Origin of the sequence: Phenylobacterium sp. (genome assembly GCF_035539035.1) — a bacterium.
Taxonomy (GTDB): Bacteria; Pseudomonadota; Alphaproteobacteria; order Caulobacterales; family Caulobacteraceae; genus Phenylobacterium.
Window position 1 is genome coordinate 278,580 of the sequence record NZ_DATLJI010000012.1, and the last position, 106,918, is coordinate 385,497.

General features: G+C 71.2%; 118 protein-coding genes and 1 tRNA gene (2 of these 119 only partly in view). 61 read left to right on the forward strand and 58 right to left on the reverse strand.

The window, feature by feature from the left end; translation table 11 throughout:
• Positions 1-231, reverse strand: partial view of an SH3 domain-containing protein gene (locus VM685_RS06625; RefSeq protein WP_325459327.1) — the beginning only. The gene continues 288 nt to the left of window position 1, outside the view; 231 of the gene's 519 nt are visible here — the first part of the coding sequence; the start codon lies at positions 229-231; its stop codon lies beyond the left edge, outside the window.
• Between the two features lie 108 nt (positions 232-339).
• Here VM685_RS06625 and VM685_RS06630 point away from each other — a divergent pair, with 108 nt between their 5' ends.
• A complete protein-coding gene (locus VM685_RS06630; protein WP_325459328.1) occupies positions 340-1,326 on the forward strand; it encodes a D-glycerate dehydrogenase in 987 nt (328 codons plus the stop codon).
• 79 nt (positions 1,327-1,405) lie between these two features.
• Entirely contained in the window at positions 1,406-3,421 is a 2,016-nt protein-coding gene (locus VM685_RS06635) for a S9 family peptidase (RefSeq protein WP_325459329.1), read from the forward strand.
• Here the strand turns inward: VM685_RS06635 and VM685_RS06640 are convergent.
• On the reverse strand, positions 3,418-4,161 hold the full coding sequence (locus VM685_RS06640; RefSeq protein ID WP_325459330.1) for a molybdopterin-synthase adenylyltransferase MoeB: 744 nt from the start codon (positions 4,159-4,161) through the stop codon (positions 3,418-3,420). The two genes, VM685_RS06635 and VM685_RS06640, sit on opposite strands and share 4 nt — an antisense overlap.
• Before the next feature lie 41 nt (positions 4,162-4,202).
• On the opposite strand from VM685_RS06640, the gene hslV reads away from it, so the two are divergent.
• From hslV to VM685_RS06660, 4 genes are read left to right on the forward strand one after another with little or no spacing between them, the layout of a single operon-like run.
• Positions 4,203-4,754 (forward strand): ATP-dependent protease subunit HslV, encoded by a 552-nt coding sequence (gene hslV, locus VM685_RS06645; protein ID WP_325459331.1) that lies wholly within the window; start codon positions 4,203-4,205, stop codon positions 4,752-4,754.
• Positions 4,741-5,592 (forward strand): nuclear transport factor 2 family protein, encoded by an 852-nt coding sequence (locus VM685_RS06650; RefSeq protein WP_325459332.1) that lies wholly within the window; start codon positions 4,741-4,743, stop codon positions 5,590-5,592. Before hslV ends, VM685_RS06650 begins: the two co-directional genes overlap by 14 nt.
• A gap of 32 nt (positions 5,593-5,624) precedes the next feature.
• Entirely contained in the window at positions 5,625-6,929 is a 1,305-nt protein-coding gene (gene hslU / locus VM685_RS06655; RefSeq protein ID WP_325459333.1) for an ATP-dependent protease ATPase subunit HslU, read from the forward strand.
• A 3-nt stretch (positions 6,930-6,932) separates the two neighbouring features.
• Positions 6,933-7,703 (forward strand): M48 family metallopeptidase, encoded by a 771-nt coding sequence (locus VM685_RS06660; protein ID WP_325459334.1) that lies wholly within the window; start codon positions 6,933-6,935, stop codon positions 7,701-7,703.
• On the opposite strand, the gene VM685_RS06665 is transcribed toward VM685_RS06660, so the two are convergent.
• The gene (locus tag VM685_RS06665) at positions 7,700-8,173 is read right to left on the reverse strand and encodes a DUF2244 domain-containing protein (protein ID WP_325459335.1); all 474 of its coding nucleotides are present in this window, start codon (positions 8,171-8,173) and stop codon (positions 7,700-7,702) included. The genes VM685_RS06660 and VM685_RS06665 overlap by 4 nt on opposite strands.
• 69 nt (positions 8,174-8,242) lie before the next feature.
• On the opposite strand from VM685_RS06665, the gene nth reads away from it, so the two are divergent.
• The 7 genes from nth to VM685_RS06700 are packed head-to-tail and all read left to right on the forward strand — an operon-like array spanning position 8,243 to position 13,044.
• A complete protein-coding gene (gene nth / locus VM685_RS06670) occupies positions 8,243-8,926 on the forward strand; it encodes an endonuclease III (protein WP_325459336.1) in 684 nt (227 codons plus the stop codon).
• A gap of 58 nt (positions 8,927-8,984) precedes the next feature.
• Entirely contained in the window at positions 8,985-9,974 is a 990-nt protein-coding gene (locus VM685_RS06675; protein ID WP_325459337.1) for an adenosine kinase, read from the forward strand.
• Positions 9,975-9,978: 4 nt separating this feature from the next.
• Entirely contained in the window at positions 9,979-10,569 is a 591-nt protein-coding gene (gene hisB / locus VM685_RS06680) for an imidazoleglycerol-phosphate dehydratase HisB (RefSeq protein WP_325459338.1), read from the forward strand.
• Between the two features lie 10 nt (positions 10,570-10,579).
• Positions 10,580-11,215, forward strand: a complete 636-nt coding sequence (gene hisH / locus VM685_RS06685) for an imidazole glycerol phosphate synthase subunit HisH (RefSeq protein ID WP_325459339.1) — start codon at positions 10,580-10,582, stop codon at positions 11,213-11,215.
• The gene (gene hisA, locus VM685_RS06690) at positions 11,212-11,934 is read left to right on the forward strand and encodes a 1-(5-phosphoribosyl)-5-[(5-phosphoribosylamino)methylideneamino]imidazole-4-carboxamide isomerase (RefSeq protein ID WP_325459340.1); all 723 of its coding nucleotides are present in this window, start codon (positions 11,212-11,214) and stop codon (positions 11,932-11,934) included. The genes hisH and hisA overlap by 4 nt, the downstream gene beginning before the upstream one ends.
• A 16-nt stretch (positions 11,935-11,950) precedes the next feature.
• Entirely contained in the window at positions 11,951-12,721 is a 771-nt protein-coding gene (gene hisF / locus VM685_RS06695) for an imidazole glycerol phosphate synthase subunit HisF (protein WP_325459341.1), read from the forward strand.
• On the forward strand, positions 12,718-13,044 hold the full coding sequence (locus VM685_RS06700; RefSeq protein WP_325459342.1) for a phosphoribosyl-ATP diphosphatase: 327 nt from the start codon (positions 12,718-12,720) through the stop codon (positions 13,042-13,044). The genes hisF and VM685_RS06700 overlap by 4 nt, the downstream gene beginning before the upstream one ends.
• A 139-nt stretch (positions 13,045-13,183) precedes the next feature.
• On the opposite strand, the gene VM685_RS06705 is transcribed toward VM685_RS06700, so the two are convergent.
• Genes VM685_RS06705 through timA form a run of 3 tightly spaced genes read right to left on the reverse strand, consistent with a single transcriptional unit; the run spans position 13,184 to position 15,399 of the window.
• Positions 13,184-13,696, reverse strand: coding sequence for a Smr/MutS family protein (locus tag VM685_RS06705; RefSeq protein WP_325459343.1), 513 nt, complete (start codon positions 13,694-13,696; stop codon positions 13,184-13,186).
• The gene (locus VM685_RS06710) at positions 13,693-14,772 is read right to left on the reverse strand and encodes an MltA domain-containing protein (RefSeq protein WP_325459344.1); all 1,080 of its coding nucleotides are present in this window, start codon (positions 14,770-14,772) and stop codon (positions 13,693-13,695) included. The genes VM685_RS06705 and VM685_RS06710 overlap by 4 nt, the downstream gene beginning before the upstream one ends.
• A gap of 6 nt (positions 14,773-14,778) precedes the next feature.
• Entirely contained in the window at positions 14,779-15,399 is a 621-nt protein-coding gene (timA, locus tag VM685_RS06715; RefSeq protein WP_325459345.1) for a TIM44-related membrane protein TimA, read from the reverse strand.
• A gap of 161 nt (positions 15,400-15,560) precedes the next feature.
• Here timA and secB point away from each other — a divergent pair, with 161 nt between their 5' ends.
• The gene (secB, locus tag VM685_RS06720) at positions 15,561-16,043 is read left to right on the forward strand and encodes a protein-export chaperone SecB (RefSeq protein ID WP_325459346.1); all 483 of its coding nucleotides are present in this window, start codon (positions 15,561-15,563) and stop codon (positions 16,041-16,043) included.
• A 147-nt stretch (positions 16,044-16,190) separates the two neighbouring features.
• On the opposite strand, the gene dnaQ is transcribed toward secB, so the two are convergent.
• From dnaQ to VM685_RS06745, 5 genes are read right to left on the reverse strand one after another with little or no spacing between them, the layout of a single operon-like run.
• The gene (dnaQ, locus tag VM685_RS06725; RefSeq protein WP_325459347.1) at positions 16,191-16,895 is read right to left on the reverse strand and encodes a DNA polymerase III subunit epsilon; all 705 of its coding nucleotides are present in this window, start codon (positions 16,893-16,895) and stop codon (positions 16,191-16,193) included.
• A gap of 32 nt (positions 16,896-16,927) precedes the next feature.
• Entirely contained in the window at positions 16,928-17,551 is a 624-nt protein-coding gene (coaE, locus tag VM685_RS06730; RefSeq protein WP_325459348.1) for a dephospho-CoA kinase, read from the reverse strand.
• A gap of 2 nt (positions 17,552-17,553) precedes the next feature.
• Positions 17,554-18,408 (reverse strand): shikimate dehydrogenase, encoded by an 855-nt coding sequence (gene aroE, locus VM685_RS06735; protein ID WP_325459349.1) that lies wholly within the window; start codon positions 18,406-18,408, stop codon positions 17,554-17,556.
• Positions 18,405-18,998 carry a Maf family protein gene (locus tag VM685_RS06740; protein WP_325459350.1) on the reverse strand — a complete coding sequence of 198 codons (594 nt, stop codon included), beginning with the start codon at positions 18,996-18,998 and terminating at the stop codon, positions 18,405-18,407. Before VM685_RS06740 ends, aroE begins: the two co-directional genes overlap by 4 nt.
• Positions 18,998-19,852 (reverse strand): pyruvate, water dikinase regulatory protein, encoded by an 855-nt coding sequence (locus tag VM685_RS06745; RefSeq protein WP_325459351.1) that lies wholly within the window; start codon positions 19,850-19,852, stop codon positions 18,998-19,000. The genes VM685_RS06740 and VM685_RS06745 overlap by 1 nt, the downstream gene beginning before the upstream one ends.
• A gap of 513 nt (positions 19,853-20,365) precedes the next feature.
• On the opposite strand from VM685_RS06745, the gene hemE reads away from it, so the two are divergent.
• The 4 genes from hemE (at position 20,366) to rho (ending at position 24,564) form a co-directional block, all read left to right on the forward strand.
• A complete protein-coding gene (hemE, locus tag VM685_RS06750; protein ID WP_325459352.1) occupies positions 20,366-21,424 on the forward strand; it encodes a uroporphyrinogen decarboxylase in 1,059 nt (352 codons plus the stop codon).
• On the forward strand, positions 21,421-22,446 hold the full coding sequence (hemH, locus tag VM685_RS06755; RefSeq protein WP_325459353.1) for a ferrochelatase: 1,026 nt from the start codon (positions 21,421-21,423) through the stop codon (positions 22,444-22,446). The genes hemE and hemH overlap by 4 nt, the downstream gene beginning before the upstream one ends.
• The gene (locus VM685_RS06760) at positions 22,443-22,904 is read left to right on the forward strand and encodes a CopD family protein (protein ID WP_325459354.1); all 462 of its coding nucleotides are present in this window, start codon (positions 22,443-22,445) and stop codon (positions 22,902-22,904) included. The genes hemH and VM685_RS06760 overlap by 4 nt, the downstream gene beginning before the upstream one ends.
• 250 nt (positions 22,905-23,154) lie before the next feature.
• On the forward strand, positions 23,155-24,564 hold the full coding sequence (rho, locus tag VM685_RS06765; protein ID WP_325459355.1) for a transcription termination factor Rho: 1,410 nt from the start codon (positions 23,155-23,157) through the stop codon (positions 24,562-24,564).
• A 463-nt stretch (positions 24,565-25,027) separates the two neighbouring features.
• On the opposite strand, the gene VM685_RS06770 is transcribed toward rho, so the two are convergent.
• Both VM685_RS06770 and VM685_RS06775 read right to left on the reverse strand, forming a co-directional pair.
• Complete coding sequence (locus tag VM685_RS06770; RefSeq protein ID WP_325459356.1) at positions 25,028-25,999, reverse strand: quinone oxidoreductase; 972 nt, start codon at positions 25,997-25,999, stop codon at positions 25,028-25,030.
• A complete protein-coding gene (locus tag VM685_RS06775; protein WP_325459357.1) occupies positions 25,999-26,694 on the reverse strand; it encodes a dienelactone hydrolase family protein in 696 nt (231 codons plus the stop codon). The genes VM685_RS06770 and VM685_RS06775 overlap by 1 nt, the downstream gene beginning before the upstream one ends.
• Positions 26,695-26,789: 95 nt before the next feature.
• Between VM685_RS06775 and VM685_RS06780 the strand changes: the two genes are divergently transcribed.
• The 6 genes from VM685_RS06780 (at position 26,790) to VM685_RS06805 (ending at position 32,974) form a co-directional block, all read left to right on the forward strand.
• Positions 26,790-27,032 carry a DUF6489 family protein gene (locus VM685_RS06780; protein ID WP_325459358.1) on the forward strand — a complete coding sequence of 81 codons (243 nt, stop codon included), beginning with the start codon at positions 26,790-26,792 and terminating at the stop codon, positions 27,030-27,032.
• Positions 27,029-28,366, forward strand: a complete 1,338-nt coding sequence (mnmE, locus tag VM685_RS06785) for a tRNA uridine-5-carboxymethylaminomethyl(34) synthesis GTPase MnmE (protein WP_325459359.1) — start codon at positions 27,029-27,031, stop codon at positions 28,364-28,366. Before VM685_RS06780 ends, mnmE begins: the two co-directional genes overlap by 4 nt.
• Positions 28,367-28,792: 426 nt before the next feature.
• On the forward strand, positions 28,793-30,643 hold the full coding sequence (gene mnmG / locus VM685_RS06790; RefSeq protein ID WP_325459360.1) for a tRNA uridine-5-carboxymethylaminomethyl(34) synthesis enzyme MnmG: 1,851 nt from the start codon (positions 28,793-28,795) through the stop codon (positions 30,641-30,643).
• Positions 30,621-31,286 carry a 16S rRNA (guanine(527)-N(7))-methyltransferase RsmG gene (gene rsmG, locus VM685_RS06795; RefSeq protein WP_325459361.1) on the forward strand — a complete coding sequence of 222 codons (666 nt, stop codon included), beginning with the start codon at positions 30,621-30,623 and terminating at the stop codon, positions 31,284-31,286. The genes mnmG and rsmG overlap by 23 nt, the downstream gene beginning before the upstream one ends.
• Positions 31,270-32,082, forward strand: coding sequence for an AAA family ATPase (locus VM685_RS06800; RefSeq protein ID WP_325459362.1), 813 nt, complete (start codon positions 31,270-31,272; stop codon positions 32,080-32,082). Before rsmG ends, VM685_RS06800 begins: the two co-directional genes overlap by 17 nt.
• 10 nt (positions 32,083-32,092) lie before the next feature.
• On the forward strand, positions 32,093-32,974 hold the full coding sequence (locus VM685_RS06805; RefSeq protein ID WP_325459363.1) for a ParB/RepB/Spo0J family partition protein: 882 nt from the start codon (positions 32,093-32,095) through the stop codon (positions 32,972-32,974).
• A gap of 7 nt (positions 32,975-32,981) precedes the next feature.
• Here VM685_RS06805 and holA read toward each other — a convergent pair whose 3' ends face one another.
• The 4 genes from holA to VM685_RS06825 form a co-directional block, all read right to left on the reverse strand.
• Positions 32,982-34,034: a DNA polymerase III subunit delta gene (gene holA, locus VM685_RS06810; RefSeq protein ID WP_325459364.1), complete on the reverse strand. Its 1,053-nt coding sequence runs from the start codon at positions 34,032-34,034 to the stop codon at positions 32,982-32,984.
• Positions 34,035-34,037: 3 nt separating this feature from the next.
• A complete protein-coding gene (gene lptE, locus VM685_RS06815; protein ID WP_325459365.1) occupies positions 34,038-34,541 on the reverse strand; it encodes an LPS assembly lipoprotein LptE in 504 nt (167 codons plus the stop codon).
• Complete coding sequence (gene leuS, locus VM685_RS06820) at positions 34,541-37,144, reverse strand: leucine--tRNA ligase (RefSeq protein WP_325459366.1); 2,604 nt, start codon at positions 37,142-37,144, stop codon at positions 34,541-34,543. Before leuS ends, lptE begins: the two co-directional genes overlap by 1 nt.
• Positions 37,145-37,227: 83 nt before the next feature.
• Entirely contained in the window at positions 37,228-37,695 is a 468-nt protein-coding gene (locus VM685_RS06825; protein ID WP_325459367.1) for a DUF3576 domain-containing protein, read from the reverse strand.
• Positions 37,696-37,964: 269 nt separating this feature from the next.
• Between VM685_RS06825 and VM685_RS06830 the strand changes: the two genes are divergently transcribed.
• The gene (locus VM685_RS06830) at positions 37,965-38,345 is read left to right on the forward strand and encodes an NtrZ family periplasmic regulatory protein (protein ID WP_325459368.1); all 381 of its coding nucleotides are present in this window, start codon (positions 37,965-37,967) and stop codon (positions 38,343-38,345) included.
• Here VM685_RS06830 and VM685_RS06835 read toward each other — a convergent pair.
• Entirely contained in the window at positions 38,342-38,938 is a 597-nt protein-coding gene (locus VM685_RS06835; protein WP_325459369.1) for a thiamine phosphate synthase, read from the reverse strand. The two genes, VM685_RS06830 and VM685_RS06835, sit on opposite strands and share 4 nt — an antisense overlap.
• Before the next feature lie 19 nt (positions 38,939-38,957).
• On the opposite strand from VM685_RS06835, the gene VM685_RS06840 reads away from it, so the two are divergent.
• Positions 38,958-39,626, forward strand: coding sequence for a YggS family pyridoxal phosphate-dependent enzyme (locus tag VM685_RS06840; RefSeq protein WP_325459370.1), 669 nt, complete (start codon positions 38,958-38,960; stop codon positions 39,624-39,626).
• Here VM685_RS06840 and VM685_RS06845 read toward each other — a convergent pair.
• Positions 39,623-40,129, reverse strand: coding sequence for a L,D-transpeptidase family protein (locus VM685_RS06845; RefSeq protein WP_325459371.1), 507 nt, complete (start codon positions 40,127-40,129; stop codon positions 39,623-39,625). The two genes, VM685_RS06840 and VM685_RS06845, sit on opposite strands and share 4 nt — an antisense overlap.
• 53 nt (positions 40,130-40,182) lie before the next feature.
• On the opposite strand from VM685_RS06845, the gene VM685_RS06850 reads away from it, so the two are divergent.
• Positions 40,183-40,866: a response regulator transcription factor gene (locus VM685_RS06850; RefSeq protein WP_325459372.1), complete on the forward strand. Its 684-nt coding sequence runs from the start codon at positions 40,183-40,185 to the stop codon at positions 40,864-40,866.
• Positions 40,867-40,870: 4 nt separating this feature from the next.
• On the opposite strand, the gene VM685_RS06855 is transcribed toward VM685_RS06850, so the two are convergent.
• Positions 40,871-41,677, reverse strand: coding sequence for an exodeoxyribonuclease III (locus VM685_RS06855; protein WP_325459373.1), 807 nt, complete (start codon positions 41,675-41,677; stop codon positions 40,871-40,873).
• 230 nt (positions 41,678-41,907) lie between these two features.
• Positions 41,908-42,531, reverse strand: a complete 624-nt coding sequence (locus VM685_RS06860; protein WP_325459374.1) for a LolA family protein — start codon at positions 42,529-42,531, stop codon at positions 41,908-41,910.
• Between the two features lie 98 nt (positions 42,532-42,629).
• Here VM685_RS06860 and VM685_RS06865 point away from each other — a divergent pair, with 98 nt between their 5' ends.
• On the forward strand, positions 42,630-42,884 hold the full coding sequence (locus tag VM685_RS06865) for a UvrB/UvrC motif-containing protein (RefSeq protein WP_325459375.1): 255 nt from the start codon (positions 42,630-42,632) through the stop codon (positions 42,882-42,884).
• Positions 42,885-42,891: 7 nt separating this feature from the next.
• Here the strand turns inward: VM685_RS06865 and VM685_RS06870 are convergent, their stop codons facing one another.
• On the reverse strand, positions 42,892-45,273 hold the full coding sequence (locus VM685_RS06870; RefSeq protein ID WP_325459376.1) for an FtsK/SpoIIIE family DNA translocase: 2,382 nt from the start codon (positions 45,271-45,273) through the stop codon (positions 42,892-42,894).
• Between the two features lie 148 nt (positions 45,274-45,421).
• Between VM685_RS06870 and VM685_RS06875 the strand changes: the two genes are divergently transcribed.
• The 4 genes from VM685_RS06875 (at position 45,422) to dnaJ (ending at position 49,793) form a co-directional block, all read left to right on the forward strand.
• Positions 45,422-45,841, forward strand: a complete 420-nt coding sequence (locus VM685_RS06875; RefSeq protein ID WP_325459377.1) for a hypothetical protein — start codon at positions 45,422-45,424, stop codon at positions 45,839-45,841.
• 47 nt (positions 45,842-45,888) lie between these two features.
• Positions 45,889-46,353 carry a hypothetical protein gene (locus VM685_RS06880; RefSeq protein ID WP_325459378.1) on the forward strand — a complete coding sequence of 155 codons (465 nt, stop codon included), beginning with the start codon at positions 45,889-45,891 and terminating at the stop codon, positions 46,351-46,353.
• A 193-nt stretch (positions 46,354-46,546) separates the two neighbouring features.
• Positions 46,547-48,457, forward strand: a complete 1,911-nt coding sequence (gene dnaK, locus VM685_RS06885) for a molecular chaperone DnaK (RefSeq protein WP_325459379.1) — start codon at positions 46,547-46,549, stop codon at positions 48,455-48,457.
• Positions 48,458-48,632: 175 nt separating this feature from the next.
• Complete coding sequence (gene dnaJ, locus VM685_RS06890) at positions 48,633-49,793, forward strand: molecular chaperone DnaJ (protein WP_325459380.1); 1,161 nt, start codon at positions 48,633-48,635, stop codon at positions 49,791-49,793.
• Between the two features lie 22 nt (positions 49,794-49,815).
• On the opposite strand, the gene VM685_RS06895 is transcribed toward dnaJ, so the two are convergent.
• Positions 49,816-51,744: a PQQ-binding-like beta-propeller repeat protein gene (locus tag VM685_RS06895; protein ID WP_325459381.1), complete on the reverse strand. Its 1,929-nt coding sequence runs from the start codon at positions 51,742-51,744 to the stop codon at positions 49,816-49,818.
• A gap of 152 nt (positions 51,745-51,896) precedes the next feature.
• On the opposite strand from VM685_RS06895, the gene VM685_RS06900 reads away from it, so the two are divergent.
• Positions 51,897-51,973, forward strand: a tRNA-Arg gene (locus tag VM685_RS06900).
• A gap of 42 nt (positions 51,974-52,015) precedes the next feature.
• Here the strand turns inward: VM685_RS06900 and VM685_RS06905 are convergent.
• Positions 52,016-53,902 carry a M1 family metallopeptidase gene (locus VM685_RS06905; protein WP_325459382.1) on the reverse strand — a complete coding sequence of 629 codons (1,887 nt, stop codon included), beginning with the start codon at positions 53,900-53,902 and terminating at the stop codon, positions 52,016-52,018.
• A 221-nt stretch (positions 53,903-54,123) separates the two neighbouring features.
• Between VM685_RS06905 and VM685_RS06910 the strand changes: the two genes are divergently transcribed.
• The gene (locus VM685_RS06910) at positions 54,124-55,596 is read left to right on the forward strand and encodes an MFS transporter (protein WP_325459383.1); all 1,473 of its coding nucleotides are present in this window, start codon (positions 54,124-54,126) and stop codon (positions 55,594-55,596) included.
• A 1-nt stretch (position 55,597) separates the two neighbouring features.
• Here VM685_RS06910 and VM685_RS06915 read toward each other — a convergent pair whose 3' ends face one another.
• From VM685_RS06915 to VM685_RS06925, 3 genes are read right to left on the reverse strand one after another with little or no spacing between them, the layout of a single operon-like run.
• Positions 55,598-56,332 carry a hypothetical protein gene (locus tag VM685_RS06915; RefSeq protein ID WP_325459384.1) on the reverse strand — a complete coding sequence of 245 codons (735 nt, stop codon included), beginning with the start codon at positions 56,330-56,332 and terminating at the stop codon, positions 55,598-55,600.
• Positions 56,333-56,341: 9 nt separating this feature from the next.
• Positions 56,342-56,722, reverse strand: a complete 381-nt coding sequence (locus VM685_RS06920) for a VanZ family protein (RefSeq protein ID WP_325459385.1) — start codon at positions 56,720-56,722, stop codon at positions 56,342-56,344.
• Positions 56,719-57,069 carry a DUF3147 family protein gene (locus VM685_RS06925; protein ID WP_325459386.1) on the reverse strand — a complete coding sequence of 117 codons (351 nt, stop codon included), beginning with the start codon at positions 57,067-57,069 and terminating at the stop codon, positions 56,719-56,721. Before VM685_RS06925 ends, VM685_RS06920 begins: the two co-directional genes overlap by 4 nt.
• Positions 57,070-57,153: 84 nt before the next feature.
• Here VM685_RS06925 and VM685_RS06930 point away from each other — a divergent pair, with 84 nt between their 5' ends.
• The 3 genes from VM685_RS06930 to VM685_RS06940 are packed head-to-tail and all read left to right on the forward strand — an operon-like array spanning position 57,154 to position 58,921.
• Positions 57,154-57,816, forward strand: coding sequence for an HAD-IA family hydrolase (locus VM685_RS06930; RefSeq protein WP_325459387.1), 663 nt, complete (start codon positions 57,154-57,156; stop codon positions 57,814-57,816).
• A complete protein-coding gene (locus VM685_RS06935; protein WP_325459388.1) occupies positions 57,813-58,118 on the forward strand; it encodes a 4a-hydroxytetrahydrobiopterin dehydratase in 306 nt (101 codons plus the stop codon). The genes VM685_RS06930 and VM685_RS06935 overlap by 4 nt, the downstream gene beginning before the upstream one ends.
• Before the next feature lie 26 nt (positions 58,119-58,144).
• Entirely contained in the window at positions 58,145-58,921 is a 777-nt protein-coding gene (locus VM685_RS06940; RefSeq protein ID WP_325459389.1) for an SDR family oxidoreductase, read from the forward strand.
• Here the strand turns inward: VM685_RS06940 and VM685_RS06945 are convergent, their stop codons facing one another.
• Positions 58,922-59,326 carry a Tat pathway signal protein gene (locus VM685_RS06945; RefSeq protein WP_325459390.1) on the reverse strand — a complete coding sequence of 135 codons (405 nt, stop codon included), beginning with the start codon at positions 59,324-59,326 and terminating at the stop codon, positions 58,922-58,924. It lies immediately after the preceding gene.
• 97 nt (positions 59,327-59,423) lie between these two features.
• Between VM685_RS06945 and pseB the strand changes: the two genes are divergently transcribed.
• Both pseB and pseC read left to right on the forward strand, forming a co-directional pair.
• The gene (pseB, locus tag VM685_RS06950) at positions 59,424-60,476 is read left to right on the forward strand and encodes a UDP-N-acetylglucosamine 4,6-dehydratase (inverting) (protein ID WP_325459391.1); all 1,053 of its coding nucleotides are present in this window, start codon (positions 59,424-59,426) and stop codon (positions 60,474-60,476) included.
• Position 60,477: 1 nt separating this feature from the next.
• Positions 60,478-61,629, forward strand: a complete 1,152-nt coding sequence (gene pseC / locus VM685_RS06955; protein ID WP_325459392.1) for a UDP-4-amino-4,6-dideoxy-N-acetyl-beta-L-altrosamine transaminase — start codon at positions 60,478-60,480, stop codon at positions 61,627-61,629.
• Here the strand turns inward: pseC and VM685_RS06960 are convergent.
• Positions 61,626-63,344, reverse strand: coding sequence for a hypothetical protein (locus tag VM685_RS06960; protein ID WP_325459393.1), 1,719 nt, complete (start codon positions 63,342-63,344; stop codon positions 61,626-61,628). The two genes, pseC and VM685_RS06960, sit on opposite strands and share 4 nt — an antisense overlap.
• Positions 63,345-63,489: 145 nt before the next feature.
• Between VM685_RS06960 and VM685_RS06965 the strand changes: the two genes are divergently transcribed.
• The 5 genes from VM685_RS06965 to VM685_RS06985 are packed head-to-tail and all read left to right on the forward strand — an operon-like array spanning position 63,490 to position 66,949.
• Positions 63,490-64,209, forward strand: a complete 720-nt coding sequence (locus VM685_RS06965) for a response regulator transcription factor (protein ID WP_325459394.1) — start codon at positions 63,490-63,492, stop codon at positions 64,207-64,209.
• On the forward strand, positions 64,178-65,785 hold the full coding sequence (locus VM685_RS06970; protein WP_325459395.1) for an ATP-binding protein: 1,608 nt from the start codon (positions 64,178-64,180) through the stop codon (positions 65,783-65,785). The genes VM685_RS06965 and VM685_RS06970 overlap by 32 nt, the downstream gene beginning before the upstream one ends.
• The gene (locus tag VM685_RS06975) at positions 65,782-66,216 is read left to right on the forward strand and encodes an HPr kinase/phosphorylase (RefSeq protein WP_325459396.1); all 435 of its coding nucleotides are present in this window, start codon (positions 65,782-65,784) and stop codon (positions 66,214-66,216) included. The genes VM685_RS06970 and VM685_RS06975 overlap by 4 nt, the downstream gene beginning before the upstream one ends.
• Positions 66,217-66,269: 53 nt before the next feature.
• Positions 66,270-66,674, forward strand: a complete 405-nt coding sequence (locus VM685_RS06980; protein WP_325459397.1) for a PTS sugar transporter subunit IIA — start codon at positions 66,270-66,272, stop codon at positions 66,672-66,674.
• Entirely contained in the window at positions 66,671-66,949 is a 279-nt protein-coding gene (locus VM685_RS06985; protein WP_325459398.1) for an HPr family phosphocarrier protein, read from the forward strand. Before VM685_RS06980 ends, VM685_RS06985 begins: the two co-directional genes overlap by 4 nt.
• 3 nt (positions 66,950-66,952) lie before the next feature.
• On the opposite strand, the gene VM685_RS06990 is transcribed toward VM685_RS06985, so the two are convergent.
• From VM685_RS06990 to bioB, 4 genes are read right to left on the reverse strand one after another with little or no spacing between them, the layout of a single operon-like run.
• Positions 66,953-67,276 (reverse strand): phosphotyrosine protein phosphatase, encoded by a 324-nt coding sequence (locus VM685_RS06990; protein ID WP_325459399.1) that lies wholly within the window; start codon positions 67,274-67,276, stop codon positions 66,953-66,955.
• A gap of 4 nt (positions 67,277-67,280) precedes the next feature.
• Positions 67,281-68,042 carry an ABC transporter permease gene (locus VM685_RS06995; RefSeq protein WP_325459400.1) on the reverse strand — a complete coding sequence of 254 codons (762 nt, stop codon included), beginning with the start codon at positions 68,040-68,042 and terminating at the stop codon, positions 67,281-67,283.
• Complete coding sequence (locus VM685_RS07000; RefSeq protein ID WP_325459401.1) at positions 68,039-68,968, reverse strand: ABC transporter ATP-binding protein; 930 nt, start codon at positions 68,966-68,968, stop codon at positions 68,039-68,041. The genes VM685_RS06995 and VM685_RS07000 overlap by 4 nt, the downstream gene beginning before the upstream one ends.
• A gap of 47 nt (positions 68,969-69,015) precedes the next feature.
• The gene (bioB, locus tag VM685_RS07005) at positions 69,016-70,011 is read right to left on the reverse strand and encodes a biotin synthase BioB (protein WP_325459402.1); all 996 of its coding nucleotides are present in this window, start codon (positions 70,009-70,011) and stop codon (positions 69,016-69,018) included.
• A 155-nt stretch (positions 70,012-70,166) separates the two neighbouring features.
• On the opposite strand from bioB, the gene VM685_RS07010 reads away from it, so the two are divergent.
• The 4 genes from VM685_RS07010 (at position 70,167) to VM685_RS07025 (ending at position 74,398) form a co-directional block, all read left to right on the forward strand.
• Positions 70,167-71,651, forward strand: coding sequence for a CHAD domain-containing protein (locus VM685_RS07010; protein WP_325459403.1), 1,485 nt, complete (start codon positions 70,167-70,169; stop codon positions 71,649-71,651).
• Positions 71,652-71,747: 96 nt separating this feature from the next.
• Positions 71,748-73,139, forward strand: coding sequence for an adenosylhomocysteinase (ahcY, locus tag VM685_RS07015; RefSeq protein ID WP_325459404.1), 1,392 nt, complete (start codon positions 71,748-71,750; stop codon positions 73,137-73,139).
• A gap of 135 nt (positions 73,140-73,274) precedes the next feature.
• Positions 73,275-74,120 (forward strand): PfkB family carbohydrate kinase, encoded by an 846-nt coding sequence (locus VM685_RS07020; protein WP_325459405.1) that lies wholly within the window; start codon positions 73,275-73,277, stop codon positions 74,118-74,120.
• Positions 74,120-74,398, forward strand: a complete 279-nt coding sequence (locus tag VM685_RS07025) for an acylphosphatase (RefSeq protein WP_325459406.1) — start codon at positions 74,120-74,122, stop codon at positions 74,396-74,398. The genes VM685_RS07020 and VM685_RS07025 overlap by 1 nt, the downstream gene beginning before the upstream one ends.
• Positions 74,399-74,404: 6 nt before the next feature.
• Here the strand turns inward: VM685_RS07025 and VM685_RS07030 are convergent, their stop codons facing one another.
• Entirely contained in the window at positions 74,405-74,932 is a 528-nt protein-coding gene (locus tag VM685_RS07030; protein ID WP_325459407.1) for a hypothetical protein, read from the reverse strand.
• A 114-nt stretch (positions 74,933-75,046) separates the two neighbouring features.
• Between VM685_RS07030 and VM685_RS07035 the strand changes: the two genes are divergently transcribed.
• Positions 75,047-76,171: a serine hydrolase domain-containing protein gene (locus VM685_RS07035; RefSeq protein WP_325459408.1), complete on the forward strand. Its 1,125-nt coding sequence runs from the start codon at positions 75,047-75,049 to the stop codon at positions 76,169-76,171.
• Positions 76,172-76,180: 9 nt separating this feature from the next.
• Here VM685_RS07035 and rarD read toward each other — a convergent pair whose 3' ends face one another.
• On the reverse strand, positions 76,181-77,122 hold the full coding sequence (gene rarD / locus VM685_RS07040; RefSeq protein WP_325459409.1) for an EamA family transporter RarD: 942 nt from the start codon (positions 77,120-77,122) through the stop codon (positions 76,181-76,183).
• 3 nt (positions 77,123-77,125) lie between these two features.
• Positions 77,126-78,157 carry an aspartate-semialdehyde dehydrogenase gene (locus VM685_RS07045; protein WP_325459410.1) on the reverse strand — a complete coding sequence of 344 codons (1,032 nt, stop codon included), beginning with the start codon at positions 78,155-78,157 and terminating at the stop codon, positions 77,126-77,128.
• A gap of 250 nt (positions 78,158-78,407) precedes the next feature.
• On the opposite strand from VM685_RS07045, the gene VM685_RS07050 reads away from it, so the two are divergent.
• On the forward strand, positions 78,408-78,803 hold the full coding sequence (locus VM685_RS07050; protein ID WP_325459411.1) for a PaaI family thioesterase: 396 nt from the start codon (positions 78,408-78,410) through the stop codon (positions 78,801-78,803).
• On the opposite strand, the gene VM685_RS07055 is transcribed toward VM685_RS07050, so the two are convergent.
• Both VM685_RS07055 and VM685_RS07060 read right to left on the reverse strand, forming a co-directional pair.
• Positions 78,800-79,258, reverse strand: a complete 459-nt coding sequence (locus tag VM685_RS07055) for a hypothetical protein (protein WP_325459412.1) — start codon at positions 79,256-79,258, stop codon at positions 78,800-78,802. The two genes, VM685_RS07050 and VM685_RS07055, sit on opposite strands and share 4 nt — an antisense overlap.
• Positions 79,255-79,833: a response regulator gene (locus tag VM685_RS07060; protein ID WP_325459413.1), complete on the reverse strand. Its 579-nt coding sequence runs from the start codon at positions 79,831-79,833 to the stop codon at positions 79,255-79,257. The genes VM685_RS07055 and VM685_RS07060 overlap by 4 nt, the downstream gene beginning before the upstream one ends.
• A 174-nt stretch (positions 79,834-80,007) precedes the next feature.
• On the opposite strand from VM685_RS07060, the gene VM685_RS07065 reads away from it, so the two are divergent.
• Positions 80,008-80,940: a helix-turn-helix domain-containing GNAT family N-acetyltransferase gene (locus VM685_RS07065; RefSeq protein ID WP_325459414.1), complete on the forward strand. Its 933-nt coding sequence runs from the start codon at positions 80,008-80,010 to the stop codon at positions 80,938-80,940.
• Positions 80,941-80,955: 15 nt separating this feature from the next.
• Here the strand turns inward: VM685_RS07065 and VM685_RS07070 are convergent, their stop codons facing one another.
• Together VM685_RS07070 and leuB are read right to left on the reverse strand one after the other, a co-directional pair.
• Positions 80,956-81,363 carry an EVE domain-containing protein gene (locus VM685_RS07070; protein WP_325459415.1) on the reverse strand — a complete coding sequence of 136 codons (408 nt, stop codon included), beginning with the start codon at positions 81,361-81,363 and terminating at the stop codon, positions 80,956-80,958.
• 23 nt (positions 81,364-81,386) lie between these two features.
• Positions 81,387-82,439 carry a 3-isopropylmalate dehydrogenase gene (leuB, locus tag VM685_RS07075; protein WP_325459416.1) on the reverse strand — a complete coding sequence of 351 codons (1,053 nt, stop codon included), beginning with the start codon at positions 82,437-82,439 and terminating at the stop codon, positions 81,387-81,389.
• A gap of 199 nt (positions 82,440-82,638) precedes the next feature.
• Here leuB and VM685_RS07080 point away from each other — a divergent pair, with 199 nt between their 5' ends.
• Positions 82,639-83,175 (forward strand): hypothetical protein, encoded by a 537-nt coding sequence (locus VM685_RS07080; RefSeq protein WP_325459417.1) that lies wholly within the window; start codon positions 82,639-82,641, stop codon positions 83,173-83,175.
• A gap of 31 nt (positions 83,176-83,206) precedes the next feature.
• Here VM685_RS07080 and VM685_RS07085 read toward each other — a convergent pair whose 3' ends face one another.
• From VM685_RS07085 to leuC, 4 genes are read right to left on the reverse strand one after another with little or no spacing between them, the layout of a single operon-like run.
• On the reverse strand, positions 83,207-83,509 hold the full coding sequence (locus tag VM685_RS07085; RefSeq protein WP_325459418.1) for a putative quinol monooxygenase: 303 nt from the start codon (positions 83,507-83,509) through the stop codon (positions 83,207-83,209).
• A complete protein-coding gene (gene leuD, locus VM685_RS07090) occupies positions 83,506-84,117 on the reverse strand; it encodes a 3-isopropylmalate dehydratase small subunit (RefSeq protein WP_325459419.1) in 612 nt (203 codons plus the stop codon). Before leuD ends, VM685_RS07085 begins: the two co-directional genes overlap by 4 nt.
• Complete coding sequence (locus VM685_RS07095; protein WP_325459420.1) at positions 84,117-84,911, reverse strand: VOC family protein; 795 nt, start codon at positions 84,909-84,911, stop codon at positions 84,117-84,119. The genes leuD and VM685_RS07095 overlap by 1 nt, the downstream gene beginning before the upstream one ends.
• The gene (gene leuC / locus VM685_RS07100; protein WP_325459421.1) at positions 84,908-86,338 is read right to left on the reverse strand and encodes a 3-isopropylmalate dehydratase large subunit; all 1,431 of its coding nucleotides are present in this window, start codon (positions 86,336-86,338) and stop codon (positions 84,908-84,910) included. Before leuC ends, VM685_RS07095 begins: the two co-directional genes overlap by 4 nt.
• A 129-nt stretch (positions 86,339-86,467) precedes the next feature.
• On the opposite strand from leuC, the gene VM685_RS07105 reads away from it, so the two are divergent.
• Complete coding sequence (locus VM685_RS07105; protein WP_325459422.1) at positions 86,468-87,358, forward strand: LysR family transcriptional regulator; 891 nt, start codon at positions 86,468-86,470, stop codon at positions 87,356-87,358.
• Here the strand turns inward: VM685_RS07105 and VM685_RS07110 are convergent.
• The 4 genes from VM685_RS07110 to trmD all read right to left on the reverse strand — a co-directional run bounded on the left by VM685_RS07110 (position 87,355) and on the right by trmD (position 90,543).
• Positions 87,355-88,191 (reverse strand): thioesterase family protein, encoded by an 837-nt coding sequence (locus VM685_RS07110; RefSeq protein WP_325459423.1) that lies wholly within the window; start codon positions 88,189-88,191, stop codon positions 87,355-87,357. The two genes, VM685_RS07105 and VM685_RS07110, sit on opposite strands and share 4 nt — an antisense overlap.
• A gap of 111 nt (positions 88,192-88,302) precedes the next feature.
• On the reverse strand, positions 88,303-89,253 hold the full coding sequence (locus tag VM685_RS07115) for a hypothetical protein (protein WP_325459424.1): 951 nt from the start codon (positions 89,251-89,253) through the stop codon (positions 88,303-88,305).
• A gap of 156 nt (positions 89,254-89,409) precedes the next feature.
• Positions 89,410-89,811 (reverse strand): 50S ribosomal protein L19, encoded by a 402-nt coding sequence (gene rplS, locus VM685_RS07120; protein ID WP_325459425.1) that lies wholly within the window; start codon positions 89,809-89,811, stop codon positions 89,410-89,412.
• Between the two features lie 21 nt (positions 89,812-89,832).
• The gene (gene trmD, locus VM685_RS07125; protein WP_325459426.1) at positions 89,833-90,543 is read right to left on the reverse strand and encodes a tRNA (guanosine(37)-N1)-methyltransferase TrmD; all 711 of its coding nucleotides are present in this window, start codon (positions 90,541-90,543) and stop codon (positions 89,833-89,835) included.
• Between the two features lie 66 nt (positions 90,544-90,609).
• Here trmD and VM685_RS07130 point away from each other — a divergent pair, with 66 nt between their 5' ends.
• Together VM685_RS07130 and VM685_RS07135 are read left to right on the forward strand one after the other, a co-directional pair.
• Positions 90,610-91,770, forward strand: coding sequence for a pepsin/retropepsin-like aspartic protease family protein (locus tag VM685_RS07130; protein ID WP_325459427.1), 1,161 nt, complete (start codon positions 90,610-90,612; stop codon positions 91,768-91,770).
• 67 nt (positions 91,771-91,837) lie between these two features.
• A complete protein-coding gene (locus VM685_RS07135; RefSeq protein WP_325459428.1) occupies positions 91,838-92,701 on the forward strand; it encodes an acyl-CoA thioesterase II in 864 nt (287 codons plus the stop codon).
• A 149-nt stretch (positions 92,702-92,850) separates the two neighbouring features.
• Here the strand turns inward: VM685_RS07135 and rimM are convergent, their stop codons facing one another.
• The 4 genes from rimM to VM685_RS07155 form a co-directional block, all read right to left on the reverse strand.
• The gene (gene rimM / locus VM685_RS07140) at positions 92,851-93,360 is read right to left on the reverse strand and encodes a ribosome maturation factor RimM (protein ID WP_325459429.1); all 510 of its coding nucleotides are present in this window, start codon (positions 93,358-93,360) and stop codon (positions 92,851-92,853) included.
• A 103-nt stretch (positions 93,361-93,463) separates the two neighbouring features.
• Complete coding sequence (gene rpsP / locus VM685_RS07145) at positions 93,464-94,021, reverse strand: 30S ribosomal protein S16 (protein ID WP_325459430.1); 558 nt, start codon at positions 94,019-94,021, stop codon at positions 93,464-93,466.
• A gap of 24 nt (positions 94,022-94,045) precedes the next feature.
• Positions 94,046-95,548: a signal recognition particle protein gene (gene ffh / locus VM685_RS07150; RefSeq protein WP_325459431.1), complete on the reverse strand. Its 1,503-nt coding sequence runs from the start codon at positions 95,546-95,548 to the stop codon at positions 94,046-94,048.
• Between the two features lie 158 nt (positions 95,549-95,706).
• A complete protein-coding gene (locus VM685_RS07155) occupies positions 95,707-95,982 on the reverse strand; it encodes a hypothetical protein (protein WP_325459432.1) in 276 nt (91 codons plus the stop codon).
• A 264-nt stretch (positions 95,983-96,246) separates the two neighbouring features.
• On the opposite strand from VM685_RS07155, the gene VM685_RS07160 reads away from it, so the two are divergent.
• Positions 96,247-96,798 (forward strand): methylated-DNA--[protein]-cysteine S-methyltransferase, encoded by a 552-nt coding sequence (locus VM685_RS07160; protein ID WP_325459433.1) that lies wholly within the window; start codon positions 96,247-96,249, stop codon positions 96,796-96,798.
• Here VM685_RS07160 and VM685_RS07165 read toward each other — a convergent pair.
• The gene (locus VM685_RS07165) at positions 96,791-97,354 is read right to left on the reverse strand and encodes a hypothetical protein (protein ID WP_325459434.1); all 564 of its coding nucleotides are present in this window, start codon (positions 97,352-97,354) and stop codon (positions 96,791-96,793) included. The genes VM685_RS07160 and VM685_RS07165 overlap by 8 nt on opposite strands.
• A gap of 43 nt (positions 97,355-97,397) precedes the next feature.
• Positions 97,398-99,518, reverse strand: coding sequence for a M3 family metallopeptidase (locus tag VM685_RS07170; RefSeq protein WP_325459435.1), 2,121 nt, complete (start codon positions 99,516-99,518; stop codon positions 97,398-97,400).
• 149 nt (positions 99,519-99,667) lie between these two features.
• On the opposite strand from VM685_RS07170, the gene VM685_RS07175 reads away from it, so the two are divergent.
• From VM685_RS07175 to VM685_RS07185, 3 genes are all read left to right on the forward strand, one after another.
• Complete coding sequence (locus tag VM685_RS07175; RefSeq protein WP_325459436.1) at positions 99,668-100,519, forward strand: glutamate racemase; 852 nt, start codon at positions 99,668-99,670, stop codon at positions 100,517-100,519.
• 192 nt (positions 100,520-100,711) lie between these two features.
• Positions 100,712-101,623, forward strand: a complete 912-nt coding sequence (locus VM685_RS07180; protein ID WP_325459437.1) for a hydrogen peroxide-inducible genes activator — start codon at positions 100,712-100,714, stop codon at positions 101,621-101,623.
• A gap of 57 nt (positions 101,624-101,680) precedes the next feature.
• Positions 101,681-102,946, forward strand: coding sequence for a pentapeptide repeat-containing protein (locus VM685_RS07185; RefSeq protein WP_325459438.1), 1,266 nt, complete (start codon positions 101,681-101,683; stop codon positions 102,944-102,946).
• 2 nt (positions 102,947-102,948) lie between these two features.
• Here VM685_RS07185 and VM685_RS07190 read toward each other — a convergent pair whose 3' ends face one another.
• Both VM685_RS07190 and VM685_RS07195 read right to left on the reverse strand, forming a co-directional pair.
• On the reverse strand, positions 102,949-103,824 hold the full coding sequence (locus VM685_RS07190) for a crotonase/enoyl-CoA hydratase family protein (RefSeq protein WP_325459439.1): 876 nt from the start codon (positions 103,822-103,824) through the stop codon (positions 102,949-102,951).
• A gap of 56 nt (positions 103,825-103,880) precedes the next feature.
• On the reverse strand, positions 103,881-104,312 hold the full coding sequence (locus tag VM685_RS07195; RefSeq protein WP_325459440.1) for a DUF488 domain-containing protein: 432 nt from the start codon (positions 104,310-104,312) through the stop codon (positions 103,881-103,883).
• 51 nt (positions 104,313-104,363) lie between these two features.
• Between VM685_RS07195 and VM685_RS07200 the strand changes: the two genes are divergently transcribed.
• Complete coding sequence (locus tag VM685_RS07200) at positions 104,364-105,248, forward strand: alpha/beta hydrolase (protein WP_325459441.1); 885 nt, start codon at positions 104,364-104,366, stop codon at positions 105,246-105,248.
• On the opposite strand, the gene VM685_RS07205 is transcribed toward VM685_RS07200, so the two are convergent.
• A complete protein-coding gene (locus VM685_RS07205) occupies positions 105,245-106,165 on the reverse strand; it encodes a thioesterase family protein (RefSeq protein ID WP_325459442.1) in 921 nt (306 codons plus the stop codon). The two genes, VM685_RS07200 and VM685_RS07205, sit on opposite strands and share 4 nt — an antisense overlap.
• A gap of 56 nt (positions 106,166-106,221) precedes the next feature.
• Positions 106,222-106,491 (reverse strand): hypothetical protein, encoded by a 270-nt coding sequence (locus tag VM685_RS07210; protein WP_325459443.1) that lies wholly within the window; start codon positions 106,489-106,491, stop codon positions 106,222-106,224.
• A gap of 127 nt (positions 106,492-106,618) precedes the next feature.
• Between VM685_RS07210 and VM685_RS07215 the strand changes: the two genes are divergently transcribed.
• Positions 106,619-106,918 carry the start of a cytochrome b/b6 domain-containing protein gene (locus tag VM685_RS07215; RefSeq protein WP_325459444.1) on the forward strand. The gene runs 534 nt beyond the window's last position, so the window shows 300 of its 834 coding nt (coding positions 1-300); its start codon is at positions 106,619-106,621; the stop codon falls past the right edge of the window.

The following is a 106,918-nucleotide window of genomic DNA, read 5'->3' on the forward strand; positions in this document are numbered from 1 at the left end:
GGCCACCACCTGCACCGGCAGGCCCCGCGCCCGGTAGACCCACAGCAGGCGATGATCGTCGCCGGGCCCCTTGCGGGCGTTCACCTTGTCGAATTTCAGCGTCACCCAGCGGGGCACCGGCAGGCCCGACGGGGTCGGCCGATCGGCGGCCGCCACAGGTCCGCCCACGGTCAGGGCGGCCAGCAGGACGAGCGCCAGCCTTTTCGGCGCCCGCAGCTTCGCCCCCACCATTCGTATCGCCTCGCCTTGGCCGCCCATGGACCCTTTGCTACAGGTCATCGCAACAGGAACGCGCCGGCGAAGCGGCGCAGCCGGAAACGTCCCCTTTTCAGTTCGCACATGCCCACCCGCAAGCCGAAAGTCGTCGTCACGCGCAAACTTCCGGACTCGGTGGAGACCCGGATGCGCGAGCTGTTCGACACCGAGTTGAACCTGACCGACGAGCCGTTGTCGCGCGAGGCGCTGATCGACGCAGTCGGCCGCGCCGACGTGCTCGCCCCCACCATCACCGACCGGATCGACGCGGCGCTTCTGGAAAAGGCCGGCGAGCGGCTGAAGCTGATCGCCAACTTCGGGGCCGGGGTGGACCACATCGACGTGGCCGCCGCCAACGCCCGGGGGATCACCGTCACCAACACCCCGGGCGTGCTCACCGAGGACACCGCCGACCTGACCATGGCCCTGATGATGACGGTCTCCCGCCGGATCGTTGAGGGGGCCAACGTCGTCCAGGCCGGCGGCTTCAAGGGCTGGACCCCCACCTGGATGATGGGCCGGCGGGTCAACGGCAAGCGGCTGGGGATCATCGGCATGGGCCGGATCGGCACGGCCGTGGCCCGCCGCGCCAAGGCGTTCGGCATGCAGGTGCACTACCACAACCGCAAGCCGGTCAGCCCCCGCATCGCCGAGGAGCTGCAGGCCACCTACTGGGAGAGCCTCGACCAGATGCTGGCCCGGATGGACATCATCACCGTCCACTCGCCGCACACGCCCGCCACCTACCACCTGCTGTCCGCCCGCAGGCTGAAGCTGCTGCAGCCGCACGCCATCGTCATCAACACCGCCCGCGGCGAGATCATCGACGAGGACTCGCTCGCCGACATGCTGAAGAGCGGGGCCATCGCCGGGGCCGGCCTCGACGTGTTCGAGCACGAGCCGACGGTGAACCCGAAGCTCATCGGCATGCCCAACATCGTCCTCCTGCCCCACCTGGGCTCGGCGACGGTCGAGGCGCGGGTGGAGATGGGCGAGAAGGTGGTCATCAACATCAAGACCTGGATGGACGGCCACCGGCCGCCCGACCGGGTCCTGCCGCAGATGCTCTGAGGCGCGCCATCCGCGTGCCGGATTGACGCCCCGCGCCGGGAAGGCGAAAGCTTCGCCGAACGACGTCACCGGAAGGCCCATGTTGGCGCCAACCCGCCGATCCGTGCTGGCCGCGGCCCTCGCCCTTCCGGGGCTGGCTCCCCCTGCGGGAGCCTGGGCCGCCGACCAGCCGCCCAGGCCGCACACCCTCGACGAGCTGCTGCGCGCGCCCGTGGTGCGCGACGCGGCCATCTCGCCGGACGGCCGGCAGCTGGCGGTGCTGCGCGAGCGGGGCGAGGGCGACGACCGCACCACCCTGGTGATGATCAGCCGGATGGACGCGCTGGAGGCGACGCCGGCCCCCGTCAGCCTGGGGGAGTACCAGGTGGACCAGGTGGAGTGGGCCTCCAACGACCGGCTGCTGATCTGGGTCACCGTGCGCAAGGACGACCGCGGACGACCCACGGGCGTCTGGGTCAGCGGGGTGCTGATCCCCATGCCGGTGCGCCGGGTGATCTCCGTGGGCGTGGACGGGCGCGATCCGGTCGTGCTGTTCGCCGAGCAGAAGGCCGTCCTGCGCCGTAGCTTCGACGCGGCCCGCATCGTCGACCTGATGCACGACGACCCGCGGCACGTGCTGATGCAGACCTGGGACGCCTTCCGCGGCGCCTTCAGCCTCTATCAGGTGGACGTCTACACCGGCCGGGCCACGGTCATCGAGCGCGGGCCGCCCACCACGGACTTCTGGCTGACGCAGCGGGGCGTGCCCATGCTGCGGATGGATTCCAACCGCCGCGGCACGGTGGTCTCGGTGTTCGCCCGCGCGCCCGGCCAGACGGAATGGAAGCTGATCCGCAAGTCGCGCCGCGACGAGCTGAAGAAGCTGCCCGACTTCGACGTGGTCGGCCCGACGCCCGAGCCCGGCGTCTTCCTGGTCGCCATGCGCGCCGAGGACGAGGACACCCGGGCGATCCGCACCTTCGACATCCGCACCCTGGAATTCGGCCCGGTGGTCGGTGACCGCCCGCCGGTCGACATGGAGACGGCGGTCATCGACGAAAACCTGCGGCTGGTGGCCACCTCCACCCGCACCGACCGCCTCGACTACCAGTTCGCCGACCCGGCGCTCGCGCCCCACTACCGGGCGATCAACGCCGCGCTCGGCAACACCGCCAATGTGCGCCTCTACGACATCAGCCTCGACCACAGGCGGCTGCTGCTGAAGGCCACGGGCCCGCGGGAGCCGGGGGCCTTCCACGTCTACGACTGCGAGACGCGGCGGCTGCATCTCGTCGCGACCACCCGGCCCTGGCTCGACCCCGCCCGGCTGGCGCGGATGGAGACCCTGAAGGTCCGCACCCGCGACGGCGCCGACATCACCGCCTACCTCAGCGTGCCCGCCGGCGCGAAGCCGGGGCCGCTGCCGATGGTGGTCATGCCGCACGGCGGGCCGGAGATCCGCGACTACTACGACTACGACCTGATGGTGCAGGCGCTGGCCGCCCGGGGCTGGCTGGTGCTGCAGCCGAACTTCCGCGGCTCCGGCGGCTACGGCCGCGCCTTCGCCGACCAGGGCCGTCGCCGCTGGGGCGACCGCATGCAGGAGGACGTGGAGGACGCCGTCGCCCAGGTGGTCGCCCTCGGCTGGGCCGACCCGCACCGGATCGCCATCTGCGGCGCCAGCTACGGCGGCTATGCGGCCCTGCAGGGCGCCGTGCGCCGGCCGGACCTCTACCGGGCTGTGGTGGCCATCGCGCCCGTCTCCGACCTCCTCGAGATGCTGAAGGACGAGCGCGCGGACGGCGAGGACTCGCCGTCCTACCGCTACTGGGTGCGGACCGTGGGCGATCCCTCCCGGGACGCCGTCCGGCTGCGCGCCGCCTCGCCCCGGCAGCAGGCCGCCGCCTTCGCCGCGCCCGTGCTGCTGCTGCACGGCGCCGACGACCAGGTCGTCCCGCCCCGCCAGTCGAAGCTGATGCAGGACGCCCTGGTGGCGGCCGGCAAGCCCGTCGAGCGCCTGGAGATCCCCGGCGCCGGCCACACCAGCTGGTCCTCCGAGAACTGGAAGGTGGTCCTGGAGAAGACCACCGCCTTCATCTCCACCTCGCTGGCCTAGGCGCCGCCTCCGCACACCGGGCACTCGGGATCGGCCCCTACCCGCACGGTGCGGCTTTCCCCCGCCAGGCCGTCGTAGAGCGTCAGCCGCCCGACCAGGGGCTCGCCCGCGCCGGTGATCAGCTTGATCGCCTCCAGCGCCATCATCGAACCGATCACCCCGGCCAGCGCGCCGACCACGCCGACGGCGACGCAGGTCTCGGCCTCGGGCGGGATCTCCGGCACCAGGCAGCGGTAGCAGGGCCGGCCAGCGAACACCCCCACCTGCCCCGTCCAGCGGCCGATGGCCCCGGAGACCAGGGTCTTGCCGTGGCGCACGCAGGCGGCGTTGACGCAGAACCGGGTGGCGAAGTCGTCGGTGCCGTCCAGCACCAGGTCCACGTCCGTGACCAGTTCGTCGGCCGACTCCGCGTCGAAGGCGCCGGTGTAGCCGGCCACGAAGACGTGCGGGTTGAGCGCGTGCAGCCGGTCGGCGGCGGCCTCGGCCTTCGGCAGGCCCACGTCATCCTCGGTGTAGATCACCTGCCGCTGCAGGTTGGAGGCGTCCACGGTGTCGGGGTCGGCCAGGAAGATCGAGCCCACCCCCGCCGCGGCCAGATACATCGACACCGGCGCGCCCAGCCCGCCCGCGCCGACGATCAGGCAGCGCGCGCCCTTCAGCTTCTGCTGGCCCGGGCCGCCCACCTCGCGCAGCACCAGATGGCGGGCGTAACGCTCGACCTCCTCGTCGGTGAAGCTCATCCGGCTTGACCTCGCCCCGCCCGCTGGCCACATCGCAGGCCATGTCGACCCATACAGCGCCGTTTCCCGATTGGCACGGCACCACCATCCTCGCCGTGCGCAAAGGCGGCAAGACGGTGATCGCCGGCGACGGCCAGGTCTCGATGGGCCAGACCGTCGTCAAGGGCAACGCCCGCAAGGTGCGCACCCTGGCCGGCGGCCGGGTGGTGGCGGGCTTCGCCGGCGCGACGGCGGACGCCTTCACTCTCATCGAGCGCCTCGAGGCCAAGCTGGAGCAGTATCCCGAGCAGCTCGCCCGGGCCTGCGTGGACCTGGCGAAGGACTGGCGGACCGACCGCTACCTGCGCCGGCTGGAGGCCATGCTGATCGTCGCCGATAAGGACGCGATCTTCACCGTCACCGGCGTCGGCGACGTCCTGGAGCCGGAGGGCGGCGTGGCCGCCATCGGCTCCGGCGGGAACTATGCGCTCGCCGCGGCCCGCGCGCTCATGGACACCGACCTCGACGCCGAAGCGGTGGCGCGCAAGGCCATGGCCATCGCCGCGGAGATCTGCGTCTACACCAACGGGAGCCTGACGGTTGAAGTGCTCTAGCCTGGCGCTCGCCGCCGCCCTGCTGGCGACCGCCTTCCCGGCCGCCGCCGCGGTCGATCCGGCGCCGGTCGTGGCCGCCGAGCGGGCGTTCGCCGCCGACGGCCTGGCCATGGGGGTGCGCGACAGCTTCCTGAAGCACTCCGCGCCCGAGGGCATCGTGCTGACGCCCGACCCGACGCTGGCCAAGGCCGCCTTCGAGAAGCCGGCGCCGAAGGGTCCGGACCTCGTCTGGTGGCCGCTGTGGGCCGGCATCGCGCGGTCGGCCGATCTCGGCTTCACCACCGGGCCCTACACCCTCGGCGGCAAGCCGGCCGCCTGGTACTTCACCGTCTGGGCGAAGCAGCCGGACGGCTCGTGGAAGTGGCTCTTCGACGGCGGCCCGCCCAGCGACACCACCGGGGCCGCGCCGAAGGACTCGCCCGTCGCCTACGCCCGCCTCGCCGCCCGGCAGGCCGGCTCGCCCGCCAAGGCCATGACCGAGGTCTCCCGCGCCGAAAGCGCGCTGGCCGCCGCCGCGCGCAAGGACGTGAAGGGCGCCTACCTCGCCCACATCGCCCCCGACGCCCGCGTGGTGGGCTCCAAGGCGAAGCCGCCCGTGGACCGAGCCGGCCTCGAGGCCGAGCTCGACACCCGGCCACAGGTGATCCTGTTCTCGCCGCTCGGCGGCAGCGCCTCGGCCGCCGGCGACCTCGCCTGGACCTACGGCGCCGCGCACTGGACCACCGCCGAGGGCCAGGATCGCCGCGGCCACTATGTGCGCATCTGGCGCAACGACGCCGAGGGCTGGCGCCTGCTCTACGACCAGCTCCTGGCCGTTCCGCCCCCGAAGACGTCGTAAGCGGCCGGCCCCTTCCCTATCTACGAGCGGACATGACCGAGTTTTCCCCCCGCGAGATCGTCTCCGAGCTCGACCGCTACATCGTCGGCCACGCCGAGGCGAAGCGCGCCGTCGCCGTGGCGCTGCGCAACCGCTGGCGCCGCAAGCGCGTGCCCGACGACCTGCGCGACGAGGTGACGCCGAAGAACATCCTGATGATCGGCCCCACCGGGGTCGGCAAGACGGAGATCGCGCGCCGGCTGGCGAAGCTCGCCCAGGCGCCCTTCCTCAAGGTCGAGGCCACCAAGTTCACCGAGGTCGGCTACGTCGGCCGCGACGTCGACCAGATCGTCCGCGACCTGGTGGAGGGCGCCATCGGCATGGTCCGCGAGAAGCGCCGGGCCGGCGTCCGCGCCCGCGCCGAGGCCGCCGCCGAGGAGCGCATCCTCGACGCCCTGACCGGCCCGGGCTCCACCGCCGCACGCGAGAGCTTCCGCAAGAAGCTGCGGGCCGGCGAGCTGGACGACAAGGAGGTCGAGCTGCAGGTGGCCGACTCGGGCCCCGCCCTGCCGATGATGGACCTGCCAGGCCAGCCGGGCGCCTCCATGGGCATGCTCAATCTCGGCGACATGTTCGGCAAGGCGTTCGGCGGCCGCACCAAGGTCCACAAGACCACCGTCGCCGGCGCCTGGGTCCCGCTGATCGCCGAGGAGAGCGACAAGCTGCTCGACCAGGAGGCGCTGACCCAGGAGGCTCTGGAGCTCGCCGAGAACCAGGGCATCGTCTTCCTCGACGAGATCGACAAGGTGGCCTCCAGCCGCGACCGCGCCGGGGCCGACGTGTCCCGCGAGGGCGTGCAGCGCGACCTGCTGCCGCTCATCGAGGGCACCACCGTCTCCACCAAGTACGGGCCGGTGAAGACCGACCACATCCTGTTCATCGCCTCGGGCGCCTTCCACGTGGCCAAGCCCTCGGACCTGCTGCCCGAGCTGCAGGGCCGCCTGCCGATCCGCGTGGAGCTGAAGGCGCTGACCCGCGACGACTTCCGCCGCATCCTCACCGAGCCCGAGGCGAACCTGATCCGCCAGCACCAGGCGCTGCTGGCCACCGAGGGCGTGACGCTGGAGTTCACCGCCGAGGCCGTGGAGGCGCTGGCCGACGCCGCCGTCACCGTCAACGGCGCGGTGGAGAACATCGGCGCCCGCCGGCTGCAGACCGTGCTCGAGAAGGTGCTGGAGGACGTCAGCTTCAACGCCGCCGACCGCACCGGTGAGACCGTGACGGTGGACGCCGACTACGTCACCAGCCGGATCGGCGAGCTCAGCCACAACACCGACCTCTCCAGGTTCATCCTCTAGCCTATGTGCGCCGCCTGCTTCTCCCGGCGGAGCTTTCTCGCGCTCGGCGCGGCCGCCGGGCTCGCCGCCTGCACCGACAACGCCGAGACCGGCCGCAGCCAGTTCGTGCTGGTCTCCGACGATCAGTTGAAGGAGATGGCCGACCGGGCCTGGGCCCAGGTCACTGCCGAGTTCCGCCGGGTTCGCGACCCGGCGGTCCATGAGCGCCTCGCCCGTATCGGCCGGCCCTTGGCCACGGCCTCCGGCCGCGCCGACCTCGACTGGGAGTTCGTGGTCCTCGACAGCCCCGAGTTCAACGCCTTCGTCCTGCCGAACGGCAAGGTGGGCTTCTTCCGCGGCCTCCTGGAGTTCGCCCGCTCCGACGACGAGGTGGGCTCGGTGCTGGGCCACGAGGTCGGCCACATCATCGCCCGCCATCCGGCCGAGCGGGTCAGCCAGGAGCTGGCGGTCCAGGCCGGCGTCAGCATCGCCCAGATCCTGCTCTCCAACGGCGAGGACGGCGGCCAGTACGCCGGCGAGATCGCCGCTGCGCTCGGCATGGGGGCCATGTTCGGGGTGCTGCTGCCCTATTCCCGCAAGCACGAGCTGGAGGCCGACCGGGTCGGGGTCGGCCTGATGCGGGAGGCGGGGCTCGATCCCGCCGCCGCCGTCACCTTCTGGGAGCGCATGATCGCCCGCCAGGCCCGCCAGCCCAAGCCGCTGGAGGCGCTCTCCACCCACCCGGCCGACGAACGGCGGCTCAGCGAACTGAAGGCGGTGGTGCAGGCGGCCTAGAACCGCTCGCGCCGGGCTTCCCAGATCGCCCGCTCCAAGGCCTGGGCGAACTCGGCGCGTTCGCGGGGACTCAGCGCCACCGCGACCGGCAGTTCGCGGCCGGAGAGCGCCAGCTTCAGCTCCGCCACCCGGTCGTCGTCCTTCTCCACCGCCACGCGGGTGAAGGCCGTGGGGCTTTCCCAGACCACGACGGAGTGCTTCGGCGTCTCGCGCACCACCCGCACCTCGCGGGCGGAGACCTGCACGCGCTCGATGTTCTTCACCGCCTGGAAGCTCACCAGGAAGGCCACGACGATGGCCAGCAGGTCGACGCCCAGGAAGATCGGGACCAGGGTCGCGCCCAGGCTCAGGAACACCGCCGCCGAGGCGAGGTTGGCGAGCGTCACCACCGAGATCAGCACGACGAACCCCCGCTCGGACAGCGAGCGGTGCGGCGTGATCACGGCGTCCATGTACAGCGGCCGGCCCATGCTGGCTGGGAAGATAAGCCCGGAAACCGCCTTGGCGAAGCAAAAGGCGCAGGCCATGTTCGCCGCCCCATGGCCAAGCCCGCGAAGACTGCAAGGAAGCCCCGCCTGACGCCGGCCGAACAGGCGCGCATCGCCGAGATCTTCCACCGGTTCGAGGCGCTGGAGAGCGACCCGCGCACCGAGCTGGACTACGACAGCCCCTTCACCCTGGTGGTCGCCGTGGCGCTCTCGGCCCAGGCGACGGACGTCTCGGTCAACAAGGCCACCGCCCGCCTGTTCGAGGTCGCCGACACGCCGCAGAAGATGCTGGCGCTCGGCGAGGAGGGCCTGAAGCCGTTCATCTCCTCCATCGGCCTCTTCAACACCAAGGCCAAGAACGTCATCGCGCTGTCCCGCATCCTGGTGGAGCAGTACGGCGGCGAGGTCCCCCTGGAGCGCGAGAAGCTGCAGGCCCTGCCCGGCGTCGGCCGCAAGACCGCCTCGGTGGTGCTGAACGAGCTTCGGGTGGAGCCGGCGATCGCGGTGGACACCCACGTCTTCCGCGTCTCGCACCGGCTCGGCCTCTCCACCGGCAAGACGCCGGACGCGGTCGAGCTCGAGCTGATGGGCAAGATCCCGGAACCCCTGCTCACCCGCGCCCACCACTGGCTGATCCTGCACGGCCGCTACACCTGCGTCGCGCGCCGCCCGAAGTGCGAGGAGTGTCCGGTCGCGGACCTCTGCCCCAGCCGGCATCTGTTCGTGGGGAAGTAGCGCCCCGGCCCGAATTCCGCTAAGCGGCGGGCCTCTCGCGCTGCCGGAAAGCCCTTAGATGCCAGACCTCTACGACGTCGCCGCCATCGGCAACGCCATCGTCGACGTGATCGGACCGGTGCAGGAGTCCTTCCTGACGGAGAACGGCCTGGACAAGGGCGCGATGATGCTGGTGGACCAGCAGCGCTCGCAGCAGCTCTATTCGCGGATGACGCCCGAGATCCAGGCGTCCGGCGGCTCGGCGGCCAACACCATCGCCGGCCTGGCCTCGTTCGGCGGCAAGGGCGCCTTCATGGGCAAGGTGGCCGACGACGCCCTGGGCGAGCTGTTCGCCCGCGACATGCGCGATATCGGCGCCCGCTTCGAGAACGCCCCCCTGGCCGGTGGCCCGGCCACGGCGGTGTCGATGATCAACGTCACCCCCGACGGCCAGCGCACCATGTGCACCTTCCTCGGCGCCTCGGTGCAGTTCACCGACGACGACGTGGAGAAGGACACCATCGAGGCGGCCAAGATCGTCTATCTCGAGGGCTACCTGTTCGACGCCGAGGCGGCCCGCCGGGCCTTCGCCAAGGCCGCCGCCCTGGCCCACGGCTCGGGCAGGATGATCGCGCTGACCCTCTCCGACAGCTTCGTGGTCGAGCGCCACCGCGGCGCCCTGCTGGGCTTCATCGAGGGCCAGGTCGACCTGCTGTTCGCCAACGAGGCCGAGCTGAAGTCGCTGTTCGAGACGGAGAGCTTCGACGAGGCGGCCGAGGCCCTGCGCCAGCGGGTCAAGCTCGCCGCCGTCACCCGCTCGGAGAAGGGCTCGGTGATCCTCTCGCAGGGCGAGCGCCTCGCGGTGGCCGCCGAGCCTGTGGAAAAAGTCGTGGACACGACCGGCGCGGGCGACCAATACGCGGCCGGGTTCATGTTCGGCCTGGCGCGGGGGCGTCCGCTGCAGCAGTGCGGCAAGCTGGCCTCGCTCGCCGCGGCCGAGGTGATCTCGCACTACGGCCCCCGGCCGCAGGTCCCGCTGAAGGATCTCGCGGCCTCGAAGGGATACTGAGCGCATGAGCCGCGTCGGCGAGGTGGTCCGCAACACCAAGGAAACCCAGATCCGCGTCCTCGTGGACCTGGACGGGACCGGCGTGTCCAAGGTCTCCACCGGCGTCGGCTTCTTCGATCACATGCTGGAGAGCTTCGCCCGGCACGGCGGCATCGACCTCGAGATCGAGACCAAGGGCGACCTGCACATCGACATGCACCACACCGTCGAGGACACCGGCATCGTACTGGGCCAGGCGGTGAACAAGGCGCTGGACGGCTTCAAGGGCGTCCGCCGCTTCGGCCACGCCTACGTCCCCATGGACGAGACGCTGACCCGCTGCGCCATCGACCTCTCCAACCGGCCCTACCTGATCTGGAAGGTCGGCTTCTCGCGGCCGAAGGTCGGCGACATGGACACCGAGCTCTTCAAGGAGTTCCACCACGCCTTCGCCATGAACGCGGGCGCGTGCGTGCACCTGGAGACCCTCTACGGGGACAACTCCCACCACATCGCCGAGAGCGGCTTCAAGGCGCTGGCGCGCGCCCTGCGACAGGCCGTCGAGCTCGACCCCAAGACCCACGGCCACGCCCCCTCCACCAAGGGCGTGCTGTAAGGAAACTCCGATGCAGCGTGTCGCCCTGATCGACTACGGGTCGGGCAACCTGCGCTCGGCCGAAAAGGCCCTCGTCCGCGCCGCCGACGGGAAGAGCGAGATCGTGGTCACCTGCGATCCCGAAAGCGTGGCCGCCGCCGACCGCGTGGTGCTGCCGGGCGTGGGCGCCTTCGCCGCCTGCATGTCGGCCCTGGAGGCCCGGCCCGGCCTGGTCGAGGCGATGACCGAGGCGGTCCGTACCCGCGGCGCGCCCTTCCTCGGCGTCTGCGTCGGCATGCAGCTGATGGCCACCCGGGGCCTCGAGTTCGGCGTCACGCCGGGCCTCGACTGGATCCCTGGCGAGGTCCGCCGCCTGGAGCCCGCCGATCCGGCCGCCAAGATCCCGCACATGGGCTGGAACGCGCTCACGGACGTGGCCGACCATCCCCTGTTCGCCGAGCTGAAGGACGGGCGGGCGGTGTATTTCACCCACTCCTTCGCCTTCTATCCGGACGATCCCGCCGACGTGGCCGCCTGGGCCGAGCACGGCGGGCGGTTCCCTGCCGCCGTCGCGCGCGGCAACATGGCCGGCGTCCAGTTCCACCCCGAGAAGTCGCAACATTCGGGGCTCAACCTTCTGGCCAGCTTCCTGGAGTGGCGCCCTTGATCCTCTATCCCGCCATCGACCTGAAGGACGGCCAGTGCGTGCGCGTGCTGCACGGCGACCTGTCCACCGCCACCGTCTTCAACAACAGCCCCGCCGACCAGGCCCGCGCCTGGGCCGACGGCGGCTTCCACTGGATCCATGTGGTCGACCTGAACGGCGCGGTCTCCGGCAAGGCCGTCAACGAGGCCGCCGTGGAGCAGATCCTGGGCGCGGTCTCGGTGCCGGTGCAGCTCGGCGGCGGCATCCGCTCCATGGCCGACATCGAGCGCTGGATCGAGGCGGGCGTCAGCCGGGTGATCCTCGGCACCCTGGCGGTGCGCGAGCCCGAGGTGGTCCGCCAGGCCGCCCGCAAGTGGCCCGAGCAGATCGCGGTCAGCGTCGATGTCCGCGCCGGCAAGGTCGCCGTCCAGGGCTGGACCGAGGATTCCGACCTCGACGCCGTCACCGTCGCCCGCCGGTTCGAGGACGCCGGCGTGGGCGCCCTGATCGTCACCGACATCGACCGCGACGGCACCACCATGGGCTTCAACGTCGAGGCCTTCGGGGCCATCGCCGACGCCGTCTCGATCCCGGTGATCGCCGCGGGCGGCCTGGCTTCGGTGGACGACATCGTCCGCCTGAAGGCCCGCAAGGGCGCCCCGATCGCCGGGGCGGTGCTCGGGCGCGCGCTGTACAACGGCGACATCACCCCGGCCGAAGCCCTGAAGGTCGCCGCCTGATGCTGAACGTCCCCCAATGCTGAACGTAAGGGTCATCCCGTGCCTCGACGTGAAGGACGGGCGCGTGGTGAAGGGCGTGCAGTTCGTCGCCCTGCGCGACGCCGGCGATCCGGTCGAGCAGGCCCGCGCCTACGATGCCGCCGGGGCGGACGAGCTGATGTTCCTCGACATCACCGCCAGCCACGAGAACCGCGACACCATCCTCGACGTGGTGGCCCGCACCGCCGACGTCTGCTTCATGCCGCTCTCGGTGGGCGGCGGCATCCGCACGGTCGCGGACGCCCGGCGCCTGCTGCTGGCCGGCGCCGACAAGATCAGCGTCAACACCGCCGCCGTGAAGGATCGCACCCTGATCTCCGGCTGCGCCGACGCCTTCGGCAGCCAGGCGACCGTGGTCGCCATCGACGCCAAGAAGGTGGGCGACCGCTGGCGGGTGTTCGTCATGGGCGGCCGCGAGGACACCGGCCTCGACGTGGTGGACTATGCCGTGGACGCCGTGAAGCACGGGGCTGGCGAGATCCTGCTCACCTCCATGGACCGCGACGGCGCCAAGACTGGCTACGACCTCGAGCTCCTGAAGGCGGTGACCTCGGCGGTGAACGTGCCGGTGATCGCCTCGGGCGGCGCGGGCAACGCGCAGCACATGGTGGACGCGGTGAAGATCGGCGGCGCCGACGCCGTGCTCGCCGCCTCGATCTTCCACTTCGGCGAGGTCTCGGTCGCCGAGGTGAAGCGCGCCATGGCCGCCGAGGGCCTGCCGGTCCGCATCACGGAGGTCGCCGCATGAGCCGGTTCACCGAGGTCATCGAGCGTCTCGCCGCCACCATCGAGGCGCGCAAGGGCGCCGACGCCCAGGCGTCCTACACCGCCCAGCTGCTGGCCGACCGCGTCCGCGCCGCGAAGAAGCTCGGCGAGGAGGCCGTCGAGACCGTCATCGCCGCGACCCAGGCCGACGACAAGGCGCTCGCCGCGGAGAGCGCCGACCTGATCTACCACTGGCTCGTCGTCCTCGCCGCCGCCGGCGTCACCCTCGACGACGTCGCCGCGAAGCTCGAGGCCCGCGAAGGAACCAGCGGCCTGGTGGAGAAGGCGGGACGGTCCCTCCCTTGATGGGGAGGGTCGACTCGCCGAAAGGCGAGCGGGGTGGGGAGATCACGTTCAGGCCCCGACTCGGCGCCTGGCCCACCCTTCCCCACCCTGGCCGCTGGCGCGGCCTGTCCCTCCCCCTCAAGGGAGGGAAGAGCTTCTCTCAGCCCCGCGGCTTGCGCTTCAGCGCCACGTAGAGCGCCCCCTCCCCGCCGTGGTGGCGGGCGGCTTCCGAGATGCCGGCGACGATGTGCGCCAGGTGAGGGGCGGCGAGCCATTCGGGCGTCCGCCGGCGCAGAATTCCGTCGCCCTGCACGCCCTTGCCGGTGATCACGAGGACGGCGCGGTAGCCCTCGTCCCAGGCGCGGCCGAGGAAGCCCTCCAGCACGGATCGCGCCCGGTCCTGGTCGAGGCCGTGCAGGTCGAGCCGGGCCCCGATCGGCTCGCGCTCGCGGGCGATGCGGTGCTTCCGGCGGGGCTCGATGGGGTCCCGCCCCTCCCCCTTCGGCAGAACGGGACGCTTCGGGGCAAGCTGGGAGATCGGCACCCGCGCCGGGACCTCGGTCGCCTTCGCCTCGGCGGAGGGCTTGGGCGCGGCGCGGCCCGGGAGCGGGTGGACGGTGCCCGCCACCAGATGCCAGACCTTCAGCTCCTCCGGCCGGAGCGGGCGCTTCACGGCTGGCTCTCGCGGGGGATCAGCCGGTGCATGCGAAGCGTGTGGCGCACCCGGCCGGCTTCCGCCCCGGCGGCCGGGCCGAGGCCCAGGTAGAGGTCGGCGCGCACCTCGCCCTTGATCGCGCCCCCGGTGTCCAGCGCGGTGACCAGGCGGCGATAGATGGGGAAGGCGCCCTTCAGCACCGGGGCCTCGGCGTCGATCCAGTGCAGTTCGCCGGGCTGGTGGTAGGCGAGGTCCACGGCGATGGCGCGGCCGGGCGGTAGGGGCACATTGGCCGCGCCCACGGGCTGTTTGCCGTCGTCCGGAGCGAGCCGGAAGAAGGCGTAGCGCGGGTTCAGCCGCATGATCTCCTCGGCCGCCGGGCCGCGGTTGTCGGCCAGCCACCGGCGGATCGCCTCGCCCGAGGTGTTGTCCCGGGCCAGGAGGCCGCGCTCGCGCATGGGATTGGCGATGGCGACGAAGGGCTGGCCGTTGTTGGCGGCGTAGAGCGCCTTCATCCGCCGGCCGCCCTCGAAGGTCAGCACGCCCGAGCCCTGGATCTGCAGGAAGAACAGGTCCTCCGGCCGCATCCAGGCGAGTGCGTCGTCCGCCGGCCGGGCCTCGATCTCGGTGCGGGGCGCGTAGGCCCCGCCGTTCAGGTCGGCGGGCTTCGGCCGCACGGGGGCGGAGAACTCCGCATCGGGCCGCGCGCGGGCCTCGTACTCGGGGGCGAAATAGGCGGTGAGCACCCCCTCCCCCGGCGTGCCCAGCGCCCGGAAGCGGGCCTCGAAGAACTGGCGGGCCTCGGTCGCGCCGAGCGGAGGCGCAGCCTTCGCCTCGCGGCAGACGCGGGCGAGGCCGGGATCCCTGGCCACATGGCAGGTGGCGCGGAAGCCGGCGAAGGCCTCGGCGTGGTTGTCGGCGCGCCAGCCGGGGAGTTCGGACAGCTCCATCACCCGGAGCGGCGGCGCGGGCCTCGGCGGTTCAGGGCGCGGGAACGGGCCCGGCCCGGGCTGCGGGCCCGGGGCGTATTGCGGCGTGGCGCAGGCGGTCGCGATCAGGGCGAACAGGCTCGCCCCGGCAGCACGCAGCTTCAAGGAACCTCAAGCCTCCGCGGCGTCGACGTGGACGAGCGTCCAGTTGGGGTCGCGGCTGTTAAGATTGCGTTCGAAGGTCCACAGCTCGGCGGTGCGCTTGTCGTCCACCGCCTCGCCTTCGGGCCCCTTGGAGCGGCTGCGGAACTCGGCGAGGAAGCGGACCGTGACGCGCGCCAGGTCGCTCTGGCCGACGACCTCGGCCTTCTCCAGGTCGGCGCGGGGGCTGTGCAGGAACTCCACCGTCTCCGTGCGGCCCTCGGCCTCGCGCTGGGCGATGGCGGTGTCGAAGCTCGCCATGACGCTCGGCCCCAGCAGGTTGCGCAGGGTCGCCCGGTCGCCGGCCGCGAAGGCCTTCACCGTCATCTCGTAGGCGCTCTTCGCCCCACCCAGGAAGCGGCTGACGTCGAAGGCGGGATCCTTGGCCTTGACGGCGGCCAGGCCGGTTAGGGCGACGCCCTCGTCCAGCGGCTCCGGCGGGCGGTCGGGGGCGCGCACGGCGGGCCGGGCGGCCTCGGCGGCGGCGTTGTCCTCCGGCTGGCGGCCCACGCGCCGGCCCAGCACCGAGTAGAGCTGGTACAGCACGATGGCGGCGAGACCCGCGAAGATGATCAGTTCCAGGACTTGCAAGACGGCCTTCTGACGTTCGAGACGGGGCTTTACCGCCTAATATAGGACGAGGGAACGTCCCCGTCAGGGGCGGCGTTGCATCGGCCGGGGCGCCATGATAGCCGCTCGCCCCGACAAGACGCGACTACCCCGCGTTCTCACCACGGATTCAAGCCGAAACCATGACCGACATCGACGCCGGCGCCGGCGCGCAGGACCAAGCGGGCGAAGGCCCGGGCATCCGCATCCTCGCCCAGTTCATCCGCGACCTCTCCTTCGAGAACCCGCGTGCGCCGGAGACCCTGCGCGGCGGCGCGGCCCAGCCGCAGATCGACCTCGGCGTCGAGATGAACGCCCGCGGGCGCGAAGACGGCCTGTTCGAGGTGGACCTGAAGCTGTCGGCCCGCGCCCAGCGCGACGACGGCCCGCTGTTCGTGGTTGAGCTGCTGTACGGCGGCGTGTTCCAGATCGGCGGCGTGCCGGCCGAGGAGATCGAGCCGGTGCTGCTCATCGAGTGCCCGCGCTACCTCTTCCCCTTCGCCCGCCGGATCATCGCCGACGTCTCGTCGGAAGGCGGCTATCCGCCCTTCCTACTGGATCCGATCGACTTCGCCGGCGTCTACGCCGCCCGCAAGGCCCAGGACGGCCAGGTCGGCCACGCCTGAGATGGTTTTCCCTCCCTTGATGGGGAGGGACGACTCGCCGCAGGCGAGCGGGGTGGGGGTCCAAGGTCCAGGCGCGGCGCCTGATCGTGGCCTCCCCACCCGTCCGGCGCTGACGCGCCGTCCACCCTCCCCATCAAGGGAGGGAAATCAGATGCCGAACTTCTTCCAGAGGTCTTCCGACTTCACCACGTCGCGGATGAAGCTGGCGTGGACCGCGCGCTCTTCGTCGGTGGAGCGCGGCGCGAGCGGGCGCGGGCGCTGCCCGTACTCGTTCTGCTTGGCCGCCGCCACCGCGGTGATCATGGAGGCGCTGGTCAGCTCCAGACGGCGTTCGCGGCCGCCCTTCAGTTCCAGGTAGACGGCCGCCAGCAGCTTGGCGTCGATCAGCGCCCCGTGCTTCTCCCGCTCCGAGAGCGAGATCTTGAAGCGCTTGCAGAGCGCATCCAGCGAGTTGTGCATTCCCGGGAAGCGCTGCTTGGCCAGGGCAAGCGTGTCGACCCAGCGGTGCTCGTGCAGGTGCTGGCGGCTGCACAGCTGCAGCTCGTAGTTCACGAAGTTGCGGTCGAAGCCGGCATTGTGGGCGACGATCGGCGCGTCGGCGACGAAGTCGAGGAACTCCTCGACCACCTCGGGGTGCTCGAACCGCGGCTTGCCGCGCAGGAAGGCGCTCGACAGGCCGTGCACCTTCTCGGCCTCGGGCGGCATGTCGCGGCACGGGTCGATGTAGCGGTGGAAGCTCCGCCCCGTGGGGATGAAGTCCTCTATCTCCAGGCAGGCGATTTCCACCAGCCGGTCGCCGGTCAGCGGGTCGAAGCCCGTGGTCTCGGTGTCGAGGACGATCTCGCGCGCCATGGCCTTCTAATGCCCTGCGTCGGGGCCATCGCTCAACCCGGCGATCGGTCGCGGGCCGGACGTTTCTGGGGATCGCGCATCACGGTGATGATCTCCTCCACCTGCGCGCGGGCCGCCTCGAGGCCCCGGCTGGTGTCGACCACGAAGTGGGCGCGGGCCCGCTTCTCGGCGTCGGCCATCTGCTGGGCGAGGATGGCGTCCAGCCGCTCGGGCGTCATGCCGGGGCGGGCGAGCACGCGCTCGCGCTGCATCTCCGGCGGAGCGGTGACCACCACGACCGCGTCCATGTTCAGGTGCCCGCCGGTCTCGAACAGCAGCGGGATATCGAGCACGACCATGTCGGCGCCGTCCGCCTTCGCCTGGTCGAAGAAACCGATCCGGTCCTTGCCGACCAGCGGGTGGACGATGGCGTTCAGCCGCTTGAGCGCCTCCGGCTGGCCCAGCACGCGCTGGCGCAGCGCCTCGCGGTCCACCTTCCCGTCCTTCACCACGCCGGGGAAGGCCTCGCCCACCGGCCCCACGGCCGCGCCGCCCTCGTCGTAGAGGTCGTGCACGGCGGCGTCGGCGTCGTAGACCGGCACGCCCGCCTCGCGGAACATGGCCGCGGTCGTCGACTTGCCCATGCCGATGGATCCCGTCAGCCCGATCAGCAGCATGGTCAGGCCTCCAGCGCCTTGAGCGCCACGGCGCGCACGTCGACCTCGGTGGGCGGGGCCCGTCCGAAGAAAGCCTCGAACGACGGGACGGCCTGACGCACCAGCATCTCCAGCCCGTCCACGGTGGGGCGCCCGAGCCTCCGGGCCTCGGCGAGGAAAGGCGTGAGGAGCGGCTTGTAGACCATGTCCATGACCACCGCCGTGGCCGGCGTGGCGTCGAGCGGGACGTCGAGGCTCTCGGTGCCGGAAAGCCCGGCCGAGGTGGCGTTGATCACGGCGGTGACGCCGTCGAAGGCCTTGGCCGCGGCGGCCAGCGGGCAGGCGACCACCGAACCCTGCAGCGCGCCCGCCACGGCTTCCGCCTTGGCGAGGGTCCGATTGACGATCCGCACCTGCGGGCAGCCGGCGGTCAGCAGGGCCGAGGCTGCGCCGCGCGCCGCGCCGCCGGCCCCCAGGATGGCGATCGGTCCGGCGGCCGGATCGAACCCCGGCGCCTGGGCTTTCAGGGCCGCGATCAGCCCCACCCCGTCGGTGTTGTCGGCCACCACCGTGCCGTCGCGCTCGAAGATCAAGAGGTTGGCCGCCGCCGCGCCGCGCGCGCGGGCGCTCGCCTCGTCGGCCATGGAGAGCGCCACCTCCTTGAAGGGGATGGTGACGTTGACGCCGCGCACCGCCCCGCCGCGCATCCCTTCCACGAACCGGTCGAAGCGGTCCGCCCCCGGGGCGAACGCCACATAGACCCCGTCGATCCCGGCCGCCTCCAGCCAGGCGTTGTGGATCAGCGGGCTCAGGGAATGGTCGACGGGATTGCCGGCGACGCCGGCCACCACCGTTCGCCCCGTGATCGTCCGGCTCATGTGGCGAGCACCCGATGCTGGCGGAGAAGGTCGAGCAGCCCCAGCAGCGGCAGGCCGAGGATGGCGAAGTAGTCGCCCTCGATGCGGGAGAACAGCTGCGCGCCGGGACCTTCCAGGCGGTAGCAGCCGACCGAGCCCAGGGCTTCGTCGCCCTCCAGGGCCAGGTAGTCCTCGAGGAAGGCGTCGGAGAAGTCGCGCATGGTGAGCCTGGCGGTGACCACCTCGCGCCAGATCGGCGACCCGTCCTTGGCGACGACCACGGCGGAATGCAGCTTGTGGGCCTTGCCGCGCAGCGCCCTCAGGCGCTCCCGCGCCTCCTCGAGCGTGCCTGCCTTGTCGTAGAGCTTACCCTCAAACTCCAGGGTCTGGTCGGCGCCGACCACGAAGTCCGGGCGGGCGCGGGAGATGCGGATCGCCTTCAGCTCGGCGAGCGCATCGGCCACGTCGCGGGGCGTGGCGCCCCCGGCCAGCAGGGAGGCCTTCACCGCGTCCTCGTCGACGCCGGCCACCGCCGTCTCGAACGGCACGCCCGCGCCTTCCAGCACCGCGCGCCGGGCGGCGCTCTTCGACGCCAGCACAACCTTGGCCATCAGCCGAGCACCTCCACCTGGCCGTGCCCGCCGTGCAGCAGGTTGAGCACGGCGGCGGCCGTCTCCTCCACCGAGCGGCGGGTGACGTCGATCACGGGCCAGCCTTGCCGCTCGTAGAGCCGGCGCGCCTGGACGATCTCGTCGCGCACCGTGTCGGTGTCGATGTAGCTGCTCTCCCGGTTCTCCTTGAGCGACAGCAGCCGGTTGCGCCGGATCTGGATCAGCCGGTCCGGCGCGATGGTCAGGCCGACGACGAGCGCGCTCTTCAGCTGGAACAGCCGCTCGGGCAGGGGCCGGCCCGGCACCAGGGGCACGTTGGCCGCCCGCACGCCGCGATGGGCGAGATAGATGCAGGTCGGCGTCTTGGACGTTCGCGACACGCCCACCAGGACGACGTCGGCCTGGTCGAGGTCCTGGCCGCCCTGGCCGTCGTCGTGGCCGATGGCGTAGTTCAGGGCGTCCATGCGGTTGAAGTAGTCATTGTCGAGCCGCAGGTGGGCGCCGATCTTCGAGGTGGTGGAGGCGCCCAGATAGCGGCTCATGGCGCTGACCAGCGGGTCGAGGGCGGCGATGCACGGCATGTCCAGTCGCCGGCAGCCCTCCTCCAGGATGCTGCGCAGGTTCGGGTCGACGATGGTGTGGATGACGACGCCCGGCGCCTCCTCGATGTCGCCCAGCGCGCGGTCGAGCTGCCGCTGCGAACGCACCAGGGCGTAGATGTGCTCGATCGGCAGGACGTTGTCGAAGCGGGCGCAGACGGCCCGCGCCATGGCGTTCAGCGTCTCCCCGGTCGAGTCCGACACGAGATGGACGTGGAAGTAGGTGGCCAGGCGGGTCTGGGCGGTGCTGGGCAAGGTCGCGGCCTGCGTCAAAAGATACCTGGGGACGTAATCTGTGGACCCCCTCTTAGCGAACCCCGGCGCGGATGGGGATAGATCGCGTGGATCTGGGACGGCCGCCGGGGACCGGTGGAGCAGCTGTATGGATCGGGCCGTTTACGCCTCCTTAACCAACAGGCCCGGATCGGCGGCCCCAAAACCGGCCCGCATGTCGACAGGGCCGGTATGGCCGCCGGTCGGACCCGGTCCGTCCGCCTGGAAGTTAATGAAATCTTAAGGGCCCAGGGCCGGTTAGGCGGCCGTCCCCGCTATCCACAGGGGCGGGAGAACCGGGCCGGCGGGCGTGCATGGTCTGGGGACAAGGTGGGAGGTGTCGCAGGCGCCGTCGAGTTGTCCACGTCCTCGACAGGCCCAACCTCCTTCTTCCCCAATCCTTTTTAAGATTCTTAAGGATTGAAGGAGGGCAGACGGGACGTGAGCGGATCGCCCGGGCTTGAGCCTGGAAGGCCTACGGGCTTTAAGGCCCCCATGAGCACCGTCCAGAACGTCCTGCCCGAGACGCCCCGGCTCCTCCGCGCGCTGGCCGGCGAGACGCTGGAGCGGCCGCCGATCTGGTTCATGCGCCAGGCCGGCCGCTCGCTGCCCGAGTACCGGGAGCTGCGCACCCGGGCGAAGGACTTCATCGCCTTCTGCCACAACCCCGAGATGGCCGCCGAGGCGACGCTGCAGCCCATGCGCCGCTTCCCGCTCGACGCCGCGATCGTCTTCGCCGACATCCTGCTGATCCCCCGGGCGCTTGGGCAGGAGGTGTGGTTCGAGGCGGGCGAGGGACCCAGGCTCGGCGAGCTGCCGCCCGTCGAGGCCCTGCGCGATCAGATCGAAGCCTCCACCGGCCGGCTGTCCGAGATCGGGGAGACGCTCAGCCGGGTGCGGGCCGAGCTCGAGCCCGACCGGGCGCTGATCGGCTTCGCCGGCGGGCCGTGGACGGTGGCCACCTACATGATCGAGGGGCGCGGCTCGAACCGCGAGGCGGCGCGGACCTTCGCCTACGAGAACCCCGAGACCCTCGACGCCCTGCTGGACGTCCTGGTGGAGTCGACCGCCCGCTACCTGGTCATGCAGGCCCGCTCGGGCGCCCAGGCGCTGAAGCTGTTCGAAAGCTGGGCGGAAGGGCTTTCCGAGGACGTGTTCGAGCGCATCGTGGTGCGGCCGCACGCCGCCATCGTGGAGAAGGTGAGGGCGGCCGGCGTCGACGTGCCGTTCATCGGCTTCCCGCGCGGGGCCGGCGCCCAGGTCTACAACTACGCCGAGGCCGTGCCGGTGGAGGGCGTGGCGCTCGACACCCAGGCCACCGCCCAGCTCGGCCGGACCCTGCAGGCCCAGGGCAAGACCATCCAGGGCGCGCTCGACAACCTGCTGCTGCGGGCCGGCGGTCCGGTGCTGGACGCCCGCGTCGACCAGCTGCTCGAGCAGTGGGGGCAGGGGCCGTGGATTTTCAACCTCGGCCACGGGATCATGCCCGACACCCCGATCCCCCACATCGCCCGCGTGGTCGAGCGCGTGACGGGGTGGCGGAGAAGCGCGTGAAGGTCGCCGTCGTCCTCTTCAACCTCGGTGGGCCCGACGGGCCGGACGCGGTGCGGCCGTTCCTGTTCAACCTGTTCCGGGACCCGGCGATCATCGGCCTGCCGGCGATCGCCCGCTATCCGCTCGCCACCCTGATCTCGCGCACCCGCGAGAAGACCGCCCAGGCCAACTACGCGATCATGGGCGGCCGCTCGCCGCTGCTGCCCGAGACCGAGGCCCAGGCCGCGGCGCTGGAGGCCAGGCTGGCCGGGCAGGGCGTCGAGGCCCGGGTCTTCATCGCCATGCGCTACTGGAAGCCCTTCGCCGCCGAGACGGCGCGCGAGGTGGCGGCCTTCGCCCCCGACGAGATCGTGCTCCTGCCGCTCTATCCGCAGTACTCCACCACCACCACCGCGAGCTCGGTGAAGGACTGGGAGCGCGCCTACAGGGGTCCCGGCCGCACCCGCACCGTGTGCTGCTATCCCAATGCGCCGGGCCTGATCGAGGCCCATGCCGAGGCTATCCGGCAGACCTGGGAGACGGCCGGAAAGCCCAGCAATGTCAGGTTGTTGTTCTCGGCCCACGGCCTGCCGCAGAAGGTGGTGGACGCCGGCGACCCCTACCAGGCGCAGGTCGAGGCCACAGCCGCCGCGGTCGCCGCCCGCCTGCCGGAGCTGGCGGACTGGAACGTCTGCTACCAGAGCCGGGTGGGGCCGCTGAAATGGCTAGGCCCGGCCACCGACGACGAGATCCGCCGCGCAGGCGCCGAGGGGAAGGGCGTGCTGATCTCGCCCATCGCCTTCGTGTCCGAGCATGTGGAGACGCTGGTCGAGCTGGACCACGAATATCACGAGCTCGCCCGGGAGGCGTTGGCGCTGCCCTATCTGCGCGCGCCCACGCCCGGGGTCCGGGAGGGCTTCATCGGGACGCTGGCCAAGGCCGTGCTCGACGCTCTAGGGAAGGACGGGGTGGCCCCCGAGGGGCCGTGGATGTGCCCGGCGGGCCTGGCGGCCTGCGCCTGCAGGCGAGGGGAGGCGGGATGAACTGGTACGATCTGCTGCGCGGACTGCACATCATCGCGGTCATCGCCTGGATGGCCGGCATGCTCTACCTGCCCCGGCTCTACGCCTACCACACCGAGACCGCGCCCCCCGGCAGCGAGTTCGACGCCCACTTCCAGGTCTGGGAGCGGAAGCTCCTGCGGATCATCATCAATCCGGCGATGAGCATCACCTGGCTGCTGGGCCTGGGGCTGCTCTACTTCCACATCTTCGCCCTGCAGCGCGGCTGGGACTTCCTGCTGCAGCCGTGGATCCTCGTGAAGCTCGCCCTGGTCATCTTCCTCTCCGGCTGGCACGGCTTCCTCTCCGGCGCGCGCAAGAAGCTGGCCGCCGGCGAACGGCCGAAGTCGGCGAAGTTCTGGCGGGCCACCAACGAGATCCCCTTCCTGGTCGCCGTTGTCGCCGTCCTGGCCGTGACCCTGGAATTCGGCGCCCGCTGATCCCACATAGGCGGAGGCGAGGGGCCGCGACCCCGGCTCCGCTTGACCGGGACCCGTGTTCGTGGTTCCGATCGCCTACGCGTCGGGGCTCCCGGCGCGCCCCGCCTTATCTCCGGCCGCGTGCGCATCGCCCGGCCGGCTCCCGAGACGAAAACCCATCCGGCGCGCCGCCTGTCTTCTGGCCGCGCCCACATCGCTTCCAAGCCCGCGCCCGGGGTCCGTCCGGCCGCGGACGCACACGAGTAGACCTATGCAAGACGACACCAACACCGAGACCCCTGAAGACGTGCTGGAGCCCACCGTGGCCGAGACGCCGGCGGACGATGCGGCGGCCGAGGCCGGCGACGACGCCGACGAGTCCTCCGAACTGGCCGCCGCCATCGCGGCCATGGGGCTCACCCGCATGAGCCTGCAGGAGCTGAAGGACAAGTCGCCCGCCGACCTCCTGGCGCTCGCGGAGACGCTGGAGATCGAGAACGCGAACTCCATGCGCAAGCAGGACATGATGTTCGGCATCCTGAAGACCCTCGCCGAGGAAGGCGTGGAGATCTCCGGGTCCGGCACCCTGGAGGTCGTCCAGGACGGCTTCGGCTTCCTGCGCAGCCCCGAGGCCAACTATCTCCCGGGTCCCGACGACATCTATGTGAGCCCCTCGCAGATCCGGAAGTTCGGCCTGCGCACCGGCGACTCCGTGGACGGCGGCATCCGCGCCCCGCGCGAGGGCGAGCGCTATTTCGCCCTGGTCAAGGTCGACCAGATCAACTTCGAGCCGCCGGAGAACGTCCGGCACAAGGTGCTGTTCGACAACCTGACGCCGCTCTATCCCGACGAGCGGCTGATCATGGAGCTGCCGGACCCGACCGTGAAGGACCGCTCCGGCCGGGTCATCGACATCGTCGCCCCGCTCGGCAAGGGCCAGCGCTGCCTGATCACCGCCCCGCCGCGCGTCGGCAAGACGGTGATGCTGCAGAACATCGCCAAGTCGATCGAGACCAACCACCCCGAGTGCTATCTCATCGTGCTGCTGATCGATGAGCGGCCCGAGGAAGTCACCGACATGCAGCGCACGGTGAAGGGCGAGGTGATCTCCTCGACCTTCGACGAGCCGGCGACGCGCCACGTGCAGGTGGCCGAGATGGTCATCGAGAAGGCCAAGCGCCTGGTGGAGCACAAGCGAGACGTCGTCATCCTGCTGGACTCCGTCACCCGCCTCGGCCGCGCCTACAACACCGTGGTCCCGTCGTCGGGCAAGGTGCTGACCGGCGGTGTCGACGCCAACGCCCTGCAGCGCCCCAAGCGCTTCTTCGGCGCGGCGCGGAACATCGAGGAGGGCGGCTCGCTGACGATCATCGCCACGGCCCTGATCGACACCGGTAGCCGGATGGACGAAGTCATCTTCGAAGAGTTCAAGGGCACCGGTAACTCGGAGATCGTGCTCGACCGGAAGGTGGCGGACAAGCGGATCTATCCGGCCATCGACGTGCTCAAGTCCGGCACCCGGAAGGAAGAGCTGATCACGCCCAAGGAAAACCTGCAGAAGACCTATATCCTGCGGCGGATCCTCAACCCGATGGGCGCTCAGGACGCCATCGAGTTCCTGCTGGACAAGCTCCGCCAGTCGAAGACCAACGACGACTTCTTCCAGTCGATGAACACCTGACGCCTGGCGTTTGCTGGCAGTACAGAGGGCCGGCCGTCCTCCTCAGCAGGGCGGCCGGCTTTTCTTTGTTTCATCAGTAACGTCGAACGGCGTTGTTTCACGTGAAACATTGCCGCGCAGACGGAGCGCGGGGGCTCCCAGGTCGGCGCGGGCGGCGGCCTTACCGAGGGGAAGTGGTGCGGCTACCGCTCCGGTGGAGCCTGTGGGAAGGCTCGCCTCTCAGGCGAAAAATTAGCGCGCTAAGTAGGCCGCTGAACAGCTTCCGCAGGACCAGACCGCCCCGGTAATCCTTCCGGTAGGGCCTGGGGCCCACCGGTCTCGCGGTTTTTCTCTGTGAATTCAGTATAGGCGGATTTTCGGTGTTTCACGTGAAACACTACCGTGTCTCACGCGTTAGGCGCCGCCATTCAAGGCGCACCGTGCGGGGGCTCGCGCCGGCCTGAACCCCCGCCACCGCCTCGGCCTAGGGGATCAGCAGGCTCGCCCCGATGGTCGACCGCCCCTCCAGGGCCTCGTGGGCCCGGCGGGCGTCGGCGAGCGGGAAGGTTTGGCCGATCTCCACCGTCACTTGGCCGGTCGAGATCATCCTGAACAGCGCGCCGGCGCTGTCGTCCAGCTCCTCGGTGGTGACGATGTAGTCGAACAGGGTCGGCCGGGTGAAGAACAGGGAGCCGCCCCGGGCCAGCCGCGGCGGATCGACCGGCGGGGCCGGGCCCGAGGCGTTGCCGAAGCTGACGAACATGCCGCGCCGCGCCAGGCTGGCCAGAGTGCCCTCGAAGGTGGCCCTGCCCACCGAGTCGTAGGCCACCGGCACGCCGCGACCGCCGGTGATCCGCTTGACCTCCGCGGCCACGTCCTGGTCCCGGTAGAGGATGACGTGGTCGGCGCCGAGCGACCGGGCCCGCTCCGCCTTGTCCACCGAGCCGACGGTGGCGATCACCTCCGCCCCGATGGCCTTGGCCCACTGCACCAGGATCTGGCCCACGCCGCCGGCCGCCGCATGGATCAGCGCGGTCTGGCCGGCCTGCAGCGGGTAGCAGCGCCGCAGCAGGAACTCGGCGGTCATGCCCTTCAGCAGGGCGGCCGCGGCGAGCCGCGCGTCGACGCCCGGCGGCGGCTTCACCGCCCGCGCGGCCGGCAGCACGGCATAGTCCGCGTAGGCGCCCATGACGCCGCCGGCGTAGGCGGCGAGGTCGCCCACCTGGAAGCGGGTGACGCCTTCGCCCACCGCCTCCACCACGCCGGCCGCCTCGCCGCCCAGGCCGGACGGCAGCTTCACCGGGTAGAGGCCCGTGCGGTGGTAGGTGTCGATGAAGTTGACGCCGATGGCCTCGTGGCGGACCAGGATCTGGCCGGGCCCGGGGGCGGGGGTGTCGACCTCGACGAGCTGGAGAACCTCCGGCCCGCCGGTCTGTTCGAAACGGATCGCGCGCATCAGCCCAGGTTCGCCTTGAAGAACGCCAGGGAGCGTTCGCCCGCCGTGCGGGCGTCGCCTTCGTGGTAGTGCGCCCCGCCCATGCGGGCGAAGGCGTGGTCGCGACCCGGATAGGTGTGGATCTGCACCTGCGGATGCCCGCCCAGCGCCTGGCGGATCGCCGCCTGCGCCTCCCTGGGCACGAACTGGTCCTCCTCGGCGATGTGCAGCATCAGCGGCCGGGTGATCTTCGAGGCCTCGCCGGTGCGGTTCTCGAGGCCGACGCCGTAGTAGGCGACGCTGGCGTCCGCGTCGGTGCGGGCTGCGGTGAGGAAGGCCAGCAGCCCGCCCAGGCAGAAGCCCACCGCCCCCACCTTGCCGGTGCAGTCGGGGCGGCCGCGCACCGCGTCGATGGTCGCCTGGATGTCCTTCATCCCGGCGTCGACGTCGAACGCGTTGAAGAGTTCGAAGGCCCGCTTCCACTCGGCGTCCGACTGGTCGGTGATGTCGATTCCGGGCTCGATGCGCCAGAAGAGGTCGGGGCAGACGGCGAGATAGCCCTGGCCCGCCAGGCCGTCGGTGATGTCTCGCATCACCTGGTTCACGCCGAAGATCTCCTGGATCACCACGACGGCGGGGGCGGGGGACCGGTCCGGTCTGGCCACATAGGCCTCGAAGGAGCCGTCTCCGGTCGTGATGGTGATGCGTTCGCCCATGGCGCTCTCCGATTTCCGTGCAGCCGGTCCCTGCGCTACTAGCGCGCACCCCCGCCGCGGGGCCATAACTTTCGCCTGATCAGAAGGGCCCGGCCATGAAGATGACGATCGAGGTGGACTGCACGCCGGAGGAGGCCCGCCGCTTCCTGGGCCTGCCGGACGTGAGCGGCCTCAACGACCACCTGGTCGGCGAGATGACCAAGCGCATCGACGCCAACATCTCCCTGCTCTCGCCCGAGGAGTTCATGAAGAACTGGATGGCCTTCGGCAGCGGCGCGCAGGAGCAGTTCCGCAAGATGATGGAAGCCGGCATGGGCGGCGCCAAGCCAAAGGCATGACGGACACCATCTTCGCCCCGGCCACCGCGGCGGGCCGGGCGGCGGTGGCGGTTGTGCGGGTGACCGGGCCCCGCACCGACGTGGCGGTGCGCACCTTCGCCGGCGACCTGCCGGAGCCGCGGCGCGCCAGCCTGCGCCGGCTCTACGACGCGGCCGGCGTGGAGATCGACCATGGCCTGGTGCTGTGGTTCCCCGGTCCGGCCAGCTACACCGGCGAGGATTCCGCCGAGTTCCATGTGCATGGGGGCCAGGCCGTGGTGGCCGCCGTCGTGGACGGTCTGGCGGCGCTCGGCCTGCGGCTGGCCGATCCCGGCGAGTTCACCCGCCGGGCCTTCGAGAACGGCAAGCTGGACCTCGCCCAGGCGGAGGGCGTCGCCGATCTCGTGGATGCGGAGACCGAGCAGCAACGCCGCCAGGCGCTGGAGCAGTTGGGGGGCCGGCTCTCGCAGGTCCAGGCGCGCTGGCGCGAGGCCCTGACCGAGGCCCTGGCGATGTTCGAGGCGGCCGTCGACTTTCCCGATGAGGAGCTGCCGGAGAATGTCGCGGCCCGCGCCCGCCCGATCCTCGAGGGGCTGGTGGCGGAGCTGGACGCGGCCGCAGCCGACGCCGAGCGCGGCGAGCGCGTCCGCGAGGGGTTCCGCATCGCCCTGATCGGCGCGCCCAACGCCGGCAAGAGCACCCTGCTCAACGCGCTCGCCGGGCGGGACGCCGCCATCGTCACCGCGACGCCCGGGACCACGCGCGACATCATCGAGGTCCCCGTCGTGCTGGCCGGCTACAAGGCGCTGCTGGCCGACACCGCCGGCCTGCGGGAGACCGGCGACGAGATCGAGGCCGAGGGCGTGCGCCGGGCGCGGGCGTGGGCCGCAGCGGCCGATCTCAGGCTCTGGCTGGTGGACGGCTCGACCGACGTCACGCCCGGCGTCCCGATGGAGCTGCGGCCCGGCGACATCTGCCTCATCACCAAGCGGGACCAGCCGAGTGGCCCGGCCGGAGCGTGGGCGGCGCAGCAGGCGAAGCGGCTTGAGCTGTCCTCCGCCGAGGTCACGGCCAAGGGGCCCAGCGATCTCGCCTGGCTGATCACGACCCTTGCCGAGAAGGTGGTGGAGGCGCTGAGCGGCGCGGAGCCGCCCGCCGCCACGCGTCTCCGGCACCAGGAGCTGCTCACCGAGGCCGCAGACCGGCTGAGACAGGCGCTGGCGGAAGAGGACTCCCTCGAGCTCGCGGCCGAGGACGTGCGCCTGGCGGCCCGGGCGCTCGACCGGATCACCGGGCGGATCGATCCCGAGGCGGTGCTCGGCAAGATCTTCGCGAGCTTCTGCATCGGAAAATGACCCGCGGCGCCCCGCGACTGCCGGAAATGGCGGCCGAACCGTCTTGGGGGACAGTCCGGCCGCAGGCGGCGATCCCCGTTGGGGCCGGGGACGCCAGGCAAAGCCGCCCCGGCTTGGAGAGGGGAAGGGCGGCGGCCTTTGTGCATCTGACCACCGGGTCACCGTGCCGGCTGGAGGGCTCGGTCGGGCGGCGGCCTCACTGGGCCAGTTGATCCTTTCAACCACCGGTTCTGGTCGAGCCTGTGGCGGAACGGTGTCTATTCCTAGGAGTGGACTAGGAAAAGAGCGGACATTCGTTAGCTGCGACACTGTTTCACGTGAAACACGCGCGAGCCCCCGATCTCGCACTCGCGTTCGGCATGCGCTATATGAGGAGCCCTCGCCCCCGGCCCGCCGGGGGCGTCTGCACTTGAGGCCCGAGCGTCAGTGACCAGCTGGGATGTCATCGTGATCGGCGGCGGACACGCCGGGTGCGAGGCGGCCGCCGCGGCCGCCCGCGTCGGCGCGCGCACCCTGCTGCTCACCCACAAGGTCGAGACTATCGGGGAGATGAGCTGCAATCCGGCCATCGGCGGCCTGGGCAAGGGCCACCTGGTGCGCGAGATCGACGCGCTCGACGGCCTGATGGGCCGGTTGGCGGACAAGGCCGGCATCCAGTTCCGCCTGCTCAACCGCTCCAAGGGCGCGGCCGTGCGCGGGCCGCGTTCGCAGATCGACCGCCGGCTCTATCGCGAGGCCATGCAGGCCGAGCTCGCCGCCACGCCGAACCTGGAAAACCGCGCCGAGGCGGTCGAGGACCTGATCGTCCAGGACGGCCGGGTGGCCGGCGCCGTGGGCGCGAGCGGCGAGGCCTACCGCGCCGGCCGCGTGGTGCTGACCACCGGCACCTTCCTGAAGGGCGTCATCCACCGGGGCGAGGAGCGGATCCCCGCCGGTCGCGTGGGCGATCAGCCGGCGATCGGTCTGTCCGATCGGCTCTATGCGCTCGGTCTGCGCATGGGCCGGCTGAAGACCGGCACTCCGGCGCGGCTCGACGGCTCGACCATCGCCTGGGACCGGCTGGAGATGCAGGCGGCCGACGAGACGCCCGTGCCGTTCTCCTTCCTGACCCGGGAGATCACCGTCCCGCAGATCGCCTGCGGCATCACCTACACGACGGAAGAGACCCACCGGATCATCGCCGAGCGGCTGACGGAATCGGCGGTCTATGGCGGCAGGCTCACCGGCCGCGGCCCGCGCTACTGTCCGTCCATCGAGGACAAGGTGGTCCGCTTCGCCGATAAGACGAGCCACCAGATCTTCCTGGAGCCGGAGGGGCTGGACGATGACACCGTCTATCCGAACGGCATCTCCACCTCGGTGTCCGAGGAGACCCAGGACCTGTTCCTGCGGACCATCCCTGGGCTCGAACAGGTGAAAGTCCGCCGCTACGGCTACGCGATCGAATACGACTATGTGGACCCCCGCGAGCTCTTCCCGACCCTGGAGGTGAAGGCGCTGCCGGGGCTCTATCTGGCGGGCCAGATTAACGGCACGACGGGCTACGAGGAGGCGGGCGCCCAGGGCTTGGTGGCCGGGCTGAACGCCGCGCGGGCGGCGTCCGGGCTCGAGGCCGCGCAGTTCGCCCGCGACGAAGCCTACATCGGCGTGCTGATCGACGACCTCGTCACCCGCGGGGTCACCGAGCCCTATCGCATGTTCACCAGCCGGGCGGAGTTCCGCCTGACGCTGCGCGCCGACAACGCCGACCAGCGGCTGACGGGGAAGGGGATCGAGCTTGGCGTGGTGGGACCGGCGCGCGCCGCCGCCTTCACGGCGAAGGCCTCGGCCCTGGCGGAGGCGCGCGCGACCGCCGCGGCCCTGCAGCTCACCCCGGCCGAGGCGATGCGCGCGGGCCTTCCGGTGAAGGCCGACGGCCAGCGCCGCGACGTGGTCCAGCTGCTCGCCTATCCGGACATCACCTTCGAGAAGCTCACCACCATCTGGCCGCAGATCGCCGCCTGGACGCCGGAGGTCCGCGAGCAGATCGAGATCGATGCGTCCTACGCCGGCTACCTCGACCGCCAAGCGGCCGACGCCGCCGCCTTCCGCCGCGACGAGGACCTGCGCCTGCCGGCTGATCTCGACTATGCCGCTGTGGGCGGGCTCTCCAACGAGGTGCGCGAGAAGCTCGCCGCCGTGCGCCCGCTCACGCTTGGCCAGGCCGCCCGCATCGAGGGCGTCACCCCCGGCGCGCTGACCGCCCTCCTGGCCCATGTCCGTCGCCGCGCGGCCTGATCCCGTCCCGCCCGTCACGGTGACGGACGCGGAGAGCTTCGCGCGCGCCGCCGGCGCCACGCCGGAGCAGGTGAGGGACCTCGAGCGGTTCCTGGCGATGCTCGAGGCCGGCAATGCGGTGATGAATCTTGTGGGGCCCAAAACACTGCCGGAGTTCTGGAACCGCCACGCCTGGGATTCCGCCCAGCTCCTGGCGCTGGCGCCGGAGGCCAGGACCTGGGCCGACCTCGGCGCCGGCGCCGGCTTCCCAGGCCTGGTGCTGGCGATCCTGGGCAAGGGCCGAGAGGGTTTCCACGTCCACCTGGTGGAGAGCATGGCCAAGCGCTGCCGGTTCCTGCAGCAGGTGGTCGATGAACTGGCCCTGCCGGCCACGGTGCACAACGACCGTGCGGAAAACCTCAAGCTTGCTGTGGACGTCGTCACCGCGCGGGCTTGCGCGCCGCTCTCGCGCCTGCTCGGGTATGCCCGGCCCTACTTCAAGGCGGGCGCCGTGGGCCTCTTCCTGAAGGGCCAAGATGTTGCGTCTGACCTGGAAGAGGCTACAAGATCTTGGGAGTACGAGGCGGACGTTGTCCCCTCGCGCAGTGACGAGAGAGGCCGCATCGTGCGGGTGAGGAGGCTCGGTCGTGCCAGGAAAGTCTGACCGGCCCCTGCGCGTCCTGGTCATCGCCAACCAGAAGGGCGGGGTGGGCAAGACCACCACGGCGATCAACCTGGGCACCGCCCTGGCCGCCGTGGGCGAGCGCGTGCTGCTGATCGATTCCGACCCGCAGGGCAACGCCTCCACCGGCCTGGGCGTCGGCCGGGCGCAACGCAAGACCACCCTCTACGACGTCCTGATGGGCGAGCACACGATCGACGACGCCGTGGTGCACACCCAGCTCCCGGGCCTCGACCTCGTGCCGGCCGACCCGGACCTGTCGGGCGTGGAGCTGGAGCTCGGCCAGCAGGCCCGCCGCTCCTTCAAGCTGCGCGACGCGCTGCATCCGCTGCGCGAGAGCGGCCGCTACACCTACGTCCTGATCGACTGCCCGCCGTCGCTGAACCTGCTGACGGTCAACGCCATGGCGGCGGCCGACGCCGTGCTGGTGCCGCTGCAGTGCGAGTTCTTCGCGCTGGAGGGCCTGACCCAGCTCATGCGCACCATCGACCTGGTGCGCGGTAGCCTGAACCCGAACCTGGAGATCCAGGGCGTGGTGCTGACCATGTACGACCGCCGCAACAGCCTGTCGGAGCAGGTGGCCAGCGACGTGCGCGGCCATTTCGGCGAGACGGTCTACCAGACGGTGATCCCGCGCAACGTGCGGGTCTCCGAGGCCCCGTCCTTCGGCAAGCCGGCGCTGGTGTATGATCTGAAGTGTGCGGGCAGCCAGGCCTATCTGAAGCTCGCCCGCGAGGTGGTGTTGCGCGAGCGCGCGCGGCGCGCCCAGGCTGCATAAGGAAGACGCCATGGCCGAGGGCCGCAGGGGATTGGGACGGGGGCTGTCGGCCCTGCTGGGCGAGGCGGAGGAGGGCGAGGCCCGCCCCGACGCCGCCGGCCGCGCGCCCGAGGGCGCCCGCGAGATCCCCATCGAGCTGATCCACCGCAACCTCGAGCAGCCGCGCCAGCACTTCGGCGAGGACGAGCTGGCGGAGCTGGAGGCCTCGATCCGGGCGTCCGGCGTGCTGCAGCCGATCCTGGTCCGCCCGTCGCCGCACAAGGACGGCGAGTTCGAGATCGTCGCCGGCGAACGCCGCTGGCGCGCGGCCCAGCGGGCGGGACTGACCGCCATTCCGGCCCTGGTGCGCCAGCTCGGCGACAACCAGGCCTTCGAGATCGCCATCGTCGAGAACGTCCAGCGCGAGGACCTCAACGCGATGGAGGAGGCGCGCGCCTACTCCGCCCTGATGGGCCGGATGCAGTACACCCAGGACCAGGCCGCCCAGGCGGTGGGCAAGAGCCGCAGCCACGTGGCCAACACCCTTCGCCTGCTGCAGCTTCCCGGAACCGTGCAGGAGCATGTGCTGCACGGCCGCCTGACGGCCGGCCACGCGCGCGCCATCCTCGCCTCCGACGACCAGGAGGCCGTGGCCAGCCAGATCCTCTCGCGCGGCCTCTCCGTCCGCGACGCCGAGGCCCTGGTCCGCGCCAAGGCGGCGGGGCCGAAGAAGAGCTCGGGCCCGCGCAAGGCGGCCAAGGACACCGACACGGCGGCCCTGGAGGCCGACCTCGAGGACGTGCTGGGCATGAGCGTCGACATCGCCGACCGCGGCGGCGCCGGCGAGGTGCGCATCAAGTACGCCAGCCTCGAGCAGCTCGACGAGATCTGCCGCCGCCTGACGCGGATCTGAGGCCCGTCTACAGCCCGAGCCTTCTCGCCCGGCCGGCGATGGTCAGGGCCAGGCGCTGGGCGATGAGCTGGTCGGGGGACCCGGCGGTCTTGCAGGCCTTGTCGGCGGCCAGGATCTCGGGCTGCAGCCGGTCGAGCTCGTCCAGCGTCCAGGTGCGGGCCTGGCGCAGGAACTCCCGCTCCTGTTTCCAGAACACCCCGGAGGCCTTGGCCGCCTCCTGCAGCCCCGCGCCGGACTTGGCGAGGGTCAGGGTCCGCCGAAGGCGGCCCAGGTGCATGCCGATGGCCCGCACGGCCGCGGGGCCGGCCTCGCCCTCCTGGGCGGCGCGGCGCAACCCGGCCTGGGCCTCGGCGAGACGGCCCCCGAAGGCGTCCGCGGCGGCGTCGAGCAGGGAGGCCTCGGGCTCCACCCCCAGGAACGGCTCCAGGTCGGCGGGCGTCGCCACGGTGTTGCTGCCAGGGCCGAGGTAGAGGGCGAGTCGCTCGATCTCGGCGCGGGCGACGCCGCGCTCCTTCGGCATGCGGGCGACGAAGAGGGCCAGGGCGTCGGCGTTCAGGCTGAGGTTGTCGCGCGCCAGGGTCTCACGGACCAGCCGGGCCACGTCCCCGGGTTCGTCCTCGTAGCAGGGGATGATCGCCGCGCCGTTCGCCTTCTCGGCGGCCTTCCGCAGGGCCGAGTTGCGGTCGAGATTGCCCGCCTCGATCAGCAGGAAGGCGTCGGGGTTGAGCTCGCCGGCGGCATGGCGGGTGAGCGCCTCGGCGGCCAGCTTGTCCGGACCGGCCTTGTCGGAGGTGAGCCGCAGCCGCACGAGCCGGCGGCCGCCCATCAGCGACTGGGCGGCGAGCTCGCCCTCCAGGCGGCCCGCGTCGGCGTCGAGGTCGCCGTCGGTGAGCTGGGAAACGTCGAACGGATCGTCCGGATTGGCGGCCACCTTCGCGGCGAGCTGATGGCCGCGGTCGCGCACCACGCCGATGTCGCGGCCGTAGATCACCGCGGCGCGGATCTGGGGGTCGGGAGCCTTGAGGAAACGCTCGACGTCGGGGCGCTTGGAGAGGATCACCCCTCAGCTCCCCGTCTTGGCCTCGTTGGCGAGCCAGACGGCCAGTTCCAGCTCGATCCGCCGGGCCGCCTCCTCGGCGGCGCGGTCCTGGGCGTCCTGCTGGGCGGCGATCGAGGCGTAGGGCTGGTCGGCGCTGTCGTAGGTGAGCTCCACCCGCACCCGGCCGCGCTTGGCCTGGGCGCCGGAGGGCAGGGCCGCCAGCACATAGTCGGCGGTCAGCACGTATTCGTAGCGCGTGGCGACGTTGTCGATCCGCACGCCGCGGGGATAGCGGGTCTCGGAGACCGCCAGCGCCATGCGGTAGGCGGGGGCCGCCCCGTGGTTCTTGGCGAAGGCGTCGTCCAGGTGCTGGCGCATCAGGTAGCCGGTGCGGCCCTCGGGGGCGACCACTTCGATGGCGGCGAGGTTCGAGACCACGCCGGCGTCGCCGTAGAGCGGCGTGAAGCCCGCGCAGCCGGACAGGGCTCCGGCCGCCAGCGACAGGGCGAGGACGAGGGCTTTGCGCATCAGGCGGCCACGATGTTCACGATGCGATCCTTCACCACGATCACCTTGCGGATGGTCAGGCCCTCAAGGCGCCGTGCGATCTCGGGATCGTCAAGCACGATCTTCTCCACCTCGGCGGGCTCGGCGCCGGCCGGGGCGGAGATTTCGCCGCGGCGCTTGCCGTTCACCTGCACCGGCAGGACCTTCACCGCGTCCTCGGTGAGCGCCGGATCGAAGGCCGGCCACTCCGCCTCCACGACCATTCCCTGGCCGCCGATGCGGGTCCAGCACTCCTCCGCCAGGTGCGGCGTGAAGGGCCCGATCAGCCGGGCGAAGGCGGAGAGCGCCTCCTGGCGGGCCGCCAGCAGGGCGGGGCTCGCGTCCTTGGCCGGATTGGCCTTCAGCAGGTTGAGGAATTCGTACAGGCGGGCGATGCCGGAGTTGAAGCGGAAGGTGTCGATCGCCTCGGTCACCTGCTTCACCAGCTTGTGGGTGGCGACGCGCAGGGCCTGGGCGGCCTCGTCGCCGTCGACCGCCCCGCCGGCGGCGGTTTCGGGCTGGCTGTCGAACTCGTCCCAGACGCGGTTGACGAAGCGCCAGGCGCCCTGGACGCCCGCCGTCGACCACTGGGTGTCCCGCTCGGGCGGGCTGTCGGACAGCACGAACAGGCGCGCGGCGTCCACGCCGTAGACGTCGAAGATCTCCTCCGGCGCCACCGTGTTCTTCTTGGACTTCGACATCTTCTCGACGTCGCCGATCACCAGGGGCTCGCCGGAGCCAACTCGGACGGCGCGGCGGGTGCTTCCCTCCGTCACCAGTTCCACCTCGTTGGGCTCCACCCACTCGCCGCTCTGGCGGCGATAGGTCTCGTGCGTGACCATGCCCTGGGTGAACAGGCCCGCGAACGGTTCGCGCACGCCCAGCATGCCGTCGTCGGCGAGGGCCTTGGTGACGAAGCGGGCGTAGAGCAGGTGCAGGACGGCGTGTTCGATGCCGCCGATGTACTGGTCCACCGGCATCCAGTAGTCGCAGGCCTCCCGGTCGACGGGCTCGCCGGCGTCCGGATTGGCGAAGCGGGCGAAGTACCAGGACGAGTCCACGAAGGTGTCGAGGGTGTCGGTCTCGCGCTCGGCCGGGCCGCCGCAGGCGGGGCAGGTGGTGTGCTTCCAGGTCGGGTGGCGGGCGAGCGCGTTGCCGGGCTTGCCGAACTCCAGGTCCTGCGGCAGCGCCACCGGCAGCTCCGACCGGGGCAGGGGGACGACGCCGTCCTTCTGGCAGTGGACCACCGGGATCGGGCAGCCCCAGCCGCGCTGGCGGGCCACGCCCCAGTCGCGCAGGCGGAACACCACCGCGCCCTCGCCGTCGTCCTGCGCCTCGACGCGGTCGATGGCGGCGGACTTGGCGGCCTCCACGTCCAGGCCGTCCAGGAAGTCGGAATTGAAGATCACGCCGGGGCCCGTGTAGGCCTCGGTGGCCTCCCTCGCCATGAAGGCGGTGAAGGCGGCGGGGTCCTCGCCGGGCGGCAGGACCACGGCGCGCACCGGCAGGCCGTACTTGCGGGCGAAGTCCAGGTCGCGCTGGTCGTGCGCCGGGCAGCCGAAGATGGCGCCGGTGCCGTAGTCCATGAGGATGAAGTTGGCGATCCAGACCGGCAGCTCGATGGAGGGGTCGAAGGGGTGCTTCACCTTGAGCCCGGTGTCGAAGCCCTGCTTCTCGGCGGTGTCGATCTCCGCCTGGGAGGCGCCGCCCTTCTTGCACTCGGCCACGAAGGCGGCCGCGGCAGGGTTCTTCGCCGCGATCTGTTCGGCCAGCGGATGGTCGGCGGCCACGCCCACGAAGGACGCGCCGTAGAGGGTGTCCGGACGGGTGGTGTAGACCTCGACCCCGTCCTCCTGGCCCGCCGGCGCGACGCCGCCCGCCCAGCGGAAGGTCATCCGCAGGCCCTTGGAGCGCCCGATCCAGTTCTCCTGCATCACGCGGACCTTCTCGGGCCAGCGGTCCAGGGTGGCGAGGTCGTCGGTGAGCTGGTCGGCGTAGTCGGTGATGCGCAGGAACCACTGGTTCAGCTTGCGCTTCTCGACCACCGCGCCGGAGCGCCAGCCGCGGCCGTCGACCACCTGCTCGTTGGCCAGCACGGTCTGGTCGACCGGATCCCAGTTCACCGTGGCTTCCCGGCGGTAGACCAGGCCGCGCTTGTAGAGCTCCAGGAACAGCGCCTGCTGCTGGCCGTAGTATTCCACGTCGCAGGTGGCGAACTCGCGGCTCCAGTCGATGGACAGGCCCAGCTGCTTCAGCTCGTCCCGCATCCGGGCGATGTTGTCGTAGGTCCAGCCCTTGGGGTCGACGCCGCGCTCCATGGCGGCGTTCTCGGCGGGCAGGCCGAAGGCGTCCCAGCCCATGGGATGCAGCACGGAAAAACCGCGGGCGCGCTTGAAGCGGGCGATCACGTCGCCCAGCGAATAGTTGCGCACATGGCCCATGTGCAGCCGTCCCGACGGGTACGGGAACATCTCCAGCACGTAGTACTTGGGCTTGTCGCGGTCGATGACGGCGCGGAACGAGTCGGCGTCGGCCCAGGCCTTACGCCATCTGGGCTCGGTTTCCTTGGGATTGTAGCGGGCCATGCGGCGGCCTTTGGACTGGAGTGGCAGGTCCGGTCAACGGCCGATCATGGTCCGGCGCCGCCGACCTTCGAATTCGGGGAGCGTCAGCCCCGGATGTTCGAAAGTCGGAGCTGGCGCGCGCGCGTCAGGATGGCGTTCTCGATGTCCGTCTCGGTCTGGGTGGCCGGCGCGGCGTCGATCCAGTTTCCGCCGGCGTCGCGGTTCTGCTTGAAGACGGCGACGTTCAGGCCGTCGGCGCGCAGGCGCGAGTCCAGGATGTAGACGGTCGCCTTGAAGCGCTCGTCGGGCTTTTCCGGGTTGGTGTACCAGTCGGTGATCACCACGCCGCCGTAGGGATCGGCGGAGGCCAGCGGCATGAAGGACAGCGTGTCCAGCGTCGCGCGCCAGAGGTAGCCGTTCACGCCGATGCCGGTTTCGGCGGCGGCGGCCTGCCGCTCCTGCCCGCGGCCGAACAGACGCGGGCCGCTGGAGCAGGCGGCGAGGCCCGTCAGGGTCAGCACCAGCACGCCCGTCGAGACGCCACGCATCCAAGATCCGCGCACAAACGGCATATTCACCCGCTCCAATGGTTTCCGTCGCGCGTCACAGCGCTACGGCGCCGCCCCGCGCCGGGCCCTCTATAACAACGGCCCCGCCGGCGCCAAACAGGAATCGCGTGGCCCTGCAGACACAGGCGCCGGACGAACTGCGTCCGCCGGGACCTTCTGTCGCAGACTCACGATTGACCAGGCGGTACGCGGACTTTTAATCGACCTCGACCGTGGCGGTCTTCGTGGAAGCGGGGGCTGCAACTGCGGGGCGCAGGGGCTATATGTTGGTTATGTCGGGTCGTCGGATCATCGGAGTGATCGCCACGGCCGCGCTTCTGGGCGCGGCTGCGGGCGCCGCCGAGGCCGCCGACAAGAAGGTGGATTTCACCGTCCGGCAGGAGCTGGCCTCCCCGATATCCCCCGACGCCAAGACCATGAAGTGGGACGCGCGCCGCGGCCGCTGGGGCCTGACCCTGAACCTCGAGCAGCCGAACAGCCGTCCCTCGACGCTGAACGACGTCGAGGCGGGCGCCTACTACCGGATCACCCCGTCCCTGCGGGTGGGCGGCGCGGTGGCCCTGGGCGAACAGCAGGTCGCCCCCGGCCCGAAGAAGCCGGACCCCACCGAAGGCCAGCCGCGCGTGCGGCTCGAGACCAACTTCAAGTTCTAGGCTCCCGCGAGCCCTTCCACCGCCGCCAGACCGACCAGGCCCGCGTCCTTCAGACGGCGGGCCGTTTCATTGTTGATCCCCCCCAGCGCATAGACCGGCCCGCCCGCCGCGCGGACGAGCCTGGCCAGCCGCACCGGCCCAAGCGGACGACCGGCCGAGGGGCTGTTGCTGGCGAAGGCCACGGAGACCACCGCGGCGTCCGCGCCTGCGGCCAGCGCGGCGCGCGCGGCCCGCAGGGAATGGGCCGCGGCGGTGACGGTCCAGTGCGGCTGGCCCGTCTTCATGGCGCCGGCGCGGTGCGCCAGCCGCTCGGGCAGGTGCACACCGTGCGCCCCGACCCGCCGGGCGAGACCCCAGTCGGCGCCGATCAGCAGCCGCAGCCGGCGCTGCCGGGCGATCGCCAGCAGCTTCACGGCCTGGGCCTCGGCGTCCGGACCCCCGAAGGCCCGGAAGACCACCGCCGAGCCCGCCGGCAGCGTCCGGGCGACCGCGGCCGGATCGGGCGTGCGCACGGGGTCGGTGAAGAACAGCAGGGGCGGCAGGGCCTTCCGCGACGGCGCGGCGGGCTTTAAGAGCGCCGCAGTCCTGCGCAAGGTCCAGAAACCCGTCGAAATGGCCGCCGCTCCCTCAGATCCCGCCGCCGCTTACCACGAGGTGGTGGCCCGGATCGCGCGCGCCGCGCAAGCGGCGGGTCGCGATCCCGCCGACGTGACCCTGGTCGCGGTCTCCAAGCAGCAGCCCTGGGAGGCCATAGAGCCGGTCCTGGCGGCCGGCCAGACGGTGTTCGGCGAGAACCGCGTGCAGGAGGCCATGGCCCGCTGGGCGGGCAAGGCGGCCGGCCTGGAGCTGCACCTGATCGGGCCCCTGCAAAGCAACAAGGCGAAGGAGGCCGTCGCCTTCTTCGACGTCATCGAGAGCCTGGACCGCGAGAAGCTTGCCCGGGCGCTGGCGGAGGAAGCGCAGAAGCAGGGCCGCACGCCCCGCCTCTACGTCCAGGTGAACACCGGCGAGGAGCCGCAGAAGGCCGGGATCCTCCCCGCCGAGGCCGACGCCTTCCTCGCCGCCTGCCGCGGGACCTACGGGCTCACGATCGAGGGGCTGATGTGCATCCCGCCGGTGGACGAGCCGCCCGGCCCGCACTTCGCCCTGCTGCGCAAGATCGCGGGGCGCAACGGGCTGGCGAAGCTCTCCATGGGCATGAGCGGCGACTTCGAGACCGCCATCCGCTTCGGCGCCACCAGCGTGCGCGTCGGCTCGGCGGTGTTCGGCGCGCGCGGCTAGAGCCGGATCTCGAGCAGGTCCCCTGGCTCGGCGGCCTTCAGCAAGGCGGCCATGTCCTCGGGCGCGAGCGCCACGCAGCCCTCGGTGGGCAGGTAGCCCGGCCGGCGCAGGTGGGCGAAGATGCAGGAGCCCATGGCGTCCACGACCGGGTCATCGTTGTGGCCCAGCACCACCACCACGTCGTAGACATCGTCGTCGCGCCACATCCGCTCCGCGCTGGCCGGGTAGGGCAGCTTCACAGGCCGGTTGTAGGCCGGGTCCCCCGGGGCGTCGCACCAGCCGTCGTCCGGAGCGATCGGGGCGACCGGCAGCTCGGTCTCCGGCGGCGGCCCCTTGTCCGGCCGGTAGAGCACCCGGCGGATCGGCCAGGCGCCGGCGGGCGAGAAGCCGTCGCCCTCGCGCTTGTCGGCGGCGGGCGTCACGCCGGAGCGGCCGAGCGCGCAGCGGACCCGGCGGCCGTCGCCGAGGTCGAGGAAGCCGTCAGGCGTGGCGGTGAAGATCACGAAGGCTCCGGAAAGTTTGCCCCTGGGCCACATTACGGTGCATGGTCTTGCCCATGCCTCAACGCAAGACCCTCCTCATCGTCGACGATGACGCGGACCTGCGCGGCGCGGTCGCCGAACAGCTCCAGGCCGAAGACTTCACAACCCTCGAAGCGGACACCGCCGGCGACGGCGTCAGGCTGGCGGTCGAGAAGCGCCCCGACCTGATCCTGCTGGACGTGGACCTGCCCGACATGGACGGCCGCGAGGCCTGTCGGCAGATGCGCGGCAAGGGCGTGGCCGCCCCGGTGATCATGCTGACCGCCGCGGCCGGCGACGACGACACCGTCCAGGGCCTCGACGCCGGGGCCAACGACTACGTCACCAAGCCCTACAAGTTCGCTGTCCTCCTGGCCAGGATCCGCGCCCAGCTGCGCAGCGCCGAGCATTCCGAGGGCGCGGTCTTCCGGCTGGGGGCCTACGAGTTCCGTCCCGCCGCCAAGCTGCTGGTGGACGACCACCAGAAGAAGATCCGGCTGACGGAGAAGGAAACCAACATCCTGAAGTACCTCTACCGCGCCGGCGAGAAGCCGGTGTCGCGCGAGGAGCTTCTGGCCGAGGTCTGGGGCTACAACGCCGGCGTCACCACGCACACGCTGGAGACCCACGTCTACCGCCTGCGCCAGAAGATCGAGCCCGATCCGGCCAACGCCCGGCTGCTGCTGACCGAGGCGGGCGGCTACAAGCTCGCGCCCTGAGGCCCTAGAGGACGAGGTCGGCCGTCACCGGCGCGTGGTCGCTGGGGCGGTCCCAGGCGCGAACGTCGCCGTGGACGCGGGCTGCGGCCGAGCCCAGGCGGAAAGCCGCCTCCCGAAGGCCGGGCGTGACCAGGATGTGGTCCAGCCGCAGGCCGCGGTTCGACACCCGGAAGTCCTGCGCCCGGTAGCTCCACCAGGAGGCCAGCTTCTGCGGCTCGGGGGTGGTCTCGCGCAGCAGGTCGATGAAGTCGAGCGACCCCATCAGCGCGGCGAAGGCTTCCACCTCGACGGGCGTGTGGCTGACGATCTTCGACATGTATTTGTGGTTCCAGACGTCGAACTCGCCGGGCGCCACGTTGAGGTCGCCGACGATGGCCAGCGGCGCCTTGCGCTCGCGGCGGGCGAGCTCGGCGGTCAGCTTCTCGTAGAAGTCCAGCTTGTGGTCGAACTTCGGGTTCGCCTCTCGGTCGGGGACGTCGCCGCCGGCCGGGATGTAGAAGTTGTGGACCTCGACCCCGGCCACCGTCGCGCCCACGCACCGGGCGTGGCCCTCGCGGCAGACATCGAGCGGTGGGGCGTCCTCCAGCGGCAGGGCCGAGGCGATGGCCACGCCGTGCCAGCCCTTCTGGCCAGCGATCTTCAGGTGCGGCAGGCCCATCTCGACGAAGGCCTCGCGGGGGAACTCGCCCTCGCGGCACTTGATCTCCTGCAGGCAAAGCACGTCCGGCGCCTGCTCGCGCACGAAGCGCGCCACCTGCTCGTGCCGCAGGCGGACGGAGTTGACGTTCCAGGTGCAGATCCGAAGGCGCATGCCGCCTACCTAAGCGCCGCCGGCCCGTTCGCCAACGCGGCAAAAGAAAACGCCCGGGCACTGGAGAAGCCCGGGCGTTTAAGTGGTCTCTCATGCCGCCGCCGGGAGGGGATAGGTTCCGGCACGGAATCGGCCGCGCGAGCGTCGCGCATCCGACATAGTGATATTATGGTCACGGCCCGTAAAAAATTCAAGGGCCCAAACGTTAACGCTTGTCTGTTGCGCGAATGTCACGCCCGGTTTCGGTAGGGGTTCTTCAGCACGAAGAGGTCCGCCGACAGACCGGGCGCGCGCTGCAGGCCCGCGAGGCGGACGCGGGTGGCCCGGCCCTGGGCGTCGGTCACCGTCCAGCCGACCAGCGCCAGCGGGCTGTTGGAGAAGCTGAGCGTGATCTGGCCGGCGGTCTTGCGCGTGGCGTCGCGGGCGGTGATCGAGAAGCCGTCGGCCATGCGCGACACCCGGGTGACGGTCACGCCCTTGTCGAGGCGGATGTTGCGGGCGAGGAACAGCGACAGCGGCGTCGACTGCAGCGGATAGCGGTCGAAGGTCTTCAGCCGGCTGTCCTGCACGGCCACGTTGCCCCCGTCGGACACCACGAGCAGGCCGGACGGCGGGTCGTAGGCGAAGCGGGCCTTGCCCGGGCGCTTGAGGTAGACGGTGCCCTGGCTGGTGGCGCCGCGCGCGTCGGTCTGCACGAAGCGGGCGCGGGCTTCGGTGACGCCCTGCAGATAGGCGGTGGCGCGGTCCACCAGCGCCTTGTCGGCGGCGGACAGGCCCGGCGTCTGGGCGGCGGCGACGCCGGCCAGCGGCGTGGCGGCGAGCGCGAGCGCGAGGGATCGGCGGGTGAGGCTCATCTTGGGCTCCGGCATGGGATCAGGCTACCCCGGACGCGGGGCGTCATTAGGGCGCGAAGATGTCGGGCGGCAACGCCCAAGCTTGCGGAGGCGTTCCCATGGCCATGATCGAGGAGCTGGAAGCCCGCCTGGCGAAGGCCGTGGCCGAAGAGGACTTCGAGACCGCCGCCCTGCTGCGCGACGCCATCCACCGCATCCGCCGCGGCGAGAGCAACCTCGTCGAGCAGAAGCCCGGCCGCATGGGCCTGGGCTCCAGCCAGGAGCGCTACGCCTCCGAGGGGACGAAGCCCCTGCCGAAGAAGCCCGACCCGATGACCAGGGGGCACAGGCCCGGAGGGCGGCGGAAGGGCTAGAAGCCGGTCACGGCGGCGCGGAGGCGAGGATCTCGCGCTTCCCGGCGTGGTTGGCGGGCCCCACCACGCCCTCCTGCTCCATCCGCTCGATGAGCGAGGCGGCGCGGTTGTAGCCGATCTGCAGGCGGCGCTGGACGTAGGAGGTGGAGGCCTTGCCGTCGCGCGTCACGATGGCCACGGCGCGGTCGTAGAGGTCGTTGGCGTCGCCCGTGTCCCCGCCGAAGCCGAGGTTGGGGCCCTCGTCGCCGTCCTCGTCGCCGCCGGCCGTGACCTCCTCGAGGTACTGCGGCGTCCCCTGCTCGCGCAGGAACTTGGCCACCGCCTCCACCTCGCCGTCGGAGACGAACGGCCCGTGCAGGCGGGTGATGCGGCCGCCGCCGGCCATGTAGAGCTGGTCGCCCTGGCCCAGCAGCTGCTCGGCGCCCTGCTCGCCCAGGATGGTGCGGCTGTCGATCTTGGAGGTGACCTGGAAGGAGATCCGGGTCGGGAAGTTGGCCTTGATCGTGCCGGTGATGACGTCCACCGAGGGACGCTGGGTGGCCATGATCACGTGGATGCCGGCGGCCCGCGCCATCTGCGCCAGGCGCTGGACGGCGCCTTCGATGTCCTTGCCGGCGACCATCATCAGGTCGGCGACCTCGTCGATGATCACGACGAGGTAGGGCATCGGCTCGGGCAGGATCTTCTCGCTCTCGTACATCGGCCGGCCGGTCTCGTCGAAACCCGTCTGGACGGTGCGCTCGAAGTGCTCGCCCTTGGCGAGCGCCTCCTTGGCGCGCTCGTTGTAGGAGGCGACGTTGCGGACCCCGATCTTGGACATCCGCCGGTAGCGGTCCTCCATCTCGCGGACCGCCCACTTCAGCGCCACGATCGCCTTCTTCGGCTCGGTGACCACCGGGGCCAGCAGGTGCGGGATGCCGTCGTAGACCGAAAGCTCCAGCATCTTCGGGTCGATCATGATCATCCGGCACTGCTCGGGCGGCAGCTTGTAGAGGATCGACAGGATCATGGCGTTGACGCCCACCGACTTGCCCGAGCCGGTGGTGCCGGCGATCAGCAGGTGGGGCATCTTGGCCAGGTCGGCGATGTAGGGCTCGCCGCCGATCGTCTCGCCGAGCGCCATCGGCAGGGTCTGGCCGCCCTTCTCGTACTCGGGCGCGGCCAGCAGGTCGCGCAGGTAGACGGTCTCGCGCCGGGCGTTGGGCAGCTCGATGCCGATGGCGTTGCGGCCCGGCACCACCGAGACGCGGCAGGCGGCGACGCTCATGGAGCGGGCGATGTCGTCGGCCAGGGCCACGACGCGCGCCGACTTCACGCCGGCGGCCGGCACCAGCTCGTAGAGGGTGACCACGGGGCCCGGACGGATCTGGTCCACCGCGCCGCGGACGCCGAACTCGGCCAGCACGCTCTCCAGCAGCTGGGCGTTCTGGCGCAGCGCGCCCTCGTCGAACTGGGACGCCCGCGGCTTGGGCTTGGCCAGCATCGAGAGCTCCGGCAGGCGGAAGCCGCCCGGCTGCACGAAGTCGAAGGTGGCCTGGGCCTCCCGCTGCTCGCGGGTGCTCTCCTTGGGCGCGAGCTTGGGCGCCTTGACCTTCAGCTGCGGCGCCGGGCTCGGCAGGGCGTCGTCGTCCTCCTCGTCGTCGGCGAGCATGGCGGGCGCCGGATCGAGGGCGGCGGCCGGGATGCCGGCCTCCCGCTTCGGCCGCTTCGGCGGCTTCGGAGCCTTCTCGGGCTTCAGCGCCAGCGCCACCCTGGGCTTCGGCTGCAGCGCGGCCTGCAGCCATTCGCCGGCCCCGCGCAGGTCGCGGCGGGAGAGGCCGACGCCGTAGCCCAGGGCCACCGCCGCGCCCGTGGCCAGCATGATCCCGGCGATCAGCCTGGCGAGCGGGATGTGCGCCCAGGCGATCAGGCCGGCCAGCCCCTGCAGCAGGGCGTCGCCCCAGAAGCCGCCGAGGCCCTTGGCCAGCGGCCAGGCGGCCGGCGGCGCGGGCAGGGCGAGCGCCCCGGCGAGCGCCAGCACGCCGAGCGCGCCGACGAGGGCCCGCAGGCGGATGTGGCCGCGGGTGAGGTCGGGCTCGGGCGCGGTGACCCGGGACAGGCCCAGCACCACCATCAAGAGGGCGGCGAGCGCCACGCCGAGGCCCAGGGACTGGACGCCGATGTCTGCCAGGGTCGCGCCGACGCCGCCCAGGGCGTTCTGCGGTGCGCCCGGTCCGGCGGCGTTCAGGCTGGGGTCGGCGGCGTTGTAGGTCGCAAACGCGATCGCCGCGGCGACGCCGACGGCCGCAGTCAGCCCGCCGCGCAGCCGGGCGGTCGAGGGATGCGTCCAGGCGAGCCCGGCGATGTGCCAGAAGAGCTCCATGCCCGTCTTCCGCGCCGCCCGCGCCATGCCGTCCCCTCAGCCTCCGGTGTGATCGAGGGGCATCTTTGGCGCGCCGGGGGTTAACGGCCATTTACCCTGACGCGCCATTTGCCCGGGGCGGTTGCGGCGCGATGGCGCTTCCGAACGACGGCGCGGCGCATTAGGGTCCGCCTCCATGAACTGGTCCATGCCCCGTCCGGTGCTGCAGGTGGTCGCCGGCGGCCTCGTCCTGATCGCCGTCGGCTCCTTCTCGCTCGGCGTCGCCAACGCCCCGTCGCGGGGCCGCCTGCCCGGCGAGCGGGCCGACGGCAGCAAGACGGCGCCGATCGAGGCCGTCGAGGCGGTCCCGCTCAGCCAGGAGCGCATCGAGGGCCCGCCGCCGCCGCCGGAGCCCACGCCCGAGGAGCTGGCGAAGCTCGAGGCAGACAAGAAGGCGAAGGAAGAAGCCGCCGCGGCCGCCAGGCTCGCCGAGCAGGCCGCCCAGCCGAAGGTCGACGCGGCCGCGCCCACGACCCAGGCTCCGCAGCCCGACAGGGTCGGCGACCTCCTGGCCAACCCGCCGCCCCCGCCGGCCGCCGAAGACCCGCCGTTCTAGCGCCCGTTTTCCGAGGCGCGGACGCGCGTCTCGTGCGTTGAGGCGTCATGTCCGCCAAGCCGCTCAGCCTCAGACGCCTGACGCCCGGCGAGCGGGCCCTGGCCAACGAGATGTTCGGCGACGGCCTGGACGCGGAGCGCGTGCGGATCGCGACGATCCCCTTGTGGAACCGAGCCTTCGTGGCCGGCCCCGGCCTGATCGTCTGGCCCGCCAGGGGGCTCCCGGACGACTTCAGCTTCGCCCCGCTCGGCCTCCAGGCGGTCTTCGTCCACGAGCTGACCCACGTCTGGCAGGCGCAGAACGGAATCCGGCTGCTGTTGGCGAAGATCAAAGCCGGCGACAGCCACGCCAGCTACGCCTATGACCTCTCCGGCGGCCCGGACTTCGCGGGCCTCAACATCGAGCAGCAGGCGATGGTCGTGCAGCACGCCTTCCTGGCCTCACGGGGCGCCAAGACGCCGCACCCGCCGGAGCTCTATGCCAACGCACAGCGCGCCTGGCGGCGGGGGTGAGGGCATGTCCTTGTCCGGATTGAGGACATTCACCCTTGCAGGGCCTGCGATTTTCCCCATATCGGCTGGCGACGCGGGGCTTCCGTTAAAGGAAACCTCGCGGCGAGTGATCGACCGGGGGCGTCGCACCCAGGGCGCTTCAATCGAAGGCCAACCCGCGGCGTCCGCCAACTAGGAGCGAGCAAGACTCTCAATGAGCAAGATCATCGGCATCGACCTCGGCACCACGAACTCGTGCGTCGCCATCATGGACGGCAAGACGCCCAAGGTGATCGAGAACGCCGAAGGCGCGCGCACCACGCCTTCCGTCGTGGCCTTCCTGGAGGACGGCGAGCGCCTCGTGGGCCAGCCGGCCAAGCGCCAGGCCGTCACCAATCCCTCCAACACCCTCTTCGCGATCAAGCGCCTGATCGGCCGCAACTTCTCCGACCCGATGGTCGAGAAGGACCGGGGCATGGTGCCCTATGAGATCGTGAAGGGCCCGACCGGCGACGCCTGGGTCAAAGCCCAGGGCAAGGACTACTCCCCCCAGCAGGTCTCCGCCTTCATCCTGCAGAAGATGAAGGAAGCCGCCGAGCAGCACCTCGGCGAGAAGGTCGAGAAGGCGGTCATCACCGTCCCGGCCTACTTCAACGACGCCCAGCGGCAGGCGACCAAGGACGCCGGCAAGATCGCGGGCCTCGAAGTCCTGCGGATCATCAACGAGCCGACGGCCGCGGCGCTCGCCTACGGCCTCGAGAAGAACGACGGCAAGAAGATCGCCGTCTACGACCTCGGCGGCGGCACCTTCGACGTCTCGATCCTGGAGATCGGTGACGGGGTGTTCGAGGTGAAGTCGACCAACGGCGACACCTTCCTGGGCGGCGAGGACTTCGACCTGCGGGTCGTCGACTACCTGGCCGACGAGTTCCGCAAGGAGACCTCGGTCGACCTGCGCAAGGACAAGCTGGCCCTGCAGCGCCTGAAGGAAGAGGCCGAGAAGGCCAAGAAGGAGCTCTCCAGCGTCACCCAGTACGAGGTGAACCTGCCCTTCATCTCGATGAACGCCTCGGGCCCGCTGCACCTCAACATCAAGCTGTCCCGCGCCAAGCTGGAAGCCCTGGTCGAGGATCTGATCACCAAGACGATCGGCCCCTGCGAGCAGGCGCTGAAGGACGCGGGCCTGAAGAAGTCCGACATCGACGAGGTGATCCTGGTCGGCGGCATGACCCGCATGCCGAAGGTCGTGGACACCGTGAAGGAGTTCTTCGGCCGCGAGCCCCACAAGGGCGTGAACCCGGACGAGGTCGTGGCCCTGGGCGCCGCGGTCCAGGCGGGCGTCCTGCAGGGCGACGTCAAGGACGTGCTGCTGCTGGACGTGACGCCGCTGACGCTGGGCATCGAGACCCTGGGCGGCGTGTTCACCCCGCTGATCGAGCGTAACACGACGATCCCGACCAAGCGGTCCCAGACCTTCTCGACCGCGGACGACAACCAGTCGGCCGTGACGATCCGGGTCTTCCAGGGCGAACGCCCGATGGCGCAGGACAACAAGATGCTCGGCCAGTTCGACCTGGTGGGCATCCCCCCGGCGCCGCGCGGCGTGCCGCAGGTCGAGGTCACCTTCGACATCGACGCCAACGGCATCGTCAACGTCTCGGCCCGCGACAAGGCCACGTCCAAGGAACAGTCGATCCGCATCCAGGCCAACGGCGGCCTCTCCGACGCGGACATCGACGCCATGGTCAAGGAGGCCGAGTCCAACAAGGCCGAGGACGAGAAGCGCAAGGCGGTCGTCGACGCCAAGAACCAGGCCGACTCCGCGGTGCACACCGCCGAGAAGGCCCTGAAGGAGCACGGCGACAAGGTGGGCGAAGCCGACCGGACCGCCATCCAGACGGCCCTCGACGAGCTGAAGTCGGCCATGGAGGGCGACGACGCCGAGGCGATCTCGTCCAAGACCCAGGCGCTGATCCAGGCGTCGATGAAGCTCGGCGAGGCCATGTACAAGGCCCAGCAGGAGTCCGGCCAGGAGGGCGCCGAGGCGGCCTCGGACGCCGGCGGCTCGGACGACGTGGTCGACGCGGAGTTCGAGGAAGTCGACGACCAGAAGAAGTCGGCGTGACATCGCGCCCCATGGCGGCGTCCCGCAGTCAGTGCGAGAACGCCGTCACTGGGGACGTCGCCGCCGCTTCTGCAGCACGACAAAGAGGCCCCCGCCCGCTCGGCCACAAGCCTTGCAGCCGGGCGGGGGCCATCCCACCTTCCCTACAACAGAACCTTGAGCGCCTGAGCCTCTGATGCGGGACTATTACGAGATCCTGGGCGTCGAGCGCGGCTGCGACGGGGCGGCCCTGAAATCCGCCTTCCGCAAGCTCGCCATGGAACACCACCCCGACCGCAACGGCGGGTGCGAGGAAGCGGCGGGCCGCTTCAAGGAACTCAACGAAGCCTATTCCGTCCTGTCCGACCCGCAGAAGCGGGCCGCCTACGACCGCTTCGGCCACGCCGGCGTGAACGGCATGGGCGGCGGCGCGGGCGGGGCCCAGTTCCACGACGTGCACGACATCTTCAACGAGGTGTTCGGCGACGTCTTCGGCGACATGTTCGGCGGCCGCCGCGGCGGCGGCCAGCAGAGCCGGGGCCCGGCGCGGGGCCAGGACCTCCGCTACGACCTGGAGATCACGCTGGAGCAGGCCTACGCCGGCGCCGACGTGGAGATCACCGTCCCGGCGGCCATGACCTGCGAGACCTGCGAGGGCTCGGGGGCCAAGCCGGGCACCAGCCCCACCACCTGCAACGCCTGCGGCGGCGCCGGCCGGGTGCGGGCGACCCAGGGCTTCTTCTCCATCGAGCGCGCCTGCCCCCGCTGCGGCGGCTCGGGCACGCTGATCCTCGACCCGTGCTCGGATTGCCGCGGCCAGGGCCAGGTGCGCAAGGAGCGCACGCTCTCGGTCCGCATCCCCTCGGGCGTCGACGACGGCGCGCGCATCCGGCTGGCCGGCGAGGGCGACTCCGGCGCCCGCGGCGGCCCGCGCGGCGACCTCTACATCTTCCTGTCGGTGCGCCCGCACGAGCTCTTCGAGCGCGACGGGCTGGACCTGCTCTGCACCGTGCCCGTCCCCATGGCCGTGGCGGCCCTGGGCGGCGAGATCGAGGCCCCCTGCCTGCTCGGCGGCGACAACTGCGACGGCGAGTGCAAGATCCCGGTGAAGGTCCCGGAAGGCGCCCAGACCGGCAAGACGGTGCGCGTGAAGGGCCGCGGCATGCCCTCGCTCCGCTCGCGCGAGCGCGGCGACCTCGTGGTCGAGCTGTTCGTGGAGACGCCGACCCGGCTCACCGCGCGCCAGAAGGAGCTGCTGCGGGAGTTCGCCGGGACCTGCTCGGAACAGCAGCATCCCAAGCAGGCCAACTTCCTCGGCAAGGCCAAGCGGTTCTGGGACGAGATGACGGGAGCCTGAGGCTCCCGCCCCGCTCGAAGCCCTACTTCGCGCCCTTCGGCCGGTAGGCCACCAGCACGTTGCCGCCCGCCTGGCCGAAGCTGGCGTAGCCCGAGTTCACGAACAGCATCCCGTCGCCGGCGAACACGCCCGCCGCGTCGATCGAGCCCCCCGCGCCCGGGATCTTGTTCACCGGCTGGTAGGCGGTGGTCGCGGTGTCGTGCATGGCCAGCACCTTGCCGGTCGCCGCGTCGAACACCCAAAGCCGCCCGTCGAGGGAGCCCGCCACCACCGCGCCGTCCACCACCAGCGGCGCCGCCGACAGGCCATAGCGGTTGCCGCAGATCGTCACCTTGGCCCGGGCGCCCGTGCAGTCGGGTTCTGCCCGCCACTGCCAGGCGACCTTGCCGGTGGCGACGTCCACGGCGTGCATCCCGGCCGCCGAGCGGTCCTTGGGCACGTTCGGGTCGCTGATCGGGGCGAACACGCGGACCCCGTCGGTGGCGATGCCCCAGTGGACGCCGCCCAGCGGACTGCCCTTGCCGAACTGCTGGCGCCACAGGACCTTGCCGGTGGCCGCGTCCAGCGCCCAGACGTCGCCGGACTTCTGGCCGCCCAGGATCACGTCCTTGCCAGTCTTGCCGCGGAACACCACCGGGCCGGCTCCGAAGTCGTGGTCGAGCAGCACGCTGCCGTCCTTGGCGAAGTAGCAGTTGGCGCCCGGCGGCCGGCTGCCGTCCGCGCCCACCGGGCACGACATGTTCCAGATGTCGTTCTCCAGCGCCTGGAAGACCCAGTTCTGCTTGCCGGTGGCGAGATCGATGGAGGCGATGGCGTCGCTGGTCTTGGTGGCCGGCGGGGAGGTGTTCTCGCCGGTGGAGGCGAAGACCACCCCGCGCTTCACGTCGATCGCCGGGCTGGACCACACCGGCGCGCCGGAGGGGCCGAAGGCCGCCACGCCCTGCGCATTGGTCCGGCCGAGCGGCTTGGCGTCCTCCATGGTGTGCCAGGTCCAGAGCACCTTGCCGGTCGCGCCGTCGACCGCGGCCACGGCCCCGTGGCCCTTGCAGCACTCGTAAGCCGGGCGCATGGCCGCGCCCACGTCGCTGCCCGAGATCGGCACGATGATCCGGCCGTCGTGGATCAGCGGCGAGCCGGACAGCGGCGCGGTCCTGTCGTGCCGCGGGTCGGCCCGCCAGAGGAGCTTGCCGGTCGCGGCGTCCAGCGCCACGAGGTTTCCCTGGGCGTCGCCGCCCACCAGGCCGAGCGGCCCGTCCTTGCCGAGCCGACCGTAGGCCAGGCTGTTGCGGACCTGGGACTGGGTGGGGGTCGCCCACTTTACGCAGCCGGTCCGGGTGTCCAGCGCCAGGATGTGGTTCGCCTGCCCCGCCGGATAGAACACGGTGTCGCCCACGACGACGCCCTGGCCCCGAAGGCCCGAGGTCTTCGGCATGGCGAAGGCCCAGGCGACCTCCAGGTTGGCGAGGTCCTTGGTCTTCAGCCCCGCCTGGGCGGCGCTCATCCGCCGCGTGTTCTCCAGGTCGACCCCGAAGCCGATCTGGGCGGGCCTGGCGGACAGGTCCACCTTGCGGCGGTCGGCCGGGCACATGGCCTCGTCGATCCAGGCCGTGCCCACCGGCGCCTCGGGCGCCGCGAGATAGCCCACCACCTGCCGCAGCTGCTCGCGGGTGAGCTGGTCGCCGATCGGCTTCATCACGCCGGAGGTCAGGGTCGTGGAGAGCGTCTGGGCGCTCATCCTGCGCAGCGAGGCCACGGGCGCGGCGCGGCTGCCGGCGTCGGGCGCATTGTGGCAGGCGCCGCAGTACTGGTCGTAGACCGCCTTGCCGGGATGGCTCTCCCGGTCGTCCTGGCCGTGGGCGACCTGCGCCAGCGCCAGGCCTGCGGCCAGCGCCGCCGCCGCCGCCGTGGCTATGCCGGCGGCCAGCCGCAGTTGTCGGGACGCGGTGACCATGTGTTCCCCCTGATCGAGCGCGCCGCCTCGTGCCGGGCGGCTTCGTCGGGGAAGCTAACCGTACCGGGCCTTCGGAAAATTGCCCGCCTGAAATCTGGAAGGCCGTTTGCGGCCGGCGAGGCTTTCGGCTAGAGACACCCTCCCGCTGGAATGCACCCGTAGCTCAGCTGGATAGAGCGTTGCCCTCCGAAGGCAAAGGTCACACGTTCGAATCGTGTCGGGTGCGCCAGCGTTTTCAGCCACATAGGCCGAGACGCACGCCGCGCCGGAGCTAGTTCTCCGGCTTGCCGTCCACCGTGCGGGCGATCCGGGCGGCGAGGCTCGGGTGGTAGGTGGCCTTCGCCTCGGCGAAGTACTGCCGGGCGAGCGCCTGGCCCCAGTCGCCCTGCCTCATCAGGCCCGTGTAGAGCGGGTTGACGAACAGCCCGCGGCCGACGCTGGCCAGGAAGGCCCGCAGGGACGGCAGGCCCGGCTCGTAGCGGTTGGCGATCACCAGCTCCAGCCAGGCCGACCGGACGTAGCCGTTCGTCGAGGCCGAGAGGCTGAAGGCCCGGTCGAGGTCGGCGAGCTGGGCGGCGGTGAGCTTGCGCGGCAGGTTGTTGAGGAAGCGCTGCCACTCCTGGGTGGTCCAGGCCGTGGCCGGCAGGGACGCGGCGGGGGCGCCCTCGGCGAAGGCCTTCACCGAGCGGTCGACCTCCGCCAGCTTCGGCGAGCTCAGGTGGACGGCGTTGTCCGGCAGGCCGGGCCCGTAGGCCCAGGCGTCGAGCTGCAGCTTCGCCTCGAGCGCGGCGTCGCCCTTCACCAGGTGCTTGCGCAGGTCGGCGAGGAAGCCCGCCGTGGTCTGCGGCTGGAAGGCGTGGCGGTCGAAGTAGCCGCGCAGGTAGGCGTCCCAGCGGGCGCGGCCGACCAGGGTCTCCAGGGTGCGCAGGAAGGTCTCGCCCTTGAAGTAGTCGATCTGGCCGCCGGGCTCGCCGTAGAGCCGGGTGCGCGGGTCCGTGGGCCCGCCCAGCTCGGCGATGTCCGCCTGCAGCCCGTCCCAGGCGAGGTCGGCCTCGATCACGGCGCGCTCGCGGCCGTAGATCGCTTCCATGATCCGGTTCTCGACGTAGCTGGTGAAGCCCTCGTTGAGCCAGACGTCCGGCCAGGTGGCGTTGGTGACGAGGTTGCCCGACCAGCTGTGCGCCAGCTCGTGGGCCACGAGGCCGACGTTGGCGCGGTCGCCGGTGATGAAGGTCGGCGTCAGGAAGGTGAGCGTGGTGTTCTCCATCCCGCCGTACGGGAAGGCGGGCGGCAGGACCAGCACGTCGTAGCGCCCCCAGCGGTAGGGCCCGTAGAGCGCCTCGGCGGCCTCGACCATCTTCTCGGTGTCGGCGAGCTCGAAGGCGGCCCGGTCCAGCATGGCGGGCTCGGCGTAGACGCCGGTGCGGCGGCCGAGGTCCCGGAAGGCGAGGTCGCCCACGGCGAGCGCCACCAGATAGGTCGGGACGGGATGGACCATGCGGAAGCGGTAGGCGCGCTTGCCGGCGCCCGCCGGCTCGCCGTTCGGCGTCAGCCGCTCGCCGCTCATCACGGCCATCAGGTCCTCGGGAACCACGAGCCGCGCCGTCCAGGTCTGGCGCACGCCGGGGCTGTCCTGGGTCGGGAACCAGCTGCGGTTCAGGGTCGGCTGGCCCTGGCTGTAGAGGAACGGCCTGGCCTTGCCGGCGGTGAGCTCCGGCGGCAGCCACTGCAGCGCGCTGGCCTCCGGGGCGGCGGCGTAGGTGACGACGATCCGCTTCGCGCCGCCCAGCTGCACGGTGAGCGGCGCGCCCTTGTCGCCGTCCTTGGCCCCCAGCCGCCAGGCCAGCGGCTTGCCGGCGGGCGTGGTGACCTTCTCGATCCTGAGGTCCAGGGCGTCCAGGACCACCTCGTCCACGCCCGGCTGGGCCAGCACGTCCAGGGCCGCGGTCCCGCTGAGGGTGCGGCCGGCGAAGTCCACCGCCAGGTCGAGGTCCACGTGGGTGACCCGCGCCTTGCGCGGCTCGGCGTAGGACTGCGTATCCACCGCATCGGGGGTCGTCAGGATCGGCGCGACCGGGCGGACCTTGGCCAGGGCCGGGGCGGCGCCGAGCGACAGGGCGGCGGCCAGGAGCAGAACGCGCCGCGTGAGACGAGCCATGGTTTCGGGACCTCCGGAAGATGAGCCGCCTGCTTAGCGGCGGCCCGTCGCGAAGGCCAGTGCGGCGCCGTCAGGCCCGGCGGAGGACCCGCCGACCTCGCGACGGACGGCGGGAACAGGACCGAGACCGTACCGATTCTTCGATTGACGGTGGGGTATGATTGGGGCTTGCTGGGCCAAGAGCGCCGCCCGCCCGAGAGACGGCGCCGGGAGGAAGACGAGTGGCCACAGCCTCACCCGCGGGGGCCGAGCGCCTCACGCTGAAGACCAAGCTGGCGTTCGGCGTCGGCAGCGCCGCCGAGACCATCGCCCTCTACGCCGTCTCCAGCTACGCGCTCCTGTTCTACAACCAGGTCCTGGGCGTCAGCGCCGCCTGGGTCGGCCTGGCGATCTCCGTCAGCCTGGTGTTCGACGGCCTGACCGAGCCGATCGTCGGCTCCTGGTCGGACCGCACCCACTCCAAGTGGGGCCGCCGGCATCCCTGGATGTTCGCCGCCCCGATCCCGATCGCGCTGACCTTCTTCGCCATCTTCAGCCCGCCGGCCTCGCTGGGTGAGCTGGGCCTCGCCATCTGGTGCGGGGTCTCGGTGTCCCTGCTGCGGCAGGTGATGACCTTCTTCCACACGCCCCATCTGGCGCTGGGCGGCGAGCTGTCGCCCAACTACGTGGAGCGCTCGAAGGTGATGGCCTACAATAGCTTCTTCCAGTGGGCCGGCGGCTCGGCCATGGCCTACATCGCGCTGACCTTCTTCTTCCCGAAGACGCCGGAGTTCCACAACGGCCTGCTCAACCCGGAGCCGTGGAACGAGTTCGCCGCCGTCATGGCCGGCGTGGTGATCGTGGTGCTGTTCGCCTCGGCCTGGTTCACCCGGGACCGAATCCCCTACCTGCCGAAGCCGGCCGCCGACACGCCGAAGTTCAGCCCCGCCGAGTTCTTCAAGGACGTGGCCAAGGCGCTGACCAACGTGAACTACGTCTGGCTGCTGGTGGCCTATTTCTTCCTGTCGATGATGATCGGCCTGCGCGAGGGCCTGAGGCTCTACACCTACAGCTTCTACTGGGAGATCTCCTCCAGCGACATGCGGCTGTTCATCATCGGCAGCTTCGTGGGCTACGCCGCGGCCTTCGCCTTCGCCGCCCGCATGCACGGCCGGTTCGACAAGAAGGGAACGGCGATCTGGTCGGCGCTGACCTATGCGGCGGTGCCGGCGATCCCGATCGTGCTGGGCCAGATGGGGATCCTCAGGCCCGACACGCCCGGCCTGCTGCCGATCCTGATCGCCTTCGCCGCGGTCGCCTATTCGGCGGTGAGCGTGCTGCAGATCAGCATCATGTCGGCGCTTGCCGACATCGCCGACGAGAACGAGCTGAAGCACGGGGTGCGCCAGGAGGGCATCCTCTACTCCACCCGCGCGCTCGCCGCGAAGTTCGACCAGGCGATCGGCATGGCGCTGGCCGGCTTCGTGATCACCATCATCGCCTTCCCCGACAAGGCGCAGCCGGGGCAGGTGGCCCCGGAGATCCTGCACAACCTGGCCCTCTGGGACGGAATCCTGTCGGCCATCCCGGGTGTCATCGCCGCCTGGTGCTACGGCCGCTACCGCATCGACCGGCAGGCCTATGAGGTGACCCGCGAGGCCCTGGCCAAGCGGCGGGCGGACGCCATCGTGGTGGCTGCGGCGCCGGCCGAATAGGTCAGCCGCGGCGCATGGCCTGGACCAGGCTGCCCGTGTAGGCCGCATGGCCCACATGGGTGAGCCTGGCCTCCACGTCAGCCCAGATCTCGCCGCCCAGGTCGCGCCAGCGGCGGCAGAAGGCGTAGTCCTCGGAGAGGTATTCGCCGGTCTCCGGCTCCAGCAGAGTGTCGAACACCATCACCGCCTCGGAGCCGTCGTCGAGGACGGCGCGCAGCTCGGGATGGGCGTCGGCGATCCGCTGCAGGGCCTCGCGGCGGATCATCAGGAAGCCGGTGCCGCCGTAGGCCACCTTCGCGATCCCATTCTCCACCTCCACCGAGCTGTCGGGCGTCGGGATGAAGCGCACCACATAGCCGATGGAGGCCGCCTGCAGGTCCTCGACCCCGGCCTTGGCCGCGGCGCGGGCCTTCTCCCAGTCGATGTGCTTCAGCGGGCAGACGGCGGCGACCACGTCCTTGCCGCTCTCCAGCAGGCGGAAGACGTTCTCCGGCGCGAAGCCGATGTCGGCGTCCACGAACAGGATGTGGGTCGCCTCCGGATGGGCGAGGAAGCCCGCCGCCAGGCGGCTGCGGGCGCGGGTGATCAGGGCGTCGCTGGCCAGCAACTCCACGTGCAGGCCGATCCCCCGCGCCTCGCAGGCCTCCTGCAGGCGCAGCACCGCGCCCATGAAGTAGAGGTTCACCTGGCCGCCGAAGCAGGGGGCGGCGAGATAGATGAACGGCCGGTCGGTCATGGCCCCAGCCTAGGCGTCCGCCCGGGCCGGGTCGAGCCGCCGGCGGAGCGGCAGCCACATCGCGACGGCCAGGGCCACCCCGAGGCCGTCGGCGAGGAGGTCGCGCCAGTCGCCGTGGCGGCCGGAGGGGAGGGTCGCCTGCAGGACCTCCACGGCCGCGCCAAGGAGCAGTCCGAAGGCGATGATGGCGCGCCACCTGCGGGGGGCGAGGACGAGGCCGCTCGCGGTCAGCACGAACCAGGCGATGGCGTGCTCCCACTTGTCGCTGAGGCCCTCCGGCTGCGGCAGGGTCTCGCTGGGCGCCAGGCACAGCCAGAGCAGCACGGCGACGGCCAAGGCATACAGGCCGATCCGGACCGGCCGGGCCAGCCGCCAGGGGGCCAGCCTCAAAGCTTCAGGCCCAGGCGCGGGCCGGCCCACACCATCAGCAGGTAGAGTCCCACCGTCAGGGCGCAGCCGCAGAGCAGGGCCGGCCAGAAGGGCAGGCCGCGACGGATCAGCGCCGGAACCACCAGGAACATCGGCAGCGACGGCAGGACGAACCAGAACGTCGCCTCGGCGTGCGCCGCCAGCCGCTCCGGCTCGCGGGTGTCGCGCCACAGCCAGATCATGCCCAGGATGGAGACCAGCGGCAGGGAGGCCACCAGCGCGGCGAACCCCGGGCTGCGCCGGGCGATCTCCGAGACCGCGGCGATGATCACGCCGGAGAGGCCGGCCTTGAGCAGGAGGTAGAGCATTGCGCCTCGATAGCAGATGCCCGCCGCCCTTGCAGGGCCGCGCCGGCCTCTCTAGCGTCCGCGCCCGGCAACAGGAGCGCGCGGATGGCGGTCGAGGCGGTGATCTGGGATTTCGGCGGGGTGTTCACGACCTCGCCCTTCGAAGCCTTCAACCGCTACGAGGCCGAGGCGGGCCTGCCGAAGGACCTGATCCGGCGGGTGAACGCCACCAATCCCGACCACAACGCCTGGGCCCTGTTCGAGCGCAACGAGATCGACGCGGCGCGCTTCGACGCCCTGTTCCTCGAGGAATCCACCGCGCTCGGCCACCCGGTGCGCGGCGCCGACGTCCTGCCGCTGCTGTCGGGCCGGCTGCGGCCGCGGATGGTGGCGGCGCTGAAGGCCTGCAAGGCGGCCGGCTACAAGGTGGGCTGCATCACCAACAACGTCGTGTCCGAGCACAGCCCGGGCCAGGACGAGGGGCAGAAGATGGCCGGCGCCATGGCCCAGGTGATGCCGCTGTTCGACGCCATCATCGAGAGCTCCAAGGCGGGCGTCCGCAAGCCCGACCCGCGCATCTACCTGATGATGTGCGACCTGCTCGCCGTGCAGCCGGACCAATGCGTCTACCTCGACGACCTGGGGATCAACTGCAAGCCGGCCGCGGGCCTGGGCATGAAGGCGATCAAGGTGGTGGACGTCGACCAGACGCTGGCCGAGCTCTCCGCCGCCACGGGCCTCGACTTCGCGCCCGAGGAGGTCGCATGAGCCGGCCCGCGAAGATCGGCGCCACCGAGGCGCTGAAGAACCTGCCGGACTGGTGGTCGCCCGAGGGCGAGCGCGACGCCATCTGCCGGACCTTCCGCTTCCGCGACTTCAACGCCGCCTTCGGCTTCATGAGCCGCGTGGCGATGATGGCCGAGAAGCTCGACCACCATCCGGAGTGGTTCAACGTCTACAACCGCGTGGAGGTGACGCTGGCCACCCACGACGCCGACGGCGTCACCGAGCTCGACGTGACGCTTGCCCGGTTCATGGACGAGGCGGCGCGCGCCACCGGCGCGGACTGAACGAGAACAACCAGGGGAGAACGGACATGGCGGGACGCGTCGCGGGCAAGAAGGCCTTCATCTCGGGCGGGGCGCAGGGGCTGGGCGCGGCAATGGCCCGCCGGCTGGCGGAGGAGGGGGCCAAGGTCTCCCTGGGCGACATCAACCTGCCGGGCGCGGAGGCCGTGGCCGCGGAGATCAACGCCGCACACGGGGCGGGGACCGCCTTCGCCTTCCCGCTGGACGTCACCAAGGAGGACCAGTGGATCTTCGCCCTCGAGGAGGCCGACGCGGCCATGGGCGGGATCTCGGTGCTGGTGAACAACGCCGGCATCAGCCGCGGCGGCAACATCGAGGAGCTCAGCTTCGAGGACTGGAAGCTGGTGATGGGCGTCAACACCGACTCGGTGTTCCTCGGGACCAAGCACGCGCTCAAGTACATGCGCCAGAATCAGCCCGGCTCGATCGTCAACATCAGCTCGATCGCGGGCCTGATCGCGGCCCACAACACGCCGGTCTACAACGCCTCGAAGGCGGCGGTCTGGCTGCTCTCCAAGGGCATCGCCCTGCACTGCGCCAAGCAGGGGCTCGACATCCGTTCGAACTCCATCCACCCGACCTTCATCGACACCCCGATCCTCGACCCGCTGCGCCAGCGGTTCGGCAAGGAGGAGGCGGAGGCCAAGCTGGCCCGCCAGGTGCCGCTCGGCCGGATCGGCCAGCCCGCCGACATCGCCAATGCGGTGCTCTACCTGGCCTCGGACGAGAGCCGGTTCATGACCGGCGCCGAGCTGAAGCTCGATGGCGGCATCAGCGCGATGTGATCAGTTGACGAGGATGGCGCCCAGCAGGAGCTTCGCGCCCGGCTTGCCGACGATGGCGTCGGTCTGGCGCTGCAGGTTCTGGGCGAGGAAGTCGGCGTTGGGCGCCGTCGCCGGCGGCAGGCCCGCGGCGTAGGTCTGGACGGTCTGGTAGTAGGCGGCCCGGAGCCTCGGCAGGCTCTGCTCCACCCGGCCCCGCAGCGCGGCGTCCGGCACGTCGAGCCCGCATTCCACGGTCAGCACGCCCCGGCGCCCGCCGCCCTTGTTGGTGGTCGCCGCCAGCGTCTGGATGACGATGTAGGAGGCCCCGCCGGCGCGCTTCTTCTCGCCCTCTGGGGCGCTGGAGGCCATTGCGGTCGCGGGCGCCGCGGCGGCGAGGACCAGGCCAAGGAAGCTGCGGCGTCTCATGGCCGCAGACCCTGCCCGATTATGGTTAGCGCTCTCTTTACGCCCGGGGCGGAAGCTGGGGCGGATCTGGAGATTCGCTGCCTGTGGAGCCCCGCATTTGGGCCGATTTGCGCCGACCACCCTCGACCTCGACGGCAAGGTCATCCTCGTCACCGGCGCCACCGGCTCCTTCGGCCGCCGCTTCGTCGAGACCGTGCTGACGCGGGGCCGCCCCCGCAAGCTGATCGTCTATTCTCGCGACGAGCTGAAGCAGAGCGAGATGCAGATCGACCTGGCCGATCGCTTCCCGCCCGAGAAGCTCGCCTGCATGCGCTTCTTCCTGGGCGACGTGCGCGACCGCGAGCGCCTGACGCTGGCCCTGCGCGGGGTGGACATCGTCATCCACGCCGCGGCCCTGAAGCAGGTGCCCGCCGCCGAGTACAATCCCTCCGAATGCATCCACACCAATGTGCTGGGCGCGGAGAACGTGGTCTGGGCCTGCCTGACCAACCGGGTGAAGCAGGTGGTGGCGCTGTCCACCGACAAGGCCTGCAACCCGATCAACCTCTACGGCGCCACCAAGCTCGCCTCCGACAAGACCTTCGTGGCGGCCAACAACCTGTCGGGCGACATCGGCACGCGGTTCTCGGTGGTGCGCTACGGCAACGTGGTGGGCTCCCGCGGCTCGGTGGCCCCGCTGTTCGAGCGGCTGATCGCCAGGGGCGCGACCGAGCTGCCGATCACCGACCCGCGGATGACCCGCTTCCTGATCACCCTCGATGAGGGCGTGGAGTTCGTGCTCTCGTCGCTTTCCATGATGCGCGGCGGCGAGATCTTCGTGCCCAAGATCCCGTCCATGAAGGTGGTCGACATGGCCGCCGCCATGGCCCCGGGCCTGGCCACCCGGGTGATCGGCATCCGCCCCGGCGAGAAGCTGCACGAGATGATGATCTCGGCCGACGACGCGCGCTCCACCGTCGACCTCGGCGACCGCTACGCCATCGAACCGGCCTTCGTGGACTACACCCGCGAGCCGCTGCAGGGCGGCCGGCTGGCGGAGGGCTTCTCCTACGCCTCCGACACCAACGACGAGTGGCTGGGCGGCGAAGCCCTGCTGGCGATGCTTGGGGCCGCCGCGCCCGTCGCCCGCCGCCGCCGGGCGACCGACTGACATGGTCCTGCCCTACGGCCGCCAGACGATCGAGGACGACGACATCGCCGCGGTGGTCGAGGCGCTGAAGGGCGACTTCCTGACCACCGGCCCGACGGTCGACGCCTTCGAGGCCGCCTTCGCCCAGGCCGTGGGCGCGGCGCACGCCGTGGCCTGCGCCAACGGCACGGCGGCCCTGCACCTGGCCATGCTGGCGCTTCGCCTCCAGCCCGGGGAGCGGGTGGTGGCGCCGGCCATCACCTTCCTGGCGACCGCCAACTGCGCCCGCTACGTGGGGGCCGAGGTGGTGTTCGCCGACGTCGATCCCGACAGCGGCCTGATGACGCCCGCGACGCTGCAGGACGCCCTCGCCCGCGCCGACGGGCCGGTGCGCGCCGTCCTCCCGGTGCACCTGCGCGGCGACGCCTGCGACCTGCCGGCGCTGGAGGCCCTCGCCCGCGAGGCGGGCGCCGTCCTGGTGGAGGACGCGCCGCACGCGCTCGGAACCACGGCGACCTTCGGCAATGTGGCGGAGACCATCGGCGACGTCCGCCACTCGGCCATGGCCACCTTCTCCTTCCACCCGGTGAAGACCATCGCCACCGGCGAAGGGGGCATGGTCGTCACCAACGACCCGGCGCTGGCCGCCCGCCTGAAGACGCTGCGCAGTCACGGCATGGTGCGGCCCGAGGGCTCGGACCCGTGGTGGTACGAGATGCCGGAGCCGGGCTTCAACTACCGCCTGCCCGACATCCTCTGCGCGCTCGGCCTCTCGCAGCTCGGCAAGCTGGACCGCTTCGTGGCGCGCCGGCGCGCCCTGGCCGCGGCCTATCTGCAGGCTCTGCAGCCGCTCGCGCCGCTGGTGCGCCCTGCGGTGTCGCCGGCCTGGAGCGACCCGGCGCTGCATCTGATGACGGTGCTGATCGACTTCGAGGCGGCCGGGCGCTGCCGGCGCGAGGTGGTGGACGCGCTCAGGGCCCGCGGCGTCGGCAGCCAGGTCCACTACATCCCGGTGCACCGCCAGCCCTACTACCGCGAGCGGTACGGGCCGCTGGACCTGCCGGGCGCGGAGGCCTGGTACGCGCGCTGCCTCTCCCTGCCGCTCTATCCGGGCATGGCCGATGCGGACGTGGACCTGGTCGTGCGGTCGCTTGCGGAAGCGCTCGGCGTCTAGGCGGCGAGCTGGGCCTTTTCCACGAGGTCGCGGACGGCGGCCATCTGGTCCGGCGCCTGGGCGAGCTCCGAGCGCAGGCCGTCGTCGCGGACCAGGCGCATGGCCTCGCTGCGGGCGCGGTCGGCGGCGGGGCCGAGCGGCGCGGTCTCGCCGCTGGCCAGGCGCAGCAGGAACGTCAGCTTCTGCACCGCCGGCGCGGTCGCCTTGGTGAGCGCCGCGATCAGCCGGGCCTCGGCCTCCACCTTGCCGCCGACGATGCCCAGGTGCTCCTGCACGGGGCCGGCGTCCTCGGGGGCGAGGCCGCAGCGGCCCACGGAGCGTTGCAGCGCGGCGAGCGCCGCCAGCCGCACCGGCGGGGTCTCGATGGAGGCCAGGGTCTCCTTCTCGAGCCGGTTGTTGGTGACCAGCGCCTTCAGCCAGCGGGCGGCATGGCGCTTGTTCTGCGGGCCGATCACGTTCTCGGTCAGCCAGACGAGCGCCTCGGCCTCCTCGCGGGCGGTCTTGCCCTGCCCGAGGTAGCTTTCCACGAAATCGCCGGTGACCAGCATCTTGGAGCGCACGGAAAAGGCGGCCTGCACGTCTTCCAGCGGCAGGAGCTTGCCGGCCGCCGCGGTCAGCGACATGGCCAGCGCCCGCAGCACGTCGATCTCCAGGGCCGCGTCGCCCGGCACCAGGCGGCGCGGGCCATTCAGCTCGGTGAGGATGCGCTTGCCGAGCGCGGTGCGGACCTCGACGAAGTCCTCGCCGCCCAGCCAGCGGCCGAGCCGCTTGGCCTCGGTGGAGAGCTCCGGCATCACCTTGGCGACCGACTTCTCGACCTTGATCAGCATGTCCACCGAGTCGGCGGCGGCCAGGCGGGTGAGGGCGGCCAGGGAGGCGCCCAGGTGCGGCGTCTTGCCGACGATGCCCTCCAGGCCCGCCCGCGATTCCAGGATCTCGGCGATCGGCTGCTGCAGGACCGTGATGGCCAGCCGCCGGGCCGGGCCCGCGGCCGGCGGCGCGGCGGCGGCGAAGTCCATCAGCCGCGACAGCTTCTCGGTCCAGTCGCGGCCGCCGGCGATGCCCATGGCGACGCCGCAGCCCAGCAGGTAGGGGCCGTCCGGATCGCCGGCCAGCCGCTCGGCGGCGACGGCGAAGGTCTCCTTGGAGAGGTCCGGGAGGGCCCCGCGGCGCCAGTCCTTCATCAGCCGGTCGACCGTGCGGTCGATCAGGCCGTGGAAGGTGCGCATCATCTCGTGGACGTTGCCGCCCCGGGCCTGGGCCTCGGGCACGGCGATCTTCTGCACGGCGTGCTGCAGCTCGTTGCCGGAGGCCTCCAGGTGCTCGACGAGGTCGGGCCGGTGCAGGAGTTCGAACGGCGTCGCCGACTTGCGCGCCAGCCAGCCCTCCAGAAGCCGGCCGATGCGGTCACGGGCGTGCAGGCTGTAGAGATCCTGCGGCGTCACGCAGAGCGGCTCGAGGTTCTCGGGCGGAGCGCGGCGCTTGGTCAGCGGCTCGGGCATGCCGAGGTTGAGGATCGAGACCGTCTGGAATTCGCCGGTTTCGGGGTCCTGCGTCTCCTTCGTAACCTTGACCGCGTGGACGCCGCCGTCCTTGAAGGTGTCCTCCGCGTTCGAGATCGCGAGCGCACGGTTTTCCGTCGCCAGTTCCAGCGTCCAGCTTGCGCCGGGCTTGCGCCGGACGAAGACCTCGAAATGTACGCGTGCGCCGCCCATCTATGACTCAACCCCCGGGATGGCGCTTAACGTGAGGGAACAACCTTAAGGGCGCGTTGCCGGGAACGGCATTCTCGCCGCCCCATTGAGGCCACGGTGCGCGGCGACTAGCTTCACCACTTCGCGAAGGAGACCACGAGCTCAAATGGCCAAGATCACCCTGGTGGACGACGACGAAAACATCGTGACGTCGGTCAGCCTGGCGCTGGAAAGCCACGGCCACACCGTGAAGGCCTATTTCGACGGCGCCGCCGGCCTGGCCGCGCTGGAGAACGATCCGCCGGATCTCGCCATCCTCGACGTGAAGATGCCTCGCATGGACGGCATGGAGGTGCTGCGCCGCCTCCGCCGGACCTCGGACCTGCCGGTGATCATCCTCACCTCCAAGGACGAGGAGATCGACGAGATCCTGGGCTTCAACCTCGGCGCCGACGACTACATGCACAAGCCGTTCAGCCAGCGCCTGCTGATCGAGCGGGTGAAGGCGGTGCTGCGCCGCGCGGGGATCGACGGCGAGGACACCGGCGTGGCCGGCCCCGCGCCCACCGCCGAAGGCGGCGCCCGGGCCATCAAGCGGGGCAAGCTGACGCTCGACCCGGCGCGCCACGACTGCCTGTGGGACGGCAAGCCGGTGAAGCTCACCGTCACCGAGTTCCTGCTGCTGCAGTCGCTCGCCCAGCGGCCCGGCTTCGTGAAGAGCCGCGACAACCTGATGGACGCCGCCTACGACGATCAGGTCTATGTCGACGACCGCACGATCGACAGCCACATCAAGCGCATGCGCAAGAAGTTCCGCGACGTGGACCCCGAGTTCGACGCGATCGAAACCCTCTATGGCGTCGGCTACCGATACCGCGAGAGCTGAGCGGCCCAAACGCCGCTCCAGCCTCTCGTGGCTGCCGGGCACCCGCCTCGGCCGGCTGATCATCGCACTGAACGTGCTGGGCCTGGCGATCCTCGTCTCCGGGGCCCTGGTGCTGAACGAGCTTCGCCGCGGCCTCGTGGAGGCGCGGATCGACAGCCTGACGACCCAGGGCGAGCTGATGGCCTCGATCATCGAGCAGGCCGCCACGGTGGGCGAGCCGGCGCCCGCGATGGACGCCGCCTACGCCAACGACATCGTGCTGCAGCTCCTGGCCAATCCGAAGGGCCAGCGCGCCCGGCTGTTCGACGCCCAGGGCAATGTGGTCGCCGACAGCGACTGGGTGCTCGACCGGGTGGAGATGAAGATCCTGCCGCCGGCCCGCAGCCGCGGCGAGGACAAGGGCGGCCTGCGACTGGACCTGCAGATGCCCCGGCAGGAGCAGCCGACGCCGGAGTCCGCCCGCCGGGCGCTGGACGCCGAGCTGCGGCGGGCCTTGCGGGGCGAGCACGTGTCCGGGCTGCGCCGCACCGGCGGCGGCGACCGCGTGGTCTCGGTCTCGATCCCGATCCAGCACGTCCAGGCGGTGCTGGGGGTCCTGACGCTGGAGGCCCGCGACGTGGACGAGATCATCGCCCGCGAGCGCATGGCGCTGATCCCGTTCATCCTGATCGCCGTGGCGGTGACGCTGATCTCGTCGCTGCTGCTCAACCGCCTCATCGCCCAGCCGGTCCGCCGGCTGGCGCGGGCCGCCGACCGGGTGCGCCAGGCGCGCGCCCGGGCCATCTCGCTGCCGGACCTCGCCGACCGGGACGACGAGCTGGGCGACCTCACCCGCAGCCTGGAGGACATGACCCACGCCCTCTCGGAGCGGATGGACGCCATCGAGAGCTTCGCCGCCGACGTGGCCCACGAAATCCGCAACCCGCTGACCTCCCTGCGCTCGGCCGTGGAGACCCTGGAGCTGGTCAAGGACCCCGCCGCCCGCGACCGGCTGCTGGGCATCCTGAAGAACGATGTCCAGCGTCTGGACCGGCTGGTCACCGACATCTCCAACGCCTCGCGGCTCGACGCCGAGCTCTCGCGCGACCAGCCGAAGCTGGTGGACCTGGAGCGGCTGATCTTCGACGTCGTGGCGCTCTACGACGCCACCCTGAAGCCCGGCGACGTCCGCGTCCGCTTCCAGTCGGCCGGCGGCATGGAGCCGGTGACGGTCATGGGCCGCGAGGGGCCGCTCGGGCAGATCTTCCGCAACCTCATCGACAACGCCCGCTCCTTCTCGCCGCCGGGCGACGAGGTGACGGTCTCGCTCTACCGGCTGAAGGACGAAGTGCTGGCCACCGTCTCCGACAACGGGCCCGGCATCCCGCCGGAGAACCTGGAGACCGTCTTCGAGCGGTTCTACACCTCCAGGCCCAAGGGGGCGGCCTTCGGCGGCAACTCCGGCCTCGGCCTCTCGATCGCGCGCCAGATCGCCGAGGCGCACGGCGGGACGCTGCGCGCCGAGAACCGCCTGGGGGCCGGCGACAAGGTGATCGGCGCCCTCTTCAGCCTCACCCTGCCGGGCGCCGGCTCGTGATCGTCCACGCCGGCCTGATCGCCACCCGCCGCGACGGCGCCTGGCGGGGCGTGCTCGTCGAGGGCCCGTCCGGCGCGGGCAAGAGCGACCTGATGCTGCGGGCGATGCAGGCGGGTTTCCGGCTGGTGGCCGACGACCGGGTGCTGCTCTGGATCTCGGGCGGGCGGCTGTTCGGCCGCGCGCCCGACACCCTCGCCGGGCTCATGGAGGTGCGCGGCGTCGGCGTGGTCCGCCTCGATCCCCTGCCGCTCGCCGAGGTCGCCCTCGTGGTCCGGCCGGGAACGCCCGAGCGCGTGCCGGACCCGGCCCTTGCCGACATCCTCGGGTTGCAGGTCCCGCTGGCGGTTCTCGGGCTAGGCGAATCCTCGGCGCCTGCGAAACTGAGTCACGCGCTCGCCGCCTTTGACGCCGTCGCCAAGAGGCGTATTTAGCACGGCTCGCGGACCGCCGCGGCCGGGTGGGGATACCCCTTGAGAGAGTTTCTATGATCGGGCTCGTGATCGTCACGCACGGGCGGCTGGCGGAAGAGTTCATCTTCGCCATGGAGCATGTGGTGGGGCCGCAGACGGCGGTCGAGGCCATCTGCATCGGGCCGGAAGACGACATGGAGCGCCGGCGTCAGGACATCCTGGAGGCCTGCGGACGCGTCGATTCCGGCGGCGGCGTGATCCTGCTCACCGACATGTTCGGCGGCACCCCGTCGAACCTCGCCATCTCGGTGATGGAGCAGACCAAGGCCGAGGTGATCGCCGGCCTGAACCTGCCCATGCTGATCAAGCTCGCCAGCGTGCGCACCCGCCAGAGCCTGGAGGACGCGGTCGCCTGCGCCCAGGAGGCGGGCCGCAAGTACATCTCCGTCGCGTCCTACGTGCTCGCCGGGGAAAAGTGAGCGAAGCCGCCTCCCGCACGGTCGAGATCTGCAACAAGCGGGGGCTGCACGCCCGCGCCTCGGCCAAGTTCGTCAAGACCGCGGCCGCCTTCGACGCCGAGGTGCGGGTGACCAAGGACGGCCAGACCGTCGACGCCCGCTCGATCATGGGCCTGATGATGCTGGCCGCCGGCCCGGGCAGCGAGATCGCCATCGAGGCCGAGGGCGCCGAGGCCGAGCAGGCCCTGCAGGCGCTGTGCGCCCTCGTCGAGTGCCGCTTCGACGAAGGCGAGTAGCCCCTAGGACAGGAACCGCGGCACGCGAGCCTCCAGGAGGCGGACGAGTTCGGGGTCCATGAACTCGTAGTCGTCCGGAATGCCTAGGACGATCACGCGGGCCTTCCGGAGAGATTCCCGAAACTGCCTGGTGAGCTTGTTTCGGTGCGCCTGCTCCATCACGAAGATGATGTCGGCCCACTCGACTAGCTCCGCCGTCAGCGGGTTTCCGCACGTCCGGTCGAGCCCAGCTGACAGCACCTCGATATCGGCCAGGGTTGAGAACACCTGCTCGGCAGTCGGGCTTCGCAGCCGGTTCTGGCTGCAGACGAACAGAACGTTTTTCAACGCCCTACGTCTTCAGCCGCCAGCCGGTGCGGAAGATCCAGGCCACCGCCGCCAGGCAGAGCACCAGGAAGCCCAGCGTGGCCATGAGGCTGACGCCCACGCCCACGTCCGAGACGCCGTAGAAGGCCCAGCGGAAGCCGCTCACCAGATAGACCACCGGGTTGAACAGGGCGACCGTGCGCCAGAACTCCGGCAGCATGTCGATGGAATAGAAGCTGCCGCCCAGGAAGGTGAGCGGCGTCACCACCATCATCGGGATGATCGACAGCTTCTCCCAGCCGTCGGCCCAGATGCCGGTCAGGAACCCGAACAGGCTGAAGGTCACGCTGGTCAGCACCAGGAAGGCCAGCATCACCAGCGGATGGGCGATGGAATAGTCCACGAACACCCGGGCGGTGAGCATGATCACCAGGCCCAGCACCACCGACTTGGTGGCCGCCGCGCCGACGTAGCCCAGGACGATCTCCACCACCGAGATCGGCGCGGAGAGCACCTCGTAGATCGTGCCCGCGAACTTCGGCATGTAGATCCCGAAGGAGCCGTTGGAGATGCTCTCGGTCAGGATCGACAGCATGATCAGGCCCGGGATGATGAAGGCGCCGTAGCTGACGCCGTCGATCTCCGGCATCCGGCGGCCGATCGCGGCCCCGAAGACGATGAAGTAGAGGCTGGTGGTGATCACCGGGGCGGCGACGCTCTGCACGATGGTGCGGAACCAGCGGTGCATCTCGAAGAGATAGATGGCCCGGACGGCGTGCAGGTTCATTGGCGGCCTCCGCGCACCAGGCTGACGAAGATCTCCTCCAGAGAGCTCTGGCTGGTCTGCAGGTCCTTGAAGTCGACGCCCCGCTTCGACAGCTCCCGGAGCAGCTCGGCGATGCCGGTGTGGTCGGCCTGGGTGTCGAAGGTGTAGATCAGCTCCTGCCCCTCGTTGGCGAGCTCCAGGTGATAGGCGCCCAGGCCCTCGGGCAGGGCGGCCAGCGGCTCCTGCAGCTGCAGGGTGAGCTGCTTGCGGCCCAGCTTCTGCATCAGGGCCCGCTTCTCCTCCACGAGGATCAGCTCGCCCTTGGAGATCACGCCGATCCGGTCGGCCATCTCCTCGGCTTCCTCGATGTAGTGGGTGGTCAGGATGATGGTGACGCCGCTCTCGCGGAGCCCCCGCACCATCTCCCACATGTCGCGGCGCAGCTCGACGTCGACGCCGGCGGTGGGCTCGTCGAGGAACAGGATCTGCGGCTCGTGGGAGAGCGCCTTGGCGATCATCACCCGGCGCTTCATGCCCCCGGACAGCGCCATGATCTTGGCGTCCTTCTTGTCCCAGAGGCTGAGGTCCTTCAGCACCTTCTCCAGGTAGGCCGGGTCCGGCCGTTTGCCGAACAGGCCGCGGGAGAAGTTGACCGTCGCCCACACCGTCTCGAAGGCGTCGGTGGAGAGCTCCTGCGGGACCAGGCCGATCTTCGAGCGCGCGGCGCGGTAGTCGCGGACCACGTCGTGGCCGTCGGCCAGCACCTTGCCGCCCGTCGGATTGACGATGCCGCAGGTGATCCCGATCAGGGTGGTCTTGCCCGCGCCGTTGGGACCCAGGAGGGCGAAGATCTCGCCCTTCCGGATCTCCAGGTCGACGTTCTTCAGGGCCTGGAACCCGCCGGCATAGGTCTTCGACAGGCCTTCGATGCGAATGATCGGCTGCACGCGTCCCCCTCTGAAGCCCCCGAGATAGGGTCCCTAGGACGGTTAAGCTAGGCCGGCTCCGACACCTTCGGCGACATCGGCCGCATCTTCAGGTCGGCCAGCAGGGCGGCGTCGGAATCCTTGTCCGGATTGGCGGTGGTCAGCAGGCGGCCGCCCACGAAGATCGAGTTGGCGCCGGCCAGGAAGCACAGCGCCTGCAGCTCCTTCGTCATGTGCTCGCGCCCGGCGGCGATGCGCACCATGGACTTCGGGCAGACCAGGCGGGCGACGGCGATCATCCGCACGAACTCCAGCGGGTCCACCGCCTCGGAGCCGGCCAGCGGCGTGCCGGGGATCGGCATCAGGTCGTTGACCGGCAGGCTGTCGGGATGGGCCGGCAGGATGGCCAGCTGGTGCAGCAGGCCCGCGCGGTCGCGCCGCGTCTCGCCCATGCCGACGATCCCGCCGCAGCAGGTGGCCATGCCGGCGTCGCGCACGGCGGCGAGCGTGTCGAGCCGGTCCTGGTAGGTGCGGGTGGTGACCACCTGGTCGTAGTAGTCGGGGCCGGTGTCGAGGTTGTGGTTGTAGTAGTCGAGGCCGGCGGTCTTCAGGGCCTTGGCCTGCTCCGGCGTTAGCATGCCGAGCGTCGCGCAGGTCTCCAGGCCGAGCGCCTTCACCCCGCTGATCATCGCGGCGACCTTCGGCAGGTCGCGGTCCTTCAGGTCGCGCCAGGCCGCGCCCATGCAGAAGCGCTGGGCGCCGCCATCCCTCGCCTCGCGGGCGGCGTCGATCACCGTCTGCGCGTCCATCAGCTTGGAGGCGGCAAGGCCGGTCTTGAAGTGCTGAGACTGGGCGCAGTAGCCGCAGTTCTCCGGGCACCCGCCGGTCTTCACGGAGAGCAGCTGGCTGATCTGCAACTCGGTGGGGTCGAACCAGCGCCGGTGGACCTCCGCGGCGCGGAACACCAGCTCCGTGAACGGCAGGTCGAATAGAGCCTCCACCTCGTCCAGCGTCCAGTCGTGGCGGGGCTGCGCGGGGTCGGCGGGACGGAAGGGGGCGTTCATCGCGGGGCGGCTCCTCGGATCTTGGGGGGCCCGGCGCTTAGAGCGCGGCGTCGCGCGCGGGGCAAGCCGATCAAATTTCATCCAATGTTGATCCCGCGCATGTTCGCCGCCGCCGAAAGTGCTAGGCGCGCTGGGGGACAACGGAGAGCGCGCCGATGAGCGGGTCTCACGAGATCGAGCTGAAGTTCCTGTGTGCGCCCGAGGACCTCGGCTCCGTGCTGGCCGCGGCGCCGGCCGGCGATGACGACACCCGCGAGCTGATCAGCGTCTATTTCGACACCCCCGACCTGGCGCTGCAGAAGGCCGGCGTCTCTCTGCGTGTCCGCGAGAGCAAGGGCCGCAAGGTGCAGACCCTGAAGCGCGGTGACGGCCTCGCCCGGGAGGAGCACGAGGAGCCGGTCGAGGGCGACCGTCCGACCCCGGACCTAGGTCCCTTGCGCGAGCTGCTGCCGGACGGCGGCGCCGATGCGCTGAAGCCGGCGTTCAACGTCCACGTCACCCGTCGCCAGCGGCTGGTGCGCTACCACGAGGCCGAGATCGAGCTGGCGCTCGACCAGGGGGAGGTGCGCGGCGGGCAGCGCGCCTCGCCGATCAGCGAGGTGGAGCTGGAGCTGAAGTCGGGCCGGCCGGAGGCGCTGTTCGAGCTGGCCCGGGAGCTGGGCGAGGCCGCCCCCCTCTACCTCTCCTTCGACGGCAAGGCCTCCCGCGGCCAGGCCCTGGTGGCCGGCGCCCCGTTGCAGGCGCGGCGCAAGGAGCGGGTGGAGCTGGCGTCCGACGCCTCCACCGCCGCGGCCTTCCAGGCCGTGGCCCGCAATGCGCTGGGCCAGATCGCCGCCAACGCCGTGGTCCTGCGCGAGAGCCCCGATCCCGAGGCCGTCCACCAGCTGCGGGTGGCCGTCCGGCGGCTGAGGAGCGCGCTCTCCACCTTCGCGCCGGTGGTCCGCGACGACACCTCGGACTCGATCCGGGCCGAGCTGCGCTGGCTGGCGCACGCCTGCAACGACGCCCGCGACCTCGACGTCTTCGCCCAGCGGATGGGCGACACGGCGCGCGGCATGGATCCGCCGCCGGCCGGTCTGCCCGCCCTCCAGGAGGCCGTCCAGGCCGCCCGCGGCCGGGCCTCCGCCGCCGCCGCCGAGGCCGTGGCCTCGGCCCGGTTCCGCACCCTGATGATCGACGTCACAGCCTGGCTGGAGACCGGCGCCTGGCTGTCCGACCCGGCGCGCGCGGCGCTGCGCGGGACCCCGGCCCGCACCTTCGCCGACGAGGCGCTGGAAGCGCGGCGCCGCAAGCTGCTGAAGCGCGGCCGGGACCTGAAGCACGCGGACGACACCGCCCGCCACGACACGCGGCTCGAGGCCAAGAAGCTCCGCTATACCGGCGAGGCCTTCGCCAGCCTCTATCCGGACAAGGCCACGGGGCGGTTCCTGCGGGCGCTGAAGGACCTGCAGGAGGAGCTGGGCGCGCTGAACGACCTCGCCGTCGCCGAGCCGCTCGTGGCCCGCCTCACCCTCGCGCAGGACGCCGCGGTGGCGGCCGGCGAGCTGATCGGGGTGCAGGCCTGCGAGAAGCCCCGCCGCATCGAGGCGGCGGACCGGGCGCTCAGGCGCCTCGCCAAGGTCGACCGCTTCTGGCGGTAGGGATATAAAGAAATCTTTATATGATGGTTGCGGCTGGCGGCGTCCGCCGGTATAGAGCGGCAAACCCGAAATCCCGCATCAGGACTTGAAGACCCCATGACCGACTACGTCGTGAAGGACATCTCGCTGGCCGAATGGGGCCGCAAGGAACTCGACATCGCCGAAACCGAGATGCCCGGCCTGATGGCCGTGCGCGCCGAGTTCGGCAAGGACCAGCCGCTGAAGGGCGCCCGCATCGCGGGCTCCCTGCACATGACGATCCAGACCGGCGTCCTGATCGAGACCCTGCAGGCCCTGGGCGCGGAGGTCCGCTGGGCCTCGTGCAATATCTTCTCCACCCAGGACCACGCCGCCGCGGCCATCGCCGTGAAGGGCACGCCGGTGTTCGCCATCAAGGGCGAGACCCTGATCGAGTACTGGGAGTACGCCCACAAGATCTTCGAGTGGCACGACGGCGGCTACCCGAACCTGATCCTCGACGACGGCGGCGACGCCACCCTGCTGTGCGTGCTCGGCCCCAAGGCCGAGAAGGACCCGAGCGTCCTGAACAACCCGCAGAACGAGGAGGAGGAAGCCCTCTTCACCGTCATGAAGCGGTACCTGAAGGAGAAGCCCGGCTTCTATTCGGCCATCCGCGACGCCTGCAAGGGCGTCTCCGAAGAGACCACCACGGGCGTGCACCGCCTCTACCAGATGGCCGAGCGCGGCGAGCTGCCGTTCCCGGCGATCAACGTCAACGACAGCGTCACCAAGTCGAAGTTCGACAACCTCTACGGCTGCCGCGAGAGCCTGGTGGACGCCATCCGCCGCGGCACCGACGTGATGCTGGCGGGCAAGGTGGCGGTGGTCCTGGGCTACGGCGACGTGGGCAAGGGCTCGGCGGCCTCGCTGCGCAACGGCGGCGCCCGCGTGATCGTCACCGAGATCGACCCGATCTGCGCCCTGCAGGCGGCCATGGAGGGCTATGAGGTCCAGACCATGGACGACGTGGCCGACAAGGCCGACATCTTCGTCACCGCCACCGGCAACAAGGACGTGCTCACCGTCGACCACATGCGGCGGATGAAGAACAACGCCATCGTCTGCAACATCGGCCACTTCGATTCCGAGATCCAGATCGCCGGCCTGCGGAACTTCAAGTGGGACAAGATCAAGGACCAGGTCCACCACGTGGAGTTCCCGGACGGCAAGAAGATCATCGTGCTGTCGGAAGGCCGCCTGGTGAACCTCGGCAACGCCACCGGCCACCCGTCCTTCGTCATGTCGGCGTCCTTCACCAACCAGACGCTCGCCCAGATCGAGCTGTGGCAGAACGGCGCGAAGTACGAGACCAAGGTCTACACCCTGCCCAAGCACCTCGACGAGAAGGTGGCCATGCTCCACCTCGAGAAGCTCGGCGCCAAGCTGACCACCCTCTCCAAGGAACAGGCCGACTACATCGGCGTGACCCCGCAGGGCCCGTTCAAGCCGGACCACTACCGGTACTAGGTTTCCATCTCTCCAGGTGGACCAGGGCCTCGCGGCGAAAGCTGCGGGGCCCTTCTTCGTCCTGGGCGAGCGGCGGCGCTCCCGCCGCGGGTGAGAAGGGTGGTTGCTCCCGGGAACCTCCGCTAAACCTCCGCCATGCCGCTGGCGCTGATCATGTCGTCCTTCGTGGCCGCCTCGCGGATCGGCGGGGCGGCGCAGCAGTACGTGCTGGCGGGCCACAGGATCGATCCGGTGCTGGCGCCCACCGTCATGTTCGGCCGCAGCCCGGCGAAAGGCGCGACCGGCGAGGTGACCTCGCCCGAGGTGTTCCGCCGGATGCTCGGCGACATCGAGGCCGACGCCCTGTTCGGCCTCGTGGACCTCGTCATCACCGGCCACTTCTCCCTGCCCGAGCAGGTGGAGATCGCCGCCGGGGTGCTGGAGCGCGTGCGCGCCGCCACCCGCGGCAAGGCCTACGCCGGCCGGCCGACGGTGGTGGTCGACCCGATCATGGGCGACGAGCCCAAGGGCCTCTATGTGACGCCGGCGGTCGCCGAGGCGGTGGCCAGGCGCCTCGTGCCGCTGGCCGACTGGATCACGCCGAACGTCTGGGAGCTGTCGCACCTCGTGGGTCGGCATGTGGCCGACGCCGCCGACGCCGCGGCCGCCGTGCGCGAGCTGGGGGCCCGCGCGCTGGTGACCTCGGTCCCGGCGGGGCCCGACCGCATCGGCCTGCTGCTGGTCGACGGCGAGGCCGCCACGCTCTTCACCCACGGCCGGCTCGAGCGCGCCCCCAACGGCACCGGCGACCTCGTGGCCGCCAGCTTCGGGGCGGGGCTGGTGCAGGGCCTGAGCCCCCTGGACGCCGCCGAGCGCGCGTCCCGGGCGGCGGCGGAGACCGTCAAGGCCGGCGACGCCTGGAATTCGCCGGAGCTGCCGATCGTGGCCCTCGGCGACCGGCTCGTGCGCCCGACCGCCGAGGTGCGTATAGAGACCCTCTGATGCGTCGCGCCGAAAGCTTCCGGATCGAGGGCCGCGTGCAGGGCGTGGGCTACCGCTGGTGGGCGGTGACGGCCGCGCGTGAGATCGGCCTGGCCGGCTGGGTGCGCAACCGCGCCGACGGCTCGGTGGAGCTCCTGGCGATCGGCGATCCCGAGGCGCTCGACGAACTGGCCGCCGCCTGCGCCAAGGGCCCGCCCAGCGCCCGGGTCAGCGCCGTGACCCGGTCCGCGGCGCAGGACGACGGCAGCGCCGGCTTCGGCGAACGGCCCACCGCGTAGACAGCCCTAGGGAATGTTGGGGCAACCCATAGCCACCATCTCGTTCCGGGTCTTCTTCATGGCCGCGATCTCCTCGCCGCCCGACACCCAGGTGGACGGGGCCCAGGACACCTCAGCCGCCCTCTTGAAGCCGTCATAGGCCTGCCTCAAGCCAACGCAGGCCTCCGCCTTGGCCGCAGCGTCGGCGACCGCCTGGGGGCAGTAGTTGTACGCCATGGACGAGAAGCCCAGCAGGCTGGTGGCCATCCGGATGTTGCCCAGCGCCAGCAAGGACGCCTCGGAAAGGTGCAGGCAGGCCATCGTCATCGCCTGGGCGGGGTCCCTGCAGTTGTTCGCGTCCAGCTTGGCGCCGATCCCGTTCTGCACCCCGATTGTCTGATCCAGCGCGGCGAGGCCGCTGTTCATGTTCTGCCGCCAGACGGCTTGGCATTGCTGGACGGTCTGCGGCTGCGCCTGGGCGGCCTGAGAGGTCGCGGTCGCGAGCGCGACCGCCGCAACGGCCAGGGCCGTTGCGCGGTATTGGTGTCTGTTCATGGTGGTTCCCCCGCTTCCCGCCAGCGTTAACAGACCCGCGTTCTTCTAGATACAGCCCTGTGCGCCGGGGACCCGCGGCGGCTATAGAGGCCTGTCAGACCCGAGGCCCGACGAATGATTGAGATCAACGGCTTCGCGCCCGCCCGCTTCGCCGCCGTCAGGGACGCCTTCGCCGCCAACTTCGCCGCGGGCGACGAGCTCGGCGCGCGGTTCACCCTGGTGGAGGCCGGCGAGACGGTGCTGGACCTCTGGGCGGGCTCGGCCGACCGAAAGGGGACGCGAGCCTTCGACGAACGCACCCTGGTCCCGGTCTTCTCCACCACGAAGGCCATGGCCTCCCTGCTGATCGCCCGGCTGGTGGACCAGGGGAAGCTCGACTACCGCCAGACCGTCGCCAGCGTCTGGACTGAGTTCGGCCAGGCCGGGAAGGACGCCGTCACCGTCGAGCAGGCGATCTCGCACCAGGCCGGCCTCTCCGGCTTCCCGGACGAGATGGACCCGGTCACCTGGTTCGACTGGGACGCGATCTGCACGAAGCTCGCCGCCATGACCCCCCTGTGGCCGCCGGGGACCGCCAGCGGCTACCATCCGATCACCGTCGGCTACATCGTGGGCGAGATCTTCCGGCGCGTGGACGGCCGCACCATGGGCCAGGCGCTCCGCGAGGATATCGCCGCCCCGTTCGGCCTCGACCTCTGGATAGGCGTGCCGGAGTCGGAGTTCGGCCGCATCGCCGAGCTGCAGCGGCCGAACGCCCTGCCGGACTTCGGCGAGGTCAACGAACCCACCCGCGCCGCCTTCCTCACCCCGTGGTCCGCGGCGGCCGGCAAGCCGCAGGCGGAGTGGCGGGCGCTGCCGATCCCCTCAACCAACGGCCACGCCACCGCCGAGGCCCTGGCCCGGCTGATGGGCGCGCTCGCCAACGACGGCTGGCTCGACGGCGAACAGATCCTCTCCCCGGCCCTGATCGCCGAAGCGGCCCGGGAGCGCATCCGCGGCCAGGACCTCGTCCTGCCCTTCGTGATGAGCTGGGGCGCCGGCTTCATGCGCAACGAGACCGAGCACCCCTGGGGGCCTGGGAACCAGACCTTCGGCCACTCGGGCTGGGGGGGCTCCTGCGCCTTCGCCGACCCGGAACGGAAGCTCGGCGGCGCCTACGCCATGAACAAGCAGGGCGTCGCCCTGATGGGCGATCTCCGCCCCAAGCGGCTGATCGAGGCGGCCTACGCGGCGCTCTGACCAGGGGCTTCAGCCCTGCGCGGGCGCCTCGGCGATCACCTTCTCGGCCATGGCCACCGAGCGGGTCCGGCGCCAGGCGCCGTAGCAGAACACCGCCGCCCCGCCCCAGATGAAGCCGAAGGAGAGCGCCCTGAGCGGCGTGAACGGCTCGCCCTGCATCAGGCCGATCATGAAGCTGATGGTCGGCGCCATGAACTGCAGGAAGCCCATCGCCGACAGCGGCATCCGGCGCGCCGCCCAGGCGAACAGCACCAGCGGGATGGCGGTGATCGGCCCTGCTGCGATCAGCCAGGCGACGGTGGCCGTGCTGTCGGCGAAATGGCCGGTCCCCTGCGCCTGCAGCCAGGCGATGAAGGCGAGGCTCGGCAGGCCCAGCAGCAGGCATTCCACGAACAGGCCCGTCTGGGCGTCGGCCGCCACCTGCTTGCGCACCACGCCGTAGCCGCCGAACGACAGGGCGAGCGCCAGCGAGACCCAGGGCAGGTGGCCGAGCGCCACGGCCTGGACGACCACGCCCACGGCGGCCAGCGCCATGGCCGCCTTGCCGATCCGGTCGATCCGCTCGCGGAACAGCAGCGCCCCGGCCGCCATGTTGACCAGCGGGTTGATGTAATACCCGAGCGAGGTCTCGAGCAGCCGCCCCGAGTTCACCGCCCAGATGAACACGATCCAGTTGATGGCGATGAGCACCGAGGACAGCGCCAGCCAGCCCAGCACCTTCGGCCGGCGCAGCACGTCCAGCACCTGCCGGCCCTGGCGCGCGGCCAGGACGAAGACGAGCGCGGTGGGCACGCTCCAGACGATGCGGTGGACGAGGATCTCGGCCGCGCCCACGCCCAGCGCGCCGATGGCCTGCATGGCCAGCGGCACGAAGCCCCAGATGAGGTAGCAGGCGATACCCGCCGTCAGCGCCAGGCGGGCTTCCCCACCCGGCGTCGACGGTGAGGACATCGCTTAGGCCAGCGCCTTCTGGCGGATCAGGCCGCGTTCGTGGAGGAGCTCGGCGATCTGCACCGCGTTGAGCGCCGCGCCCTTGCGCAGGTTGTCGGCCACGACCCAGAGGTTCAGGCCGTTCTCCACGGTCGGGTCGCGGCGGATGCGCGACACGAAGACCGGGAACTCGCCCTGGGCCTCCTTGGGCGTCATGTAGCCCTTGTCGTCCCGCTTATCGATGACGATCAGGCCGGGGCTCTCGCGCAGCAGGTCGCGGGCCTCGTCCTCGTCCACCGGATCGTGGAACTCCAGGTTCACGCTCTCGGAGTGGCCGACCATCACCGGCACGCGCACGCAGGTGACCGTGAGCTTGATCTCCGGGTCGATCATCTTGTGGGTCTCGTTCCACATCTTGGCCTCCTCGTCGGTGTAGCCGTCGTCACGGAACGAGCCGATGAAGGGGATGACGTTGAACGCGATCTGCTTGGGGAACTTGTTCGGCGGCGTCGCGCCCAGGACGAAGACGTTCTTCGTCTGGTCGAACAGCTCGTCCATGCCTTCCTTGCCCGCGCCGGAGACCGACTGGTAGGTCGAGACCACCGCGCGCTTGATCCGGAAGCGCTCGTGCAGCGGCTTCAGGGCCACGACCAGCTGGGCCGTCGAGCAGTTCGGGTTGGCGATGATGTTCTTGCGGTCGGCGAAGGACACGTCGTCCGGGTTCACCTCCGGCACGATCAGCGGCACGTCCGGGTCCATCCGCCAGGCCGACGAATTGTCGATGACGATGGGGCCGGCGGCGCCGATCTTCGGGGCCCACTCCTTCGAGAACGAGCCGGAGACGCTCATCAGCACGAGATCGACGCTCGAGAAGTCGAACTGCTCGACGTCCTCGCACTTGATGATCTGATTGCCGAACGAGACTTCGACGCCGATGGATTTGCGCGACGCGATCGCGTGAATTTTCTCCACGGGGAAGTTCACTTCCTCGAGGATGTTCAGCATCTCGCGGCCCACATTGCCCGTGGCGCCGACAACGGCCACCCGGTAACCCATCGCAATTCTCCTGATACTGGGGAGGGTTCCCGTACCCCTCGGGAGCCTCCGACGCAAGGCGAGCAGAACTCACAGCCGGCCCAGATCGGCTGGCGGCCCCGCCCCTGCGACAGATGGCGCGCGGGGGCCCGGCCCGCAAGTTGGCGTTCCGTGGATTTGTCGTGCAGGCCGGGTCTTGCCGCCCATGACGCGGGAGGGAATTGACCCGGGGCGGTTTCCGCGGGTCAGCTGGGCCGAAAGGAGCCGCGCCATGTCCGAAGCCACCGAGACTGGGATGCCGTTCGCCAACCTGATGGGCGTGGAGATCCTGGAGCGGTCGAAGGACCGGGTGCGCGGCCGGCTGGTGGTGCGCGAGGACCTCTGCACGGCCGGCGGCATCCTGCACGGCGGCGCCTACATGGCCTTCGCCGATGCGCTCGGGGCCATCGCCGGCTTCATGAACCTGCCGCCCGGCGCGCGGACCACGACCCTGGAATCCAAGACCAATTTCCTGGGCTCCGCGCGGGTGGGCACGGAGGTGTTCGGGGAGGCGACGCCCCTGCACGTGGGCCGCCGCTCCAGCGTCTGGCAGACGCGCATCACCGCGCCGGAGGGCAAGCTCCTGGCCCTGGTCGTCCAGACCCAGATGACGATCGAAAACCCCTAGGCCGCGTAGCGGGCGCTGACCTTGCGCAGGCCGTCGATGACCGCCGCGGCGCCGGGCTGCTCGCCCATGGCCATCAGCATGCGCCAGGCGCGCACGTGCACGGCGATGGCCTCGCGGTCGTAGCGGCGGGCCGTGCGCAGGTGGTCCAAGAGGTCGCAGAGGCTGGTCAGCGCCAGGTCCACCGCCGGCGCCCGGCAGACCTCGCCGCCGCCGATGCCGCGCACCGCCACGGCGTAGAGGTCGGCCAGCTGCTGGTCGTCGAACGCCTGGCCCATGGCCTCGAACCGCGCCTCGGTGAGCTCCAGGAGCGCCTGCAGCTCGGCGAGGCAGGTGGGGCGGATGGTGTCGAGGTTCGCCTGCGCCCGCTCCAGCGCCTCGGCCACCGGCACGCCGCCGGGCATCTTCAGCAGCTTGGCGAGCCTGGGCTTGGGGAAGACGAACCGGACGTTGGTCATGACGCGAGCCTGGGCTGGAGTTGCGCATCCGGCTCGGCGTCGACCAGGACGGCGTTGGCGGACTGGTCCTCGCGCCGGCGGCCGGCCCCGCCGGGAGGCCCCTCGTCGCGGAACCGGCGGTCGGGACCCACATAGTCGCCGGAGAACAGGAACGGCCGGCCCTCCTTGGCCACCCAGATGATGCGCTCCAGCATGACGATCGGGGCGAAGGGCTTCTTGACGATGATGTGCCCGCCGCAGTCGCGGGCGCGGACCACGTCGGTGGCCGGGGTGTGGGCGGTGGTGATGATCACCGGGGTGTAGCAGTTCGGCTCCTGGCAGCTCGTCCGCATCCACTTGACGAAGTCGTAGCCCATGCCCGACGGGGCCATGCCGTCGACGATGGCCAGGTCGATCTCGTGCTTCAGGGCGACCTGCTGGGCCATCTCCACGGTGGTGCAGCGGTACAGCTTCTTGGCGCCGAGGCCGGTGACGATCTGCACGAGGATCGCCATCCCCATGGTCGTGTCGTCCAGGAGCAGGACGGAAGCGTCCTCGAGGTTGTAGCGGGACCGTGAGGCGGGATCGAGCGCCATGGGTTCGAAGGTCCGTCGGCTGCTACGGCTAAGCTTCCGCCGATCATGCTTGCCCGACGCGGTTAACGGAGCCTTTCCGCCGCAACGATTAGCCGGCGAACCTCACGCCCGCCCCGCCAGGATAGTTGACTCCGTCAAGTAACCGCCGTTCCATGAGGGGAGGGAGGCTTCGCCATGTCCGAGAGCGCCGACACCGCCGCCACGATCGCCGCCGTCCGCCGGTTCAACCGCTTCTACACCCGCGCCATCGGGGTGCTGGACCGGGGCCACCTGGGCGGCCCCTACACCCTGGCCGAATCCCGCGTGCTCTACGAGATCGCCAGCGCCGACGGCGTCACCCCCACCGAGGTGATCGCCGCCACCGGCCTCGACGCCGGCTATCTCAGCCGGATCGTCAAGCGCTTCGAGCGCGAGGGCCTGGTCGCCCGGGAGCCCTCCGCCCGGGACGGCCGCAGCGTGGTGCTGCGGATCACCGGGCCGGGGCGCACCGCCTACGCCGAGCTGCACCGCCGCACCATCGCCCAGGTGGAGGGCCTGATCTCGCCCTTGGGCGCCCGGGAGCAGGCGCGGCTGACCGGCGCCCTGGGCGAGGTGGAGCGGCTGCTCCACGCCCCGGCCGAGCCGCCCGGCTGCATCCTGCGGCCGCACCGCCTCGGCGACATCGGCTGGGTCACCCAGGCGCACGGGCTGATCTACGGCCGCGAGTACGGCTGGGACCACCGCTTCGAGGCCCTGGTCGCGCGCATCGCCGCCGACCTGGTGGAGAATTTCGATCCCGACTGGGAGGGCAGCTGGATCGCGGAGCGGGCGGGGACCAACGTCGGCTGCGTCTTCCTGGAGAAGCAGGACGAGACCACCGCCAAGCTGCGCCTGCTGCTGGTCGATCCCGCCGCGCGCGGCCTGGGCCTCGGCCGGCGGCTGGTGGACGCCTGCGTCGCCCGCGCCCGGGACGTCGGCTACCGCGAGATCACCCTGTGGACCCAGAGCGTGCTCACCGCCGCCCGCCGGATCTACGAGGCGGCCGGCTTCGAGCTGGAGGAGAGCTGGCCCAACCAGGACTTCGGCGGCCTGGGCCTGATCAGCGAACGCTGGCGGCTGCGGCTGTAGGCTCCGGGGCGGGACCTAGTCCCCCGCCATCCGCAGGATCGCGGCCCACTCCGCGTCGGTGACCGGCGAGACCGACAGGCGCGACTGGCGGACCATGGCCATCTCGGCGAGCGGCGGCTCGGCCTTCATCTGCCCAAGGCTCACCGGCGCCTTCAGCGGCCGGACAGGCTCCAGCTCGACCGCCACGAAGCGGCCCGACGGGTCGCTGGCGTCGGGGAAGGCTTCCTTCGACACCCGCGCGACGCCGACGACCGCCAGGCCTTCCTGCGAGTGGTAGAACAGCACCTCGTCGCCGGTCTTCATGGCCTTCAGGTGCAGGGCCGCGGCGTTGTTGCGCACGCCGTCCCAGACGGTGCGGCCGTCGCGCCGCAGATCCTCGAAGCTGTAGGTGTTGGGCTCCGACTTCACCAGCCAGTGGGCCATGGCCTCCCCCGTCCGTTCGGCGGCTAGAGGGCCGCGACCACCGCGTCGCCCATCTGCGCCGTCGACAGCTTACCGCCAAGGTCCGGCGTGCGCGCGCCCCCTTCCAGCGCCCGGTTCACGGCGGCGAACAGCCGGTCGGCGAGGTCGGTGCGCTCCAGCGACCAGCGCAGCGCCATCTCGAAGGAGAGGATCGCCGCCAGCGGGTTGGCGATCCCCTGGCCCGCGATGTCCGGCGCCGAGCCGTGGATCGGCTCGTAGAGCCCCGGCGTCCCCGGCGCGCCCAGGGCGGCCGACGGCAGCATGCCGAGCGAGCCGGTGAGCTGGGCCGCGGCGTCCGACAGGATGTCGCCGAACAGGTTGTCGGTGACCATGACGTCGAACTGCTTGGGGTTCTTGACGATCTGCATGGCCGCGTTGTCGGCCAGGATGTGTTCCAGGGCGACGTCGCTGAACTCGCGCCTGTGCAGGTCGGTGACGACCTCGCGCCACAGCAGGCCGGAATCCATCACGTTGGACTTCTCGGCGCTGGTGACCTTGTTGCGCCGGCCCCGCGCCAGCTCGAAGGCGACCCGGGCCACCCGCTCGATCTCGGCGGTGGTGTAGACCTGGGTGTCCACGGCGCGCTTCCCGCCCCCCGGCAGGTCCTCGATGTAGCGCGGCTCGCCGAAATAGATGCCGCCGGTCAGCTCGCGCACGATCATGAAGTCGAGCCCCTCCACCACCTCCCGCTTCAGAGAGGAGGCGTCGGCCAGCGGCTGGAAGCAGAGCGCGGGCCGCAGGTTGGCGAACACGCCCATGCCGGCGCGCAGGGCCAGCAGCCCCGCCTCCGGGCGCTTGTCACGCGGGACGCTGGCCCACTTCGGCCCGCCCACCGCGCCCATCAGCACGGCGCGCGCCGACCTCGCGGCAGCCAGGGTCTCGTCGGTCAGTGGAACGCCGGCCAGGTCGTAGCTCTTGCCGCCGAACGGCCGCTCGTCGATGGCGAGCTCCGGCGCGAGCGCCGCGGCCACCTTGCGGACCTCGGCCGTCACTTCGGGCCCGATGCCGTCGCCGGGCAGGAGAAGCAGGTCGGTCACGATGGGTCCCCCGGAGCTTGGTTGGTCGTGCGGTGGCGACCTCCTAGGCGAAGAGGGCCGGCGCGCAAAGCCCGTAGCGGCCTCGCCGGGGCCACGGCGAGGCCGTTTTGTCGCCCCAACTCGTGGTCAAGTCTCACGGCGCAGTCGGTGGGGACCACTGGGCGACCAAGGGAGACGGTCGCCGAACGGAGGATTACTCATGACGCGAACCCTTACCGCAATCGTGGCCCTGGCGGGCGGTCTGGCGCTTGCCGCGCCTGCGGCGGCCCAGGTCAGCCTGGGCGGCGGCGGCCAGGTGGGCGGCCAGATCGGCGCCACGACGGGAGCCCTCGGGGGCGTGACCAGTGGCGTGACCGGTACGGTCGACTCCACGGTCCGCGGCTCGACCCGGATCGCCCAGGACACCACCCAGACCGCCCGTGGCGCCGCCAAGTCCGCCAAGGACAAGGCGAAGACCAAGGCGGCGGAGACCACCGGGGCCGCCCGCGACGCGGCCGGCACGGCCACCCAGGCGGCCGGCTCGGCGGCTGACGAGGCCACGACGTCCGGCGCCTCGGCCTCCGGCTCTCTCGACGCGGCCGGCTCGGCCACGGCCAGCCCGTCGGGCGCGAGCGCCGGCGCTTCCGGCAGCGCGAGCGGCGCGGCCGGCGCCGGCGACACGACCGGCGCGTCCGCGGGCGCGACCGCCAGCGGCGGCGTGGGCGCCGAAGTGAAGACCGAGGACGAGCGCCGCTAAGGCGGGGGATGCCCGCCGCCGGGCGCTCCCTTCAGAGGGGGCGCTCGGCGGCGACCTCGTAGATGCTGAGCCGGCGGTCGGAGACCCCGTGCTCGACGCCGGCGGCCCGCCATGCGGCCAGGTGGGCGGTGGCGAAATGGGCGTCCAGCGCCGCCTGGTCGCGCCAGGCCTCGAACACCCGCACCAGGCCGGGCTCCAGCACATCGAAGGCGTAGGAATAGGTGAGGCAGCCGTCCTCGGCGCGGCTCTTGCCCAGCATGGTCTCCATGTGCGGCCGGAACCGCTCCACGGCCTCGGGCGGCAGGCGGAACGTGCCGCCGATCAGGACGGTCATGCGCCCTCCGTCCAGGGCTGGGCGAGCGCGCGCTTCATCTCGAAGACGTCGATGGCGGCGGCCTTCTGCAGGGTCTCGCCGATCGCATCGAGGCCCTTCAGCATCTTCTCCTTGCGCTGCGGGTCGATCTCGAAGCGGAAGCTGGCGCCCGATGGCGAGGTGACCGTCTGGGTCTCCAGGTCGACGCTGACCACGTGGTTGCCGCCGCGCGCCTCGTCCATCAGCTGCTGCACCTCGTCGGCCTTCAGCACCACGGGCAAGAGGCCGTTCTGGAAGCAGTTGTTGTAGAAGATGTCCGCGAAGCTGGTGGAGACCACGCAGCGGATCCCGAAGTCCATCAGCGCCCACGGCGCGTGCTCGCGGCTCGAGCCGCAGCCGAAGTTGTCGCCGGTGACCAGCACGCCCGCGCCCCGGTACTCCGGGCGGTTCAGCACGAAGTCGGGCTTCTCGCGGCCCTGCTCGTCGAAGCGGAAGTCGTAGAACAGCCCCCGGCCAAGCCCCTCGCGCTCCACGGTCTTCAGGAACTGCTTGGGGATGATCTGGTCGGTGTCGATGTTGGCCAGCGGCAGCGGCGCGGCCTTGGCGTCCAGTCGGGTGAAGGCTTGCATCAGGCGCTCTCCAGGGCGGCGGACGGCTGGATCATGAGGGTCGGGACGCCGCCGGGGGCGTCGCGGACGGTGAAGACCTGGGTGCCGGGCTTGCGGCCCTTGCGCAGCTCCGAGACGTCGAAGCCGGCGGCGGCCATGCGGGCCCGGGCGGCCGCGGGGTCGGCGACGCGCCAAGCCAGCCCGCCGAACCGGTCGGGGGCCTCGGAGACCGGCGCCTTCAGGCTGGCGCCCACCTCCACCACCGCGCCGCCGCAGCGGAAGAACAGCTGGCGCGCGCCCCATTGGGCGTTCTCGCGGTCGAGCCGCAGGTCGAGGCCGAGCTTGGCGCCGAAGACGGCCAGCGCCCGGTCCGGGTTGGCGGTGTGCACGACCACGTGATCCAGGGCGTCCACCGGACCCTCCGCCGTCGCTGGCGAGGGCGGCCGGTCCCGCACCTCGCGCAGGGTGAAGCTCAGGCCGGCGGCGCGGACGAGGGTGACGCCGGCGACCGGCTCGACCTCGAGCCCACGGCGCTCCAGCAGGCGGGTGGCGGCGGCCAGGTCGTCCACCGCGAACGACACGATCCAGAGCCCTTCGCCGGCCTCGTCGAGCCGGGCGCGCACCCGGTCCCCGGCCAAGCCGGCTCCGTCGGCGCTGATCACCTCCAGGGCGGCGTTGGGGAAGCGGAACCAGGCCCGCCGTGCGCCATCGCCCGGCTCCAGCTCCGGCTCGCGCGCGAACAGCCGGCGATAGCCGTCGACCGCGGCGTCGAAGTCGCGGACGGCGACCGCGACGTGGTCGAGGCCGGTGATCACCCGAGGAAATCCCGCACGTCGGCGATGTGGCCGGCGATGGCGGCGGCGGCGGCCATGGGCGGGCTCATCAGGTGGGTTCGCCCGCCGCGGCCCTGGCGGCCCTCGAAGTTGCGGTTGGACGTGGACGCGCAGCGCTCGCCCGGCTGCAGCCGGTCGGGGTTCATGCCCAGGCACATGGAGCAACCCGGCTCGCGCCATTCGAAGCCGGCGGCCTTGAAGATCGCGTCCAGCCCCTCGGCCTCGGCCTGCTCCTTCACCAGGCCCGAGCCCGGCACCACCATGGCGCGGACGTGCGGCGCCACGAGGCGGCCGTGGACGAAGGCGTGCTGCACCACCTGGGCGGCGGCGCGCAGGTCCTCGATGCGGCTGTTGGTGCACGAGCCGATGAACACCACGTCGACCTTGGCCTCGGTGATCGGCTGCCCGGCCGAAAGCCCCATGTAGTCGAGCGCCCGCTCGGCCGCCGCGCGCTTGTCCGGCGTGCCGAAGGACGCGGGGTCCGGCGTCCGGTCGGTCACCGCGATCACGTCCTCGGGGCTGGTGCCCCAGGTGACCAGCGGGGCGATCTTCGCGGCGTCGATCACGATCTCGCGGTCGAAGACGGCGTCCTCGTCGGTGAAGAAGGTCTTCCAGTATTCCAGCGCCATCTCCCAGGCGCCGCCCTTGGGCGCGGCCGGCCGGCCCTTCATGTAGTCGAAGGTCGTCTCGTCCGGCGCCACCAGCCCCGCCCGGGCGCCGGCCTCGATGGTCAGGTTGCAGAGCGTCATGCGGCCTTCCATGGAGAGGCCGCGGACCGCGGAGCCGGCGTACTCGATGACATAGCCGGTGCCGCCGGCGGTGCCGATCTGGCCGATCACCGCCAGCGCGAAGTCCTTGGCGCCGACGCCCGGCGCGGCTTCGCCCTCGATGCGGACGCGGAAGTTCTTGGCCTTCTTCTGGCGAAGGGTCTGGGTGGCCAGCACATGCTCCACCTCCGACGTGCCGATGCCGTGGGCGAGCGCTCCGAACGCGCCGTGGGTGGAGGTGTGGCTGTCGCCGCAGACGATGGTCATCCCCGGCTGGGTGCGGCCCTGCTCGGGCCCGACCACGTGGACGATGCCGTTGCGCGGATCGCCCATCGGGAAGAATTCGATGCCGTTGTCGGCGACGTTGCGGGCCAGCGTCTGCAGCTGCAGGCGGGCCTCCTCGTCGGCGACGGCGCCGACGCCCAGCTCCTGGTTCTCGGTGGGCACATTGTGGTCGGCCACCGCCAGCGTGCGGTCGGGGCGGCGCACCTTGCGGCCCTCGGCGCGGAGGCCGGCGAAGGCCTGCGGCGTGGTCACCTCGTGGATCAGGTGCAGGTCGATGTAGAGGATCGCCTCCTCGCCGGCCACTTGGTCGACGACGTGGGCGTCCCAGATCTTGTCGTAAAGGGTCTTGCCGGGCATGGCTCGCATGTAGGTCTGCGGATACGCGCACGTCTAGTGCTGCGTCGCCGCATAGCCGGTGCGGTTGCAGCAATTTTCTTGCTCAGCCTCGGCTTCGCGCCGGCTACGGATGGAGCTATTCATGGCCGCATGGCCTCCTACGCCGACTGGGACCTTCTGCAGAGCCTGCACGCCGTGCTGGAGGCGGGCAGCCTGTCGGCGGCGGCCAAGTCGCGGCGGCTGACCCAGCCGACGCTGGGGCGCCACATCGACCAGCTGGAGCGCCAGCTCGGCGCCCCGCTGTTCCTGCGCAGCCCGCGCGGCATCCAGCCTACCGACCTGGCGCTCTCGCTGAAGCCGCACCTGGCGGACATGGCCGCGGCCGCAGGCGCGGCCATGCGCGACGCCTCGGGCGCCGCCGACAGCGCGGGCGGCGTGGTCCGCGTCACCGCCTCGGAGATCATGAGCATCGAGGTCCTGCCGGTGGTCCTCGCCCGCTTCCGCCAGGCGCATCCGGCCGTCGACGTGGAGCTGGTCACCTCCAACCGCAACGAGGACCTCTCGCGCCGCGACGCCGACATCGCCGTGCGCATGGCGCGGCCGACCCAGAACAACCTGGTGGCCCGCAAGGTGGGGGAGGTGGCCTTCGGCTTCTACGCCACGCCCGACTACATCGCCCGCTCAGGGACGCCGTCGAGCCTCGACGACCTCGAGCGCCACACCCTGATCGGCTACGACAGCCGACCGCCCTCGGTGCCCGGCGGGATCGACATCGGCCGGCCGATCACCCGCGACCTCTTCGCGCTCCGCACCGACAACGACGCCGCCCAGCTGGCCGCGCTGAAGGCCGGTTTCGGCATCGGGGTCTGCCAGCACCAGATCGCGCGGCGCAACGGCCTCGTGCAGGTCCTGCCCGGGACCTTCCAGTTCAAGCTCGACGTCTGGATCTGCATGCACGAGAACCTGAAGGGCAGCCGCCGCATGCGCCTGATGTTCGACCACCTGGCCGCCGAGCTCGCCGAGGTCTGCGCCCAGGGTTAGCGCCTGGGCGTGTGCAGCAGGTTCGAGCCGCCGGTGGCCACGAGGCGCCCGTCCTCGGTCCACAGCCGGCTGTGGCCGTGGATTAGCCCCGCCCGGGCGGTGTCGGCCACCCCGTCCACCAGCAGCCACTCGGCCGCGCCCGGCGGATCGTGGAACCACACCGTCAGGTCGAGGCTGGGCGCGATGTAGTCCGGCGCCTCCGGCAGCCCGCGGTGGTGGGTCGGCCAGATCAGGGTATCGAGCAGGATCACCGCCCGGCCGAAGTCGAGGAAGGGGTCGTCCCCCGGCTGGAAGCCGCGGAAGCGGAACCACTCCGAAAGCTGCGCCGGACCCGGCTGGCGCGGCCCGTCGAACGGCTGCCACTTCAGCGGCTTGCCGTCGAAATTGCTCCAGAACACGTGCGGCGGCGGGGCCTGGTCGCCGTAGTGGCGGCGCGCATGCTCCTCGAAGGTGAGGAGGGTCTCGTGTCCGGGGACCTCGGGCATGACCGCCTCGGCCGTGACCGGCCCATCGGTGCGGCTGGTGGTCCAGACCTGGGCCTGCAGGAACACCTTCCCCGCCTGCGCCAGCTCCACGTTCAGCAGCCAGGCGCTGCGGCCCTGCTTCACCGGGACCACCCGGCACTCGGTCTCGCCGAACCCGCCGACGCCGACGTACTGCACGCTCAGCGTCGCGGGGCGGTGGCCCTCCGGGACCACGGCGCCGGCCGCCCGCAGGGCGACGGCCGAGACATAGCCGCCGTTCGGTCCCCAGATCTCCCAGTCGCGCGAAAGGTCGGCGACCAGCCGCTCCCCGTCGCGGCGCACCGCGGTGTCCAGATGCAGCCGTCCCATGCTCACCTCCCCCGAAGCGGACCGCGTACGTAGGCAAGCTCGGCCTTGCGCGCTAGGTCTGGAAGAACACAGGTCGGCGGGATTCTGGTGTGGCGGGAGCCTGATCGACGCCTAGCGGGGGGTCGCGGGGATGTGCGTCAGGGGCTTCGGCAGCGGCGCGTTGGGCGCCAAGCCGAGCGCCTGGCGGAGGCCGCCGCCCGGCGTCGCGGGCGCCCTCGGGGGCGCGGCGCCGGGCAGGCCGACGGCGTTGGACGCCGCCTTCTGGGCCGCGCAGCGCGCCACCAGCTGGGGATCGTTGGCGTCCCACGGGTAGACGTCGACGCCGCCGCCGTTCTTGTAGACGCCCGTGACCGCGCCGCTCACCGTCACCCAGTCCGGCCCGGCGCCCGCAGCGTCCCGGGCGAAGGTCACGGGCACGGGAATGTTCAGGCCGGGGGTCGTCGCCGTGCCGGTCGCGGGACGGATCTGGGCGACGACGGTCGCGCCGTCCTGCGACAGCCAGTAGATGTTGCCCACCGGCGCGAGGATCCGCGCCTCGCCCTCCTTCAGCTGCAGGGGGACGGGGACCTGGAACGTCTGGAGCCGGCCCTCCAGGGTCGCGCCGCCGGGGGACTGCAGGGCCTGGGCCAGCGCCTGGGAGGTCACGTCCGCGCCGCCGGTGGCGGCGATCCCGCCGAAGTCCTTCACCCCCAGCGGTTCGTAACTGTCCATCCAGAGGATCGCGACGACCGGCAGGGTCATGTTGATCGGCCCGGCCCCGGGGCAGGCGATGATCTTGATGCTGGCGTCGTACGGGGATCCCATCGGCCAGCGGTCGGGCTCGGGCAGGGTGATCGACACCGCCCCGACGAGCACGCTGTCCACCTCGCGGAGCTTCGCGCCCGTGCTGTTGCTGGCGGCCATGTAGCGCTGGGCGGACGCCTCGAGCGCGGCCTTGGCCTGGCCGATCGGGACCGTCGGCCCCGCGCCCTGCGCCCCCGCGGGCGCAGCCGCCGCGGCCGTCAGTCCCAGCCCCAGCGCCAGCGCGCGCGCCGTCGCCCCGATCGATCCGAAGTTCGACATTCCACCCCCCGCAGGATTCTACGGCCAAGCTTTTGGCGCGGTCGCGGGTGTCCTGCAAGCTGGCGGCGACGGCCGGGCCTGACCGGGCCGGCGGCATACGAAAACGGCGGCCGCATCGCTGCGGCCGCCGCTCGAAATCCGTGGTGTCGGGAGCGCTTAGGCTTCCGGAGTCTCGCTGGGCTCGTCGGCCGCGGCGCGGGACATCTGGCGCTCGGCGATCCGGGCCGACTTCCCGCGACGGTCGCGCAGGTAGTACAGCTTGGCGCGACGGACGACGCCGCGGCGCTTCACCTCGATCGACTCGATCATCGGGGACAGGACCGGGAACACCCGCTCCACGCCCTCGCCGAAGGAGATCTTGCGCACGGTGAAGGACTCGTCGACGCCCTGGCCCTGGCGGGCGATGCAGACGCCCTCGTAGGCCTGGACGCGCTCGCGCTCGCCTTCCTTGATGCGGACGTTCACGCGGACGGTGTCGCCCGGCTGGAACACGGGCACCTTGCGGGCGGCGAGGAGGCGGTCGGCCTCTTCCTTGCGGAGTTGTTCGATCACGTTCATCGGTCTGGTCCTTACTGGGCTTTACCCGCCCTTTGCCTGTTGATTGGCGGAGAGCTTCGCCCAGAGGTCCGGACGCCGCTCCCGCGTGGTCTTCTCGCGCTGCTCCTGGCGCCACCGGCGGATCGCCGCATGGTTGCCGCTGAGCAGCACCTCGGGGATGTCGAGGCCTTCGAACGTCCGCGGCCTGGTATACTGCGGACCCTCGAGGAGCCCGTCCTCGAAGCTTTCTTCACTCAAGCTCTCGGCCTGGCCCAACACACCCGGGACAAGCCGTACGCACGCCTCGATCGCCACCAGGGCCGCCGCCTCGCCGCCGGCGAGGACCGCGTCTCCGACCGCGATCTCCTCGAACCCGCGGGCGTCGAGCACCCGCTGGTCCACCCCCTCGAACCGTCCGGCGAGGACGATCAGTCCCGGCCCGGCGGCCCATTCCTTCACGCGCGCCTGGGTGAGGGGGCGGCCCCTGGCGCTCATGTACAAAAGCGGCCGCCCGCGCCGCTCCACGCTGTCCAGCGCGGAGGCGATCACGTCCGCCCGCATCACCTGTCCCGGACCGCCACCCGCGGGGGTGTCGTCGAGGAAGCCGCGCTTATCTGTGGAAAAGGCCCGGATGTCCACCGTTTCCAGCGTCCACAGGCCGTGCTCGCGCCACGCCGTGCCGATCAGCGACACGCCGAGCGGCCCCGGAAAGGCTTCGGGGAACATGGTCAGGACGGTGGCGTCGAAGGACATGCGTCCTTGAAGCGCGGCTTCAGGGCGGCTCGTCAAGCGCGGCCGCGCGGTTTAAGCCCGCTCCCGATGCTGCGCGCCCTCGCCGTTCTCCTCCTCGCCCTGGTCCTCTCCCCGGCGCCCGCCCTGGCCCAGGCGCCGGAGCCGGCGCAGGCGACGGTGGCCCACGCCACACGGTTCGAGTTCCTGCAGGACCGGCAGATCCTGTTCCCGATCGCCATCAACGGCCGCCCCGCCGAGGCCTGGCTGGATTCCGGCGCGAGCTCGACGGTGATCGACGCGGAGTTCGCCGCCAGCCTGGGCCTCCGCCTCGGCCGGGGCCTGCGCGCCCAGGGCGTGGCCGGTCGCGTCGACGGCGTGCGGCTGGCCCGCGCGGACCTGCGGCTTGGCGGCCTCCTGCTGCCGCGCCGCAATGTGGCGGTGATGGACCTGAGCGTGCTCGAGGCGGTGGTGCCGCGGCCGGTGCAGGTGATCCTGGGCCGCGACATCTTCGACGGCGCCGTGGTCGACATCGACTTCCAGGCCCGCCAGATCGCCTTCCTCGCCCGCCACGACTTCCGCCCCCCGCCGGTGGCGTCGCTGCCGCTCACCGCCTCGGGCAACCTGCGCAGCCTGCCCATCGTGATCGCCGGCCAGCCCGTGGAGGCGGTCCTCGACCTCGGCAACTCCGGCGCCCTGCTGGTCGACCGCGACTACGCCGACGCCCGCGGCCTGCTCGCCGGCCGGCCGGTCTCCACCCAACTGGCCGTGGGCGTCGACGGCCCGCGGGAGAGCGCGGTGACGAGCCTGGACGACATCGCGGTGGGCGGCGTCACCTTCCAGGGCGTCCCCACCTCGGCCACGGCCGACCTGGTCGCCGCCGCGCCCGCCAACGTCGGCCTGGCGCTCCTCAGCCGCTTCCACGTGACCATCGACTTCGCGGGCGACCGGCTGTGGCTGCAGCCCTATCCCGGCGCGGCGGAGGCCGCCTTCCGCAAGAACCGGGCGGGCCTGTCCGTGGCGGTGGAGGGCGACCACCTGCGGGTCACCCACGTGGCCCGCGGCAGCCCGGCCGAGGCGGCGGGCTGGCGGCCGCAGACGGTGATCACCGCCGTGGACGGCCAGCCGATCACCCCCGACTATGCCGAGAGCCCGCTGTTCCGCTGGGCGAACGGTCCGGCGGGCCGCGTCGTGGCGCTGACCCTCGCCGACGGCAGCCGCCGCCTCCTGCGGCTCGCCGACTACTACTGACCTTGCCGCGCCGGAGGCTTCGGCTTAAGCGGATCGGCTTCGCAGTTGCAGCATCGCCGGGACCACGATGGACACCCAGACCCTGATCGAGACGCTCCAGCTCGAGCGGCTCGAGGTGAACCTGTTCCGCGGCATCACGCCCGAGGAGGAGGCGCGCGAGCGCATCTACGGCGGCCAGGTGATCGCCCAGTCGCTGCTCGCCGCCTATGAGACGGTCGAGGACCGGGTCTGCCACTCCCTGCACTGCTACTTCATCCGCCCGGGCGATCCGAACGTGCCGATCGTCTTCGACGTGGACCGGTCGCGCGACGGCGGCAGCTTCACGACGCGGCGGGTGATCGCCGTGCAGCACGGCAAGCAGATCTTCAACCTCGCCGCCTCCTTCCAGGCGGCCGAGGAGGGGTTCGAGCACCAGTCGGACATGCCCGAGGCGCCGCCGCCGGAGGAGGTCGAGGACGACCTGGAGCGCGAGAAGGCCCAGATGAAGGACGCGCCGCCGCAGGTCCGCGCCTGGCTCGACCGGCCCCGGCCGATCGAGATGCGCACCGTGGGCGGCCGCTGGGACCACGCGCCGCGGCCGAGCGAGCCGCGCCAGCAGGTCTGGTTCCGGGCCCGCGACCCGATCGGCGGCGACGACCGCATGCAGCAGGTGATCCTGGCCTACGCCTCGGACATGAGCCTGCTGGGGACGGGGGTGAAGCCGCACGGGGTGAGCTGGCGCACGCCGGGCTTCCAGTCGGCGAGCCTGGACCACGCCATGTGGTTCCACCGGCCGACCGACTTCAACGAATGGCACCTGTACCACCAGGAGAGCCCCTCGGCCTCCGGCGGCCGTGGCTTCAACCTCGGCCAGATCTACCGCGCCTCCGACGGCGCCCTGGTCGCGTCCTGCGCCCAGGAAGGCCTGATGCGGATGCGCAAGCCGAAATAGCGATTTCCCTCCCTTGATGGAGAGGGTCGACTCGCCAAAGGCGAGCGGGGTGGGGAAGTGGGGGCTGGACTGAGAGTCCGTCGTCGAGCGTGACAGCCCCACCCTGACCGCTGCGCGGTCTGTCCCTCCCCATCAAGGGAGGGACGAGGTCACTCCGTCTCCTCCGGCCGCACGCCGATCACCTTGCCCTCGGCGAGGCGGACTTCCGGCACCGCCTCGCGCGTGAACGGCAGCCACCAGCTCGCGCCCTCGGGCGGCTGGACCTCCAGGAGGTCGCCGGCGCCGAAGTCGTGGACGGTGCGGACCTTGCCCAGCACCTCGCCCTCAGGCGTCTCCACCGTCAGGCCGATGAGGTCGGTGACGTAGAACTCGTCCTCCTCCGGCTCGGGGAGGAGGTCGCGGGGGATGAACAGCTTCAGCCCGCGCAGGGCCACGGCCTGCTCTCGGGTCTCGATCTCGGCGGCGCGCACGATGACACCGCCCTTCTGGTCGGGCCGGCCGCCGGACAGGGTCAGGCCCGGCGAGCCGTCCTCGCGCAGCAGGCTGCGGTACTCGACGAGCGACATCGGGTCGGCGGTGAAGGCGGTGATGCGCACATCCCCCTTCACGCCGAACGCGCCCGCTACCCGGCCCACGAGGATGAGGTTGGCTCTGTCCATTGGCCGCGAACCCTGTGCCGCTCACCCCGGCGAAAGCCGGGGCCCAAGCTGAAACGCCGCTTGGGTTCCGGCTTTCGCCGGAATGAGCGGAGGATGGGTGTCCTTAGGACGCCTGCTCTTCGCCTTCGGCGGCGGGAGCCTCGGCGGCCGGGGCTTCCTCGGCGGCGGGGGCCTCTTCGGCCGGAGCGGCCTCGGCGGTCGCTTCCTCGGCGGCCGGAGCGGCCTCTTCAGCCGGAGCGGCTTCGGCGGCCGGAGCCTCTTCCACGGCGGGCTCTTCGGCCGGCGGCGGCGGGTTGGCGGCGGCTTCGGCCGCGGCGGCGGCGCGATCGGCTTCCTTCTGGGCCTTCTCCTCGGCGCGTTCCTTGGCCTTCTCGCCCGGGAGGCCCTTCTTCGGGTTGTTGCTGTTGGTCCAGGTCCCGATGCCCTGCTTGGCCAGCTCGCGCTGCACGCGGTCGGTCGGCTGGGCGCCCTTGGCCATCCATTCCTGGATGCGCTCGGCCTTCAGGACGACGCGGTTCGGGTCGTCCTTCTTCAGCAGCGGGTTGTAGGAGCCCACCTTCTCGATGAAGCGGCCGTCGCGGGGCGAGTGGCTGTCGGCGACGACGATCGAGTAGTAGGGGCGCTTCTTGGCGCCGCCACGGGCGAGACGGATTTTCAGCATTGTCTAGGTCCTTGGTCTTTCAGTCTATTTCTTGAAGGGATTGAAGCCGGGCGGCAGGCCGCCGCCCAGGCCGGGAAGTCTCGGAGCGCCGGGGCCGCCCAGCTTGGCGGCCATCTCCTCCATCTGTTCGGGGGTCGGCGCCTTGCCGCCGCCGAGCGCCTTGAGGCGGTCCATGCCGCCGCCGCCGCCGAGCATCTGGGCCATCTGGGCGAAGCCCTTGCCGCCGCCCTTGCTCATCATCTTGAAGGCGTCGGCCATCTGGCGGTGCTGCTTCAGGAGCCGGTTGACCTCGGCCACGTCGACGCCCGCGCCGGCGGCGATGCGGCGCTTGCGCGACGCCTGCAGGATGTCGGGCTTCTTCCGCTCGGCCTTGGTCATCGACGACAGGATGGCGACCTGGCGGTCGAACACCTTGTCGCTGATTCCGCTCTCGGCGATCTGCTTCTTGACCTTCTGGACGCCCGGCAGGAGGCCCATCAGCCCCTCCATGCCGCCCATCTTCTTCATCTGGGCGAGCTGGTCGGCCATCATGTCGAGGTCGAACTGGCCCTTGGCCAGCTTGCGGGCCATGGCCTCGGCCTTGGCCTGGTCGATGTCCTGGGCGGCCTTCTCGACGAGGGCGACGACGTCGCCCTGGCCGAGGATCCGGCCTGCCACGCGCCGGGCGTCGAAGGCGTCCAGGCCCTCGATCTTCTCCGAGACGCCGAGGAACTTGATCGGCAGGCCGGTGACCGCGCGCATCGACAGCGCCGCCCCGCCGCGGCCGTCGCCGTCGGCCCGGGTCAGCACCAGGCCGGTCAGCGGCAGGCGCTCGTGGAAGGCCTTGGCGGTGCGCACCGCGTCCTGGCCGGTCAGGCTGTCGGCGACCAGCAGGGTCTCGGACGGCGAGCTGATGCGGGCGATCTCGGCCGCCTCGCTCATCATCGCCTCGTCCAGGGTCGTTCGGCCGGCGGTGTCGAGGATCAGGACGTCGTAGCCCTGCAGCCGGGCCGAGCTCATCGCCCGCTTGGCGATGTCGGGCGCCGCCTGGCCGGCGACGATCGGCAGGCTGTCGACCCCGGCCTGCTTGGCCAGCATCGCCAGCTGCTCCATGGCGGCCGGGCGGCGGGTGTCGAGGGAGGCGACGAGGACCTTCTTGCGGTCCTTGGCCAGGCGCAGCGCGAGCTTGCCGGCGGTGGTCGTCTTGCCCGAGCCCTGCAGGCCGGCCATCAGGATCACGGTCGGCGGGTTCAGCGAGAGGTTCAGCCCCTCGGGCTCGCCCTCGCCGCCCAGCATCTCGACGAGGCCGTCGTAGGTGATCTTGACCACCTGGTCGGCCGGCCGCACCGAGCGGATGACGGCCTCGCCGGTCGCCCGCTCCTTGGCCTTGGCGATGAAGTCGCGCACGACCGGCAGCGCGACGTCGGCCTCCAGCAGCGCGATGCGGACCTCGCGCAGCGCCTCGTCCACGTCCTTCTCGGACAGCACGCCCTTGCCGCCGAGGCGGTCGAAGACGGTGGACAGCCGATCTGTAAGTGCGTCGAACAAAACCTACTCCTGTGGCCCAAACGCGATCGACCCCCGTGGACGATTGCGTCGACGGGGGGCCTCGCCGCCCTCGTCCCATATGGTGATGGGGGTCGTGGCGGTGGAGGGCGCTGATCGAGATCAGGCCGGAAGGGCGCGCTTATGCGCTCAAGGGACGGTCAGGTCAAGAAATCGGCTGCGGAGGTGATGAGGGCGTAGGCGGCCGCGAGGGCGACGGCGATCAGATTGAGGCGGTTCGCCCTCGCCTCGTGTGCTCGGGCTTCCGGCGAGAAGCGAAGATCGTCCGTCTTCAATCCGAGGAAGACGCGCCAGTATCCCACCTTCCCGGTGAGCTCATTCAGGAGGGCGCGTCGAGCGAACATGGTGCGAAATACGTAGATGACGGCCGCTCCGAGGAGCAGCATTTGAATAGCGCCGACGAAGGTGTGGAGCATCCTCGAGATGCCTTCCCGCCCTTGAAGCTCATGGTCAGATGCGAGCCTGCGGGGTCCGGCGTGTCAAGGACGCGCCTCCGGCGCGCCGCGCCGCGGCCGGCCTGCGGCCGGTCCTTGAGACGCCGGGCCCCGCAGGCAGACTGGCCGCCATGAGTTTCAGGCCGCAGACCGCCGCCACATCTTCCCGTGTCACCTCCTGGGCGACCGCTCATGCGTGTCCGAAAGCCGCCAGCGGGGCGCGGCGAACGGCGCTATCTTGACGCCATGACCCGCTACGCCCTCTTCGAGACCGCCATCGGCTGGGCCGGCGTCGCCTGGAACGACGCGGGCCTCGTCGCCTGCCACCTGCCGGAGCCGGAGGCGGAGACCGCGCGCGCCGGCTTCCTGCGCCGCTTCCCCGGGGCGGTCGAGGCCGCGCCGCCCGAGCGCCTCGCGCCGACCCTCGCCGGCATCCAGGCCCTGATGCGCGGCGAGAAGGCGGACCTGTCCGACGCCCCGCTCGACCTCTCCCGCACGCCGGACTTCAACGCCCGGGTCTACGAAATCGCGCGCGCCATCCCGCCCGGCGAGACCCTGACCTACGGCGAAATCGCGGTGAGGCTCGGCGACAAGCTGCTGGCCCAGCAGGTCGGCCAGGCGCTCGGCGCGAACCCCTGGCCGATCGTCGTGCCCTGTCACCGGGTGACGGCGGCGGGCGGCAGGCTCGGCGGCTTCTCGGCCCGCGGCGGCGCCCAGACGAAGCTGAGGCTGCTCGCCATCGAGGGCGCGCCGATTGCGGTCGTTGGGGCCGCCGCCCAGGGCGATCTCTTCAGCTAGGCAGGCCACGCCCGAGGAACTGGCCCACGTAGACGACGCAGAGCCCGGCGAGCACCGCGGTGTGGACCCAGCGATTGCGCACAAAGACCATCGTAAGCGCCAGCGGCCCGAGCAGCAGGACAAGGGAGAGCGGCGAGAGCCTCGCGTGGGCGATCTGCATCTGCGCCCAGACGCTGACCCCGTTCATCAGCAGCCAGTGGCCGACGAAGAGGGTCCAGAAGCGGCGGCGCACCGCCTCGTAGTGAGCGGCGAGATCGACCTCGCCGGCCTCGTCCGGCAGGGCCGCGGCCGCCATCAGGAACAGCAGCACCGTGGCGACGAGCACGCCCAGGAACATCTCGAAGGTGAAGCCGCCCGCCATGGAGGCGGCGGCCCGCCAGCTCCACCACTGGGTCACGATCTTGAGGAAGGCCACCATGGCGGCCAGCGGCGCGAGCCAGTCCCATTTCACGCGGCCGCCCGCCGCCAGCAGGCGGTGAAGGCTTGTCGCAAGGTCGGTGACCGCCAGCCCCAGCACGACCGAGGCAAGGATCAGCAGGTATTCGAACGACTCCATGCCACGCCCCCCGACGTCATGGTCGGGGGACGATGGCGCCGTCTCAGGTCGTCGGGAAGCCCTTGTCGCGCAGGTAGGCCTTCACGTCCGGGTCGCGGCCCCGGAAGGCGCGGTAGCCCTCGCGCGGGTCGATGGAGTTGCCGACGCTCATCACCGTGTCGTGCAGCCGCTTGGCGACGGCCTTGTCGTAGAGCCCGCCCGGCGCCTCGCGGAACGCCTCGACGGCGTCGAGCGCCATCACCTCCGACCACAGGTAGGAGTAGTAGCCGGCCGAATAGCCGTCGGACGAGAAGATGTGGCCGAACTGCGGGGTCCGGTGGCGCATGGGCAGCTCGGCCGGCATGCCGAGCTTCGTGAGCTCCTCGCGCTCGAAGGCGTCCGGGTCGATGTCGGCGTCGCCGGCCAGGTGCAGCTTCATGTCGATCAGCGCCGAGGCCAGGTACTCGGTCACGTCGAAGCCCTGCCGGAAGGTCGAGGCCTTCTCGATCTTGGCGACCAGTTCGGCCGGGATCGGCTTGCCGGTCTGATAGTGCAGGGCGAAGCGGTTCAGCACCTGCGGCGTCCGCAGCCAGTGCTCGTTGATCTGCGAGGGGAACTCCACGTAGTCGCGGAACACCCGCGTGCCCGACAGCGACGGGTAGGTGACCTTGGAGTTCAGGCCGTGCAGGGCGTGGCCGAACTCGTGGAACATGGTCTCCGCGTCGTCCCAGGAGATCAGCACCGGCTCGCCCGGCGCGCCCTTCACGAAGTTGGAGTTGTTGGAGACGATCGTCGTGACCTTGCCGTCGAAGGTCTCCTGGCTGCGGTAGGCGTTCATCCAGGCGCCGGAGCGCTTGCCGGCCCGGGCATAGGGGTCGAAGTACCAGAGGCCGACGTGCTCGGGCCCGCGCTTCACCTCCCAGACGCGCACGTCGGGATGCTGCACGGGCACGTTGGTCACGGGGACGAACTCGAAGCCGTAGAGCTGGCCGGCGGCCCAGAACATGCCCTCGCGCAGTTTCTCGAGCTGCATGTACGGCTTGGCCTCGTTCATATCGAGGTCGTAGCGGGCCTTGCGCACCTTCTCGGCGTAGAAGCGGTAGTCCCAGGGCGCGATCCTGATCTTCGCGCCTTCCTTGTCCGCGATGGCCTGCATCTCGGCCACCTCTTCGCGGACCCGGGCGATGGCCGAGGGCCACACCCGCAGCATCAGCTCCATGGCGGCCTCCGGCTTGTCGGCCATGGAGTTGTTGGCGAGGCGCCAGTGGGCGTGGGTCGGGAAGCCGAACAGCTTCGCCCGCTCGGACCGCAGCTTCAGGATTTTCTTGATGACGGCGTTGTTGTCCCAGGCATCGCCGTTGTCGCCGCGGCTGTAGAAGTTCTTCCAGACCTGCTCGCGCAGGTCGCGGCGCGCCGAATAGGTCAGGAACGGATCCACCGACGAGCGGGTGTTGACGATGACGTACTCGCCCGGCCGGTTCTTGCCGTTGGCGGCCGCGGCCATGGCGGCGCGCACGTCATCGGGCAGGCCGTCGAGGTCGGTCGCCTTCAGGTAGATGTCCCGCTCGGTCTCGTCGTGCAGCAGGTTCTGGCTGAAGGTCGTGAAGTGGCCGGCCAGCTCCTCGTTGATCTGGGCCACGCGGGCCTTGGCGGCGCTGTCCAGCTTCGCGCCATTGCGCACGAAGGTGTTCCAGCGCAGCACCGACAGCCGCTTCTGCTCCGGCGTCAGGTTCAGGTGGTCGCGGTGCTCGTGGACCGCGTCGATGCGGCGGAACAGCTTCTCGTTCTGCAGGATGCGGTCGGAGTGCGCCGAGAGCTTGGGCTCGATCTCCTTCTCGATGGCCCGCACCTCGGGCGTCGAAAGCGTGCCGCCCCAGATCGAATAGATGATCTCCGCCCGCTCCAGCGCCTCGCCCGAGCGCTCCATGGCCGCCAGCGTGTTCTCGAAGGTGGCCGGCGCCGTGGCGTTGGCGATCGCCTCCACGTCGCGCAGCTCGAGCGCCATGCCGGTCTCCAGCGCCGGCTTGAAGTCGGCGACCTTCACCTTGTCGAACGGCGGGACGCCGCCGTAGGGGCCGGTCCACGGGGCCAGCAGCGGGTTGGTCGCCTGGGCCTGCGCGGCGGCCGGAAGCAAGGACGTGGCGGCCAGGGCCGAGGAAGCGGCAAGGAACGTGCGCCGGCGCATGAGGTCTCCAGACGAAAATGCGAAAAGCTGCGGGACCTTAGGCACGTCCGTCCTGAACGTCACATGACAGGGCGGTAATGTTACGCCTGCATCGAAAACCCACCGGCCCGCCCCTAGCCGACCTCGGCGACGCCCGCTAACACCAGCGGATGGCCATCGGCGTGTTCGACTCCGGCGTGGGCGGGCTGACCGTCCACCACAAGCTCGTCGAGCGGTTCCCAACCGCCGACTTCGTCTATCTCGCCGACCAGGCGAACGCCCCCTACGGCGGCAAGACCGGGGAGGAGATCGTCGCCCTGACGAGGGCCGGCTGCGAGCGGCTGTTCGAGGAGGGCTGCAACCTCGTCGTCCTGGCCTGCAACACGGCCGCCAGCGTGGCGCTGCGGCGCCTGCAGCAGACCTGGCTGCCGGGCTACCGCAAGCAGATCGGCCGGCCGGTCAACGTGCTGGGCATCGTGGTGCCCACCATCGAGGCCGCGACGGGCCTGCCATGGGAGCACGAGGCCGAGCGGCGCGGCGAGAAGGTTGAGAAGCTCGACATCCTGGGCGTCTTCTCCACGCCCGCCACCGCCGGCAGCCGGGTCTATGAGATCGAAGTCGACAAGCGCCGGCAGGACGTCGCCGTCTTCTCCGAGCCCTGTCCGGAGCTCGCCCGGATGATCGAGCAGGGCGCCAGCCGAGAAGAGCTGAAGGCGGTGATCGAACGCCACGTCCAGGCGCTGAAGACCCGCATCGGCCGCTGGCCTGACCGGGCGATCCTCGGCTGCACCCACTACGAGATCGTCGCCGACCTGTTCCGCGAGGCCCTGCCGCCGGGCACGCCGCTGATCCACCAGCCGGACGCCACCGCCGACGCCCTCGCCCGCTACTTCGAGCGGCACCCGGAAATCGATCCCGGCCAGAGCTCGGTCCGCCGGTTCCTCACCACCGGCCAGCCTGGCGCGCAGCACAGCCTCGTGGAGACCTTCTGGGGCGGTCCCCTGAGCTTCGAGCAGGCCTGAGGAAGGGATCCGGGAGGAGCGGCAAGGGGGGAGGAGCGCTCCTCCCGGACCGCTGAAGGCCTCGGTCGGGGCCACCTTCAGCGCGTCGCTGGAGCGATCGTGGGTCACACCTACGGCTCCACCTGACCACAGGCAAATCGATTGCTTTTGGAATTGAAATAGAGACTATCTATCGGCTTCCGGAGGACGCCGATGCTGCCGACCCTGCGCCAGCTGCAGTACCTGAAGCTGCTCGCCGAGAACGGCAGCTTCGGCCGCGCCGCCGAGGCGGCCCACGTCACCCAGCCGACGCTCTCGGCGGGCATCCAGGAACTCGAGCGCACGCTCGGCGCCAACGTCGTGGACCGCGCCCGCTCGGGCGTGATCCTGACCTCGGTCGGCGAGGAGGCGCTGCGCCGGGCCACGGTGATCCTCAACGAGGCCGAGGAGCTGGTGGAGGCCGCCAAGAACGCCGGCCAGCCGCTCACCGGCCGTTTCCGGCTGGGCGTGATCCCGACCATCGCGCCCTTCCTGCTGCCCAAGGCCCTGCCGGCGCTGCGGGACCGCTTCCCGAAGCTGCGGCTGTTCCTGCGCGAGGACCTGACACACCGGCTGATCGCGCTCCTGAAGGCCGGTCAGCTCGACGCCGCCCTCATCGCCCTGCCCTACGACATGAGCGGGCTGCAGTGGGCCCACGTCGCCGACGACACCCTGCTGGCCGCCATGCCGGCCAACCATCCGCTGGCCCGGCAGACGTCGGTGACCCCCGAGGCGCTGGAGCACGAGGGGCTGATCCTGCTGGAGGACGGTCACTGCCTGCGCGAACACGCGCTCTCCGCCTGCGGCCTGAAGCCGCCGAAGGCGAGCGACGAGGAGACCTTCGCGGCCACGTCGCTGCCGACGCTGGTGCAGATGGTGGGCTCCGGCCTCGGCGTGACCTTCCTGCCGAAGATGGCGGTGAGCGCCGGCCTCGCCGAAGCCGCACCCGTGGCGGTCCGGCCGATCGACGCGGACCATCCCAGCCGCGAGATCGTGATCGCCTGGCGCGCCGGCTCCAACCGCGCGGTCGAGGGCCGGCTGCTGGCGGAGGTCCTGAGGGACGTCCAGCCGGCGGGAAAGGCTTAACGCCGCAACCGTTCCTTAAGCGGCGCGGCGCACGGTGGCGGGGCAAGCAAGGTCGCCATGTCCACCCAGGCTGTCCCCCATCATGTGGCGCTCGACGCCAATGCGCTGCGCGAGGCCGTGGAGGCGCACCAGCGCTACCTGGCCGGGCGTTCCGGCGGGCGCAGGCTGTCGCTGACCTACGCGGACCTGTCCAACTGCTCCCTGGAGGGTCTCGACCTGCGCGAGGCTGATCTCGCCGGCGCCAAGCTCGAGGGCGCGATGCTCGCCCGCACCAATCTCTCGCGGGCCATCCTGTTCGGAGCCGACCTGCGCGAGGCCGACCTGCGGCGGGCGAACCTGCGGCGCGCCGACCTGCGCGGCGCCTGCCTGCGGGGGGCGAACCTGGCCAGCGCCGACCTCGCCGGCTGCGACCTGCGCGAGGGCCGTATCGCCCTGCAGGACAAGCTCGACGGCTTCCGCGTGCTGCGCCACGAGCACCGGCCGGGCGAGCTGAACTACGCCGTCCTCACCGGCGCCAACCTCGCCGGGGCCCAGATGGCCGGCGCGATCGCCATGGCCGTGGACTTCACCGACGCCAGCCTGGCCGGCGCCGTGCTGTCGGGCGCGCGCCTGCACCGGGCGGTGCTGGACGGGGCGGACCTCTCCGGCGCCGACCTCGGCGGCGCGGACCTCACCGGAGCCTCCATGAAGCGCGCCGTGCTGGCCGGGGTGAACCTGGAGCACGCCCGCCTCGACGACGCCGACCTGACCGACGTGCTGCGCGCGCCCGCGCCGCTCGCCTATGTGGACGACCGGCCGCTCGACGAAATCCTCGCCGAGCACGAAGCCTATTGCGAAACCGACGGCGCTCGGGGCCGGGTGGTCAGCCTGCCCGAGGTGGACTTCCGCCCGCTCCGCAGCCTGCGGGGCCGCAAGCTCACCGCGCTGGTGGCGCCCCGCTCGATCCTGTTCGGCCTGGACATGCAGGGGGTGGAGCTGCAGGGCGCCGACCTCTCGGGCTGCGACCTGCGCGGGGTGAACCTGCAGGGCGCGGACCTGCGCGGGGCCAAGCTCACCGACGCCCAGCTCGCCCGCGCCGACCTGCGCGGCGCGCGGATGGGTCCGCTGATGATCGCCGAGGGGCGCTATGTGCGCACCGACTTCACCCGCGCCTCGCTGCACAACACCGACTTCCGCGGCGCGTCTGCGCCGCGCGCGCGCTTCCTCGACGCCGACGTCAGCCAGGCCCGCATGGCCGGCTGCGACCTCACGGCCGCCGAGTTCGACGCCGCTGACCGCGAAAAGCTGGCCTGGATCGCGCCACAGGCCGCAGCCGCCAGCTAGGGTCACATCTCGTGGCGCAGCGGCGCGAGGTCGGGGAAATCCGCCTCGCGCTTCTCGGCCTTGGCCTTGAACGCCTCGGCCATGTGCGGGCCGGAGAACATCGAGGTCTGCCAGACGGCGATATAGTCGAGCGCGTCCTTGATGGAGTGATCGCGGGCGTAGTTGATCATCACCTTGGAGCCGGTGACGGCGAGCGGCGCCTTGGAGGCGATCTCGCGGGCGGTGGCCAGGGCATGGGCCACCACCTCCTCGTGGGTGTCGAACACCTCGTTGACCAGGCCGATCTCGCGGGCCCGGAGCGCCGGCAGCCTACGGCCCGTATAGGCGAGCTCGCGGACCCACCCCTCGGGGATCAGCTTGCAGAGCCTGGGGAAGGTGCCGACGTCGGCGGTCATGCCGATGTTGATCTCCTGGATCACGAAGAAGGCGTCGCTGGTGCAGTAGCGGATGTCGCAGGCGCTGGTCATGTCCACCGCCCCGCCGACGCAGCCGCCCTGGATGGCGGCGATCACCGGCATGCGGGCCTCGTCCAGGCAGGAGAAGCTGTCCTGCAGCAGCTTCACGTGGAAGCGCATGGCCTCGGCGTTGACGTAGCGGTCGTCCGAGGCCGCCGACGAGGTGGAGCCGCCGCCGCCGAACACCGCCAGGTCCATGCCGGCGCAGAAGTGCTTGCCGGTGGAGGAGATGACGATGCAGCGAGCGCGCGCATTGTCGTTGATGTCGCGCACGATGGCCGGCAGCTCGTTCCAGAACGCCCGGACCATGGTGTTCATCGCCTCCGGCCGCTTCAGCCGGATGTGGGCGACGTGGCCCTCGATGACGACGTCGAAACAGGTCCAGGCCTGGGCCGTGCAGTCGAACTGGGCTGGGGCGTTCATGGCGGTCTCCTCCCGAAGGCCGGCATCATCGTCCCCTTACGCGAGGGACGCCAAGCTCAGAGGTTCTCGATCTCGCAGCCAAGGGCCTCGCAGATGCGGTCGGCGACGATGGCCCGGTGGCAGCCGCGATGGTCGGCCTCGTAGCAGAGCAAGGCGGCCTTCTTCTCCCGCGCGATCTCCGTGGCCTTGGCGAGCTCCAGCTGGGCGCCGGGCTCGGCAAGGTGGCCCTCGAAGATCGCCCGCATCTCGGCAATGTGGCCCTTGCGCGCGGCGTCCCGGCCCGGCTTGGGGGTGCCGAGCTGGCGGAGATGCACGTAGTCGATGCCGGCGTCCTTCAGGCTTGCCGCCAGCAGGGTCTTGGAGAAGCCCGCCCGGCGCGAGGCCGCCACCGCGCGGACGTCGATCAGCACTTCGACCCCCGCCTGCTTCAGCCGGTCGATCACGGCGCCTTGCGTCTCGCTCTCGTAGCCGATGGTCGCGAGCTTCATGTCTTCTCCTGAGGTGATCGGCGGTTATATGGGGGCGGTCGGAGGGCGTTCATGGACACCGAGGTCGAGTTCGAGCCGCGCGCGCGGAACGTGGAGCTGCCCTCGCGCGGCGGCGCGATGGCGGTCCTCGACTTCGGGCCGCAAGAGCGGCCGGTGGACATCGTCTTCTCCCATGCCAACGGTTTCAACGCCCGCACCTACCGCTCGATCCTCGCGCCGCTGGGCGAGCGGCTGCGGATCCTGGCCCTCGACCTGCGCGGCCATGGGGCGAGCACGCTTCCGGCGGTGATCGAGGGCCGCGACGGCTGGAGCGAATTCCGCGACGACCTGCGCGCCCTGCTGGCGGCGGCGACCGAGGGTCCGGTGGTGCTGGCGGGCCACTCCATGGGCGCAACCGCCAGCCTGCTGGCGGCGGCCGCGGAGCCTGGCCGGGCCAAGGCCCTGGTGCTGTTCGACCCGGTGCTGATCCACACCCCGGGGCGCCGCTCGGAAGACGATCCTGCGGTGGCGGAGTCGCCCCTGGCGCAGGGCGCGCTGCGCCGCCGCGCCGACTTCCCGGACAAACGCGCGGCGCTCGAGGCCTATCGCGGTCGCGGCGCCTTCCGCACCTGGAACGACGCCCAACTCGCCGACTATGTGGAGGCGGGCTTCCAGGTCGACGGCGCGGGCGGCGTGACGCTTACCTGCCGGCCGGAATGGGAGGCGTCGAACTTCCGCTCTCACAACTACGATCCGTGGGCCGCCTTCCGGGCGACGCGCTGCCCGATCCGCATCCTACGGGCCGAGGTGGGCTCCACCGCCCGCCTGGACGACCACCTGCCGGAGCTCCTGGGGACCGGCCGGATCAGGGTCGAGACGGTCGCCGGCGCGAGCCATTTCTTGCCCATGGAGCGGCCGGAACTGGTGCGCCAGGCGCTCCGCGAGGCGGCGGCCTAGAGCGTCAGGCCCGGCACGGCGCCGGCGTTCGCCTGGGCCAGCGCCTCGTCCGACAGGGTGATGATCTTGCGCGTCTCCAGGTCGAAGGAGACGGCGATGGCCTCCGCCACGCCCCACGCCTGGCCGGTCGCGGGATCCAGCAGCCAGTGGATGAGCCGCCGGAAGCGCGCGTCCCCGCCGGCCGGGCCGGAGCGGAGCTCCACCCGATCGCCCGCCCGCGGCCAGTCCAGGTGGACCAGCCGGTATTCCAAGGCCGCCCCACCGACCCGCGCACCGCCCTCGGCCGCGCCGGGCCGTTGGCCGTCGAAGAAGTGGGGGATGCCGTCCGAGATCCGCGCCATCATCAGCTCGGTGCGCATCCGGCCGAACGCGTCGCAGTCGCCGGCGCGGACGGCGCCCAGGGCCGTGCGCTTCAGTCCCAGCGCCTCGGCACGCGCCAGGCTGGCCTGGCTCTCGATCGGCTCAAGCCCGATGCTCTTGGGGGCCGCCTGGGGCGGGACCTCCACGGCGAGCGCCTCGGCCCGGCGGCGGACGCGCTCGGGCCAGGGAAAGACGCGACCCTCCCCGGCGGTGGCGTGGGCCACGACGGTCTGGAAGCAGGCCGCGAGTTCCCCGGTGCGGTGACGCAGCAGGAGGAGCAGGCGGGCCTCGTCCTCGCCCATCTCCACCACGCCGCCGGTCATGTGCAGAGGCGCGCCGGGATGGGCTTCCCTGAGGAAGCGGATGTGCTGCTCGCGGACGATCAGGGTGGCGGGCGCGTCGGGCGCGAAGGCCTGCGGCATGCCGAGTTCGGCGGCCAGGCCGATCAGGCCCTCCATGCTCCTGGCCACGTAGAAGCCGACGTTCAGGTGGCCCATGGCGTCGCATTCCCAGGTCGCGACGCTGCCCCGCCAGACCTCCACACCCTCGCCGCTCAAGCGCGCCTCTCCCCCATCGAATGGCCGGGGAGCTTAGGGGCGCCCGGGCGCGGCGGCTAGCGCTTGCCCTCGGCGGGATCTGCGCCCGGCCCGAGCCGACCCTCGTTCGCCGAGGTGGGCGAGGTGTCGCCGGCCCCCTGCCGCGGGGTGGGCGCGTCGGCGCTCGGATCGAAGCTGCGCGTTTCGCCGGAGGCCTCGACCGAGTCGTCGCGGCGGGCGGGCGGATAGCGTTCAGCGCCGGCGTTGTCGTCGGCAGCGTTCAGCGGCTGGGCGGCGTTGGCCTTGCGGCCCTCGGTGTTGATCTTGTCGTCGCGCTCTTGCGGCATGGGCCTGCTCCTCTGGTCTGCAGGAGAAGCGCCGGGGAGACGGGGGCGTTCCCGCGCATCCGGGGCCCTGTCGATCCCGTACCCTGGCTGTGGCAGGATCGTCGCCGCATCGGGGGAAGGAGCGGCCATGGGCGGGAAGGCCCGACCGACCAGGGTTCTCGTGCGGCGCCACTCGGGCGTCACGCGGGCGACCCACTGGATCAATGTGCTGGCCGTCAGCCTGCTGCTGATGAGCGGGCTGCAGATCTTCAACGCCCACCCGGCGCTCTACTGGGGGCAGAAGTCGACCTTCGCCGCGCCGTGGCTGTCCATGTCGATGCAGGAGCGGAGCGGCCAGCCGGTGGGGGTCACCACCCTGGGCGGGGCGCAGTTCGAGACGACGGGCCTGTTCGGCTACTCGGGGCAGGTGGGCAAGCGCGAGCCGCGC

What these genes read in the sequence shown, in the direction of transcription:
- VM685_RS07200 (WP_325459441.1), top strand. Translation starts at nt 104,364, where the DNA reads ATGGACACCGAGGTCGAGTTCGAGCCGCGCGCGCGGAACGTGGAGCTG.
- VM685_RS07020 (WP_325459405.1), top strand. Translation starts at nt 73,275, where the DNA reads ATGCCGCTGGCGCTGATCATGTCGTCCTTCGTGGCCGCCTCGCGGATC.
- pseC (WP_325459392.1), top strand. Translation starts at nt 60,478, where the DNA reads ATGGTCCTGCCCTACGGCCGCCAGACGATCGAGGACGACGACATCGCC.
- VM685_RS06905 (WP_325459382.1), bottom strand. Translation starts at nt 53,902, where the DNA reads ATGGCTCGTCTCACGCGGCGCGTTCTGCTCCTGGCCGCCGCCCTGTCG.
- secB (WP_325459346.1), top strand. Translation starts at nt 15,561, where the DNA reads ATGACCGACATCGACGCCGGCGCCGGCGCGCAGGACCAAGCGGGCGAA.
- rplS (WP_325459425.1), bottom strand. Translation starts at nt 89,811, where the DNA reads ATGAACGTGATCGAACAACTCCGCAAGGAAGAGGCCGACCGCCTCCTC.
- VM685_RS06660 (WP_325459334.1), top strand. Translation starts at nt 6,933, where the DNA reads ATGTGCGCCGCCTGCTTCTCCCGGCGGAGCTTTCTCGCGCTCGGCGCG.
- VM685_RS06675 (WP_325459337.1), top strand. Translation starts at nt 8,985, where the DNA reads ATGCCAGACCTCTACGACGTCGCCGCCATCGGCAACGCCATCGTCGAC.
- VM685_RS06760 (WP_325459354.1), top strand. Translation starts at nt 22,443, where the DNA reads ATGAACTGGTACGATCTGCTGCGCGGACTGCACATCATCGCGGTCATC.
- VM685_RS07130 (WP_325459427.1), top strand. Translation starts at nt 90,610, where the DNA reads ATGCTGCGCGCCCTCGCCGTTCTCCTCCTCGCCCTGGTCCTCTCCCCG.
- VM685_RS06895 (WP_325459381.1), bottom strand. Translation starts at nt 51,744, where the DNA reads ATGGTCACCGCGTCCCGACAACTGCGGCTGGCCGCCGGCATAGCCACG.
- VM685_RS06630 (WP_325459328.1), top strand. Translation starts at nt 340, where the DNA reads ATGCCCACCCGCAAGCCGAAAGTCGTCGTCACGCGCAAACTTCCGGAC.
- coaE (WP_325459348.1), bottom strand. Translation starts at nt 17,551, where the DNA reads ATGCTGCTGATCGGGCTGACGGGATCCATCGGCATGGGCAAGTCGACG.
- hslU (WP_325459333.1), top strand. Translation starts at nt 5,625, where the DNA reads ATGACCGAGTTTTCCCCCCGCGAGATCGTCTCCGAGCTCGACCGCTAC.
- VM685_RS06775 (WP_325459357.1), bottom strand. Translation starts at nt 26,694, where the DNA reads ATGGGCGAACGCATCACCATCACGACCGGAGACGGCTCCTTCGAGGCC.
- VM685_RS06665 (WP_325459335.1), bottom strand. Translation starts at nt 8,173, where the DNA reads ATGGGCCGGCCGCTGTACATGGACGCCGTGATCACGCCGCACCGCTCG.
- VM685_RS07165 (WP_325459434.1), bottom strand. Translation starts at nt 97,354, where the DNA reads ATGGAGTCGTTCGAATACCTGCTGATCCTTGCCTCGGTCGTGCTGGGG.
- VM685_RS06915 (WP_325459384.1), bottom strand. Translation starts at nt 56,332, where the DNA reads ATGACCGACCGGCCGTTCATCTATCTCGCCGCCCCCTGCTTCGGCGGC.
- VM685_RS06960 (WP_325459393.1), bottom strand. Translation starts at nt 63,344, where the DNA reads ATGGGCGGCGCACGCGTACATTTCGAGGTCTTCGTCCGGCGCAAGCCC.
- dnaK (WP_325459379.1), top strand. Translation starts at nt 46,547, where the DNA reads ATGAGCAAGATCATCGGCATCGACCTCGGCACCACGAACTCGTGCGTC.
- leuS (WP_325459366.1), bottom strand. Translation starts at nt 37,144, where the DNA reads ATGGCCCGCTACAATCCCAAGGAAACCGAGCCCAGATGGCGTAAGGCC.
- aroE (WP_325459349.1), bottom strand. Translation starts at nt 18,408, where the DNA reads ATGAGCCGGACGATCACGGGGCGAACGGTGGTGGCCGGCGTCGCCGGC.
- bioB (WP_325459402.1), bottom strand. Translation starts at nt 70,011, where the DNA reads ATGAACGCCCCCTTCCGTCCCGCCGACCCCGCGCAGCCCCGCCACGAC.
- VM685_RS07175 (WP_325459436.1), top strand. Translation starts at nt 99,668, where the DNA reads ATGGCCATCGGCGTGTTCGACTCCGGCGTGGGCGGGCTGACCGTCCAC.
- VM685_RS06965 (WP_325459394.1), top strand. Translation starts at nt 63,490, where the DNA reads ATGGCCAAGATCACCCTGGTGGACGACGACGAAAACATCGTGACGTCG.
- VM685_RS06700 (WP_325459342.1), top strand. Translation starts at nt 12,718, where the DNA reads ATGAGCCGGTTCACCGAGGTCATCGAGCGTCTCGCCGCCACCATCGAG.
- VM685_RS07110 (WP_325459423.1), bottom strand. Translation starts at nt 88,191, where the DNA reads ATGGGACGGCTGCATCTGGACACCGCGGTGCGCCGCGACGGGGAGCGG.
- ahcY (WP_325459404.1), top strand. Translation starts at nt 71,748, where the DNA reads ATGACCGACTACGTCGTGAAGGACATCTCGCTGGCCGAATGGGGCCGC.
- VM685_RS06860 (WP_325459374.1), bottom strand. Translation starts at nt 42,531, where the DNA reads ATGAGCCTCACCCGCCGATCCCTCGCGCTCGCGCTCGCCGCCACGCCG.
- VM685_RS07045 (WP_325459410.1), bottom strand. Translation starts at nt 78,157, where the DNA reads ATGGGTTACCGGGTGGCCGTTGTCGGCGCCACGGGCAATGTGGGCCGC.
- VM685_RS06805 (WP_325459363.1), top strand. Translation starts at nt 32,093, where the DNA reads ATGGCCGAGGGCCGCAGGGGATTGGGACGGGGGCTGTCGGCCCTGCTG.
- VM685_RS06970 (WP_325459395.1), top strand. Translation starts at nt 64,178, where the DNA reads ATGGCGTCGGCTACCGATACCGCGAGAGCTGAGCGGCCCAAACGCCGC.
- rpsP (WP_325459430.1), bottom strand. Translation starts at nt 94,021, where the DNA reads ATGCTGAAAATCCGTCTCGCCCGTGGCGGCGCCAAGAAGCGCCCCTAC.
- VM685_RS07060 (WP_325459413.1), bottom strand. Translation starts at nt 79,833, where the DNA reads ATGGCGCTCGATCCCGCCTCACGGTCCCGCTACAACCTCGAGGACGCT.
- VM685_RS06865 (WP_325459375.1), top strand. Translation starts at nt 42,630, where the DNA reads ATGGCCATGATCGAGGAGCTGGAAGCCCGCCTGGCGAAGGCCGTGGCC.
- dnaQ (WP_325459347.1), bottom strand. Translation starts at nt 16,895, where the DNA reads ATGGCGCGCGAGATCGTCCTCGACACCGAGACCACGGGCTTCGACCCG.
- VM685_RS06850 (WP_325459372.1), top strand. Translation starts at nt 40,183, where the DNA reads ATGCCTCAACGCAAGACCCTCCTCATCGTCGACGATGACGCGGACCTG.
- VM685_RS06770 (WP_325459356.1), bottom strand. Translation starts at nt 25,999, where the DNA reads ATGCGCGCGATCCGTTTCGAACAGACCGGCGGGCCGGAGGTTCTCCAG.
- dnaJ (WP_325459380.1), top strand. Translation starts at nt 48,633, where the DNA reads ATGCGGGACTATTACGAGATCCTGGGCGTCGAGCGCGGCTGCGACGGG.
- VM685_RS07050 (WP_325459411.1), top strand. Translation starts at nt 78,408, where the DNA reads ATGTCCGAAGCCACCGAGACTGGGATGCCGTTCGCCAACCTGATGGGC.
- VM685_RS07170 (WP_325459435.1), bottom strand. Translation starts at nt 99,518, where the DNA reads ATGCGCCGGCGCACGTTCCTTGCCGCTTCCTCGGCCCTGGCCGCCACG.
- VM685_RS06880 (WP_325459378.1), top strand. Translation starts at nt 45,889, where the DNA reads ATGTCCGCCAAGCCGCTCAGCCTCAGACGCCTGACGCCCGGCGAGCGG.
- VM685_RS07030 (WP_325459407.1), bottom strand. Translation starts at nt 74,932, where the DNA reads ATGAACAGACACCAATACCGCGCAACGGCCCTGGCCGTTGCGGCGGTC.
- nth (WP_325459336.1), top strand. Translation starts at nt 8,243, where the DNA reads ATGGCCAAGCCCGCGAAGACTGCAAGGAAGCCCCGCCTGACGCCGGCC.
- VM685_RS07155 (WP_325459432.1), bottom strand. Translation starts at nt 95,982, where the DNA reads ATGCTCCACACCTTCGTCGGCGCTATTCAAATGCTGCTCCTCGGAGCG.
- VM685_RS06635 (WP_325459329.1), top strand. Translation starts at nt 1,406, where the DNA reads ATGTTGGCGCCAACCCGCCGATCCGTGCTGGCCGCGGCCCTCGCCCTT.
- hslV (WP_325459331.1), top strand. Translation starts at nt 4,203, where the DNA reads ATGTCGACCCATACAGCGCCGTTTCCCGATTGGCACGGCACCACCATC.
- VM685_RS07105 (WP_325459422.1), top strand. Translation starts at nt 86,468, where the DNA reads ATGGCCTCCTACGCCGACTGGGACCTTCTGCAGAGCCTGCACGCCGTG.
- trmD (WP_325459426.1), bottom strand. Translation starts at nt 90,543, where the DNA reads ATGTCCTTCGACGCCACCGTCCTGACCATGTTCCCCGAAGCCTTTCCG.
- VM685_RS06945 (WP_325459390.1), bottom strand. Translation starts at nt 59,326, where the DNA reads ATGAGACGCCGCAGCTTCCTTGGCCTGGTCCTCGCCGCCGCGGCGCCC.
- VM685_RS06980 (WP_325459397.1), top strand. Translation starts at nt 66,270, where the DNA reads ATGATCGGGCTCGTGATCGTCACGCACGGGCGGCTGGCGGAAGAGTTC.
- VM685_RS07195 (WP_325459440.1), bottom strand. Translation starts at nt 104,312, where the DNA reads ATGAAGCTCGCGACCATCGGCTACGAGAGCGAGACGCAAGGCGCCGTG.
- VM685_RS07080 (WP_325459417.1), top strand. Translation starts at nt 82,639, where the DNA reads ATGACGCGAACCCTTACCGCAATCGTGGCCCTGGCGGGCGGTCTGGCG.
- VM685_RS06780 (WP_325459358.1), top strand. Translation starts at nt 26,790, where the DNA reads ATGAAGATGACGATCGAGGTGGACTGCACGCCGGAGGAGGCCCGCCGC.
- VM685_RS07185 (WP_325459438.1), top strand. Translation starts at nt 101,681, where the DNA reads ATGTCCACCCAGGCTGTCCCCCATCATGTGGCGCTCGACGCCAATGCG.
- mnmE (WP_325459359.1), top strand. Translation starts at nt 27,029, where the DNA reads ATGACGGACACCATCTTCGCCCCGGCCACCGCGGCGGGCCGGGCGGCG.
- hemE (WP_325459352.1), top strand. Translation starts at nt 20,366, where the DNA reads ATGAGCACCGTCCAGAACGTCCTGCCCGAGACGCCCCGGCTCCTCCGC.
- VM685_RS07135 (WP_325459428.1), top strand. Translation starts at nt 91,838, where the DNA reads ATGGACACCCAGACCCTGATCGAGACGCTCCAGCTCGAGCGGCTCGAG.
- VM685_RS07210 (WP_325459443.1), bottom strand. Translation starts at nt 106,491, where the DNA reads ATGCCGCAAGAGCGCGACGACAAGATCAACACCGAGGGCCGCAAGGCC.
- rho (WP_325459355.1), top strand. Translation starts at nt 23,155, where the DNA reads ATGCAAGACGACACCAACACCGAGACCCCTGAAGACGTGCTGGAGCCC.
- VM685_RS07025 (WP_325459406.1), top strand. Translation starts at nt 74,120, where the DNA reads ATGCGTCGCGCCGAAAGCTTCCGGATCGAGGGCCGCGTGCAGGGCGTG.
- VM685_RS07070 (WP_325459415.1), bottom strand. Translation starts at nt 81,363, where the DNA reads ATGGCCCACTGGCTGGTGAAGTCGGAGCCCAACACCTACAGCTTCGAG.
- VM685_RS07065 (WP_325459414.1), top strand. Translation starts at nt 80,008, where the DNA reads ATGTCCGAGAGCGCCGACACCGCCGCCACGATCGCCGCCGTCCGCCGG.
- VM685_RS07190 (WP_325459439.1), bottom strand. Translation starts at nt 103,824, where the DNA reads ATGAACGCCCCAGCCCAGTTCGACTGCACGGCCCAGGCCTGGACCTGT.
- VM685_RS07180 (WP_325459437.1), top strand. Translation starts at nt 100,712, where the DNA reads ATGCTGCCGACCCTGCGCCAGCTGCAGTACCTGAAGCTGCTCGCCGAG.
- VM685_RS06925 (WP_325459386.1), bottom strand. Translation starts at nt 57,069, where the DNA reads ATGCTCTACCTCCTGCTCAAGGCCGGCCTCTCCGGCGTGATCATCGCC.
- VM685_RS06830 (WP_325459368.1), top strand. Translation starts at nt 37,965, where the DNA reads ATGTCGGGTCGTCGGATCATCGGAGTGATCGCCACGGCCGCGCTTCTG.
- VM685_RS06940 (WP_325459389.1), top strand. Translation starts at nt 58,145, where the DNA reads ATGGCGGGACGCGTCGCGGGCAAGAAGGCCTTCATCTCGGGCGGGGCG.
- lptE (WP_325459365.1), bottom strand. Translation starts at nt 34,541, where the DNA reads ATGCGCAAAGCCCTCGTCCTCGCCCTGTCGCTGGCGGCCGGAGCCCTG.
- hisH (WP_325459339.1), top strand. Translation starts at nt 10,580, where the DNA reads ATGCAGCGTGTCGCCCTGATCGACTACGGGTCGGGCAACCTGCGCTCG.
- VM685_RS07085 (WP_325459418.1), bottom strand. Translation starts at nt 83,509, where the DNA reads ATGACCGTCCTGATCGGCGGCACGTTCCGCCTGCCGCCCGAGGCCGTG.
- VM685_RS06740 (WP_325459350.1), bottom strand. Translation starts at nt 18,998, where the DNA reads ATGGCCAAGGTTGTGCTGGCGTCGAAGAGCGCCGCCCGGCGCGCGGTG.
- leuD (WP_325459419.1), bottom strand. Translation starts at nt 84,117, where the DNA reads ATGCAAGCCTTCACCCGACTGGACGCCAAGGCCGCGCCGCTGCCGCTG.
- VM685_RS06825 (WP_325459367.1), bottom strand. Translation starts at nt 37,695, where the DNA reads ATGCCGTTTGTGCGCGGATCTTGGATGCGTGGCGTCTCGACGGGCGTG.
- VM685_RS07160 (WP_325459433.1), top strand. Translation starts at nt 96,247, where the DNA reads ATGACCCGCTACGCCCTCTTCGAGACCGCCATCGGCTGGGCCGGCGTC.
- VM685_RS06840 (WP_325459370.1), top strand. Translation starts at nt 38,958, where the DNA reads ATGGCCGCCGCTCCCTCAGATCCCGCCGCCGCTTACCACGAGGTGGTG.
- VM685_RS07055 (WP_325459412.1), bottom strand. Translation starts at nt 79,258, where the DNA reads ATGACCAACGTCCGGTTCGTCTTCCCCAAGCCCAGGCTCGCCAAGCTG.
- leuC (WP_325459421.1), bottom strand. Translation starts at nt 86,338, where the DNA reads ATGCCCGGCAAGACCCTTTACGACAAGATCTGGGACGCCCACGTCGTC.
- hisB (WP_325459338.1), top strand. Translation starts at nt 9,979, where the DNA reads ATGAGCCGCGTCGGCGAGGTGGTCCGCAACACCAAGGAAACCCAGATC.
- VM685_RS06875 (WP_325459377.1), top strand. Translation starts at nt 45,422, where the DNA reads ATGAACTGGTCCATGCCCCGTCCGGTGCTGCAGGTGGTCGCCGGCGGC.
- VM685_RS06640 (WP_325459330.1), bottom strand. Translation starts at nt 4,161, where the DNA reads ATGAGCTTCACCGACGAGGAGGTCGAGCGTTACGCCCGCCATCTGGTG.
- hisF (WP_325459341.1), top strand. Translation starts at nt 11,951, where the DNA reads ATGCTGAACGTAAGGGTCATCCCGTGCCTCGACGTGAAGGACGGGCGC.
- VM685_RS06870 (WP_325459376.1), bottom strand. Translation starts at nt 45,273, where the DNA reads ATGGCGCGGGCGGCGCGGAAGACGGGCATGGAGCTCTTCTGGCACATC.
- VM685_RS07115 (WP_325459424.1), bottom strand. Translation starts at nt 89,253, where the DNA reads ATGTCGAACTTCGGATCGATCGGGGCGACGGCGCGCGCGCTGGCGCTG.
- VM685_RS07035 (WP_325459408.1), top strand. Translation starts at nt 75,047, where the DNA reads ATGATTGAGATCAACGGCTTCGCGCCCGCCCGCTTCGCCGCCGTCAGG.
- VM685_RS06995 (WP_325459400.1), bottom strand. Translation starts at nt 68,042, where the DNA reads ATGAACCTGCACGCCGTCCGGGCCATCTATCTCTTCGAGATGCACCGC.
- rimM (WP_325459429.1), bottom strand. Translation starts at nt 93,360, where the DNA reads ATGGACAGAGCCAACCTCATCCTCGTGGGCCGGGTAGCGGGCGCGTTC.
- rarD (WP_325459409.1), bottom strand. Translation starts at nt 77,122, where the DNA reads ATGTCCTCACCGTCGACGCCGGGTGGGGAAGCCCGCCTGGCGCTGACG.
- rsmG (WP_325459361.1), top strand. Translation starts at nt 30,621, where the DNA reads ATGTCCGTCGCCGCGCGGCCTGATCCCGTCCCGCCCGTCACGGTGACG.
- VM685_RS07010 (WP_325459403.1), top strand. Translation starts at nt 70,167, where the DNA reads ATGAGCGGGTCTCACGAGATCGAGCTGAAGTTCCTGTGTGCGCCCGAG.
- VM685_RS06855 (WP_325459373.1), bottom strand. Translation starts at nt 41,677, where the DNA reads ATGCGCCTTCGGATCTGCACCTGGAACGTCAACTCCGTCCGCCTGCGG.
- VM685_RS06935 (WP_325459388.1), top strand. Translation starts at nt 57,813, where the DNA reads ATGAGCCGGCCCGCGAAGATCGGCGCCACCGAGGCGCTGAAGAACCTG.
- VM685_RS06930 (WP_325459387.1), top strand. Translation starts at nt 57,154, where the DNA reads ATGGCGGTCGAGGCGGTGATCTGGGATTTCGGCGGGGTGTTCACGACC.